This is a genomic window from Spirosoma sp. 48-14 (assembly GCF_001898575.1).
Taxonomy (GTDB): Bacteria; Bacteroidota; Bacteroidia; order Cytophagales; family Spirosomataceae; genus Spirosoma.
Genome location: NZ_MKUD01000086.1, coordinates 25,613 through 140,955 on the forward strand (window position 1 = coordinate 25,613; position 115,343 = coordinate 140,955).

The 115,343-nt window shown below is 48.9% G+C and carries 91 protein-coding genes and 1 tRNA gene (1 of these 92 cut by a window edge); 36 read left to right on the plus strand and 56 right to left on the minus strand.

Annotated elements, in window-relative coordinates; translation table 11 throughout:
* Window positions 1-4: 4 nt before the first annotated feature.
* The 7 genes from BGO59_RS33840 to BGO59_RS33870 all read left to right on the plus strand — a co-directional run bounded on the left by BGO59_RS33840 (window position 5) and on the right by BGO59_RS33870 (window position 9,552).
* Window positions 5-1,132 (plus strand): efflux RND transporter periplasmic adaptor subunit, encoded by a 1,128-nt coding sequence (locus BGO59_RS33840; protein ID WP_293692194.1) that lies wholly within the window; start codon window positions 5-7, stop codon window positions 1,130-1,132.
* A 175-nt stretch (window positions 1,133-1,307) separates the two neighbouring features.
* A complete protein-coding gene (locus BGO59_RS33845; RefSeq protein WP_293691718.1) occupies window positions 1,308-4,742 on the plus strand; it encodes an efflux RND transporter permease subunit in 3,435 nt (1,144 codons plus the stop codon).
* A 69-nt stretch (window positions 4,743-4,811) separates the two neighbouring features.
* A complete protein-coding gene (locus BGO59_RS33850; RefSeq protein ID WP_293691720.1) occupies window positions 4,812-6,146 on the plus strand; it encodes a hypothetical protein in 1,335 nt (444 codons plus the stop codon).
* Window positions 6,147-6,215: 69 nt separating this feature from the next.
* On the plus strand, window positions 6,216-7,514 hold the full coding sequence (locus BGO59_RS33855; RefSeq protein ID WP_293691722.1) for a metallophosphoesterase: 1,299 nt from the start codon (window positions 6,216-6,218) through the stop codon (window positions 7,512-7,514).
* A 170-nt stretch (window positions 7,515-7,684) separates the two neighbouring features.
* A complete protein-coding gene (locus BGO59_RS33860; RefSeq protein ID WP_293691723.1) occupies window positions 7,685-8,557 on the plus strand; it encodes a dienelactone hydrolase family protein in 873 nt (290 codons plus the stop codon).
* 177 nt (window positions 8,558-8,734) lie between these two features.
* Entirely contained in the window at window positions 8,735-9,172 is a 438-nt protein-coding gene (locus BGO59_RS33865; protein WP_293691725.1) for a hypothetical protein, read from the plus strand.
* Between the two features lie 98 nt (window positions 9,173-9,270).
* Complete coding sequence (locus BGO59_RS33870) at window positions 9,271-9,552, plus strand: hypothetical protein (RefSeq protein WP_293691727.1); 282 nt, start codon at window positions 9,271-9,273, stop codon at window positions 9,550-9,552.
* A 92-nt stretch (window positions 9,553-9,644) separates the two neighbouring features.
* On the opposite strand, the gene BGO59_RS33875 is transcribed toward BGO59_RS33870, so the two are convergent.
* Entirely contained in the window at window positions 9,645-10,073 is a 429-nt protein-coding gene (locus tag BGO59_RS33875; RefSeq protein WP_293691728.1) for a gamma-glutamylcyclotransferase, read from the minus strand.
* 72 nt (window positions 10,074-10,145) lie between these two features.
* On the opposite strand from BGO59_RS33875, the gene BGO59_RS33880 reads away from it, so the two are divergent.
* Window positions 10,146-10,352 carry a hypothetical protein gene (locus BGO59_RS33880; RefSeq protein WP_293691730.1) on the plus strand — a complete coding sequence of 69 codons (207 nt, stop codon included), beginning with the start codon at window positions 10,146-10,148 and terminating at the stop codon, window positions 10,350-10,352.
* A gap of 224 nt (window positions 10,353-10,576) precedes the next feature.
* On the plus strand, window positions 10,577-12,391 hold the full coding sequence (gene typA, locus BGO59_RS33885; RefSeq protein ID WP_293691732.1) for a translational GTPase TypA: 1,815 nt from the start codon (window positions 10,577-10,579) through the stop codon (window positions 12,389-12,391).
* 77 nt (window positions 12,392-12,468) lie between these two features.
* On the opposite strand, the gene BGO59_RS33890 is transcribed toward typA, so the two are convergent.
* The 10 genes from BGO59_RS33890 to BGO59_RS33935 form a co-directional block, all read right to left on the minus strand.
* Entirely contained in the window at window positions 12,469-12,669 is a 201-nt protein-coding gene (locus BGO59_RS33890; protein ID WP_293691734.1) for a hypothetical protein, read from the minus strand.
* Between the two features lie 313 nt (window positions 12,670-12,982).
* Window positions 12,983-13,627: a hypothetical protein gene (locus BGO59_RS33895; protein ID WP_293691736.1), complete on the minus strand. Its 645-nt coding sequence runs from the start codon at window positions 13,625-13,627 to the stop codon at window positions 12,983-12,985.
* Window positions 13,628-13,639: 12 nt separating this feature from the next.
* Window positions 13,640-14,947: a hypothetical protein gene (locus tag BGO59_RS33900; RefSeq protein ID WP_293691738.1), complete on the minus strand. Its 1,308-nt coding sequence runs from the start codon at window positions 14,945-14,947 to the stop codon at window positions 13,640-13,642.
* Between the two features lie 129 nt (window positions 14,948-15,076).
* On the minus strand, window positions 15,077-15,508 hold the full coding sequence (locus BGO59_RS33905) for a hypothetical protein (protein ID WP_293691740.1): 432 nt from the start codon (window positions 15,506-15,508) through the stop codon (window positions 15,077-15,079).
* 2 nt (window positions 15,509-15,510) lie between these two features.
* Complete coding sequence (locus tag BGO59_RS33910; protein WP_293691742.1) at window positions 15,511-15,972, minus strand: META domain-containing protein; 462 nt, start codon at window positions 15,970-15,972, stop codon at window positions 15,511-15,513.
* The gene (locus BGO59_RS33915) at window positions 15,973-16,431 is read right to left on the minus strand and encodes an META domain-containing protein (RefSeq protein ID WP_293691744.1); all 459 of its coding nucleotides are present in this window, start codon (window positions 16,429-16,431) and stop codon (window positions 15,973-15,975) included.
* On the minus strand, window positions 16,428-17,666 hold the full coding sequence (locus BGO59_RS33920; RefSeq protein WP_293691746.1) for a serpin family protein: 1,239 nt from the start codon (window positions 17,664-17,666) through the stop codon (window positions 16,428-16,430). The genes BGO59_RS33915 and BGO59_RS33920 overlap by 4 nt, the downstream gene beginning before the upstream one ends.
* Before the next feature lie 54 nt (window positions 17,667-17,720).
* Window positions 17,721-18,194, minus strand: coding sequence for a hypothetical protein (locus BGO59_RS33925; protein ID WP_293691748.1), 474 nt, complete (start codon window positions 18,192-18,194; stop codon window positions 17,721-17,723).
* A gap of 11 nt (window positions 18,195-18,205) precedes the next feature.
* A complete protein-coding gene (locus tag BGO59_RS33930; protein WP_293691750.1) occupies window positions 18,206-19,798 on the minus strand; it encodes a hypothetical protein in 1,593 nt (530 codons plus the stop codon).
* Window positions 19,799-19,830: 32 nt separating this feature from the next.
* Entirely contained in the window at window positions 19,831-20,385 is a 555-nt protein-coding gene (locus BGO59_RS33935) for an RNA polymerase sigma factor (protein ID WP_020596744.1), read from the minus strand.
* 146 nt (window positions 20,386-20,531) lie between these two features.
* On the opposite strand from BGO59_RS33935, the gene BGO59_RS33940 reads away from it, so the two are divergent.
* A complete protein-coding gene (locus BGO59_RS33940; RefSeq protein WP_293691752.1) occupies window positions 20,532-21,389 on the plus strand; it encodes a sugar phosphate isomerase/epimerase in 858 nt (285 codons plus the stop codon).
* A 16-nt stretch (window positions 21,390-21,405) separates the two neighbouring features.
* Complete coding sequence (locus BGO59_RS33945; RefSeq protein WP_293691753.1) at window positions 21,406-24,564, plus strand: PVC-type heme-binding CxxCH protein; 3,159 nt, start codon at window positions 21,406-21,408, stop codon at window positions 24,562-24,564.
* Window positions 24,565-24,573: 9 nt separating this feature from the next.
* Here the strand turns inward: BGO59_RS33945 and BGO59_RS33950 are convergent, their stop codons facing one another.
* The 3 genes from BGO59_RS33950 to BGO59_RS33960 are packed head-to-tail and all read right to left on the minus strand — an operon-like array spanning window position 24,574 to window position 25,595.
* The gene (locus BGO59_RS33950) at window positions 24,574-25,155 is read right to left on the minus strand and encodes a peptidylprolyl isomerase (protein ID WP_293691755.1); all 582 of its coding nucleotides are present in this window, start codon (window positions 25,153-25,155) and stop codon (window positions 24,574-24,576) included.
* Between the two features lie 16 nt (window positions 25,156-25,171).
* A complete protein-coding gene (locus BGO59_RS33955; RefSeq protein ID WP_293691757.1) occupies window positions 25,172-25,378 on the minus strand; it encodes a hypothetical protein in 207 nt (68 codons plus the stop codon).
* A gap of 1 nt (window position 25,379) precedes the next feature.
* Window positions 25,380-25,595, minus strand: a complete 216-nt coding sequence (locus tag BGO59_RS33960; protein ID WP_293691759.1) for a hypothetical protein — start codon at window positions 25,593-25,595, stop codon at window positions 25,380-25,382.
* Between the two features lie 393 nt (window positions 25,596-25,988).
* Here BGO59_RS33960 and BGO59_RS33965 point away from each other — a divergent pair, with 393 nt between their 5' ends.
* Window positions 25,989-32,039, plus strand: coding sequence for an alpha-2-macroglobulin family protein (locus BGO59_RS33965; protein ID WP_293691761.1), 6,051 nt, complete (start codon window positions 25,989-25,991; stop codon window positions 32,037-32,039).
* A 66-nt stretch (window positions 32,040-32,105) separates the two neighbouring features.
* Here BGO59_RS33965 and BGO59_RS33970 read toward each other — a convergent pair whose 3' ends face one another.
* From BGO59_RS33970 to BGO59_RS34060, 19 genes are all read right to left on the minus strand, one after another.
* The gene (locus BGO59_RS33970; RefSeq protein ID WP_293691763.1) at window positions 32,106-32,480 is read right to left on the minus strand and encodes a RidA family protein; all 375 of its coding nucleotides are present in this window, start codon (window positions 32,478-32,480) and stop codon (window positions 32,106-32,108) included.
* A 73-nt stretch (window positions 32,481-32,553) separates the two neighbouring features.
* Entirely contained in the window at window positions 32,554-34,962 is a 2,409-nt protein-coding gene (locus BGO59_RS33975) for an ABC transporter permease (protein ID WP_293691765.1), read from the minus strand.
* Window positions 34,963-35,073: 111 nt separating this feature from the next.
* On the minus strand, window positions 35,074-36,435 hold the full coding sequence (locus tag BGO59_RS33980; protein ID WP_293691767.1) for a flavin monoamine oxidase family protein: 1,362 nt from the start codon (window positions 36,433-36,435) through the stop codon (window positions 35,074-35,076).
* Between the two features lie 110 nt (window positions 36,436-36,545).
* Complete coding sequence (locus BGO59_RS33985) at window positions 36,546-36,881, minus strand: phage holin family protein (protein ID WP_293691769.1); 336 nt, start codon at window positions 36,879-36,881, stop codon at window positions 36,546-36,548.
* Window positions 36,882-36,965: 84 nt separating this feature from the next.
* Entirely contained in the window at window positions 36,966-37,568 is a 603-nt protein-coding gene (gene hisIE, locus BGO59_RS33990) for a bifunctional phosphoribosyl-AMP cyclohydrolase/phosphoribosyl-ATP diphosphatase HisIE (protein WP_293691770.1), read from the minus strand.
* Window positions 37,569-37,574: 6 nt separating this feature from the next.
* Entirely contained in the window at window positions 37,575-38,189 is a 615-nt protein-coding gene (locus BGO59_RS33995; protein ID WP_293691772.1) for a nucleotidyl transferase AbiEii/AbiGii toxin family protein, read from the minus strand.
* Window positions 38,144-38,437, minus strand: a complete 294-nt coding sequence (locus BGO59_RS34000) for a hypothetical protein (protein WP_293691774.1) — start codon at window positions 38,435-38,437, stop codon at window positions 38,144-38,146. Before BGO59_RS34000 ends, BGO59_RS33995 begins: the two co-directional genes overlap by 46 nt.
* A gap of 15 nt (window positions 38,438-38,452) precedes the next feature.
* Window positions 38,453-39,253, minus strand: coding sequence for a tryptophan synthase subunit alpha (gene trpA / locus BGO59_RS34005; RefSeq protein ID WP_293691776.1), 801 nt, complete (start codon window positions 39,251-39,253; stop codon window positions 38,453-38,455).
* A 64-nt stretch (window positions 39,254-39,317) separates the two neighbouring features.
* Entirely contained in the window at window positions 39,318-40,517 is a 1,200-nt protein-coding gene (gene trpB / locus BGO59_RS34010; RefSeq protein WP_293691777.1) for a tryptophan synthase subunit beta, read from the minus strand.
* Between the two features lie 336 nt (window positions 40,518-40,853).
* The gene (locus BGO59_RS34015; RefSeq protein WP_293691778.1) at window positions 40,854-41,063 is read right to left on the minus strand and encodes a hypothetical protein; all 210 of its coding nucleotides are present in this window, start codon (window positions 41,061-41,063) and stop codon (window positions 40,854-40,856) included.
* Window positions 41,064-41,119: 56 nt separating this feature from the next.
* Window positions 41,120-41,764 (minus strand): phosphoribosylanthranilate isomerase, encoded by a 645-nt coding sequence (locus BGO59_RS34020; RefSeq protein WP_293691780.1) that lies wholly within the window; start codon window positions 41,762-41,764, stop codon window positions 41,120-41,122.
* A complete protein-coding gene (trpC, locus tag BGO59_RS34025) occupies window positions 41,761-42,585 on the minus strand; it encodes an indole-3-glycerol phosphate synthase TrpC (RefSeq protein ID WP_293691782.1) in 825 nt (274 codons plus the stop codon). The genes BGO59_RS34020 and trpC overlap by 4 nt, the downstream gene beginning before the upstream one ends.
* 96 nt (window positions 42,586-42,681) lie before the next feature.
* Complete coding sequence (gene trpD, locus BGO59_RS34030) at window positions 42,682-43,671, minus strand: anthranilate phosphoribosyltransferase (protein WP_293691784.1); 990 nt, start codon at window positions 43,669-43,671, stop codon at window positions 42,682-42,684.
* A gap of 32 nt (window positions 43,672-43,703) precedes the next feature.
* Complete coding sequence (locus BGO59_RS34035; RefSeq protein WP_293691786.1) at window positions 43,704-44,384, minus strand: class I SAM-dependent methyltransferase; 681 nt, start codon at window positions 44,382-44,384, stop codon at window positions 43,704-43,706.
* A complete protein-coding gene (locus BGO59_RS34040; protein ID WP_293691788.1) occupies window positions 44,381-44,947 on the minus strand; it encodes an aminodeoxychorismate/anthranilate synthase component II in 567 nt (188 codons plus the stop codon). The genes BGO59_RS34035 and BGO59_RS34040 overlap by 4 nt, the downstream gene beginning before the upstream one ends.
* A gap of 55 nt (window positions 44,948-45,002) precedes the next feature.
* Window positions 45,003-46,442: an anthranilate synthase component I family protein gene (locus tag BGO59_RS34045; RefSeq protein WP_293691790.1), complete on the minus strand. Its 1,440-nt coding sequence runs from the start codon at window positions 46,440-46,442 to the stop codon at window positions 45,003-45,005.
* A 295-nt stretch (window positions 46,443-46,737) separates the two neighbouring features.
* Window positions 46,738-46,814: transfer RNA gene (locus tag BGO59_RS34050), tRNA-Pro, on the minus strand.
* Between the two features lie 66 nt (window positions 46,815-46,880).
* Window positions 46,881-47,342, minus strand: coding sequence for a DUF2141 domain-containing protein (locus tag BGO59_RS34055; protein ID WP_293691792.1), 462 nt, complete (start codon window positions 47,340-47,342; stop codon window positions 46,881-46,883).
* Between the two features lie 200 nt (window positions 47,343-47,542).
* Window positions 47,543-49,456, minus strand: coding sequence for an ATP-dependent DNA helicase RecQ (locus tag BGO59_RS34060; protein WP_293691794.1), 1,914 nt, complete (start codon window positions 49,454-49,456; stop codon window positions 47,543-47,545).
* A gap of 147 nt (window positions 49,457-49,603) precedes the next feature.
* Between BGO59_RS34060 and msrB the strand changes: the two genes are divergently transcribed.
* The 4 genes from msrB to BGO59_RS34080 all read left to right on the plus strand — a co-directional run bounded on the left by msrB (window position 49,604) and on the right by BGO59_RS34080 (window position 55,032).
* The gene (msrB, locus tag BGO59_RS34065) at window positions 49,604-50,011 is read left to right on the plus strand and encodes a peptide-methionine (R)-S-oxide reductase MsrB (RefSeq protein ID WP_293691796.1); all 408 of its coding nucleotides are present in this window, start codon (window positions 49,604-49,606) and stop codon (window positions 50,009-50,011) included.
* 69 nt (window positions 50,012-50,080) lie between these two features.
* Entirely contained in the window at window positions 50,081-52,795 is a 2,715-nt protein-coding gene (locus BGO59_RS34070) for a T9SS type A sorting domain-containing protein (protein ID WP_293691798.1), read from the plus strand.
* Window positions 52,796-52,808: 13 nt separating this feature from the next.
* A complete protein-coding gene (locus BGO59_RS34075; RefSeq protein WP_293691799.1) occupies window positions 52,809-54,092 on the plus strand; it encodes a D-alanyl-D-alanine carboxypeptidase in 1,284 nt (427 codons plus the stop codon).
* 133 nt (window positions 54,093-54,225) lie between these two features.
* A complete protein-coding gene (locus BGO59_RS34080) occupies window positions 54,226-55,032 on the plus strand; it encodes a hypothetical protein (protein WP_293691801.1) in 807 nt (268 codons plus the stop codon).
* On the opposite strand, the gene BGO59_RS34085 is transcribed toward BGO59_RS34080, so the two are convergent.
* The gene (locus BGO59_RS34085) at window positions 55,033-56,910 is read right to left on the minus strand and encodes a heparinase II/III family protein (protein ID WP_293691803.1); all 1,878 of its coding nucleotides are present in this window, start codon (window positions 56,908-56,910) and stop codon (window positions 55,033-55,035) included.
* Window positions 56,911-56,979: 69 nt separating this feature from the next.
* Entirely contained in the window at window positions 56,980-58,281 is a 1,302-nt protein-coding gene (locus BGO59_RS34090) for an APC family permease (protein ID WP_293692195.1), read from the minus strand.
* Between the two features lie 184 nt (window positions 58,282-58,465).
* Between BGO59_RS34090 and crcB the strand changes: the two genes are divergently transcribed.
* Together crcB and BGO59_RS34100 are read left to right on the plus strand one after the other, a co-directional pair.
* Window positions 58,466-58,855, plus strand: a complete 390-nt coding sequence (crcB, locus tag BGO59_RS34095) for a fluoride efflux transporter CrcB (RefSeq protein WP_293691805.1) — start codon at window positions 58,466-58,468, stop codon at window positions 58,853-58,855.
* 41 nt (window positions 58,856-58,896) lie between these two features.
* Window positions 58,897-60,312 (plus strand): M14 family zinc carboxypeptidase, encoded by a 1,416-nt coding sequence (locus BGO59_RS34100; RefSeq protein WP_293691807.1) that lies wholly within the window; start codon window positions 58,897-58,899, stop codon window positions 60,310-60,312.
* Window positions 60,313-60,600: 288 nt separating this feature from the next.
* Here BGO59_RS34100 and BGO59_RS34105 read toward each other — a convergent pair whose 3' ends face one another.
* Window positions 60,601-63,825 carry a TonB-dependent receptor gene (locus tag BGO59_RS34105; RefSeq protein ID WP_293691809.1) on the minus strand — a complete coding sequence of 1,075 codons (3,225 nt, stop codon included), beginning with the start codon at window positions 63,823-63,825 and terminating at the stop codon, window positions 60,601-60,603.
* A 445-nt stretch (window positions 63,826-64,270) separates the two neighbouring features.
* Between BGO59_RS34105 and BGO59_RS34110 the strand changes: the two genes are divergently transcribed.
* Window positions 64,271-64,738: an Rrf2 family transcriptional regulator gene (locus BGO59_RS34110; protein WP_293691811.1), complete on the plus strand. Its 468-nt coding sequence runs from the start codon at window positions 64,271-64,273 to the stop codon at window positions 64,736-64,738.
* Window positions 64,739-64,822: 84 nt separating this feature from the next.
* Here the strand turns inward: BGO59_RS34110 and BGO59_RS34115 are convergent, their stop codons facing one another.
* Window positions 64,823-66,340 (minus strand): DUF4301 family protein, encoded by a 1,518-nt coding sequence (locus tag BGO59_RS34115; RefSeq protein ID WP_293691813.1) that lies wholly within the window; start codon window positions 66,338-66,340, stop codon window positions 64,823-64,825.
* Window positions 66,341-66,504: 164 nt separating this feature from the next.
* On the opposite strand from BGO59_RS34115, the gene BGO59_RS34120 reads away from it, so the two are divergent.
* The gene (locus BGO59_RS34120; protein ID WP_293691815.1) at window positions 66,505-67,185 is read left to right on the plus strand and encodes an HAD family hydrolase; all 681 of its coding nucleotides are present in this window, start codon (window positions 66,505-66,507) and stop codon (window positions 67,183-67,185) included.
* Here the strand turns inward: BGO59_RS34120 and BGO59_RS34125 are convergent.
* The 8 genes from BGO59_RS34125 to BGO59_RS34160 form a co-directional block, all read right to left on the minus strand.
* Complete coding sequence (locus tag BGO59_RS34125) at window positions 67,168-67,893, minus strand: hypothetical protein (RefSeq protein ID WP_293691817.1); 726 nt, start codon at window positions 67,891-67,893, stop codon at window positions 67,168-67,170. The genes BGO59_RS34120 and BGO59_RS34125 overlap by 18 nt on opposite strands.
* Before the next feature lie 134 nt (window positions 67,894-68,027).
* On the minus strand, window positions 68,028-68,810 hold the full coding sequence (locus BGO59_RS34130) for an amidohydrolase (protein WP_293691819.1): 783 nt from the start codon (window positions 68,808-68,810) through the stop codon (window positions 68,028-68,030).
* Window positions 68,811-68,816: 6 nt separating this feature from the next.
* Entirely contained in the window at window positions 68,817-69,389 is a 573-nt protein-coding gene (gene def, locus BGO59_RS34135; protein ID WP_293691821.1) for a peptide deformylase, read from the minus strand.
* Between the two features lie 79 nt (window positions 69,390-69,468).
* A complete protein-coding gene (gene ruvX / locus BGO59_RS34140; protein ID WP_293691823.1) occupies window positions 69,469-69,882 on the minus strand; it encodes a Holliday junction resolvase RuvX in 414 nt (137 codons plus the stop codon).
* 103 nt (window positions 69,883-69,985) lie between these two features.
* Window positions 69,986-70,594, minus strand: a complete 609-nt coding sequence (locus tag BGO59_RS34145) for a nucleotidyltransferase family protein (protein WP_293691825.1) — start codon at window positions 70,592-70,594, stop codon at window positions 69,986-69,988.
* A complete protein-coding gene (locus BGO59_RS34150; protein ID WP_293691827.1) occupies window positions 70,591-71,778 on the minus strand; it encodes an XdhC family protein in 1,188 nt (395 codons plus the stop codon). The genes BGO59_RS34145 and BGO59_RS34150 overlap by 4 nt, the downstream gene beginning before the upstream one ends.
* Window positions 71,779-72,017: 239 nt before the next feature.
* Window positions 72,018-74,222, minus strand: coding sequence for a xanthine dehydrogenase family protein molybdopterin-binding subunit (locus BGO59_RS34155; protein WP_293691829.1), 2,205 nt, complete (start codon window positions 74,220-74,222; stop codon window positions 72,018-72,020).
* On the minus strand, window positions 74,219-74,725 hold the full coding sequence (locus tag BGO59_RS34160; RefSeq protein WP_293691831.1) for a (2Fe-2S)-binding protein: 507 nt from the start codon (window positions 74,723-74,725) through the stop codon (window positions 74,219-74,221). Before BGO59_RS34160 ends, BGO59_RS34155 begins: the two co-directional genes overlap by 4 nt.
* Window positions 74,726-74,993: 268 nt before the next feature.
* Between BGO59_RS34160 and BGO59_RS34165 the strand changes: the two genes are divergently transcribed.
* The 3 genes from BGO59_RS34165 to nagB all read left to right on the plus strand — a co-directional run bounded on the left by BGO59_RS34165 (window position 74,994) and on the right by nagB (window position 79,021).
* Window positions 74,994-75,653, plus strand: a complete 660-nt coding sequence (locus BGO59_RS34165) for an NUDIX domain-containing protein (protein WP_365981616.1) — start codon at window positions 74,994-74,996, stop codon at window positions 75,651-75,653.
* 99 nt (window positions 75,654-75,752) lie between these two features.
* Window positions 75,753-76,910 carry a Gfo/Idh/MocA family oxidoreductase gene (locus BGO59_RS34170; protein WP_293691833.1) on the plus strand — a complete coding sequence of 386 codons (1,158 nt, stop codon included), beginning with the start codon at window positions 75,753-75,755 and terminating at the stop codon, window positions 76,908-76,910.
* Window positions 76,911-77,047: 137 nt separating this feature from the next.
* Window positions 77,048-79,021 carry a glucosamine-6-phosphate deaminase gene (gene nagB / locus BGO59_RS34175; RefSeq protein ID WP_293691835.1) on the plus strand — a complete coding sequence of 658 codons (1,974 nt, stop codon included), beginning with the start codon at window positions 77,048-77,050 and terminating at the stop codon, window positions 79,019-79,021.
* Between the two features lie 78 nt (window positions 79,022-79,099).
* Here the strand turns inward: nagB and BGO59_RS34180 are convergent, their stop codons facing one another.
* Window positions 79,100-79,675, minus strand: a complete 576-nt coding sequence (locus tag BGO59_RS34180) for a hypothetical protein (protein WP_293691837.1) — start codon at window positions 79,673-79,675, stop codon at window positions 79,100-79,102.
* 264 nt (window positions 79,676-79,939) lie between these two features.
* Here BGO59_RS34180 and BGO59_RS34185 point away from each other — a divergent pair, with 264 nt between their 5' ends.
* Window positions 79,940-80,713: a hypothetical protein gene (locus BGO59_RS34185; RefSeq protein WP_293691839.1), complete on the plus strand. Its 774-nt coding sequence runs from the start codon at window positions 79,940-79,942 to the stop codon at window positions 80,711-80,713.
* 51 nt (window positions 80,714-80,764) lie between these two features.
* Window positions 80,765-81,940, plus strand: a complete 1,176-nt coding sequence (locus BGO59_RS34190; RefSeq protein WP_293691841.1) for a heparan-alpha-glucosaminide N-acetyltransferase domain-containing protein — start codon at window positions 80,765-80,767, stop codon at window positions 81,938-81,940.
* Window positions 81,941-81,948: 8 nt separating this feature from the next.
* On the opposite strand, the gene BGO59_RS34195 is transcribed toward BGO59_RS34190, so the two are convergent.
* The 5 genes from BGO59_RS34195 to nirB all read right to left on the minus strand — a co-directional run bounded on the left by BGO59_RS34195 (window position 81,949) and on the right by nirB (window position 90,646).
* Window positions 81,949-85,299, minus strand: coding sequence for a fibronectin type III domain-containing protein (locus BGO59_RS34195; RefSeq protein WP_293691843.1), 3,351 nt, complete (start codon window positions 85,297-85,299; stop codon window positions 81,949-81,951).
* A 136-nt stretch (window positions 85,300-85,435) separates the two neighbouring features.
* Window positions 85,436-86,110, minus strand: coding sequence for a response regulator transcription factor (locus tag BGO59_RS34200; protein WP_293691845.1), 675 nt, complete (start codon window positions 86,108-86,110; stop codon window positions 85,436-85,438).
* 19 nt (window positions 86,111-86,129) lie between these two features.
* Entirely contained in the window at window positions 86,130-87,599 is a 1,470-nt protein-coding gene (locus tag BGO59_RS34205; protein ID WP_293691847.1) for a histidine kinase, read from the minus strand.
* 96 nt (window positions 87,600-87,695) lie between these two features.
* The gene (gene nirD / locus BGO59_RS34210) at window positions 87,696-88,049 is read right to left on the minus strand and encodes a nitrite reductase small subunit NirD (protein WP_080053756.1); all 354 of its coding nucleotides are present in this window, start codon (window positions 88,047-88,049) and stop codon (window positions 87,696-87,698) included.
* Window positions 88,050-88,111: 62 nt separating this feature from the next.
* A complete protein-coding gene (gene nirB, locus BGO59_RS34215; protein WP_293691852.1) occupies window positions 88,112-90,646 on the minus strand; it encodes a nitrite reductase large subunit NirB in 2,535 nt (844 codons plus the stop codon).
* A gap of 279 nt (window positions 90,647-90,925) precedes the next feature.
* Between nirB and cobA the strand changes: the two genes are divergently transcribed.
* The 8 genes from cobA (at window position 90,926) to BGO59_RS34255 (ending at window position 104,066) form a co-directional block, all read left to right on the plus strand.
* The gene (cobA, locus tag BGO59_RS34220; RefSeq protein WP_293692196.1) at window positions 90,926-91,684 is read left to right on the plus strand and encodes a uroporphyrinogen-III C-methyltransferase; all 759 of its coding nucleotides are present in this window, start codon (window positions 90,926-90,928) and stop codon (window positions 91,682-91,684) included.
* Window positions 91,685-91,962: 278 nt separating this feature from the next.
* On the plus strand, window positions 91,963-93,513 hold the full coding sequence (locus BGO59_RS34225) for an alginate export family protein (protein WP_293691854.1): 1,551 nt from the start codon (window positions 91,963-91,965) through the stop codon (window positions 93,511-93,513).
* A gap of 110 nt (window positions 93,514-93,623) precedes the next feature.
* Window positions 93,624-94,928 carry a NarK family nitrate/nitrite MFS transporter gene (locus tag BGO59_RS34230; protein WP_293691856.1) on the plus strand — a complete coding sequence of 435 codons (1,305 nt, stop codon included), beginning with the start codon at window positions 93,624-93,626 and terminating at the stop codon, window positions 94,926-94,928.
* Between the two features lie 99 nt (window positions 94,929-95,027).
* Window positions 95,028-98,717 carry a nitrate reductase gene (locus BGO59_RS34235; protein ID WP_293691858.1) on the plus strand — a complete coding sequence of 1,230 codons (3,690 nt, stop codon included), beginning with the start codon at window positions 95,028-95,030 and terminating at the stop codon, window positions 98,715-98,717.
* Entirely contained in the window at window positions 98,629-100,083 is a 1,455-nt protein-coding gene (locus BGO59_RS34240) for a rubredoxin (RefSeq protein ID WP_293691860.1), read from the plus strand. The genes BGO59_RS34235 and BGO59_RS34240 overlap by 89 nt, the downstream gene beginning before the upstream one ends.
* Window positions 100,084-100,200: 117 nt before the next feature.
* The gene (locus tag BGO59_RS34245) at window positions 100,201-100,671 is read left to right on the plus strand and encodes a nitrate reductase associated protein (protein WP_293691862.1); all 471 of its coding nucleotides are present in this window, start codon (window positions 100,201-100,203) and stop codon (window positions 100,669-100,671) included.
* Window positions 100,672-100,755: 84 nt separating this feature from the next.
* On the plus strand, window positions 100,756-101,148 hold the full coding sequence (locus BGO59_RS34250) for a hypothetical protein (RefSeq protein ID WP_293691864.1): 393 nt from the start codon (window positions 100,756-100,758) through the stop codon (window positions 101,146-101,148).
* Window positions 101,149-101,213: 65 nt separating this feature from the next.
* Window positions 101,214-104,066, plus strand: a complete 2,853-nt coding sequence (locus tag BGO59_RS34255) for a pitrilysin family protein (protein WP_293691866.1) — start codon at window positions 101,214-101,216, stop codon at window positions 104,064-104,066.
* Window positions 104,067-104,195: 129 nt separating this feature from the next.
* On the opposite strand, the gene BGO59_RS34260 is transcribed toward BGO59_RS34255, so the two are convergent.
* The gene (locus BGO59_RS34260) at window positions 104,196-107,768 is read right to left on the minus strand and encodes an FG-GAP-like repeat-containing protein (RefSeq protein ID WP_293691868.1); all 3,573 of its coding nucleotides are present in this window, start codon (window positions 107,766-107,768) and stop codon (window positions 104,196-104,198) included.
* Window positions 107,769-107,903: 135 nt separating this feature from the next.
* Window positions 107,904-109,490, minus strand: a complete 1,587-nt coding sequence (locus BGO59_RS34265) for a lipopolysaccharide biosynthesis protein (RefSeq protein WP_293691870.1) — start codon at window positions 109,488-109,490, stop codon at window positions 107,904-107,906.
* A 183-nt stretch (window positions 109,491-109,673) separates the two neighbouring features.
* Between BGO59_RS34265 and purH the strand changes: the two genes are divergently transcribed.
* From purH to gatC, 3 genes are all read left to right on the plus strand, one after another.
* Entirely contained in the window at window positions 109,674-111,224 is a 1,551-nt protein-coding gene (purH, locus tag BGO59_RS34270; RefSeq protein ID WP_293691871.1) for a bifunctional phosphoribosylaminoimidazolecarboxamide formyltransferase/IMP cyclohydrolase, read from the plus strand.
* 240 nt (window positions 111,225-111,464) lie between these two features.
* Window positions 111,465-112,205 (plus strand): 1-acyl-sn-glycerol-3-phosphate acyltransferase, encoded by a 741-nt coding sequence (locus tag BGO59_RS34275; protein ID WP_293691873.1) that lies wholly within the window; start codon window positions 111,465-111,467, stop codon window positions 112,203-112,205.
* Between the two features lie 62 nt (window positions 112,206-112,267).
* Entirely contained in the window at window positions 112,268-112,552 is a 285-nt protein-coding gene (gatC, locus tag BGO59_RS34280; RefSeq protein ID WP_080059581.1) for an Asp-tRNA(Asn)/Glu-tRNA(Gln) amidotransferase subunit GatC, read from the plus strand.
* An 8-nt stretch (window positions 112,553-112,560) separates the two neighbouring features.
* Here the strand turns inward: gatC and BGO59_RS34285 are convergent, their stop codons facing one another.
* From BGO59_RS34285 to BGO59_RS34295, 3 genes are all read right to left on the minus strand, one after another.
* A complete protein-coding gene (locus BGO59_RS34285; protein WP_293691876.1) occupies window positions 112,561-114,063 on the minus strand; it encodes a DUF1501 domain-containing protein in 1,503 nt (500 codons plus the stop codon).
* Window positions 114,064-114,125: 62 nt separating this feature from the next.
* On the minus strand, window positions 114,126-114,488 hold the full coding sequence (locus tag BGO59_RS34290; protein ID WP_293691878.1) for an endonuclease domain-containing protein: 363 nt from the start codon (window positions 114,486-114,488) through the stop codon (window positions 114,126-114,128).
* A gap of 65 nt (window positions 114,489-114,553) precedes the next feature.
* On the minus strand, window positions 114,554-115,343 hold the 3' end of the coding sequence (locus BGO59_RS34295; protein ID WP_293691879.1) for a DUF1553 domain-containing protein. Its footprint extends 1,985 nt past the window's final position; 790 of the gene's 2,775 nt are visible here — the last part of the coding sequence; the start codon falls outside the window, past its right edge; it ends in the stop codon at window positions 114,554-114,556.

Genomic DNA, 115,343 nt, shown 5'->3' on the forward strand with positions numbered 1-115,343 from the left:
CAAAATGAAACCATACTACATCATTGCCCTTGTGAGCCTTCTTGCTGCCTGCTCACAGGAAAAGAAATCAGACCTGCAAAGCAAACGTGCGGAACTCGATAAGCTGAAGTCAGAGCAGACAGAACTAACGACCAAGATAAAATCGCTGGAGACTGAGCTGGCTAAGCTGGAGCCCAAAAAAGCGGAAGAAGGACGTGTTAAAGAAGTGGCCGTATCGCCAATCGCTGCCAGTACGTTCCGTCATTTTGTAGAATTGCAGGGTACTATCGACGCCAAGAATAACGTACAGGTATCGCCAAAATCGGGTGGTGTCGTTACGGCTGTCTATGTGAAAGAGGGCGATTATGTTAAAGCCGGACAGGCCATTGCGAAAGTCGACGATCAGCTTTTACGTGAGTCCATTGCTGAACTGAAAACCCAACTGACGCTGGCAAATACCATGTACGAGAAGCAGGCTAACCTCTGGAAACAGCAGATTGGCACCGAAATGCAATATCTACAGGCCAAAACCAATAAGGAATCACTCGAACGCCGTTTATCAACGCTAAATGCCCAATTGAGCCAGTCGACGGTTACCTCTCCGATTTCTGGAGTTGTCGATCAGGTGGCCGTTAAAATTGGTCAATCAGCTATGCCGGGTGTTGGACTGGTTCGGGTTGTCAACCTATCGCAGTTGAAAGCGGTAGCTAAAGTGTCAGATACTTATTCGGGAAGTGTTCGGAAAGGTGACCCGGTTCAGATCGATTTTCCTGATCTGAACAAAAAGCTGAACTCGACCATCTCGTTTGTAGCGACAACGGTTGATCCGGCAACGCGGACCTTTACCATCGAGGCTCCCCTACCCTCCGACAACGCTCTGAAACCCAATATGCTGGCCCGTATCAAAATCAATGATAAAACCCAGGCAAAAGCAATTGTGATTAACCAGAACTTAATTCAGGATACAGAAAAAGGTCAACTGGTTTATGTAGCGGTCAATGAGGGCGGTAAAAAAGTGGCGAAAGCAAAAACGGTGAAAACGGGCCAGTCGTACGGTGGTCAGATTGAGGTGACGCAAGGGTTACAGGCGGGCGATCAGATCGTTACGGCTGGTTATCAGGATTTGGTTGATGGACAACAAATCAGTTTTTAGTTTGTAGAGACGCCATACCTGGCGTCTCCTATGCGTCAGCAATACCATCCAGCTATAAAGGGGCAGAAGTTGCTGAAGTAGGGTTGGTACAGGATTTTTAAACGATGTAATACATCGCTGACGCGTATGAGACGCCATACCTCGGGTCTCTACAAATGACTAACGAACTCTTATTATGAAATTTGAACAATATAAAACCCTCGGATTTACCAACTGGTGCGTTGAGAACCGGACGGCTATTTACATTTTCACCTTCCTGATTACGCTGGGTGGGTTGTTTGTGTACAATAATATGCCGAAGGAGCAATTCCCGGACATCAAAGTGCCCCAGGTCTACATCAATACCGTGTATGTAGGGACGGCTCCTGCCGATATTGAAAATACAATTAACAAACAGATTGAGAAGCAGTTAAAGTCAATTTCGGGGGTAAAGCGGATTAAATCCAATGCCTTGCAGGACGTGTCGGTTATTCTGGTTGAATTCAACCCGGATGTCGAATCGTCGGTTGCGTTGCAACGGGTTCGCGATGCTATCGACAAAGCAAAACCTGATCTGCCAAAAGAGCTGGATTCAGGGCCGACCGCGCAGGACGTCGATTTTTCGGAAATGCCGATCATGAACCTCAACATGGCTGGTAACTTCTCGCTGAAACAACTGAAGGAGTATGCCGAAGATTTACAGGATGTGATTGAAGGGATGCCTGAAATCCGCCGAGTTGACATCGTCGGAGCACTGACCCGCGAAATTCAGATCAATGTCGATTTACCCCGGATGCAGTCGGCAGGTCTGGCATTTACTGATATTCAGCAGGCTATTCAGGGTGAAAACATCAACGTATCGGGTGGTGAACTCAATGTAGACGGGGTTCGCAGAACGGTGCGGGTGAAAGGTGAATTTACGGATGTCGCGCAGATTCAGAACCTCCAGATTCGGACGGCTACTGGCGCTACGGTGCGTCTGGGCGATATTGCCGAAGTGCGGGATAATTTTGAAGAGCAACAGGACTTTGCCCGGCTGGATAATAAGTCGGTTGTTACCCTGAACGTCATCAAGCGGGCGGGTGCTAACCTGATTTCGGCTGCCGACCGGATCGAAAAAACCATTGAAGAATATAAGGAAACCCGGTTCCCGGAAGGGCTGGACGTAAAAATTACGGCCGATCAGTCCGAACGTACGCGTGAAAGTGTGAACGACCTGGTGAATACCGTTGTACTGGGCTTCATCTTCGTTGTACTGGTTCTGATGTTCTTCATGGGTGTTCGGGATGCTATTTTCGTTGGTTTATCCGTACCGCTTTCGGCACTGGTGGCCTTTGTACTCATGCCGGTTTTAGGGCCTGTAGTTGGCACCTCATTTACGTTGAACATCATGGTACTGTTCGCGTTCCTGCTCGGTCTGGGTCTGGTGGTCGATGACGCCATTGTGGTTATCGAGAACGCACACCGTCTCTTTAATGACCATAAAGACTGGAACATCCGACAGGCCGTAAAAGCCGCAGCTGGTGAGGTGTTCGTACCTGTATTGTCTGGTACACTCACGACCATTGCGCCCTTCTTCCCGCTGTTGTTCTGGCCAGGAATTGTGGGTGAGTTTATGAAGTTCCTGCCGTTGACGCTCATTCTGACCCTGTTTGCCTCCCTGTTTGTGGCCTACGTGATCAACCCGGTATTTGCCGTAACGTTCATGAAACGCCATGAAGACGATCATCATGAGGATAAGCAAGGGTTCCAGGAAATTAAGCGCCCACTGATTATTATGACTGTACTGGCGGGTATTGGGTATGTGATCGACCGAGGTATTGGTAACCTGTTTGTGTTGCTGATTATCCTGTATACCTTCAATCACTATGTCCTGACACCACGGCTGATCGTTCCATTCCAGGAGAATCTGCTTCCGAAGCTGAAAAACGGCTATCGGTCCTTAATTTCCTGGATATTGACTGGCTGGCGTCCGGTGTTTGCTATTCTTAGTACGTTCGGTCTGCTGATTTTGACCTTTATTATTGTCGGAATTGCCAAACCAAAAGTACTCTTCTTCCCCAGTGGCGAACCCGATTACATCTACGTCTATAATGTGATGCCGGTAGGTACGGATGCCCGTGTGACCGACTCAGTGACGAAAGTGATTGAAAAGCGGGTGTTTAAAATTCTGAAGGAGAACAACGCGACGGATATTGTTAACTCGGTTATCTCGAACGTAGGTAAAAACGCGGGCGACCCGATGAACCCCGACCGTTCGGCCACACCACAAAAGTCGAAAGTTACGGTTGCCTTCAAACCCAATACCGAACGGCATGGTATTTCGACGGATTCGCTGCTGAACAAAGTTCGATTGGCCATGCGTGGTTTGCCGGGTAGTGAAATCTCGGTTGAACGGGAATCGAATGGACCACCAACGGGTAAACCGATTGCCATCGAAATAGCGGGTGAGGAATTCAGTGAAATGAAGAAACTGGAGAATCTAGTTAAGCAAAAAATTGCTCAGGTCGGTATTCAGGGTATCGACCAGTTGAAATCCGATCTGATTACCAATAAGCCTGAAATCGTTATCGACATCGACCGGGAAAAGGCCGAACGAGAAGGGATTTCTTCGGGTCAGATTGCGCTGGCAATTCGGACGGCCTTGTTCGGAACCGAAGTATCGAAATTCCGGGATGCGAAAGACGAATACCCCATCATGGTTCGTCTGAAACCCGACGACCGTAGCCAGATTGATCGGCTATTAAGCCTGAACGTGGTGTATCGCGATATGGTGATGGGTGGCCAGCTTCGTCAGGTGCCAATTACGTCGATTGCCAACATTAGCTACTCGACGACATTCAGCCAGATCAACCGGAAAAATCAAGAGCGGCTTATCACGTTGAGTTCCGATGTAGTTCCAGGTTACAATGCCAACCAGATTGTGGCACAAATTCAGGAAGTTGTGAAGGAGATCGATGTGCCCAACGGCTACACCGTTAAAATGGGTGGTGAACAGGAAGATCAACAGGAGTCGATGAACTTCCTGGTATCGGCCTTCGGTATCGCCATGATGCTCATTTACCTGATTATGGCCACTCAGTTCAACTCGGTCGTGAAACCGATGATCATCTTCGTAACCATTCTGTTCTCGCTGATTGGGGTACTGCTTGGTTTCGTCGTGTTCAATAAAGAGTTCTCGATCATCATGTCGGGGGTTGGTATTATTGCGCTGGCCGGTATCGTGGTGAAAAACGGTATTCTGCTGATCGAATTTATTGAGGAACTGCGTGGGCGGGGTGTTCCCCTGCGGGAAGCTATCATCGAAGCCGGTGGTATCCGTCTGACTCCTGTATTGCTGACCGCTTCGGCGGCTGTACTCGGTCTGATTCCGCTGGCTTTTGGGATTACGGTCGATTTTGTGAGTCTGTTCCGTGACTTCGATCCTCACATAGTCATTGGTGGCGATAGCGCTGTATTCTGGAACATTCTGGCCTGGACCATCATTTTCGGATTAACGTTCTCAACCGCCCTGACACTGGTCGTTGTACCCTGTATGTACTGGATCAATGAGCGGATTCGGATGAAGTGGTTTGGCAAGAAGGACCCCGCTTTAGCCATGCAGGAAGAACCGGAAGAAGAACTAGTGTAACGATTAAATAAGTAGGTAACAATGTCAACGGGTTTTACTCGTTGACATTGTTTTTTAGACACTAGCCTGATGAGACGAACCCTGCCGGATTTTGTAAAATCCCCAATCCTTATACTCCTGACTGGCAGCCTGATCGCTGCCTGTTCAGGCAAAAAGAGTGCAGATAAAAGCGTAGCAAGTACCCCAACATACCGATTGATTCCGGCGAAAAAAGTTCTGTTCAATTCGTTTGTCGACTGCAACATGGCCGAAGCCTGGGTTGGCGACACGTTCCGAATTTTTCCAGGTAAATACGGTGAAGATCCACTATGGGGAAATGCCCGCGATTTGAAATTTGCCGATGGACATCATGCCGAAGAAGCGTTTGCCAGTAAAGCGACGGATTTCCACGAACCGCTCATGCCCAAAAATGTACCCGTGAACACACCTGGTTTACACGGTGCCGTCTGGTTCGAGACCGTATACCAGGATGCCAAAGATCAATCGGGCCGAACGCTATATGCGGTTTATCATAACGAAAACTACCCCGCTACGCTACCCTATAATGCAACAACGGGCGAAGGGTATAAGGCTGAAAAATGGCCGCAAGGTATAACAGGGCCAACATCGCCAGCTGCCGTGTGTCGAATTGGAATCATGAAATCGACCGATGGAGGAAGATCTTGGGAAAACAAAGGAATCTTTATCGAAGACCTGCAACCTCGTATGATCCTGAAGCCGCAAAACACCTCGAAAACTTTTGCCGGTGGCGTTGGCGATCCATCAGCTGTAGCGAGTGGCGACTATCTGTACCTTTTTTACGGAGAATATGGCTATCCAGGCCAGTACGACGAAAAAAGCTATGATCCACATACAGAATGGAGCGGCCAGTGCGTCAGTATTGCCCGAATTCGGCTACGTGATCTGGATAATCCGGTTGGCAAAGCGCGTCGCTGGGATGGCAAAGGCTTCAACGCTCCCTACAATGGTGTAGGCACTCCGGTTTCTTCCTTACAAATCCCAATGGATGCAGGAGGTGGACCTGCTTCATCACCCAAAGCAGGGTTTCACTGGGGCCCGTCCGTTAGCTGGAATACGTATCTGAACGGTTGGGTCATGCTGATGGCGAAGGCGACGGGTCCGTCGTGGGCAGGGAGCAGCATTTACATTTCGTTCAATCCCAACAGCGATTTGGGCGAAGCACTTCAATCGCAGGCCTGGACCAAACCGAAGCTTTTGCTCGATAAGCCGGGTTATTTTTTGTGGTATCCATCGCTCCAGCCTATGAATACGCCTGAAGATGTATCGAACAAAAACACCTGCCTGCGATTAGGAAAGCGGGCCCGCTTGTTCATTAAAAACATAAAACCCGAAAAAAGTGAGTATATGTCGGAGCATATCATTGAATTTGAGAAAGTTGAGTAAAGCAACTCGCCTAGTCAGATAAACTTTACGAATACTCATTCCGTTAGCCATCTATTAGCTTATTCCTTCATGAACCGTACCACCTTATTGCTAATTCTCCCTGCCATTCTTCTGCTGATCGACTGGTATGTGTTCCAGGCGGTGAAAACCCTCAGCCGAACCGCAACCGAGAGTACTCAGCGTATCATAACGTTTATCTTCTGGGGGTTTACGGCCCTGTCGCTGATGCTCTATGTGGCCATGCAGTTGATACCCCCGGATTCCATCAGCCGAAACACTCGAACCTTTCTCTGGGCGGCTATTGCTATCCCCTATTTTTCGAAGATTTTCGCCATGCTCATTATTTTCATTGATGATATTGGTCGTTTTTTTCGCTGGATTGTATCACTTTTCTACAAGCCTGAAGTTGGAGAAGCCGTGGTGGATTCGGCTCAAAAGACAATCCCTGACAACGTAAACGAAATTCCTAAAGACGCTATCTCCCGCTCTGACTTTCTGATGAAAACGGCGTTGGTGGTCGGCACAGTACCACTGGTTGGGTTTACGTGGGGAATCTTATCGGGTGCCCATGATTACCGGATTCGCCGGGTTAAACTTCCATTAAAAAATCTGCCATCTGGTTTCCACGGGATGACTATCGCCCAGATTTCGGATATTCATTCGGGTAGTTTTTTCAATAAAACGGCCGTTCGGGGCGGGGTGGATATGTTGCTGAAACAAAAGCCTGATATAGTGTTTTTTACAGGCGATCTGGTGAATAGTCATGCCGAGGAAGTAAATAGCTACATCGATATATTCGACAAAGTGAAAGCGCCTATGGGTGTTTATTCGACCCTTGGCAACCACGATTACGGCAAATATGTACAGTGGCCGAGCGTTCAGGCCGAACGGCAAAACGTGATGAATGTAGTAGCCGCTCATAAGCAAATGGGCTGGAACATCATGATGGATGAGCACAAGGTTCTGGAACAGAACGGCGATAAAATTGCGCTGATTGGCGTACAGAACCTTGGCTTCGGTCCGGCGGCCCTACGGGCTGGTAATCTGGCAAAAGCCTATCAGGGAACCAGCGACTATCCCGTTAAGCTACTCCTCTCCCACGACCCTACACATTGGGATGCTGAAGTTCGGCCTAAATATCCTGACATCGACGTTACATTCAGTGGGCATACGCATGGGGCTCAGTTTGGTGTTGAAGTAGGTGATGTGCGTTGGAGTCCGGCACAGTACTTTTACCGCCAATGGGCCGGACTATATCAGGAAGGTGATCAACGGTTGTATGTGAATCGGGGGTACGGCTATATCGGCTATCCAGGCCGGGTGGGTATTTTGCCCGAAATCACCATTTTTGAGTTGGTAAAAGCCTAATCAATCAGGTAGATACCTACGAATAACTGGGTTGTTATGGATACCAGGCTATTCGAAGTAAAATGACAATTGGGTAAATTGTAGGCGAAATGTTTACAGTTTACCCAATTGTTGTTATAACCAACCGCCTGATCAACGCGTTACACTAACCAATTAACCATCAAACGCACATGAAAATCATTTTTATTACTGGGCTCTCCTTCTTTATGTCCTTGTTTTCCTACCTCGCACCTGTGCAGGAAAAGGAGCAAAAAACGATTCCTCTTTGCCATAATACCGATTCGGCAACACCCAATGACATGGCCTTAATGGCGGCCGATCCGGCTTTTCAGAACCTTCATACCAACCCATTGCCATTTACCTACGCTGGTGCTGGCGAAATGATTAAGTTCTCGACCCCCGATGGACAGCCTGCCAACGGTTTCTTTTTGAAATCGAAAAAAGCGTCGAACAAATGGCTGCTGGTTTATCAGGAATGGTGGGGATTGAATGACAACATCAAACAACAGGCTGAAGCATTCTACAACGACCTGAAAGATGTAAACGTACTGGCTGTCGATATGTATGATGGCAAAGTAGCCACCGAACGGGCCGAAGCGGGCAAGTTAATGAGTTCGGCCAGCAAAGAGCGGCTGACAAGCATTCAGAAAGGGGCTATCGCTTATGCTGGTCCGAAAGCTGAATTTGCCAGCGTAGGCTGGTGCTTTGGCGGTATGCTTTCGTTACAATCAGCCCTGATGGAAGGCCAGCAGGCAAAAGGCTGTGTGATGTATTACGGCCGCCCGGAACAGGACGTTGAAAAACTAAAGACCCTAAATACCGACGTGTTGGGTATTTTTGGTAGCCGCGACAAAGGAATTACGCCTGAATCGGTAAAACAGTTTGAGGAAAACATGCAGAAGGCTGGCAAAAAAGTGACGGTCAAAATGTACGATGCCGATCATGGCTTTGCTAATCCAAGCAACCCAATTTATGACAAGGAAGCGGCTGCGGATGCGTATAAGCTGTCCCTGGCTTATTTGAAAGATAAACTGAAAGCTTAAAAGCAATCAATTTTCCAAAATCGTTTTAGAGCATAAAGTTATTGCCCTAAGTAAAAGCCTGACTATCTGATGGTCAGGCTTTTTAATTAAACTTTAACCAGTTTTATACTGTTTACATTAAACGGAACGGTGGTTCGTCAGTCTAACTGACAAACCGGGTGAAAACCCACCACTGCGATGAAACTATTAACATGGAGTTCTTTAGTAGCTTGCCTGATAGTGGGAGCAGCTACAGTTTCGTTTGCTCAATATGGAAACGGTCAAGGCTACCCAAATGGCAATGGCTGTAACCCGAATTACCCGAACGGCTATGGCTACGGACAGCCTTACCCGAATGGGGGTTATAATAACGGAGGGTACAATAATGGCTATGGTCCAAACTATCCTAACAACGGGTATAACAATAACAATGGCTATTATTCATATGGGAGACCTTATCCAGCGCAACCTCCCGTGGTGGTGGTTCCACCGCGAGTTGTGATTGCTCCTCCCCCTCCTCCGGTCGTTGTAGCTCCTCCAGTAATTGTTCGCCCATATCCAAATTACAATTACGGCTATGGGTATAGACATCAGGGATGGAGAGGTGGCTACGGTGGCCGTGGCCATCGCTGGTAAATTGAAAGAGTACCTCTAACGGGCTAACGTATGGCCCGTTAGAAACATGATTGATGGTTCAACGAATGACGTTCAAAGATATGAAAACCTTAAAAGTTATGCCTTTACTAGTAGCCAGCTTGCTGGTTGTGCTAGTGTCTAGTTGCGGCCCTGCCTATGTGAGCACAGGGGGGGGCTACGGAGGATATTATGGCCGTCCCTATTATGGTTACGGATATCCTTATGGGTATTATCGCCCACCAGTTGTGGTTCGGCCACAGGTTATCCGCCCTCGTTATTACTCTCCTTCTCCCCGCTATTATGGTGGAGGTAGCCCAAATGCCCGTCGTGGGTATGGTGGTGGAGGTTACGGCGGTGGCCGGGCACGTGGACCCCGATAATAGTCGTTAACATGTCAACATAAAGCCAGGGCGAACAAAGAGATTCTTAATTACCTCTTTGTTCGCCCTGGCTTTATGTTTTTTACAGACGGTTATACCGGTTTATAAGGATTGCCTATATACTGTGCATAATCACCCGATTCAATCAGTGGCTTTTCTGTTGTTGATAAATTATACAGATAAATCCAGCAGTCGATTAAAGCATTGTTTACTTCGACAGGAATAACGGCCCGGATAAATTCAGTCGGCTGCTCGAAATCATCGCCAACGCCTTCGTAGTAATCCAGATATGTCAGAATACTCTCTTTCTGATGGCCTATATTGAATACAGTACCATGTACATACCCTTGACTGGCTTCATCGTAAACGGCACCAGGGTAACTACCCATGTCGAAAGCCTGCCCTTTAAATTTACCTTCTCCAACATAGCGACCTCGTTGACGCAGGTATTGAGCAAAGTGGTTATCAAACGGGGAGCGGAGCGTACCGTAAACGATCAGAAATTCGGGAGTACTAGTCATTCAATAAAAAAAGCTGACGGGACGACGAAAGTAGTTAATTTTGACGTTATTAGATAAAAACAGGGTTGATCAATGAAAAAGTCGCACATACTTTTACTGATGGCTATCACGCTAACGCTCATAGATGTACCTGTTCAGACGCAGGCATCTGCTCCTACTAATTCGTCAGAAGTTTCCATTTTTGGACGTAAACGCAAAGGGTACAAAGCCAAACGTGGAGGCCTGTTCAACACCGGGCTTTTTCGTAAGAAAAATCCCTGTGGATGCCCGAAGCATTAAGCAATTGTTAAGAAATTGTATTTATATCAGAGTTAGGCCCTTAAATGGGCCTTTTTTCGTTTTAAAAGTTGTAAAAATCTGTGTTTCAGCGTAAAATTTCGTACCTTTGCGAAAAAATGACCAGGATTTAACAGATTTAGAGATCAAGCTGATTTGCTTTCGAAGAAAGCAGAAAACAAAATCCATTAATCTTAAAATCAGCGTAATCCCGGTTCAGACATTGTATGCAATCAATTCGCAATATAGCAATCATCGCCCACGTCGACCACGGCAAAACAACACTCGTCGACAAAATTATTCATGCGTCCAAGCTCTTTCGGGAGAATCAGGAATTTGGCGACCTGATCCTGGACAATAACGATCTGGAGCGCGAGAGGGGAATTACCATTGTCTCGAAAAACGTATCGGTACGCTATAAAGACGTAAAAATCAACATCATCGACACCCCTGGCCACAGCGATTTTGGGGGCGAAGTGGAGCGTGTATTGAAAATGGCCGATGGCGTATGCCTACTGGTCGACGCCTTCGAAGGAGCCATGCCGCAAACTCGCTTTGTATTAAGCAAGGCGCTTCAACTGGGCCTGAAGCCTATCGTAATCGTTAACAAGGTTGATAAAGAAAACTGTCGTCCCGACGAGGTTCATGAGCAGGTGTTCGACCTGATGTTCAACCTGGGTGCCACCGAAGATCAGTTGGATTTCCCAACCGTTTACGGTTCATCGAAACAGGGCTGGATGGGTCCCGATTGGCAGAAACCAACGGATAACATTACCTACCTGCTCGATACAATTGTTGAAACGATTCCTGCCGCTCCGATCAGCGAAGGTTTACCGCAAATGCAGGTTACTTCGCTCGATTATTCGGCTTTCGTAGGTCGGATCGCCATTGGTCGGGTACACCGTGGTACGCTGAAAGAGGGTGCCAGCATGGGACTTGCAAAATCGGATGGTACGGTAAAACGGGTTCGGATTAAAGAACTGCACACATTTGAAGGACTTGGCAAGCAAAAAGTTAGCGAAGTTCAGTGTGGCGATATCTGTGCTGTAACGGGGCTGGAAGATTTCGAGATTGGGGATACCTTGACGGATTATGACAATCCGGAACCACTCAGCCGAATTTCGGTAGATGAGCCGACCATGAACATGCTCTTCACGATTAACAACTCGCCATTTTTTGGTAAAGAAGGTAAGTTCGTTACATCGCGTCACCTGCGTGATCGACTCTATAAAGAAATTGAGAAGAACCTGGCTCTACGTGTTGAGAATACGGATAGCGAAGATCGTTTCCTTGTCTATGGGCGGGGGATTCTTCACTTGTCGGTTTTGATTGAAACGATGCGTCGGGAGGGTTATGAATTGCAGGTGGGTCAGCCACAGGTATTGTACAAAGAGGATGAAGATGGCCGTAAACTGGAGCCTATCGAAACTCTGGTTGTTGATGTACCAGAAGAAACCGCCGGTAAGGTAATCGAGTTAGCGACGCAGCGTAAAGGTGAGTTGCTGATTATGGAACCTAAAGGTGACCTACAACACCTTGAATTCGATATTCCATCACGTGGTCTGATCGGTCTTCGCTCAAACGTTCTGACAGCTACGTATGGTGAAGCGGTTATGAGTCACCGTTTTAAAGAATACCAGGAATACAAAGGGCCAATTCCAGAGCGGATCAACGGTTCGTTAATTTCGATGACGAGTGGTTCAGCTACAGCCTATTCGATTGATAAACTTCAGGATCGGGGATCGTTCTTTATCGAACCAGGTGATGAAATTTACACAGGTCAGGTAATTGGCGAGCATAACCGTCAGAACGACATTGTTGTTAACGTAACAACGGCAAAGCAATTGACCAATATGCGGGCTTCTGGTTCGGATAACAATGTGAAAATTGCGCCGAAAATCTCGTTCTCTCTTGAAGAGAACATGGAATATATTCAGAAAGATGAATACCTCGAAGTAACGCCAAAGTCGATGCGGATTCGTAAAATTTATCTGGATGAAAACGAACGCAAACGCAATCAGAGCAAATTTGCAATGGCGTAGTTGGCAAGCTTATTGATTAACAAAAATCCCAGATGGACTATCCATCTGGGATTTTTGTTATGACAAAAAAACATTCATTAACGAGTGCCTGTAAGAGCGGCATCGAGCCGGAAGGCAAACGTGGACGTAGATTTAAATGGAATTACCATAGGCTTTGCTGCGGGTGCCGGGCTAACCATCATCGCTTTGGCTGATACATACTCTGTTTGTCGACGCACCTGGAAATACCCTGCAATAAAAAGTACACCACCAATAACTGCAACACTAATCTTTTTCATAACGGCTGTAGATTCCTCGTAAATTTTAATCAGGTATGGATGCAGTATCAACGGCACTTTCGCTGAAATCTGCGTCAAAATTACTGGCAAATGTTCAAATCATCATCTTCCATCTTATTGTACGGTATGGAATTTGATTCTAGATTAAGACTCGCCAGCCAAATTTAGGTTACTGTTTTGGCTAAATAATTTTGAAAAATTTATTCATCCGACCTCTTCTGTAGACATTGCTCCAGTGGTTTTATGCCAGGTGCTGTGTATCTAACTTCAGAATAGATGAATTGTTGATCAAATTGATTTTCCAGCATGAAAATTAAAAGCTGAAACCCATGCGGAAGTATAATCGATTGTAGGCACGTTGCTCGGTTTGAGCCAGAATCTGTACACCGTCGACAGAAGCGACTTGTTTCGCTTCCTGATGTTTATACCCCGCACTAATCAGAAAACCGGTGCCATTGCCTTTATTGATGCGAACACCGACGCCAGGGCTCAATAACCAACCTCCCTTCAGCTCTTTACCATGCGGGTTAGGACCGGCAATTGCATAGCCACTTTCCAGCGTGTAAAATGGAGTCAGGCGCTTCGTATGGCCAAATAAATCTCCTTGTATGGCCGCTGCGATGGGTAAAAAAGCGGAGTTGTTAAAATAATCTACACCAAACGAAATACCTGTGATCAGTTGAGGGCGTACAACATAGCCCGTAAAGGCATGAATAGTAAGCCCAATCCGATTGCCAGCATCCCGGATAGGGTAGTAGGAATAGTTGTAGTTGTAATACGGATTGTAGATAATATCGTAGCCATAATACGGATAGCCAGCCGGTACATCGGGTTTGACTTGCCCCATCTGAACGCCCATTTCGACGGTCGTACGCCAGTGGTTGGTTTTCGTGGTTATACTTTGCCCAATGGCTACCTGAGCCAGCAGACATAACGTTAAGAATGCAATAGTTTTCATGGTGGAATAAGATTAATAGGCTGGCTGAGCTGCAATCTTGCTCAATAAGCGCAGATTAGCCGGGTTGGAATAATCGTACTGGTAGAGGCCGTCTTTGCCAATGGTTAACAACGTTTTCGAAATAGGTATGACATCAAAGGCATTGACATTGGCGAAGGTTTGCTGTGGTTTTAGATCCAGTGGATTGGAAGCATCGAACACCCGAAGCCCTTTATTGCCCTGACAGACGAATAAGGTGGGGTAGTCGATGCCGAGGCCGTAGGGCGTTTCGAGTGGATAGGTTTTGGCAACACGCGGAGCCGACAAATTACTGATGTCGATCACATCCAGTACGTCCTGTGTACCCGCAACTCCGCAGGTGCTGGTTCCTCGTAAGGTAACATAGGCGTAATTATCATGGACGACTACCGGATCGCAGGAACGGACATGTGAAAAAGCAGCTAACTGTTTGGGCTCGGCGGGACTGGTAACGTCGTAAATGTACATGCCTGTTGTGGTGCCAATAAACAGGCTGTTGCGGTAGGGGAAAATCGTTTCGACGTTCCAGTTCAACGTAGCTGATTTTCCTTTTGTGGGTTTGGCTGGATCAGTAATGTCGAAAAGTTGTAAGGTGCTGCTACTAACTACATAAAGCTGATTATTGGAAATGGCAAACCGCGCCATTGAACCGCCAACCCCGGTCGTAGGTGTGGTGGTCTTAGGGGCCTGTGAGCTATTGTAAACACCATCGGCAAAAGCCAGGCTTTCGTAATACCGACCAAACCAGGCAATAGGAATCAAATAGGGGAGGATATTGAACGAGCCTTCACAATCTGTTTTTACGGTGGTGGTAGCTATTTCTTCGCGCTGGTCATAAATTTTCATGCTCGTTTTGTCATACGACCAATAGGTACGACCCACTAATCCATTCGTAAAGCCTGTTTCAACCCGGTTTACTTCTTTAATGGCTGTTGGATTACTGATGTCCAGAGCGACCAGGTCAATGTAACTATCGGCATATAGAATATTGTCCCGTACAGCTATATCCACGTTACCGGGAATGCTCAGAAATGAAATCGCTTTCGGATTAGCCGGATCGCTATTATCGAAAATGTGAATTCCTTTTTTGATTTCAACAATGAACAGATACTGGTCTTTGACATATAGTTTTCCGGGCTCGACCAGTGGTTGGGGCGTGCCCGATGAAACCGCTTGCCGTACGTCGGAAATGGGTAGCTGAACCGAGGTATATTTTCGGTAAGTTGTTGTCCGCTCGCAGTTATCGGTGCAACTGGTCAGAAAGAATAAAGGCAGGAGTAATAGAAGTAGAGTAGCTTTCATAGAATCATGGCTGCTGGATAACTTCATGATTCTTAAGTATGACCAACCGTTGTAATGTATTGAAAAATAAAATTGCCAGGCTGTCCTGATTACGGCCTGGCAATATTGATCTTACACAAAAAGGGCAAATTATTGTTGTTTGTATTCGTAGATGGCTCCATCAGCAAGGACCGCTCCCCGCGGAACCCGCTCCGACAAATAAAGTTTCATACCGGCCAACTGGAAGGATTGCTCGGTAGAATCTTTACTGAAATAGATAATACCTTCTGTACTGCCACCTTTTGGGAAGGAGAGCGTATAGGTACTATTTTGAATCGGTAAACCGTTCCGAACCTGTCGGTATGAACCATTACTTACCAGCCCATCAAAGGTCAGGGTTTCAGAATAACCAGCTTCAGAAGCGGTAACCGTCTTTTGAGTCATTGGGTACGTAATGGAATTGAGCGCCCAGTCGCCTGCCAGTGGCGAAGTGGGGAATACACAACCACATATGCGCTTTTCACAACTGAATACGCTTAGAATCAGTAAAACGATGCAGGAAAAAAGTCGACGGTTTTTCATAATCAGTTTTGTTTTTCATAGACCAGTACTCTCGGCTGATCGCCACCATGATAAAGCCGAAGCTGATGGTCGGTTGTCAGTTCATAACGGGCTACTGCCTTCAGGTTTTTAAGATAGCTCTGCTCAAATTGCATGGCTACGGGCGTTCCGGCTTTATAAGTGCTGTTGAGCTGATCGGCCATCATCATACCATCTATGGCGGCAAATAAATTCAGCGTGTAGGCATTAACGCCAGCTTTTCCACTAGCTTTAAACGATGTGACATCCTGCGGTGGATGCGCCGTGTCTAAAGCAAAAACCAATGTCACATCATAAGTTGAGTCAGGTTCTACGAGTTTCCAGGTCCCAATTAGCCCCGCTATTTTGGGGGCTAGTTCTGATTCTGACCGTTTGCATTGCACCGTAGAGATTAATAGTAGTAAGCAGCTAATTGACAGATAAATAACGCTGAGCAAATGTTTCATTCAATTTAGTTTTTCGAAGATCAGCCTATCCGATGTTGAACTGCCGGAATATAGCCGAAGCGTATTCGGGGAGGTCAGTTCGTAACGGGTAGCGGCTTTTAGCTTCGTGTAATAGCTTTGTTCGAACAGCATAGCATCGGGCGAACCCGCTACTTTTGTGGTAGTAATAGCACTAACGTCGATCGATCCTGTTGCTGAATTCACCAATAGAGCTGTCGTTATATACGTATTAACGGCGGCATCACCCGTAAATTTTAACGAATAAATGCCGGATACGGTACCTCCCGATGGCTGATCGATACCGACCGAAAGGGTAGTCTTAAATGACGACGCTGGGTTAATCAATCGCCAATCGCCTAGTAACTGCTGGGGATCGGTTATTGTTGAAGGGCTATCCTGAGCCTGTTCGCAGCCAAAGCATAGCATCATAGCCAGAATAGCTATAATCCCGGTTTTCATGAGTTCGTTTTGGTTGGATCTGCGATTTTACCAACGAATAAGATGGTTCCCGACGTTTTTTCGTGAATGACAAAAAGGAACGGGCGGTCGCATAGTACAGGTAGCGGGGCTGAGGTCACCGAAATACCTCCGGTTGTGACGGCTGCCGCTTCGGTGCCTTTTTCATCGACAGCCACGAATGTGTTCTGCTTCACAAAACTAAGGGTTAAGCCGCCCTTTGCGTTGATTTTTGTGAAATCAGCCGCATCCGTAAAGGCGGTAGACATACCCAGCGTTGACAGCGTTTTATTCAGCTTCACCTCATACTGCATCGTAAACTTCGGCAGACCAATGTCGATAGTACCCGGTGCCATCGCTTTCTGAAGCTGAGCCCATTCTTCACTATTCAGGCTATTGACAAGGGCATCGGCCGAGCTGTTTTCGGAAGGGAGTAGTACTGTCATAGCGAATTTATCGGAACCATAGGGTAACTCAAAGGCCGTGTAGTTGGATCGGGAAGCCCGGTTCAATTCGGTGTTGAGCCGCATCATACGCACATTGGTGGTGCCCCCTGTTGCCAGTTTAAAGGGTATATCGACCGTTTTGCTGGCATCGAATTGTTTTTTCCAGTCCCCTTTAAAATACAGTGCATTCATCAGAAACATGACATTGTCAGGCTGAATCTGGTCAAGCACTTTCGGGATTTTTCCATTCGTTTTCTGGCTGGCCCATCCGTTAATTTTACCCAATGTTGCCGGATCGTTGAAATCCTGCGCCGACACCTCTGCCTGAAATGACTGTTTCAGCAAATCCTGAAAAGAGTTTTCAACGGCAAACGTATTCCGATACCATACTGAATTGGCGAGTCCCAGCGTCACCTTTGAATCGACGCCCGGCAGGTTTTCCATTAAGTTTTGGTAGGTCTTGTTAGCGTCGGCCAGCGTTTGGGTATCCAGTTTCAGAGTTTTCTGTATTTCCTGAGCAGTTTGACCATTGGCGCCGTTTAGAATCATACCCAGGGCAATGTGTAAGCTCAGGGGCGAAATAAACACGTTTTTAGCCTGGCCTTCTTCAGCAACTACCTCTTTGGTCACATCGAACGCAAACTGAGTGGTCTGGCTGGCAAACGGAGCCGATACGCGCAACTCACTGGCCGTACTCGTATCTGGACTTAGATTTGAGTTCTTACAGCCTATGGTCGTAAGCAGAACTCCGATTGTTATGGTTGCTAACGTGGAGAAAAGAGTCGGTTTCATATCGTATTTGTTGTTTAGTTAGCTCAAGTGGGGAATTACTCATAGGGGAGCTGTTCACTTACATACGTTGAGGGCAGCCCGGTGAGTCCGTAATCTATCGACCAGGGCTTCAGAACCTGGAATCGTTTGTCCATATTGGAACGTAACCCGGTGTTTCTGTTCGCCAAGTTGTAATTCAACGTACTCGGCTCCGCCATCAGCGCAATCCGGGCAACCCAACACAGTAGGTTGTTTGAAAAATGCATCCAGATCAATAGTACCCAGCAGGTCATTTAAATCAGTCTGGCTAATCGTTGACTGACATGTTTTGGTCGTCAGGTTTGATTGAACGCCATTGGGGCGCTGGGTAAGTGTTAAATTCGTTCCACTCAATTCATAGTCGAACGCGCAGTAGCCGATACACATACCTGCCGAGGTGCCCGTACGGATAACCAGTCCATCAGCATCTGTCAGCTTTCTGGGGGATAGGCTACTCGTGCAATGGCCAAACAAGAGAATAAATCCAGCTACGAACAGAGTCTGTTTCATCGTCGGATTCGTTAAAAGTGGTAATCGACCCCAAAACTCATCCCGGCCGTATTGGGCTTACTTTGCACTTGCGATTCCGATTGCGTACCTAGTCCCAGAGAGGGCTGATACATCCCGGCTACCGAAGCTGACCACTGACGCGTAGGCCGATACCGGAATCGGGCTCCCATGGCGGCTGCCAGTGATACAGGCCGATAAATACCATCTTTTGCTGTAATTTCCAGTTGGCTGTCGACCGTATTTCGAATGAAAATATTGGTAATGATGCCGCCTAGTAAAGCCAGGCTTAACTTTTTCTTTGGCCGCAACTGATACCCAACCTGAACCGGCACCTGCATATACTGATAATCGTTGGTCAATACTTGCCGTATCTGACCGTTGTAGCTGTTCTGATAGGCTGAATTAGAAACATTCGCATAATTCGCCTGTGGAACTGCATAGGCTAAATCACCCCGGTGAATGCTATTCCGAAGCGCATCGACGTACAGATTGCTGGAAGCTGAGTTCTGAATAAATCCAGCCGACAAGGAAGCCGATGAAAATTGGGCTGGTGTTTCGAGGGTTGAGCGGCCAGCCAGGTAGCCAATTCCAGATTCGATCGACCAGCGTTCAGAGAGCTGAACACCAGCACCAGCCTGGTAGGCTACCGAGAAATTTGGGCTACTGCTCACATTTTGCTGACTCGTTGTCGACGCCTTTATCGCATCCAGGGAAGCCGAACCGACCGAAGCAACGGACGCCGACTTTATAGAGACCATCGGATTAAACGAACCTGGCATCACACTGGCCGAGGCCCAAGCATCGCGGGATCTTTGTTTCGATTGGGCGATTTCCGGTTTCAGTTCGGGCTCAGCTGGTCGGAACCAGACAATCCGATGAATCTGACCAAATCCGCGTAGGCGTAACGAACGACCGGAGAGAGGCTCAAAGGCGATGGTAACAGTCGGATTAGCCCCATCTGTTTGCGTAACAACCGCCTGAGAAGCCACAACTGAGTTTATTGATGCCTGTGCTGCGGCTGTCGTTACCGACATTCGGGGGGCTGTTCTTGCCTGGGCTAACTGGCCTGTTTTCATCAGCAACTCCGAACCGACTGAATTAGGCACTCGGGATTTCGATGCAAGTGTGGCTAGTGCGCTCGCTGGATACGGTTTGAAGGGAGACAATTGTTGACGTCCAGATTTAGCCAGTGTTTTAGTGCCAGATTCCGTAGTAGGCTTTGAAGCAGAAGCTACCGATTCTGGCAATTCAGTCGATGAGTTCGCTTGATCAGCCTGCTCAGTAGCCGTCGGCTCTTTGCTGGCTGGCGTATTTGCTGGCTTTTCTGCATGCTGTGCAATCACGTTAGGGGCATTCCGTTTGTAAGACAGATTAGCTGACGGTAACGTCTGAACAGCCCACCAGCCAAGCAGTAGCAACGCCACTGCAGCTGCAATGCGAGTACTCCAAACGAATGGTCGTGACGAAGCCAGGCCTGTTCCCCAGAGTGGGAGTATTTTGGTACTGTCAGGCTCATCTAACCGTCGCTCAATCGCATCCCATACCCGAGGGGGCGGTGTTTCAGCGGCTTCGTCGAATGCCTTTCGCCAAAAATTGTCCGGCATATTTTTTTCTAATTCGTCCATCTTTATTCTGTTCAGCGCGGTCGTCCTTCAGCAGGATGGCCATCGGATTGTAGTTTCTGTTGCAATAGGCTTCTGGCGCGGGCAAATTGTGATTTTGATGTTCCTTCGGCTATATCCAGCATCTCTGCAATTTCGGGATGGGTGTAGCCTTCAATGGCATATAAGTTAAATACGGTTCGGCAACCGGGCGGAAGCTCCTGAATCAGTTGCAGCAGGTACTGGTAATTTAGTGTTGGAAGACTTTCATCGGCCTGTGGCAGCACTGGAGCCAGTTCCTGCACGTCGGTAGTATGCTCCCAGGGTTTTTGTTTTCGTATATGTTTTAAAGCCGTATTAATGACAACCCGTTTCAGCCAGGCTTCCAGAGGGCACTCGAACCGAAAGGAGTCGATATGACGGTAAATCTTTACAAAGGCATCCTGTAATATGTCTTCGGCTTCGTCAGGATCTTTTACATAGCGTTTGCAAACGACAAACAGCTTTCCGGCAAACCGCTCATAAAGCAGTCGCTGCATACTCCGGTCCTGTCGTCGGCAGCCTTCGACTAGTGCGTAATCATCCTGCATAGCAATGTTGACACCTCTAAGACCGCATAGGGGTCGGAACGGTTGGAAGCGTACGTAAAAATTTCTTGTTTCTTGATTCCATTCAATTTTGTCTATAATTAGTACTCTGATCGTACCTTTGAGCTGTTTTTACCTAATCCTTTTTTATGAATCGTCGGGATGCCCTACGTTACACGGCTGGCCTGGGTCTGTCCATGCTTGCTTCTCCAGTTCTGACACGACCGATACCTTCCAAAGCTCGCTTCAAAATTGGTGCCTGCGACTGGTCTATTGGTCAGGCCGGTGATATAAATGCTTTTGCGGTAGCCAAACAAATTGGACTCGATGGCGTTCAGGTTAGCTTAAATACCTCGACCGATCATGTTCACCTGCGCCAACCCGATAAACAGCGGGCTTATAAAGCGGCTGCTCAGAAATCGGGCGTGGCTATTAGCGGGCTGGCCATCGGACTGTTGAACGAAATTCCCTACAAATCCGATCCTCGAACAGAGCAATGGGTACAGGACAGTGTCGATGTAGCCGATGCATTAGGCGTTAAAAACGTTTTGCTGGCTTTCTTTAACAATAACGACCTCCGAAATGATCCGAAAGGGATTCGGGTGGTTATTGAGCGGTTGAAAGCAGTAGCACCAAAGGCAGAAAAAGCAGGTGTCATTTTAGGCATCGAATCGTGGCTTTCGGCTCCCGAACTCATGGCAATCATCGAAGCCGTTGGGTCACCGGCTATCAAAGTTTATTATGATGTTTGCAACTCATCCGTTCGCGGTTACAATATTTTTGAAGAAATTCGTGATCTGGGAAAAAACCGAATCTGTGAGTTTCATCTGAAAGAAAACGACCACTTGCTAGGTCAGGGTATAGTTGACCTGGCAAAAGTTCGGCAGGAACTGGATGCGATTGGCTATAAAGGCTGGTTGCAAATCGAAGGGGCGGTTCCAAAAGGCCAGCCCATGCTTGAAAGTTATATCGAAAACAACAAGACAGTACGCTCGCTGTTTAGTTGATGAACCAAAAACATACATGAAAAAGCTGTTTTCGCTGAATCCATTTCCGGTTGTACTAACAACCGTTGGTTTTTTGACGCTGGCCGGTCAGAGCTTTCAGGTAACCAAATCCACGGACTATCTGCTGACTAAGACGTCAGGCCCTGCAATGGCTTCAGCGGTGATTGCCGATTCGAATACGCTCTACCTCCCTGATGATCTGGAAGCTACCTTATGGGCCGAATCGCCCATGTTCCATAACCCAACGAACATGGACATTGACGCTAAAGGGCGGGTATGGATTACAGAAGCAGTAAACTATCGGAAATTCAACAATAAACCCGAAGACCGGCTCAATCACCCCGATGGCGAACGGATTGTGATTCTGGAAGATAAAGATGGCGATGGCAAGGCCGACGATAGTAAAGTCTTTGTAACCGATCCAGAGCTGGTTTCGCCACTGGGTATCGCTGTAATTGGTAATAAAGTAATTGTATCGGCGGCCCCTAATCTGGTGGCCTACACCGATGAAGACGGCGACGATAAAGCGGATAAGAAGGAAGTGATGCTCATGGGTTTCGGCGGTATGGATCACGACCATTCGCTTCATGCCGTTGTGGCCGGGCCCGATGGAAAATACTACTTCAATACCGGCAATGCGGGCCCTCACGTTGTGTCGGATATTGATGGCTGGACCTTGCGTTCAGGTAGCATGTATACAGGCGGAACACCCCATAACAAACTGAATCACGGGAATCAGGTAAGCGACGATGGCCGGGTCTGGACGGGCGGATTGGCGTTACGCATCAACCCCGATGGTTCAAAGCTGAAGGTGATGGCGCATAACTTCCGCAATAATTACGAAACGGCCCTGGATTCGTACGGCAACATGTGGCAAAATGACAACGACGATGAGGTGGTTGCCTGCCGCACAAGTTGGCTAATGGAAGGAGGTAATGCCGGATTTTTTAGCGCCGACGGAACCCGGACCTGGAAAGCCGACCAGCGACCCGGTCAGCCGATTCCGGTGGCTCACTGGCATCAGCAGGATCCCGGTGTCATGCCCGTTGGCGACATCACAGGGGCAGGCTCACCAACGGGTATGGTCATGTATGAAGGTGATGAACTTGGTCCTCAATATCGGGGTATGCTGCTCAGCGCCGATGCAGGTCGGAACGTAATATTTGGGTACAGACCAGAGCCGCAGGGGGCAGGTTACAGAATGACGCGGACTGATTTGATCAGTTCTATGCCCGAAGTCGATGCCAATTATAAATGGAATGCAGCCACTACAGATACGCGTAAGTGGTTTCGCCCTAGCGATATAGCCGTTGGACCCGATGGGGCGCTTTACATTGCCGATTGGTACGACCCAATTGTGGGTGGGCATCAGATGAAAGACCCAAAAGGATATGGTCGCATCTACCGGATCACGCCCAAAGGCAAAAAGCTAAGAACGCCTAAGCTGGATCTTACTACTACGCAGGGTCAGATTGCCGCTCTGCTCAGTCCAGCCGTGAATGTCAGAATGCTGGGTTTTGAAGCCTTGCGGACACAGGGTGAAAAAGTGATTGAACCCGTTGAGGCGTTGTTGTCTTCATCGAATCAGTTTCATCGGGCGAGAGCTATTTTCCTGCTGGCGCAACTAGGGGCGGAGGGGCAGTTTGAAGTCGAACGTCTCCTGAAAGCCGTTGATGCCCCTGTTCGGCTGGTAGCCTTGCGGGCACTACGTAGCATCACACCCGAAAACTCAAAATCGATTCCGGCGCTGACGGCTTCTCAACGGGCCTTGCTTCCGCTGCTGGGCAACTTATCGACCGACCGAAGTCCCGCTGTTCGTCGGGAGGTAGCCATTGCCTTACGCGATGTGCCCTACGACGAATGTAAGTTTATGCTGCTTAACCTGGTAAAAGGCTACGACGGACAGGATCGCTGGTATCTGGATGCGCTCGGAAAAGCGGCCGACGGAAAAGAAGAAGCCTTGTTTTTCAATATTCGGCAGACTCTGCCCCAAAATCCTGCCGATTGGGATCAACGAGCTGCCAATCTGGTTTGGGAATTACATCCGCCATCGGCCGTACCGTTGTTGAAGAAGCGGGCAGAAAGTACAAACCTAACGGCCGAAGCGCGTGAACAGGCCATCACTGCTCTGGGCTTTATCAAAACGGAACCGGCTGCCAAAGCGATGGTCGATCTGGCCAAATCGGCAGATAAAGATGTGGCTGCACAGGCTACGTATTGGCTGGACTTCCGAAAAGGGAACGATTGGGCTAAACTGCTGAACTGGGACGAAGTGATACCTGAAAAACCACAGGTATCGGTCGAGGAACAGAAGATGCTGGATAAACGCCAACTGTTGCTGGATGAAAGCCTGTCGGATACCGAAAAACGGAAACTAGTCATTTCGATGTCAAGAGACCCGGAAGGGGCTAAAGTGTTGATCGGGCTAGCGGCTGATAAAAAACTATCGGACGATCTGATTAAAGCGGCTGGCCCCGGTATTCGGACCAATCGAGATCAGACGGTGCGAACCATGGGCCGCGAATTCTTCCCGTTGAAACCAACCTTGCATCCTGCACCATCGGCAGCTACGTCGGATGAGTCTGTACAAACGGCTGAGGTTGCGCAGAACAAACCCGCAGATGCTGCTGAACCCGTCAAAACAGCGCCCGTCTCTACAGTTCCTTTGCAAGCCCAATCTACAGACCAGACTACGACTGTCGAATCACCATCGTCTGTATCGACTAATGTAGATGCGGATTCGCCCGTGGCTAAAGTGGCTATGCTAAGTGGTGACGCTAAAAAAGGTCAAACCGTATTTCGGACTAACTGCGCAACCTGCCACAAACACGGCCAGTTGGGAACGGATGTTGGCCCCGAACTCACTCAGATTCACCAGAAATTTGACAGAAACAGCCTGCTGGATGCCATTATGAATCCGAGTGCGGGTATTGCCTTCGGGTATGAGCCTTGGCTGATTACCACCAAAAAAGGCCAAACGTATTATGGGTTTTTAGTGAGCGATGGTGATCAGTCGGTCGTGATCAAGGGGATTAAAGGGTATAAACATACGATTCCAACCGATCAGATTTTTTCGCGTCGGCAATACAAAACCAGCCTGATGCCCGACCCCAAAGCCTTGGGGCTTAGCGATCAGCAACTAGCCGATTTGACAGCCTTTTTGTTGAAGCAGTAAAACCTCAACCTACTTCACTTCATAACCTAGCTTTTTCAGTTGCGAAGAAGTGAGGTTGAGGACGTTGACATCCAGTTTGATAGGAGAGAGGGGCGTATCGGTCGAGTCAGTCTTAACGGCTACGATGGCATCCACAACGTCCATCCCCTTAAAGACCTGGCCAAACACTGTGAACTTATCGTCGAGACGGTGTTCACCTTTTTTGTTTTGCACAATGTAGAACTGACAACCAGCCGAGAGTTTTTCAGGGTTGTTGTCACGTCCGGCCCCGACGGCCCCATAAATATGCCGGATGGCCGGTCTGAACTCAGGTTTCAGCAGGTAGGGTGAATCGGCAAAGCCAGCGGGCGTATCGGGACAACCACCCTGCGCTACAAAATTGTTGATAACCCGGTTGAACGTAAGCGTATCCCAGTAGTTCTGATTTGCCAACTTGATGAAACTTGCTTTATGGTTTGGCGTCTCATCATATAACCAGAAAAGAATCTCGCCCATATTCGTTTTGATCTGACCAATTGGGTAGGTTTTCTCCTTAATGGGAGGGTTGGAAAATGAGATGAGATAAGTCAGCAGGAGTAAAATAGGCGGCATACGTTACGAAATAAAATTAGTGAGTTTGCTCCGTAAAAAAGACACTTAAGCTTAAATGGAGTTCTTTTAACAACTGCGTTCGGCGAAGTTCATATTGCTTTAACGATAACGCCAGTAAGGAGTCGGAGGGGTGTTTAGCCAGCATTTGTCGATGATTTGCCAATAACCGATTTAACTCGCTAAGCTCTGCAACCAATGTATCAGGGTGACGAGGGTCTTGCATATCAGATTGAATTTATCAACTCAATAAAACCACGCGGATTATCCTGCCTATCATTCATAAAGAACGTTTGCCAATAGGCCATCGACGGTACAGTAATCAACTCATAGCGTTCGTCAGTTATAGGGTAAACCGCAATCAAATGTCCATCGACCCGATACGAATCGCGCGAACCACCAATTAACAGATAAGGTAGTATTGATTCAACGTTATGGTCCAATTCTTCGTCAAACTCAATCAAATTTACACAATCTACGTCATCAGGATTCAGTTTTGTGCTAATAAAACTACCGCCTACTCACTGTTGTGGCAACAGCTTTAGAACCTCGAATAAGGCCGCATGGTAGGCTGTAAAGGATCTAAACAGTATTTTTCGGGTCAATGATTCCGTAAAAGGAATGACAAACCATGTTTCAATAGCTGGTAATGATAGCGGTATACGACTATAGGGGAATAAATTTCCATTTTGATCAAATGTAACCATAGACGAATATAATGAATGGTTGTAGACTTGTATTAAACCATTTCCTGCAAACCTGAATCATAGTACCAGACGTTGTGGAAAAGCAGAATAGCTTTCATCTATCCCAACAACCTACATTCATCGGAAACCATGCACGCATACCTATCAGTTTTTTATATTCTTATTGCCATGGCCGCCACAGCGCAAAATCGCCCGCCCGACTACGCCCGCGACTGGAAACGGGCCGATTCGCTGGCGAGCAAGGGATTGCCTAAATCGGCTCTGGATATTGCCAACCGTATTTATAAAGAAGCTAAAGCGCAGAAGAACTACCAGCAGGTAGTGAAAGCATCGATAGCACGAACCGTTTTTCGGAGCTTTTCGGATGAAGATGCTTACAAAGAGATCATACACGCGCTTGAGAGCGATATTGCCGATGTTCCAGAACCGGGTAAGTCGGTTCTGCAATCGGTTCGGGGAGGCCTTTACTGGCAGTATTTCCAGCAAAATCGCTATAAATTCTACAATCGGACAACCATCAATATAGGGAATACGTCGTCAACTTCGTCGGGTGCGAAAGATGATTTTACCTCCTGGGATGCCCGGCAACTGGTCGATGTAATCACGAAGGCGTACCTGGCGTCGGTACAACCTCGCGAACTCTTACAGAAAACCTCCATTACAGCCTACGAAGCCCTGCTGGAAAAAGGGGATGCTGATGCCCGACCGCTTCGCCCTACGTTGTATGATCTGCTGGCGCACCGTGCCCTTGAGTTTTTTCAGAACACAGAGCCGGATTTATTAAAACCCGTTTTTCGCTTTGAACTGGATCAACCTTCTTTTCTAGCTGGACCAGAGGTATTTACAAAGTTTACCATCCAAAGTCGGGACTCATTGTCTGGGCGTTATCAGGCCGTACACCTTTATCAGCAACTGCTTGCGTTTCACCTGGCCGATGCCAATCCGAATGCGCTGGCCGATGCCGATGTTCTGCGGCTGGCCTTCGTACATCGCTATAGTGTTGTGCCTGAGCGAGATTCGCTTTATCGACAAACGCTCGAAAAGCAGATGGCCCGGTATAAAAACAGCCCTGCCGAAGCGGTATATGCCTACCAGCTCGCAGAATTTCTGGCGAATCATGGGGTGGTGAATCCGTTGTATGAGGGTGGTGAGTCGGGCGATAAACCGGCGCAACCCAATAAATGGAATGCCAAACAGGCTGCCGATATCTGCCGGGATATTCGTAAGCGTTTTCCACAAACACGAGCTGCTAAACAGGCCGATCAATTACTGAGTCGGTTGATCACCCCCAACTATTCGGTACAGGTAGAGCAGGTAAATGCGCCGAATCAGCCGTTTCGGGCGCTCGTCAATTATCAGAATGTCAATAAGCTATTGTATCGGATTATCCGGTTGTCGGTATCGGAGTTGCAGAATTATCGGGATCTGTATCGAAACGACGATCAACTGAAAAAACTCTATACGGCCTGGCAGAAACGGCCCGTTGTCGCCGAACATATGATTAGCCTTCCCGACGATGGCGACCTAAACAGCCATGCCATCGAAATGCCAATTATGGGCTTGCCGACGGGGCATTATATGTTGCTGGTAACCAATGATAGTAAGTTTCAGGATAAAATAGAATCAGTTCAGTATGCCGCTTTCTCGGTCTCAACGCTTGGGTATATCGCCCAGCCTGTTAATGAGGGAAAACGGCTTCAGAAGGTATTTGTCACCAATCGACTGACCGGGCAGCCACTAGCTGATGTACGGGTAAATGTTGTCGGAGAGAATTCGCCAGCCCCTATTCCAGGGCGTAATCCGTCAAAAACGAATGCTAATGGTTGGGTAGAAATGGTGCCGGGCGCCCAATCCCAGCAGAATAACTTTTATTACCTGATTGCATCGGGAAACGACACACTGTTATCGGAGCGACAATATTATTATCAGTATTCGTATGAACGAAACGAGCCGAAAGCTCAAACCTACACGCAGCTCTTTACCGACCGGGCCATCTACCGACCGGGCCAGCCTATTTATGTGAAAGGGCTCTTGTATGAAGGAAAGAATAATCAGTTTGATGTTGTTTCTGGTACCGACATTGCCGTAGAGTTTCGTGATCAGAATGGGGAGCGGATTGCCATGCAAACGCTGCGTACCAATGAGTTCGGTACGTTTAGCGCCAGCTTTACCGCGCCTGTTGGCCGATTGACGGGTATGATGACGATACAGACATTAACCGGATCAGCCACTATTCGGGTGGAAGAGTACAAGCGCCCAACCTTCGAGGTGAAAATCAAGCCCATTACGCAGTCGTTCAAACTGGGCCAGACGGTAACTCTCTCGGCTGAAACCAAAACCTTTTCGGGGGCTGTCGTCGATGGGGCCGCAATACGCTATCGGGTGGTGCGTAAACTTCGACCCCGCTGGGAGTGGTGGTACATTGCCCGGAACATGAATCAAACCGAAATAGCGAATGGGTCGGCTCAAACCGATAATAAGGGTAACGTCACGATTACATTTCCGGCTACACCCGACCGGGAGCAAGCTCGGTCCACCAACCCCATTTTTGATTTCGACGTAACCATTGATGTAACCGATCAGGCTGGCGAAACGCGAACGGCTACTGAAACGCTTCATATCGGTTACTCGGCCTTACGGGCTGAACTACGGATTCCGGCGCAGGTAGAGATCGAAAACGCGTCCCCATTTCCGCTACGGGTAACCAATCAGTCGGATCAGTTGGTTTCGGCAAAAGGCCAGCTTACGATTTATCGATTGCAACCACCTTCGCGCCTGTTGCGGAATCGGTTATGGAATCGCCCCGACCGGCAATTGCTGACCAAGGCTGAATTTGAAAAACTCTTCCCGAACGATCTGTTTGCCAATGAGGCTGATCCACGTACCTGGCAAAAAGGCGAAGTCGTTCAGCAGCAATCAATCACCGCTCCGGCCGATTCGCTCATTAAACCTGCCCTAAATCGGTATACGCCCGGTGAATACGTTGCTGAACTAAAACTGACCGATTCGACTGGAGAAATCAGTCAGGAGCAAGTCTTTTTTGCGGTTGTAAACGACAAACAGCCCGTAGCCTCAGCCCGCATTGACGATTGGGTACAGGTTCGGAAAGCGACGGCTGAACCCGGTGGCGAAGCGGTTTTCTGGGTCGGGAATAGTCAGCCGGGCTGGGTTTTATTAACGGTAGAAGAAAACCATCAGATTGTCCGTGAGGAATGGATCAAAACCGATGGGCGCCCCCGGCGTATTAGTTTACCCGTTACTGACCAGCAGCGTGGCGGTTTTGCCGTTCATTTCGCCATGATTCAGACCGGCAGGCTTTACCAGAAAACGCAGCTCATCACTGTTCCGTTTACTAATAAAAAACTTACCATCGAAACCCAGACGTTCCGAAACAAACTCAAGCCGGGCGAACGAGAAGAATGGACCTTGACGGTAGGCGGGCTGGATAAGCTACCTGCCGAAGTAGTCGCTACCTTGTATGATGCTTCATTAGACGCATTTGATCCACTAAACTGGCCAACGGTTCTCTATCAGGTATATAGCCCTATCTTTTCGGACTGGCAGTCGGGTGGTTTTGGGGTTCAGCCTAGTCGGAACCTAATCTATCGGTATCACCCTGACGTAGCCGTTCCGACACTGCGCTATGATCAGTTGCTGTGGATGGCCCAGAATAATCTGGTACGTATACGAGGGTATGCGCCCGGAAAGCCCATGATGGCGATGGCTAAGCGAGCTAATGCTATGGATCAGGATGCTTCAGGAGGAAAGTTAGAGGAATTAAACGTCGCTGTGGCGGCTGAACCAGGGCCAAATTACAAGGCCGATGCACCAGCTAAACAACCCGAACTTATTAACCCGCGCCGGAACTTCAACGAAACAGCTTTCTTTTTTCCGCAACTTAAAACGGATGAGCAGGGGCGAGTTGTCTTGAAATTTACGATGCCCGAAGCCCTTACGCGCTGGCGATTACTGGCCTTTGCTCATACCAAAGACCTGAAAACGGGAACGCTGGAACGGGAAATCGTTACGCAGAAAGAATTGATGATTACGGCCAATGCCCCCCGTTTCCTGCGCGAAGGTGATACCATTCAGGTGCGGGCGCGGCTAACCAATTTGTCTGATCGGCCCTTATCCGACGTTAAGGCTAACCTGCTGCTGACCAACGCACTGACGGGCGAGCCATTACCTGTACCCCAACGAATTGCTGGCGAACAAGTGGCTATGATAGCACCTGGCCTGAGTACATCGGTGGGCTGGACGATAATCGTACCAAAGGGCCTGGAAGCCGTTACCTGCCGGTTAACGGCGCAGTCGGGTACGTTTACCGATGGTGAAGAATTTACCGTTCCGGTATTACCGAACCGTATGCTCGTGACCGATTCGCAGCCGTTCTGGGTTAATGGCAAGGATACCAAAGCGTTCAAACTGAAGCCTCTGACAAATCTCAACCCGGAGCTACCCGTACAGCATGAGCGGCTGACGGTGGAGGTTACGAGCAATCCGAGCTGGTATGCGCTGCAATCGCTACCCTATCTGATGGAGTATCGGTACGAGTGTGCGGAACAGCTTTTCAGTCGATTGTATGCCAATAGTCTGGCCGCGCATATTGTGGGGAGCAAGCCGGTTTTTCGGCAGGTAATTGCTGAATGGCAAAAGTCTGCTCCAAAAAGCCCACTGGAAACAAACGAGGAATTGAAAGCCGTTGCGCTGGAGAACTCGCCCTGGCTGGCCAGTGCCCGGTCGGAGACTGAACGTCAGGCAAAGCTGGGCCAGTTGCTGGATGCGAACCGGATGGAAAGCGAGCAACGCCTGGCGTTTGATAAATTACAGCAACTGCAAACGGATAACGGCGGCCTTCGATGGTTTGGTGGTATGGAGCCGAATCTGTCAATCACCTTACATATTCTGGGGGGCTTTGGGCATTTGCAGAAACTGGGTGTCAAATTTCCCGATGACATGCAGGCCAAACTGGTCGATATGCAGGCACGCGCCATTCAATATGTAGATACTGAACTGAAAAAATGGGTCGACGAACAGCAAAAAGCTGACTCGAAGAAGGGCGCTAAAGTAGCAGGAAACGGATATTTCCTGGCTACTCAATACCTATACACTCGGAGTTTTTACCCCAATAAACCTGTTGATAAAGCGGTACTAGCCTATTTAAAACGGCAGATTGCGGAGCAGTGGCAGACGCAAAGTTTGCAGGGGCAGGCTCTTTCGGCGATGGCACTCTCCCGCTATGGCGATACCAAAACTGCGAATGGGATTCTGGCTTCGCTACGGGAGCGGACCCGGAAAAGTGAGGAGTTGGGAATGTACTGGCCCGACAATACCAGCGGTCTCTATTGGTATCAGACCCCGATTGAAACCCAAGCCTATCTGATCGAAGCATTTGGCGAAATCAATCCAAAACAGGTTGAAATCGACGACATGAAGCGCTGGCTGTTGCGGCAGAAGCAAACCCAATCCTGGGAGTCGACCAAGGCAACCACCGAAGCAATTTATGCGCTCCTGCTGCGGGGAAGCGATTGGCTCGGAACGGGTGTAAGCACACAGGTAAGTCTGGGTGGTCAGCCCATTGAAAGTCGGGTTACCAAAGCCGATGCCATAACAGGCTACGAAAAAGTAACCTATGCGGCCTCGGAGATCAAACCGGAAAAGGGTGTCATCCAGGTGACGAAAACGACCGATGGACCTGCCTGGGGGGCTTTGTACTGGCAGCACTTCGAACCTCTCGACCGGGTGATGCCGGGTAGTGCCGGATTGTCGGTACAAAAAACACTGTATGTCCAACGGGATTCGCCTACGGGCCCGCAAATTTCGACCGTAACCGAAAAAACGGCGCTCAAACCCGGTGATCTGATCAAGGTGCGGCTAGTCCTGAAAACCGACCGGGCTATGGAGTACGTTCATCTGAAAGACAGCCGGGCGTCGGGGTTTGAGCCGGTAGCTGCGTTGTCGGGGTATAAATACCAGAATGGCCTGGGTTATTACGAATCCCCCCGCGATGCCAGCACTGATTTCTTCATGAGCTACCTGCCCGTAGGTACGCATGTGTTCGAATATGATCTGCGTGTTGCCCAACTAGGCGATTTTTCAGCGGGTGTGGCCACCGTTCAGTGTTTCTATGCGCCCGAATTTTCGGCCCACTCGGCTGGCGAACGGGTACGGGTAAACTGAGTCAGAGAAATCAATATAAGAAAGAGGTCGGTTTATAGCTTACTATTGGCCGACCTCTTTCTTGCTTCAAACAACCGCCGTTGCTTCCAGTTCAATGACAAAACCGTAGTGTAAAGGATTAACCGGGACAACCGACCGGGCAGGGCGATGATTGCCAAAAAAATCCGCATATAGCGCATTGACCGTAGCCCACGCATTCATATCCGAAATAAACACACTAACCTTCAAAACCTGATCGCGACGGCTTCCGGCTGCCTGTAAAATAGCGTCCAGATTGGCCAGAACTTGTTTTATTTGCTCGGCCACAGTGGCATCGGTCAACTTCTGGCCATCGGGTGCGATCGGTAAAATGCCCGATATAAACACCAGATCATTGTGGACAACCGCTTGCGAATAGTGGCCACCCGGTACAGGTGCGTTCGGCGTCTGGATAAACGTCATTTCAGTTTCGGTTTATGCGTTATCGATGCGCTGAAGTTAAAACATATTTCTTCAGATAAGGGAATCTACATTCCTATTCGCCCTTTAAAACGTCAACCGGATTACTTTTTGCGGCCTTCATCGTCTGCGATCCGATCATCAGAAAGGCAATCAGCAGTACGGCCAGCAAGCCAATAAACAGTTCGGAAACCTGTACGGGTGTGTGATACGGAAAACGGGTCAGCACCATCTTCTCGAAGAAAAGATAGGTTACGGGGAGTGCGATGAGGGCCGATACGGATAGCATAACCAGAAAACCACGGCTCAGCAAGTAGATAAGGCTACCGGAGCTTGCCCCCATCACTTTACGGATGCTGATCTCCTTTAGGCGGGTTTCGGTTGTGTAGGCTACCATACCGAACAGGCCCATCGAGGCAATCGAAATGGCCAGGAAGGAAAGAAATCCAATGATCTTGATCATAGCCGAAAATTCGCTGTAGGCATCTTCTATTTCCTGGCTGTAGAATTTAGCCTGTAAGGGATGAATCCGGTCGATCTTCTTCCAGGCCGATGCGATTTTGGCTCGGGTGGCCAGGAGGTCAGTAGGCTGAATTTTGGCGTTGATAATGGCTCTGTCGTCGGGTGTCCAGGCCATAAAAGCGACCGGCTCGATGAGGTTATCGACCTTGCCATAGTGAAAGTCTTTCATAACCCCAATGATGGTCATCCGGCGAGTGCTGTGAAAACTGCTAAAAATGACCTCTTTTCCAATGGCCTTTTCGGGATTATTGTTCCCAATGTTGAATCGTTTCAGGACTTGCTGGTTAACGATTACCTCTGTAGCGGCCTCAGTTGTGGTGGGGTGTGCGTTGAAATTTCCTCCCGCAATGAGTTTATAATTGTGCAGTGCCAGGTAGTTTTCATCGACGTGGTTTGTCAGGACCAGAGCTGAATCGCGCGAATCGGTATATTTCATGTAGCCCCCCCAGGCATTCCCAACGCTGGTGATGATCAGCGACCGGGATAAGGCCGTTACTTCTGGCATCTCACGCAGTTCTTTTAAGAAAGCGTCGGGTTTATTGCCCTGCATATTGATGTTCAGGATGTTTTCGGTATTGAATCCCAGGTCGAAGGCCAGTATGTTTTTGTATTGTACGTAGCCAATGGCGGTTGCCGTAATAAAGATGAGCGTGAGTGTGTATTGAATCACCACCAGGGCGCGACGGAGGGTGGCATATTTGAATACCTTAACGGTCGATACATTTCTGAGCGCGCTAATTGCGCTGACTTTCGAGAAGAAAAGGGCAGGCATGAGGCCAGCAATACCCCCTACCGCAACCGAAAAGATGATAAATGTAATGACCATAGTCGGTGTAAGGGAGAGCTTCACCGTTCGCTGCATCTCCGGGGCCAGGCTAATCAGTTGTGGCCGTAAGATCAGAAAAAGGATAAACGAAAGCAGGAGAGAGGCCATTGAAATCATAATTGCTTCTACCAGAAACTGTTGCCAGACCTGGCTCTTTCCGGCACCGATTGCTTTTCGAAGACCCACTTCCTTAAAACGGCGCATGGCGCGGGCCATCGACAGATTGGTATAGTTGAAACAGGCCGACAGAATCACCACCAGTGCCAGCCCTCCAAGAATCCAGAGTACGGTTGGGGGCATATGCGGGCCTACGTAGCCACTCCCTTCCGAGCGACGAAGGTTTTCGCCAACTACAATTTTATACAAGGGCAGAAGCTCGAATTGAACCTTCGTATTGGCTTCGGTACGGGTTTCTTCCCTGGCAATGGCGTCCAGCTCCGACTGGATTGATGCCCTTTCAGTTTGCTCCGGCAGCAGTATATACACGAAGTTCGAAGGCGTATTGGCCCATTTGTCGAAGTTGCTTCGGTTCAGTTGCTCAGCCGTTGATAGCGATACCAGCGCTTCGAAGTGGATATGTGAGAAGAAGGAGACGTCTTTCATAATCCCCGTTACCTGATAATCGAGTGTGTCGAACCGGACTACCCTGCCGAGCGCATCGTCGTTGCCAAATAGCTTTTGGGCTGTCGTTTCTGTCAGAACAATCGAGTAGGGGTCTTTCAGCGCTGTTTCTGGATTCCCTTCCAGCATCGGAAAGGTAAAGATGGTAAATACGGATGGATCGGCCCAGAACCCCTTTATCGGGAGGATCTTATCGCCAACTTTTGCATCCTGCGAAAAGTCGTTGCGAAGGATTGTCACCTTTGCCCCTGCCACTTTCTGCCGGATAAGCTTACCCGTTTTTAGCGATGTGGTGGCAAACTTGCCTCGGTCGCCATTGGTCGTCAGAACGTTGGTGATACGGTAGATTCTGTCCCCATACTGATGGAATTTATCGTATGAATACAGATCAAGTACGAACGCAATCAGTAATAAGCCAACGGACATACTGATAGCCAGGCCAACCATATTGATGGCTGAGAAAAGCTTGTTACGCAATACGTTGCGTCGTGCTGTTTTGATGTAGCTCCCGATCATGATCCAGTTTAGTAAAAAGGCTCCCGCAAAACTATCGGACTAGTCCGGGCCTAATGAAAAAATGGGATGAAGTGGGCTAAAAATGGGATGAATCCGGGCGTGCGAAACGTATTATTCGCCATGCATCATCACTTCGGCGGCCACTCGTTCTCCAGAGCGAATAGCGCCGTCGATATAGCCATTCCAGATATCGGAGGTTTCGGTACCAGCCCAGTGAATGCGCCCAACAGGCTGACGTAACGCTGGCCCCAGGGTGGTCCATATTCCCGGTCCCATCAGGCCCGCATAGCACCCACGCGACCACTCTTCATTCATAAAACTATGGTCGAGATACCGAACGGGACTGAGCGCCTGTGTCCCAAAAAAAGTAGCAAAGGAATGAAGAGCCGATAGTTTTCGGTCACTGTCAGATAATGTTGTGAATGCTTTGGCCTGATTGCCAAGAACAAATCCCATCAATACACCGTACGACCCATCGTTGGGCGAATTGTCGAACGTGACGGTTACGTGACCATCGGGTGTAGCTGCTAAGCCATTCAAGCCCTGTTCACGCCAGAAAGGCTTTTCGTAGATCGCGTAGCATTTCCATACCGACCCCATTGGCATTCGCTGAATCAACTGGGCGCGTTGGGCGGGAAGAATTGGCTGGAAATCAATACGACTCTGGAGCGCTGGCGGCACCGTAATAATAACTCGTTTGGCTTTATAAGTTTCTTTTGACGTTACTACGCTGATATGATTTCCGTCCTGAATAACGGCTTTAACGGGTGAATCGAAAACAAGTTGATGGGTGTACGTAGCCGCCAGTCGCTCGGCAATCGTCTGTGCGCCACCTACGAACCGTTCTTCCTGTGCTCCGTTTTTGATGTTCATCAGCGTGTCCAGATCTCGGCATGACTTTGTGTAAAACAGCGCATGAAGAAGTGAGATTTCGGCGGGGTCGGCGGCCCAGATGGCTTCGGCCGCTACTTTGAAAAACTGCCGGGCTACGTCGAAACGCATTTGCCCGTTCATCCAGCTTGCCAGTGTCATCGAGTCAAGATAGGAGGCATTGGGTGTTGCCCAGGGCTCGGCTAGATGAACGGCTTTCGAGAGTTTGTTCAGTTTCTTGATGGCTGCGTCCAGGCTCAGCAGCGCACCGATGGGCAGCGGAGGAATTAACCCTTTGTATCGTTTGACTTGCCCTCGAAAATACTGCGTGCTTTTGCCTTCGTCGTAGGTCTTGTAGGTTTCAACGCCGAATTCGCGAGCCAGTGCATACAGTCGGTCCTGCGTTGGTCCTACCCAGGCACCGCCAAGATCAACATAGGTGCCATCGTCGAACCGCTGCGTCCAGACCCGGCCTCCAACGCGGTCACGGGCTTCAATCAATAATACCGTTTTGCCTGCTTTAAGGAGTTCGTGCATGGCGGTCAGTCCGGCATAACCCGCCCCGATAACAACGACATCGTATAACGTAGTTGGCTCAGTCATGGTGGTTTAGGAATTCATGACGTAACCTACAGAAAAACAACGACCCTGAAAAATGACGAATGCCATAACCTCAGGCTATGGCATTCGATAAAGCGCTGAACAGGATTGTTTTATATGATTGCGTCCAGTAAAGACGTCACAATCGACACGACAAAGCTGAACAGCAGTGCGGCAATGAATCCGGTTACGTGAAAACTTGGAATCAGGTACGCAGTCAGATAAACCATGAGCACGTTCAAAACCAGCAGGAAAAGCCCCAGCGTAATAATTGTGATGGGAATAGTCAGTACGGTCAGAATGGGCTTAATAAAGGCGTTCAGAAAACCGAGAACGATGGCTACCATCAAGTAGGTACCGGCTCCGCCCGAAACATGAATGCCCGGAATAAATATACTAGCGATGTAAACGGCTACTGCGCTAATCAGGATGCGAATAATCAATCCCATAAAGCTGTTTGTGTTTGGTGAGAAAATAGGACAACGACCTTGTTGATGGTTGCTAATATCGAACAACAAACTGCAAATCAGAAATTATTGTTTTGAATGTCGCCCCTGCAACACCGTCACAATGTCGTCGAGCTGAATATTTTTCTGCTCCAGCAGCACCAGAAAATGGAATAAGAGATCAGCTGCTTCGCCTTTGAACAAGTGGTCGTTGTTATCTTTCGCTTCAATAACCAGTTCTACAGCCTCTTCGCCAACTTTCTGAGCAATCTTGTTAACTCCCTTGTTAAAAAGGCTGGCTGTATACGACTGGTCGGAAGGATTAACTTTCCGGTCGTGGATCACCTGCTGCAAATAGTTCAGAAACTGCCCTTTGCCGTGATTTACTTCCTGAAAACAGGTATCGGCACCTGTATGGCAAACAGGCCCGGCCGGACTGGCTTTGACCAGCAGAGTATCGCCGTCACAGTCGACCAGGATTTCCCGTACGTGCAGAAAGTTATTGGATGTTTCGCCCTTCGTCCAGAGCCGCTGTTTACTACGACTGAAAAACGTAACTATATTTTCGGCAACGGTTTTGTCGTAGGCTTCCTGGTTCATGTAGCCCAGCATCAGCACTTTACCCGTTTCGGCATCCTGAATAACGGCAGGAACCAGACCGTCGGGCGATTTATCAAAATTGATAGTCATTACCTGTTAAGAATAGTTTGCTACCTCAAGTAAAAGAGTCTCTTTAACGATTTGCCATGAAGTCTTATCTAGTAGTAAAACAGGGTCTTCAGTTAATTCAGCATCATCAAAGTAGGTCATACTTTTCAGCATCATAAATAGGTTGTTCGTTTGGTACTTTTCTTTATACCATTCGCAAAGTTGTGCAAAACTATGGTGACGCAGTAAAAAGAAGATATCGTAAAAGTCTTTTTTTGCTCCCCGGTTAGTGATAGCCGCTAGCTTCATGGCCGAAATGTCAGCCTGAGAAGCCATTCGGATGCCTTCAAGAACGATTGGTGGTGCTAATAGGGGATACCGATACGTTACAAAATCGATTTTGATAGCGTTTAATTGACCACGAAGTCCAATTTTATTTTCACTGTTTGTAATCCATGACCCTATGTCTGTTAGTTCTGCCTTAATAAGTTCTTTATCAAAGACATCGATTGTGAAAAAGTCGAGATCTATTGACAAGCGATGGCCAAACTGCAAAGCTAGGGCAGTACCTCCAACTAAATTGAACGTTGAAAACGTATCGTTGGCAAGAATAGATTTTAAAATACCCAGGGTGCTGGATTCGAGGACTTCAGCATGTAGCATCGAAACTGCTCTTTAGGGGTATGAAAATAATTGCTGCAAAACGATAGCGTTGTATTATCCAGCCAACGTGCCTGAAGGACCGTATTTTTTATTTTTTCCAGCCCATAATATCGTTTGATTTCCAGCCAGTCGCTAAAAGTGCCTCGTTCTAAAACCCGCTCAATAACAAAGCGATATTTTTCCTGCCATTCGATGGACCCATAGTCAACGTCCCAGAATAATTGATGAGATAGATTTGGACTTGTCATAGATACGTAAATAAGCTACGCCCGAATCGTGTGCACAAACTCAAGAATGCTCTCGGCCGATGTGCCTTTCTCTTCCAGATGACGAATGAACGCACTGCCAACAATAGCCCCGTTCGCATACTCGCAAGCTGTGTCGAACGTATCATGGTTATTGATACCAAAACCAATCAGGCGCGGATTTCGAAGATTCATGGCCTGAATACGCTCGAAGTACGCACGCATGGAATCGCTGATACCCTTGGTTGATCCAGTAATACTAGCTGACGACACCATATAAATAAACCCGTCCGATTCTTCGTCGATGTGCCGAATGCGGCTTTCGGTGGTTTGTGGTGTAATCAGGTTTACGTTCAGAATTCCGTATTCCCGGAAAGTCGGTGCGTAATCGGCCAGGTATAAATCCAGGGGTAGATCGGGCAAAATAACTCCATCGACGCCTACTTCCTGGCATTTTTTACAGAACGCTTCGACACCGTATTGTAGAACCGGATTGATATAGCCCATCAGCAGAATCGGTACGGTGACTGGATCGCCAGATTGTTCCTGACGGCAACCTTCCAACTGGTCGAACAGCGCTTTTAGCGACATACCATTGTCCAGCGCTTTGCCATTGCTTTGCTGAATGGTTTCGCCATCGGCAACTGGGTCGGAGTAGGGCATACCAATCTCAACCAGATCGACACCAGCCGCCTGCAAACCGCGCAGAATGGTCATGGTATCGTTAAGTTGCGGGAACCCGGCTGTAAAATAGACGTTTAGTAATCGCTCACTTTTCTGAGAAAATAAGTCGGTAATGCGGTTTTGGGTTAAGGTCATAAACGTATGTACGGGCTTTAGCCCGTAATGGGTTTTTGCACGGGCTGAAGCCCATACATACATATTACAGATGCTTTGCGTACGTACTTAAATCTTTATCGCCCCGGCCTGACAGACAGACGACAACAACATCGTCGGGCTTGAGATTCATTTTTTCGAGAGCTGCCAGGGCGTGTGCTGATTCCAGTGCGGGAATAATGCCTTCCAGCTTGCTAAGCTGAAAACCTGCCTGAAGGGCTTCGTCGTCGGTAATGGCGTAGAAATCGCCCCGGCCTGAATCGAACAGATGGGCATGAAGTGGACCAATGCCCGGATAATCGAGCCCTGCCGAAATGGAATAGGGTTCAATAACCTGACCATCTTCGGTCTGCATCAGAATCGTACGGCTGCCGTGTAATACGCCCGGTTTACCAAGGGCCGTTGTGGCTGCTGAATGGCCCGATGATACGCCCTGACCTGCCGCTTCGGCCGCTACCAGACGAACGGTTGGCTCGTTGAGGTAATGGAAAAAGGCACCGGCTGCATTGCTGCCTCCGCCTACACAGGCCACTACGTAATCTGGATTCTGACGGCCCGTTTTCGCAAACAATTGTTTCTTTACTTCTTCGGAGATAACCGACTGGAAACGGGCAACCATATCGGGGTAGGGGTGCGGGCCAACTACCGAACCGATGATGTAATGCGTATCGACAGGATTATTGATCCAGTGACGCATGGCTTCGTTGGTCGCATCTTTCAGGGTTTGGCTACCCGATGTGGCTGGAACAACGGTAGCCCCCAGCATCCGCATCCGGTCAACGTTGGGTTTCTGGCGCTCCATGTCGATACTGCCCATGTAAACAATGCATTCGAGACCCATCAGGGCACAAACGGTAGCCGTAGCTACACCATGCTGACCTGCTCCGGTTTCGGCCACAATTCGTTTTTTACCCAGTCGTTGAGCTACCAGAATCTGGCCAATCGTGTTGTTTACCTTATGCGCACCCGTATGACACAGGTCTTCGCGTTTAAGGTAAACCGTTGCGCCTACTTTTTCGGATAGTCGCTTGGCCAGGAATAAAGGGGTTGGCCGACCAACGTAATCTTCGAGCAATTGCCAGAATTCGGCCTGGAACGCTGGATCGTTAATGATCTTGAGGTAGTTCTGGCGTAGTTCTTCAACGTTCGGATAGAGCATTTCCGGGATAAACGCTCCGCCAAAGTGGCCATAAAATCCTTTATCGGATACCTCGAAAGAGGTTTGGGGTTCGAGAGTGGTTTGCATGGTAGCTTCAAAGTTTAAACAAGCCCATGGACTTGCTATAAATAATAGCTATGGTCTCAATGGTGAGGAATAAAAGTAGGCTTGTGATTGTAACAAAATAGCGGCTCCAGTTAAGCCTTAATCCATGATTTGAGAGATAAATCCAGGTGTCGCCAATGAAGTTACGTAGAATGATTGTGCTACAGGTTAGCCCCAAATAGGAGAGTGCTAGCCATAGAATCGCCATAAACATAAAGCAGGCCAACAATCGTTTTATTAGAACCATACTTTTTTGTGTACTGAAGCTATCTAAATGTTTACAAATGGGGCCAGAATAAGAAAGTTTAAACAACTGCACTATCTATCTACTTCTTTCAATACTTCGTCCATTCGCTTGTTTTCTTCGTCGGTAAATTCAGGGAATTCTAGTAGGAAAGGTTCCTTAACCGATGTTTCTTCAAGAAATCGCTGAACACCCCAACGTTTTATATCGCTAGGTTTATAAATGTTTAATTGCCCCTTTTTCATAGAGGGAATCTCATCTTCTATCTGTTTCGTCGTTTCCATTAGCTTGTCTGTTTATCGGTTAAACAAGATCGGACTCAGAATGATTTGCTGGCGACTTACACCGTTTCTTCTTCCTCTACAGGCCGTACGCGGTCAATTAGTTCTTTTACTTTGGCGACATCCTTGATACCCGGTTCGATCTCTACCTGGCTGTTCACATCTACGCCGTACAGCTTCATGCCTTTCAACGTGTCCAACTGGTTGAGGTTATCTAACCCAATACCACCGCTGATGAAAAAGGGCTTTTCGTTGTCGTATCGGCTCAAAATAGTCCAGTCGAAAGTGATTCCATTGCCACCGGGTTGGTCGCCTTTGGCATCGAACAGGAAAAAGTCGCACTGGGCTTTGTAGTTGTTCAGCATCGAAAAGTTGAACGATGAGTCGACCCGGAACGCTTTGATGATGTTAATGCCACGATTTCGTAAGCTCCGGCAATAGTCAGGTGTTTCGTTACCGTGTAACTGTACATACTGAAAATCATACTTTTTTACTGTCCGCAGAATGGTGTCCGGGCTGGCGTTAACAAACACACCTACCTTTCGTATGCTGCGAGGCAGCGATTTGACCACTTCTTCGTCCAACTCTTCACCGACAAAACGGGGGGATTGGTCATAGAAGATAAATCCGATGAAATCTGGGTGTAAAGCGGCAATTTCTTTCAGGTTGTTTGGGTCGCGCAGACCGCACACTTTGATTTTCATGAGCTGTACAAGTTTGTAGAAGTGGACATGCGTGAAGTAAAGTCAGTGACTATATGTTGTAAGGCTGCGGCAGGGTCGGCCGTTTTCATGAACGCTTCGCCAATCAGAAACCCATCGAAACCAGCCCGAAATAAGGTCAGCATCGTGTCAGCATCATGTAGCCCGCTTTCGGTAATCTTGGCAACCGTGTCAGGAATTCGCTCAACCAGGCGTAGCGATGTATCGATCGAGGTTGTGAACGTCTTGAGGTTGCGGTTGTTGACACCTACCAGATCAACATTGACGTTGAAACTTCGGTCAAGCTCTTCCTCGTCATGAACTTCGAGCAATACCTGTAAGCTCAGATCATGGGCTTGCATACTGAGTTCTCCAACTTCTTCGGGTGATAGGCAGGCGGCAATCAGCAAGACCACATCGGCTCCCCAGGATTTAGCTTCCAGCAATTGGTATCGATCAATCACAAAATCCTTACGCAGAATCGGGGTCGACGGATTGGCCTGACGAGCTGCCTGTAAATCGGCAGGTGTGCCGCCGAAAAAAGGCTCATCGGTCAGTACCGACAAAACGGCGGCCCCGGCCCGAACGTAACCCTGGGTCGTTTCGGCTACGTCGGCCGTATCATTGATAATGCCTTTGGAAGGCGACTTACGTTTGAACTCCGCAATAATCCCCGACGAGCGAAACTCCTGAACCGCATCCCGAGCCGACAGGCCCATTCGCTTAAAGTCGGGCATTTGTTCCAGCACCGCTATTGGCGTGGCTTCTTTCCGCTGGGCTACTTCGATTCGCTTTTGAGCAATGATTTTATCAAGAATGGTCATTTCCGAATGAATGAATAATGAGTAATGGATAATGAAAAATGGTGGTTTCTAGGCAAGCTCACTTTTCATTGTGCATTATGCATTGTCCACTGTACATTATGTATGGATTAATTTTTTAAAACTTGCCAGCGCTCGACCACTTTCCAGCGATTCGCGGGCGATGGCGACGGCTTCTTCCTGAGTTTGAGCCTTTCCAGCTGCTAGTAGGGCCATTGCCGAGTTGGCTAAAACGGCTTGCTTTTGGGCGGGAGTTGCTTCGTCATTCAATACATTCATAAAAATTTGCGCCGACTCATCCAGCGTCTGGCCACCTGCCAACGATTCGGGTGTTAAGGTATCCAGTCCTAACTGCTCTGGTTTTACGACCTGTTCGGTCTGATTACTAATAACTTTGAACGGCCCCGTTAGCGAAATCTCATCGTAACCATCCAGCGCGTGCAAAATCATGAATCGCTTGTCGGTTTGCTGATAAAGGTACGCATATAATCGCGCCAATTCAAGGCTGAATACCCCAACAAGCTGTTTTTGAGGCTTGGCAGGGTTAATCATGGGACCGAGTACATTGAAAAATGTTTTTACCCCCAAATCCTTTCGGATGGGAGCTACATTTTTCATGGCGGGGTGGAAGAGGGGAGCGTGCAAAAAACAGATACCAGCCGTTTCCATTTTGCGTTGTAACTCGCCCACATCGTTGGTGAATTGATAGCCCAGCCGTTCCATCACCGTCGACGAACCTACAAGTGACGATACGCCGTGATTCCCATGCTTGGCTACAGATTGACCTGCACCCGCAACGACAAAAGACGATAGTGTAGAGATATTGAATGTGTCTTTGCCATCGCCCCCGGTGCCGCATAAATCCATTGGGTCGTAGGCCGATAGGTCGACCGGAAGACAGAGTTCGAGCATTGCATCCCGGAAGCCTTCCAGTTCTTCAAGCTTCAGGCTACGCATCATGTAAACCGTCAGAAACGAAGCGATCTGTGCTGCGTTGTACTGGCCCCGACCAATGCCCAGCAATACCTCACGGGCCTGGTCTTTTGTCAGCGACTTGTATTCAAATAGGTGATTTAGAATGGCTTTCATACGCAAATACTGTGTAAAAGCAGAATTAATGGTTAAGCTGTTCGGGTTAATTGAAGCATTTGGTAAGCTCCCTTTTGAAAATGATAGGGAACGTTTACGATTTCTGCCTGAATGTGTTGATCCTTACAGGCAGCCAGAACCGGATTCAAATGAGGTGAAGGGCTACCAGCAAGCGAGATCAATGGAAAGATTCGAACCTCATTCGCCACGCGCATTAGCTCCTGGATGGCTGTCTGGTGGAACGCTTCCGATAAATGGTCTGAATACAGAAATAGCAGGTGTGAACACAAGGCCAACTCAAACGACTGGTCAGAAAAAGGCAGGTTGGGTAAGGCATAGGCCAGGTAGCGACCTTGTTGTTTGCCGGTTTCGTAGTCAGTCAGAAACTGATTCATAGCTTTCATCCGCTCTTTTCCCAATTCATCTGTATTCTGGAAAATAGTCCAGTTATACTGCGCTTCCTCTTTTTGTACATTTTCGATAACGGTAGGGTAGGTAGCCTCAATCCGTTTTTCAATCTCCTGAGCCGAAAAAGCATAAATGGGGTCAATTGAAACAATGGAACCACCAACCGCTGTTTGTTCCGCATTAAAACTGGCTGGCCCATCACCTACGCCCAGTATCCGCTTGCCTAAATCGGCATCGGTGAGGTTGAACATTCGTCGATACTCCTCCCGTGATCGGCCCCAAGGGACAATTTCGGCCAGCTTCATATCGCCAACCAGTTTTCAATCATTTTCACCCCGTTTTCGGTTAGTACCGATTCTGGGTGGAACTGTAGTCCGCGCACATCATACTGTTTGTGCGATAAACCCATTACCCGGCCGTTCTCATCCACAGCTGTAATTTGAAGGTCGACAGGCATCGGGTTGGGCATCACTGTCCAGGAGTGATAGCGGCCAACCGTCAGCTCGTCGGGAATACCGGCAAACAGAGGCTCGGAGCGGTCGGTAATGGTAGCGCGGTGAGCAATGCCGTGGAGTACGTCACCAAGATTTTCGAGGGTTGCGCCGTATACTTCGCCAATGCCCTGATGGCCCAGGCATATACCCAGAATGCTTTTGGTAGGCCCGTATTCGCGAACCAGATCCTGCATAATACCCGCTTCGGAAGGGATTCCCGGCCCTGGCGACAGCATGATTTTGTCATACTGGTCAACGGCTTCCAGGGCAATCTTGTCGTTTCGAATCACATCGGGTTTATGGCCCAACTCCCGCAGGATGTACACAAGGTTGTACGTAAACGAATCGTAGTTATCTAAGACTAAAAGTTTCATAAGTAATGCGGGTGGAAACCCGCTTTAATGATCTGATTACGGGTTTCCACCCGCATTACAATTGTTTTGCCTGCTCAATGGCGGTACGAAGAGCCGCCAGTTTGTTGTGTACTTCCTGCAATTCGCTTTCAACGACCGACTTGGCCACGATGCCTGCTCCTGCCTGATAATACAGCGTATTGTCTTTGCTCATAAACGTTCGGATCATAATGGCGTGGTTGAACTCCCCGTCGAAACCCATGTAGCCGATACTACCCGAATAAAAACTACGGCTTATGTTTTCGTAACGATCAATCAACCGCATCGCCATGTGTTTGGGTGCACCGGAGAGTGTACCGGCCGGGAACGTTTCGGCTACGATCTGGAGTGGATCGGCCGATTCGGTCAGGTCGCCCACAACTTTGGATACCAGGTGGATCACGTGCGAGTAGTATTGCACTTCCTTGAATGTCTCGACTTTTACCACATCACAGTTGCGGCTCAGATCATTGCGAGCGAGGTCGACCAGCATCACGTGTTCGGCCGATTCTTTGGGGTCGTCGTACAGTTTTTGCGCCAGTTCGGCATCGTGAACATCATCGCCCGTACGTCGGAAGGTTCCGGCGATTGGATAAATGGTCGCCTTTCGATTCTTTACCACAATCTGCGACTCGGGCGATGAGCCGAAGAGTTTATAATTGCCATAATCGAAATAGAACAGGTAGGGAGACGGGTTCAGCGAACGAAGAGCGCGGTATACATTAAACTCATCACCATTAAAAGGAGTTGAGAATCGACGGGAAAGAACGATCTGGAATACATCGCCCCGGTAGCAGTGGTCTTTTCCTTTCTGAATGACTGCCCGAAACTCGTCGTCCGTAAAATTGGATTGCTCAGGTCCGGCGGTATTGAAAGAGTAAATCGGATAATTACGGCTCGTGATCAGATCGCTGATATAATCCAGCGTGCTTTCTGGCTCTGTGTCGCCATCGCGCAGGTAGCTATGCTCAAACAGGTGAAGCTCGTCTTTGAAATGGTTGATGGCCAGTACATAGCGGTATACCGTAAAAACAGCCGCCGGAATTTGATTTTCGGTCGGTACTGGCGCTTGTAAAGTTATATCTTCAAAACCTTGTACGGACGGGAAGCCGAAGTAGCCGAATAAGCCATTGGTAATAAAGGGAAACTTCGACTTTTCATGTTTAAAACAGTCTTTAAACTGCTGCAATGCTGGGCGCATTTCCTGGATAGGTAGCTCGCGTATTTGTTCCGATTCGCCGGGCAACTGTACGGTCAGGTGAGCGTTGTCGTACGAAAAGCGGGCTACCGGATCGAAAGCGATGTAGGAGTAACTATTGTCGTTGCCGTGGTAGTCTGAGCTTTCGAGCAGGATACTGTTCAGGAAGCGGTCGCGTATGCGAAGGTAAATGCTTACGGGCGTGATAATGTCGGCCAGCATCCGTTTATGGCAGCTAACAATGCGGTAGGTTACTGTTGGCGAGAAGTCGGTTGTCATGCTATTTGTATCGGTCAATGGTTCAACGGAATGAAAAAAAATAAGGCTCACCGGGATGACGGTGAGCCTTTAGCAATGTTTGTTGGTAAACAACAATAGCGGCAACCCTCATCCCAACGTAGGAGAGTGCCACCACCAAATCATGTTGTTAACCGTATTATTCATTTTATTGATAGCCACCTAAGTGGTCATTTATTGTCAGTTGCTTGGTCGGGGTGGCGGGATTCGAAGGCGGACGCGCCCCCGGCCACGATCTCTACTTCCCAAACCTATCCCACTACCAGATTTAATTTCCTGGTCGGGGTGGCGGGATTCGAACCCACGACCTCTACGTCCCGAACGTAGCGCGCTACCAGGCTGCGCTACACCCCGCATTGAGGGCACAAAGATAAACGGATTATTTTCGTTCGGTCAAGCGGTAGGGCGTTTTTTTCTTTATCACATTTCGAGCATACGTATCCGAATGCTTTTATTCTCATTCAGGTCGAATGCCGATTGGTCGAAATCGGGTGGGCCCATGAGCATAGCTACATTCGAAAAGCCAAACGGTTCGGCGGGCATTTGACCCGAAAAGTCCATTTTCTTGTTGTCGTTTAAATCCTGAAAAAGCCGGACAGCATATTTCCCTGGAGCTAATCCCTCAAAGACGCAGGTAATTTCGCCGGAGGCCGGTACGTCGATTACTTTTCTCTGAAGCGACTCACCACTAAAATTGGCTGGCGTGTTGGCAAGTCCAACGTATAATTTCCCCGTTCGGTTGTTGACATTATGAATCACTACCGACAGTGAATAGGTATTGCTGACTGTTGCAGAGGAGGTGGCCTGCTGGGCCAGACAAGGCTTACTAAGGTTAGTAAGGAAAAGAATAGAGGTGAGAATAGTTGTGATAATCGTTTTCATAGCTGCGTGTTGATTAGTTCGACAGCACAAACATAAAGGGACCTGTCTGCCCCTACAAATTGGTGGGATAAATCGCACGATTTAGGGACAAACAGCAATAGATGTACCTTTTTGACAGGATTAACAGGATAAAACAGGATTACACTAGAGACATCAATCCTGTTTTATCCTGTTAATCCTGTCAAAAAAGAAAAGCGTATCTACTCCAGATTCAGTGTCAGATTTCCGGTTTTTGTGTATCGGATTTCCTCTTCGGCCAGCATAAGTTTTAAGGTTTCAGCCAGCGCATTGGTATCGGTATACGCAAAGTGATACGCCAGTTGTTTAGGGGATACACCCGGTCCATTTGCCAGCGCAACATAGTCTCGTACCTGTTTACGGATGGTCTGCGTGACGGCTTCCGATGCTTTTTTCTGTTTCAGGCAATTATCACAAATACCGCAGCGCTCACCGGGTTTTTCACCAAAATAGGCTTGGAGTAACCGCGTTCGGCATTGGGTTGGGTGCTCGGTGTACGTAATGGCTGCCTGAACCTTTCGGAGGGCCAGTTCTTTCCGTCGGTTCAGTTCCTGTACGTTGATGGGTAACGTTGTTGCGTCGAAGCGAGGGGTAAGAAATGTCAGTTGGGGTTTATCCTTCTGTTTTTCATAGACGACCACATTTCGTTCATGTAATTGCTTCAGAATCTGCTCGATTTCAGGCTGATTCAGCAAAAACGTTCGGGCCAGCGTCGATTCTGAAATTGTAACAAAATCGCTAAATAACTCGCCCCCGTACATCCGTAGTAGCAGCTTTAGAAACGAATCATACGTTGGATTCATCACCTGGAATTCATATAACTGCCGATTGTCGAGAACAAACGTTAGACGGGAAGGGTGAAAATAGTTTTCAGTAAGCTGGATGAACCCTTCGAGTTGCAGTTGTTTCAGGGCGTAATGGGTTTCCTGTGGTGGTAGGTTGAACGTATTGGTAAATGCACCCAGGTCGAAATCGTAACTGCTGAACTCTCCTCCACCAACTGGAACCGCTGTGTAATTAGCAAGGGCCTGATATACCCGCCGAAGCATATCAACTGGCTGATAGAGTTGTTCTACCCGAAGCTGAAGTTTGTCAAGGTCGTTGGGTGAGTAGAGCATAACGGCATATGCTTTCTGACCGTCGCGCCCAGCCCGACCGGCTTCCTGATAATACGCTTCCAGCGAATCAGGGACATCCAGATGGACCACAACACGGACATTGGGTTTGTCGATTCCCATACCGAAAGCATTGGTAGCGACCATAACGCGGGTGCGGTCCTGAATCCAGGCGTCCTGTTTGTCTGTTCGTTGCTGCGTTGTTAGCCCAGCATGGTAAAAGTCTGCCGAAATACCCTGCCGACTAAGCCATTGAGCTATCTGTTGGGTTTGTTTCCGGCTACGAACGTAGATAATGGCACAACCCGGCACGTTTTGCAGTACACGCAACAGTCGCGACTCTTTATTTTCTTCGGCTACGGCCGAGTAAGAAAGGTTCGGGCGAGCGAAGGTTTGCCGGAATATGGTTGGTTGCCGCAAAGCCAGCTTATCGACAATATCCGTCTGAACATCGGGCGTTGCTGAAGCCGTCAGGGCGATAATGGGCGTTTCGGGAATAAGCTGGCGAAACTCCGCAATTTGCAGATAGGGCGGGCGGAAATCGTACCCCCAGGCCGAAATACAGTGAGCCTCGTCGACAGCCAGCAAACAGACTGTCATTTGTTTTGTACGCTCGATCAGGATTTCGGTTCGCAGCCGTTCGGGCGAAACGTAGAGGAACTTGGTATTGCCGTAAATGCAGTTGTCCAGAATGGCGTCGATTTCGCGGTAATGCATGCCCGAATACACAGCGGCTGCTGGAATGCCTCGTCGTTGCAACTGTTCGACCTGGTCTTTCATGAGCGCGATGAGGGGCGTTACTACAATACAAACGCCTTTCATGGCCAGGGCTGGTACCTGAAAACAAATCGACTTACCCCCACCAGTTGGCATCAGCACGAGTGAGTCCTGACGGGCCAGCGCCGTGTTGACCACATCTTCCTGCATGGGCCGGAAGTTGTCGTATCCCCAAAAGTGCTGTAAAATCTGCCGGGTTGTCAAAGTGATTTCGGTTTATAGTATTCAGTTTTTGGTAGGCAGGCGCAAACCGAATACCATGAAGCGCGAATTTACGGTTTGAAAACAGAAGTTCGGAGCGGGTGGTTTTAGGAATAGCACTAAATTCGTACAGACCAACGGAAAAGTATTATGATTCAGAAAGTCATTAAATCGGACGAAGAGTGGCGTAAGATTCTAACGCCGGAGCAATATCGGGTAACGCGGGAGAAGGGTACAGAGCGGGCCTTTACGGGTGAGTATTGTGAAGCCCACGATCCGGGTATCTATGCCTGCGTATGCTGTGGGACCGAATTGTTTGAGTCGAAGAAGAAGTTTGAGTCGGGTACGGGCTGGCCAAGCTTTACCGAACCTATCGAGGAAGATCGGATTCGGTTAGAGAAAGATTTCAGTCATGGTATGGTCCGGGTTGAGGTATTATGTAATATCTGCGATGCTCATCTCGGCCATGTATTCAACGACGGTCCATCGCCTAATGGGCTGCGCTATTGCCTAAACTCGGTGGCGCTGGTTCTGAAACGGACTACTGAAACGGCTTAATTCGTTTTCATTTGCGGTCATTAGGTAGTCTTTAGTGGCTATCAATAATTGACCACCTAATGCCCACAAATGACAATAAACGGACGATTTTATTCTGCGGCCTTGTTAATCAGCAACCAGAACCGAGATTTGTATGGATTGACTAATACCATTGATATGAAGTACGGGAAGTGGCTGGGATTGCTTGGTCTGATTGGTTTTTTGGCAAATCCGGTACTTGCTCAAAACGTGTATTCATCAGGAGGATATCCAGGCGTGGTTGCTCCACATAGTTTCACGCTGGCCGGGTCAAAAATCAACTATTACAAAGACAACCGCGAAGTATCGACGCATGTGTCGGCTCCTGAGGCTTTTCTGAAACGAGTAGGAGCCAACGGTCGAATGGCTGCCCCCAAAGCCCAGTTTATTGTCGATTACACCAACTTTACGGCCGAAGCCCGAACCGCTTTTCAGTATGCCGTCGATATCTGGTCAACATTGATTTCTTCGCCCGTACCGATTCGGATTAAAGCGAACTGGATTTACGATGAGCCTAATTTATTGGGTTCGGCAGGTCCGGCTTCGTACCGATATAATGTGGATGGCGCCCAGAAAAACTTTGCGTTTTACCCTATTGCGCTGGCTGAAAAAATTGCCCGTCGTCAACTGAACGACCCAAACGATGCGGATATAGTCGCTGATTTCAACCGGAACAACGATTGGTATTACGGTATCGATGGAAAGCCACTGAAAAACCAGACCGATCTGGTTACGGTCGTGCTCCATGAGCTGGGTCATGCCCTGGGGTTTATCGGTTTTTTTGGATTGGTGGGCGACAATGGAGTATATATGGAAGCGTTCCCCTCGGTTTATGACTATTTCCTGGAAACCGGGCAGGGGAAGCGGTTGGTCACCTCAACGAAAGATTTTCCGAATAATTCGGTTGAGCTAAAATTCCAGTTGGCGGGTTATAATCTTTACCTGAATGGCGCAAATTTGAAACAGGCATCTGCTCAGCAGATTAAAGTCTGGGTGCCTTACGAATACACCCGTGCCAGCAGTATTTACCATCTGGACGAACGGGAGTATCCACCGGGCAACATCAATTCGCTGATGACCCCGAAACTGGCACTGGGTGAATCGATTCATACGCCGGGTCCACTGGTGTTACAGTTTATGACCGATCTGGAATGGAAAACCACATCGGTGCTGCATGACCCGATCAAAAATACTGAAGAACAGAAAGATCTGGTTTTTAGTACCCGTGTTATTAGTGATACGACCCTGATGCCCGGATCGGTCCGATTTTTTTACCGAAAAAAAGCGCCCACGGCAACCGATACGACGTTTTCGTTTGTGGATCTGACACAGGTGGGTACGACCAATGAATACCGATATACAATGCCGGCTGCACAAGCCAACGGCGATACCTGGTATTACTTTCAGGCGCAGGATTTGCTGGGGCGATCGTACACCAATCCGGGCAAAAGCGTTGCGGGTGGGCAGCTCTGGAATCATGTGTTTGTGGGCCCCGATAATTTGCCGCCAACCATCCGGTATAGCCCATCGAAAAATGCGATATTCTCAACAACAGTTGCCGATAGCCTGCCGATTTACGCCCGTATCTCTGACGATCGAAGTAGCGTAGCCAGTGCTTCTGTAGAGTATCAGATCAATGGCGTTTCTCAACCTCCCATAGCACTCCGGTATAATCCGCTAAAAATCAATACTATCGAGGTCGATAGTGTGTATGCGGGCCGGATTGACTTCCCGGCCAATTCGCTAAAAGTGGGCGATAAAATCACCTATCGAATTATTGCTCAGGATGCAGCGCGGGCTAAAAATCAAGCCGTAAGTCCAGCATCGGGTTTTTATGAATTGACCGTAGTAGCTCAAAAGCCGGTGGTGGAGCAGTACATCAATACGTTTGACGCTTCGTCATCTGCTGGTGATTTTGCCGGTTATGGGTTCAGTATCGCTACGCCAACCGGGTTTAGTAACCCTGCTATTCATTCAGAACACCCGTATCGCAATGGAAGCGATCTGCTGTTACAGACTAATTACGAATATCGGCTGTTGTCGCCCATTCGCATAAAAGCTAACCCTGATAGCGCAACCATTCGTTTCGATGAAATTGTGCTGGTTGAACCGGGCGAAACGGGTAGTAAACTGGGCGACGCGAATTTCTACGATTACGTTCTTGTAGAAGGATCAAATGATAACGGCCAGACCTGGAAACCGCTGGTAGATGCTTACAGCTCCGTTGACAAGAAAGAATGGCTGACCTGGTATAATCTGTACTTAACGGGAGGAGCTTACAACGAGTGGAACTCGGAAGCGGTAGGAACTCCGGCGCTTTATCGACAACGGCTCATATCGTTGCTGAAACCTCAAAGTGCATTTAAAGCGGGCGATCAGATTCTGGTTCGGTTTCGGTTGTTTGCCGATCAGTTGTCGTATGGCTGGGGATGGGCTATTGATAACCTGCGGATTCAGGCGCCCCCTCCGCCTGTTGTATTGGGCGTCGATCCGGTTAGCGCAGTAACGTTTGACGTATATCCTAATCCGGTAAACAATGGTCAACTACGTCTTCAGGCTGATTTCTCCAAATCGATTGCCGAAGTTGGGCTTACGATTCGTAATTTAACCGGGCAATCGTTACGGCAACAGACCATTAAACTAGGTGGACAAAAACTGGATAAGCGGTTGGATGTAAGCGATCTGCCTGATGGATTGTATTTCGTTCAGTTGACCGCAGGTGGTGTAGTGCTAACAAAGAAGATTATTATAGCAAATGGAGAGTAACACCTGAGTTCCCATGATGAAAGCTTGCCTGCCATTTCTGCTGATCTGGATTATTGTAGGGTGTTCGCCTGCCCGACGTATCAGCCGTGATTTACGTAACAAACCGATCTATACCGATCATTTTACGGGTGTTGCCCTGTATGATCCAGTTCAGCAACGGGCGCTCATTCAGCACAACGCCGATAAACCCTTCACGCCCGCATCGAATACGAAACTGTTCAGTTTTTACGCGGGGCTGCTTTCTCTACACGATTCATTACCGATTCTTCGCTATGCTGTTCAGGGCGATTCGCTGATTTTCTGGGGCACAGGAAATCCACTTTTGTTACACCCCGATTTGCCCGACACAACGGCACTGGCTTTTCTGCGGAATCGACCTGAACGTTTGTTTTTTTCGCCAGCTAATTACGATGGGCCCCGTTTTGGACCCGGCTGGGCCTGGGACGATTACAACGACGATTATTCTCCCGAGCTGGCCCCGCTGCCTGTTTATGGAAATGTAGTCCGATTCAGGAATGGAAAAATTAGCCCCCGCCGACTGGCCGATAGTGTACAGATTATTTCGGATGGGAAAGCGCCCGCAGGCATCCGAAGAGCTGAATTCAGTAACCAGTTTACGCAGTCGATAGGAGGGAAGCCTGCCCGGCAGGATGTGCCGTTCCGTTGGTCGGCAAAGTTAGCGGCCCAATTGCTGGCCGATACCTTGCATCGGCCCATTTCCGTGGTGAATATGCCTGTTCCGGTTACTGCCCGATTGCTGCGTGGTTCCTCAACCGATTCGTTGTACAAACGGATGTTATACGTAAGCGATAATCAGTTTGCCGAGCAGGTATTATTTATGGTGTCGGCCGAGCGAAATACCCGGCTTCTGGCACCTGTTTCTGAATTGGGTCGGCTGGTAGATAGCGTTCTTCATTTTCCGGCTGCTCCTGAGGGGCACTCGCCCATCCGTTGGGTCGATGGGTCAGGTCTGTCGCGATATAACCTGTTTACGCCCAATGTACTGATCGATTTGCTTGGACGTATCTTTACTAAGGTTCCCCAACAGCGACTGTTTGCGTTACTCCCTGCTGCCGGACAGTCGGGTACATTACGCAGTATCTCCACGCCCGGTAAGCCGTATGTATTTGCCAAGTCAGGCTCCATGACGGGCGTGTATAACCTCAGTGGCTATGTTGTGGTGCGTTCTGGTAAAGTGCTTTACTTCAGCATCATGCATAACAATTTTACCCAGACCGTATCCGAGATGCGTCGACGAACAGGGGAGTTGTTAAAGGAAATTCATGAGAAGTTCTGACGGCTCATAGTAGTTATACAGGTTCCTGACAAGGATTCAGTAGGTGCCTGCTCATCTTGAGTAGAAAGCTATTACTTTTACTTCTAGTAACGTTAATGCGTTTAAATAGAGCTTGTTATCTAACTCAACAACTATGCAAACATCTACTTTATCAGCTATTGTAGCTTTATGCCTCCTGTTGAATTTGTCGTCCTGCCTAAATCATGATTCACCTGAATCATTGGCACCTGTACGTCTTCGATTAAAGAATGTACAGGGCAATTCAGTAAACACGACATACACCTACGATAACCAAAATCGACTGGCGACAATTACCAAAGCAGACGGTAGTTTTGGCGTATTTGCCTATGGTGATCCTGATAAAAAATTCGTTAATACAGACGCTGAAAAAGACTTCACGTACTTTATCCTTTATTCAAATCCGGCCGATAGGACAACGGGCGAAATCACTCGGCTACCCCAAACGCTTAACGGTACTAATTTCCAGGCAGATACCTACCCTCTCGTGAATTCAAAGTTATTTCTCTCCTGGAAGAGTAGGTACACTACGTATAGCTTCGACGCTAACAAGCACGTCACCAGCATTTTTAGATATTCAACAGCTCCGACAGGGGATAGCTATTCGTATACGTATACAGGTGAGAATATTACAAAAAATATAACCAGGCTTTCGGGCGGGCATTTTGTGTCCAGTTACACGTTTGACTACGATGATAAAATCAACCCGTTTTATGGATTATTAGATCCGGGTCTTGCTGATATACAGGCTTTTAGTCGAAGTAATGTTGTTACTACTGCCTATACCTCTGAGCCTTCTATTCCAAATCCGGTTACTGCATACAAATACGAGTATAACGCCCAGGGCTTACCGATCAAACGTACAGTTAAACAGGGTGTTAATGTCGGAGAAGTATTGACCTACACGTATGAATCCTATTAGCTAGCGTGGCCACTGCCCCAGAGACTGAATCGCTTTTTGGGAGTTAGACGCTTTTTCGGGAAGCAAGCGTACCGTGAGTGCCGTTTTGCTGCTCGCAGGTAGCGTGACCTCAAAGCCGATCCGAATCGTTCCGGGGTTGGCGGCATCATAGTCGTGGGGCGGCTCGGTCGACCAGGTTTTGAGCGTTACACCCGCAGGCTCAACCACTTCCAGAATGAGCTTCTTGCCGTCTTTGGTCAGCTCCGCTTTATTCCCGCCCAAAAGGCTGACCGAAGCCGGGGTAAGCATAGTCCAGCGAACCGTAGTTTCGGTCGTGAGGGCTTCCAGTTCATCCCGAACTACAACATACGCTTTATCAACAATAGCAACACCCCGAATTGCTTTGGCCAACGATTCCCTGTAGATATCCGACAAGTCAGTCTGTGCGTTTAAGAACGACGGATTTGCTGATGAACGGCTAACGGAAGCTCTGCCCGTAACACGCTGGAGCTGATTATTAACTGTGAGGGTGTTATGCGCTAAGTTGTTGTACCGGAAGATCTGCCACCGTTGCGAATCCTGCTTACTGTTCCATAAATCGACGCCTTTCGATTCCAGCGATTCGTAATTCTGCATTCCAAAATCCATGGCCCAGCGTACGCCGTCGGCTTCCATCACGAATGAGCCAATATCCATGTGCGCGTGATTGACCGAAGGGCTTCCCGTTTTCAGGCCGACAAACAGAGCGGCCGGGTCCGACCAGGATGTACGCATCAGGGCAACGGGGTTCTTGCCTTCCCCAACCCAAAGCATTGTTTTGGGAGCCGTTATGGCCGACATACCAATGCCGTTGCTCCATAGCATAATGGCAGGCAGAAGCCGTTCGCCCGTATGCCGTTTGGGGTCATTGGTCATCAGGCGGTCTCGCTCCACCCAAAGTAACGAAGGGTTGTTCTGCTTCTGGGCGAACCAGAACATGGCTGGCTGTAGCTCACCCGATAGGCCCGAATCTGAATAGTTGAAGGCATTCCCTGACGGACCCGTCATATTTTCCAGATAAGCCGCCGTCTGTAAAAAACCAGGCTGCTTCGACAGGCCGAAGTCACTTCCGTAGGCTTTTTCGAGTGCGCTGATAAGCATCACATTGAAGCTAGTGCCGTAACCCCAGTAGCTGTATCCTTCGGGATACGCTCCGTCGGGACGGTAGTCGCCCATAGGGAGCACAACGGAGTCGATAGCCCGGTTTATAATTGTTTTAGTTAGTCCAGGCTGGTCGTCGGCAATGGCCAGCGCTCCGTAGGCCATGCCTGCATTACAAACCTGGTTCCAGTTGTGCGATGCCTTCAGCCAGCTATTGTACTTCGTGTCTAGCGACGGTTGAATGCCCTTTTTCAGAATGGCATCTTTGATGAGAGATCGGGACTGGTCGGGTAAATCGTTGTAGAGCCAGTCGTATCCGATCGCTACGGCCATTGTCATTTCGGCCACGTCCAGAAAATGCGTCGGGTTCCAGTCGTCGAATGCGGAGAGAGCAAGGAGCTCTTTTTCGGCTCGTTTCAGGTATTTATCCTGCTGGGTCAGCCGCCAGGCGTATGATAAATAAAAGACACGACGCAGGGCCTCACGAGATACGGAAAGCAGCCGACGGCCAATTTTAATACGTTCGAGGGGGGCTTTATCGACGAGTTCATCGCAGGTTACCAGTATGGCCTGATGGAGGTTAGTCCAGGTTTTATCGGCCGCGAGCGTTCGTTTTATTCCAGCCTCTTCACCCGCCAGTAAAAGCAACCGGGGGTGCGCTGCAAGTTTATTGGTATTCGCCAGATGATCGACCTGCGCGTAGAGTGAAATTGTTGTGAGAAAGAATAGGCAAAAAACGCAGAAACAGGTACGATTCATAGCAGTTAACAACGTTAAGTTGAGCGTTACGTTGTATAAGCTGTAAATAAGGGTAGATTACCTATAGCCTTACCGCTTGATGAGTAAATAGACTGGATAGCTTACAATAATGAACCCAATGGCATACATACCGCTCGAAAAATCGCCAATGACAACGCCCACCAGAAAGGCCAGCGAAGCCATCAGTAATAGCCAGGTTGAGAACGGATAGCCCCAGGCCCGCACAGGTCGGGCTAGATTCGGTTCTGTCTGACGCAGGCGAATCAGGGCTGCAAAGGCTGAAGCATAACAAAGCACGAAGAAGAACGTCGCAATATCCGAAAGCTTACCGTAGGTGTTGGTTAAAATCATCAGAATCGATGCGCCAGCCGTAAGCATGGTTGCATTCATGGGCGTCCCCCCTGCGTTGACCTGATTCACAAATCGAAAAAAAAGGCCATCCCGACCCATGGCAAAAATAACACGAGGGTTAAACATGATTTGAGCATTGATAATGCCCATAATCGAGATCATCAGCAGAAACGTAACGACCTGTGCGCTACCGGGACCAAACAAAAGCTGAATCGCGTCAGCAGCAGGTAGTTTGGAGCCTGCCAGCGTAGATACAGGCAATACATACAGCAGGGCCAGATTGACCAGGATGTAAATGCCAATAATCAGCAGTACACCACTAATCATCGACCGGGGCAAATTCCGGCTTGGGTCAACATCTTCTTCTGTAAAATAAGCGGCCGTATGCCAGCCGTCGTAAGTATAGAAAACCGACTGTAGGGCAGCCAGAATACCCAGCCATACGCCCCCTTCGGCCAGTGGACGAATCGTATTTTCGGTTAGAGCCGACTCTTTAGGCGTCACAGCGAAGCACACAATGACAAAAGCCAATAACCCAACGGCTTTCAGCACGCTCATCACTTCCTGCGCCCGACTGGCCAGCCGGACACCTATCGAGTGAAAAGCAACAAAAAGAATCAGGATACCAATGGCAATGGTTTTTTGGTAGGCAACGGCTGAAGGAAACAGTAGGGCGGTATACTCGCTCATGACAGCCGCCCCAAAAGCCATAGCTGATACACTCCCCAGCCAGCTACTGATGCCGATGATAAACCCAGCATAATTGCCAAAGGCCCGGTGTGCAAACACATACCAACCCCCTGCTTTAGGCAACATTGTTCCCAACTCCATTACGGAGAGTGACCCAGCCAGTGCATAGACACCCACAATCAACCAGACAGCAATGATAAGCGTCGGATCGCCAATGTCCTGAGCGATGGGGCCGGGCTTCCGTAAGATACCTGTACCGATGGTTCCGCCGATGGTTACCGCAACGCCAAAGCCGACGCCTAATAATTTCTTGAGTTGATTCTGGGCCATATCGATACGGAGGGTGTTTGCGGGATTCGATTGACAGGGAATTCGCACAACTGCTTTGCACGACTGTAAAATCGCATATGATAAATCGAAGCCCTGATTTACAATGATAGCGAAAACTTTCATCGCTCGGTCAGGTGTATGCGTCAAACAGGCTTCAATGCTGTTTTTTCGTAAGTTTGTCGCTATGAGAATCTTGCTTACACATCCGGCTGTGCTGGTTTTTGTAGGAGGGGGAGCGGGAAGCCTGCTACGATACTGGGCGGGCCGACTGATTCCGGCTACACTTACCGGGCCGTCGTTTCCCAATGCTATTTTGCTGGTGAATGTAGTGGCCAGCTTTGTTCTGGGCGCAGTGGTTGGCTGGGTAATCAATCGGTCGGCGGGCGACGAAATGCGGTTATTGCTAGGGGTTGGATTTTGTGGTGGACTCAGTACATTTTCCAGTTTTAGCTACGATACAGTCTTTCTGCTGCAAAATGGCCGCTTTGCCGCAGCACTGCTTAATATCAGTTTAAATGTGATTCTATGCCTGCTTGCGTCGGCGGGCGGGCTGTTGCTTGGGAAAGGCATATAAACATGAAACACCTGTACATCGCAATTATTTTATTATCACTAATGAGTTCAGCCCTTCAGGCACAGGATATAGCGCGTCGGTTGTTCGATGCACATGACACGTTCAAAGAAAAAGCCCTCATTCACCGTCGGTTTAAACACAAGGATATTATTCCTTTGCTTAATGCACTGGGTAAACCTCTGTCGGTCAGTCAGGCCGGTGAGTCGTTGGAGGGCCGGGCGATTTACAAAGTGAAAGCTGGGACGGGAGCCACGAATATCCTCTTATGGAGTCAGATGCATGGCGATGAAGCTACGGCTACCATGGCGCTGTTCGATATATTTAACTTTCTTCAGGCTAAAAATGACGGTTTCGATGCGCTACGGCAGGCCATTCTGAGCCAGATGACGGTTCATTTTGTGCCGATGCTTAACCCCGATGGTGCCGAGCGGTTTCAACGCCGGACAGCTACCGATATCGATATGAATCGGGATGCGCTTCGATTACAGACACCCGAAGGAGCCCTGCTGAAACAACTGCAACAAACGCTAAAGCCGCTGGTAGGCTTTAATCTACACGATCAGAATCCGCGTTATGGCGTTGGTAAAACGGGTAAGCAGGCTGTCGTGTCGTTTCTGGCGACGGCTTACGATGAAGACCGGAATCTAAACGATGTCCGCCAACGCTCTATGCAGTTGATTGTGGGCATGAACCGCGTTTTACAACAGTTTATTCCCGGACAAATTGCCCGATATGACGATGAATTTGAACCGCGTGCCTTTGGCGATAACATCCAGAAATGGGGTACAACCCTGATTTTAATTGAATCGGGAGGTTACAAAGGCGATTCGGAAAAGATGGCCATCCGGCGACTGAATTTCGTGGCTATTTTAACGGCGCTGAAGGAGATTGCTGATGGATCGTATAAACAGGAGCCCATTGCCGATTATCAGGCTATTCCCGAAAACGGTCGTGCGTTGTTCGATGTACTGATTCGGAACGCAACCGTCATACGCGAAGGTCGCCCGGTTATGGTCGATGTCGGAATCAATCATAATGAGGTTAGCGATGAGGCCGCCCGGACATTTCAGTATAAAAGCGTGGTTGAAGACATCGGTGACTTATCGACTTTCTACGGTATTGACGAGATTGACGCGACCGGATTAACCCTTGTTCCGGCTAAAATTTATCCCGAAACGCTGGATACGGCTACTGATCTGGCTAAACTGGATTTGCCAGCCTTACGACGCGATGGAATTCTCGTCTTCAAAATTCGAAAATCCAGTAAGAAAGAGTTTCCGGTTCAGCCGGTTCATCTGCTGTATGAAGGAGACTTACCGGCTCAGCCGCTTCAACTGGAACAGATCCCTACGTTTCTGCTGAAAAAAGGCGATCAGGTACAGTATCAGTTTGTGAATGGCTTCTGGAAAGAAGTGCCGCCCAACGCTAGTAGCCCACAAAATGGCGTGGTTGATTGACGCGTTGAATAAGTATAATTCAAGCGTAATACTGGGGTAATGTTGGGGTAACAACTGCGGGGTAGATTTGTCCTGTAGTCGGTTGGCTAATTTCCGCTAAGCCATTCTATACATTTTCATATTGGTGTCGCATGAAAGGCCAGGGCTTTGCGCTGGCTTTTTTCTTTGCCTTACCGCCAGGCAAATCTTTGGAGTAAGCAAGAAAAAACCATTGTGGATTGAATTTCTAAAAAATGAAAACGCCCAACTCACAAAAGTCGGGCGTTTTCATTAGTCTGAGAACGTCGATTAGAAATTGAACCGGGCTCCCAGTTGCATTTGCCAGCGCGAGCTGAGCGGATCGATGGAATATGGAGCCGATGGACGCGACCAGGTAAAGGTCGGATCGCCCGTGGCTGGGGTCGATGCAGGTGCTAAACCGATTGACGCCGTCGAATTGAAGGTATTGGGCGAGAAGTAGTAATAGCCCAGTTTCTTGTCCAGCAAATTCAGGAAGTTGATAATATCGTAGCTAATCTGGATCGACTGACGGCCTTTCAGCTTAAACTCGTGCAGGAAGCGCAGGTCCATTGTATTGTTCCAGGGGGTACGGCCACCGTTTCGCTCGGTGAAAGTTCCTTTGCGGGTTTTCAGATACGGATCAGATTCAACAAAGGCCATAAAATCAGTGGCTTGTGTACCTGTTGGCAGTAGTTTCTGCGCTTCGGCCAGATCGCGTGGAATATAGGCCAGGCTGTTAGCCTGCCCTGTACCATCGATGGTTCTATTCACATAACCCCACGAGAATGGTGCTCCTGATTGCAGCGAGTAGAACAGCGTAACCGTAGTAGCATTGCGCGGGTTCCAGACCTGACGGTAGTTAATCGTACCTACAATCCGATGGCGAATATCGAAGTTCGAGTAAGCCAGTTGCGGATCGTTTGGTGTAAGCGACTGGTTCAACTGCCAGTTCGATTCCATCGAGTTTCGAATACCGTTGGTAATATCGAACGATTTGCCGTAGGTATAGGCGGTTGAGAAGCCAAACCCCATCGGGAAGTTCCGCTGAATCTGGCCGGTCAGGCTATAGCGATACCCTTTGTTGGTATTCGTCAGCATGTAGGCATTCGCGAAATTGTTGTCGATGCGTTGAGCTCCGGCGGCTCCACTAGCGGCTACGTAAATGGGCTGTTGCTGCTGCGTGTCGTAGCTGTAGTAACGAACCACATCTTTGGTATTCACCTGCATAAACTTCAGGTCATTGATCACTTTGGTGTACAGCCCTTCAACCGTGAACTTATAGCCACCGATGGTATAATCGACCGCAATGTTGTTACGGAACATTTGGGGCATCTTGAAGTTGTTATCGATCAGGTCGACCTGCGTACGGGTTACCCCACCATTGGCCGGATTGTTGTTGATAAGCAGCCCACCATTCGGAACCAGCGGATCACCAACCAGCTTGGTTGCAGCCGTAGCGTTGTTATTGAAGTCATACGCGCCATAGCCAACCCCGTTGTTGTAGAACGCATACCCTAACCAGGCAAATGGAACCCGACCTGTAAATAGCCCGGTACCACCGCGAATGATCAGACTCTTGTCGCCTTTGGCATCAATGGTAAAGCCTAAGCGGGGCGAAATCTGAACGTTATTCAGATATGAGTTCGTAATCTGGTTCAGCGGGGTGTAGGTATAGGTTTTGCCATAGTTGGCAGCATCGCCCGCCGAAGCTGTTACCTGCGAGCTAAGGGTTGGCTTTTTAGGCAGCCCTGTGTAATCCAGACGGATACCCGGCGACAGTTTGATCCGGTCGGTAAGCTGGATATCGTCTTGTAAGTACAGGCTCAACAGGTTTACATTGAAATGAGCGTAGGGGTTGTTGAATTGGTTATCCAGATTGTTGGTGGCATCGCCAAATGGGTAACTACCCCGAACCCGGTTGGGTAGCTTGGCCAGAAATTCATCGACCGATCGGTACGAAATTCGTCCGTTGGGCGAATTAACAAAGCCATAATCGATTGTGTACAATTCGTTGTGGGTACCCAGCGTGAAGGTATTCTTACCCAGATAGAACGTGAAGTTGTCGGTAACTTCAAACGTTTTCTGGCGGAGATTGAACACAGACGCTTCCCGGTCATTACCCAGGAAAATGGTTCCGCCGTTGTAGCCAATTTCAACCTGTGGGAACGTCCGAATGTTGGAAAGCGTGTTGCGGAAATCGTGTACGCTCGAATAACCAACGATCAGGCTGTTGGAGGCCCGGCCACTGAACTGGGTTTTCAATTCGGCTACGGTGCTGGTCTGGTTGTTCGATTGTTTGAAATCGATGCTACCGAATCGGAAGTTAGCGGCATCGCGCTCCAGGTTCGTTGCTTCCGAAAACACCGTATTGTTCCGAATCGTCAACTGATTTTTGTCGTTGATATTCCAGTCCAGTCGGTTAAAGAATTTGGTGCTGTTGGAATAAATCGAATAGTTGCCAAACGAACCCGCGTCGAGGCCATAGTTCGTTTTTACGAAATCGCTGATCTGCTGAGCCACCGCTGCATCTTTAATCAACGAGCTGGGCGTGCCTGCCTGAAACTGAACAGGATCTTGCCGACGGGTAATTTCTTCGTTGGTAAAGAAGAACAATTTGTTTTTGATAATCGGGAAACCAACCCGAACGCCCGTCTGGTATTCATAAAAGGAACTAGGGAGCTTTTCTTTTGCATCCGAAGCGCCATTCCACGAACCTGTCAGCGTGGCATTCCGGCCAAAGCCGTATACAGAACCCGTTACCTCGTTGGTACCGCTTCGGGTAACTGCATTTACCGAACCGCCGAGGAAGTTACCAAGTCGAACGTCGAACGGTGCTACGGCCACCTGAATATCCTGAATCGCATCCAGACTAACGGGGTTGGTACGGGTGCTGGAACCCGGCTGCCCCGACGTACCGGTTGAGCCACCCAGCGAAGGGCTAAAGCCAATCGCGTCGTTGTTGATGGCTCCGTCGATGGTTACGTTATTATACCGGAAGTTGGTACCGGCAAATGAGTTATTGTTATTGGCCTGGGGCGAAAGCCGGGTCATATCGGTCAGGCTGCGCGAAATAGTTGGTAACCGACGGATGGCTTCGCTGTTGATGCTACTGCCTGCCCCCTGGCGTTCGCCTTCACGGCTGCCTTTGATTACAACTTCGGTAAGGGTTGAACTTGCATCCTTCAGGGTCAGATTCAGATTTGTGGTTTCGCCCAGACGAAGCACAACATCCGATATAGTTTCGGTACTATAACCCACATACGTGACAACCACCTGATAAGGACCTCCGGCATTCATGTTATTGATCCGGAAGCGACCTTCAATATCCGTTACGGCTGCGTACTTGGTGCCGGTTGGCGTATAAACAGCCTGGACGGTAGCGCCCGGCAAAACTTCTTTCTTGGCATCGGTGATAAGACCGCTAAGACCACTGGTTGTAACCTGCGCCCAGGACGCGGAAGCAGTGGCTATAAAAACTACTAGTACTAATAAGGTAGATACGATTGACTTCATTTGCGATAGCGCATTGATTTCGGTGCAAAATTCATGGAAATCAGCGCGCTACGTGTTAACCAAATGTTATGATGATAGTAGACATGGTTAAGAATTTGTTAAGAAAGTCTTCTGATAGATAATGTCCTGATTATACACGCTGGGCGAGAACACGAACGACTTGATTTACCCGGCAACTAAAAATTAATCGGTTGATTCTGTTACTTATCAAAAAAGGTTCCGTCTAATACTCGACTAAGTCGATGAACTTTTGGGGTGTTTTCCAGCGTTCGGCATAAAATGTGTAACGGCATTTGGTATTAAATGAAAAAATGAAATATTTAATACGAAGTTGGATTAGTTTTTGGCTGGTTGTGAATGACTTAGTAATTTGGTGCCTTGCAACATGTGAAGTGCTTCTCTGTAACTCCCTAATATATACGTTTACCCACTAACTACCGTAACAATGATTTCCAAGAAAGCAAAATATGCGATCAAAGCCCTTAAGGTATTGACTGAAGAGTATGGAAAAGGCCCTGTACTGATTTCCTACATTTCAGCCAAAGAAAATATTCCGAAAAAGTTTCTGGAAGCCATTCTGCTTGAACTCCGGAACCACGGTATTCTGCAAAGCCAGAAGGGCAAAGGGGGAGGATATCTTTTGCGCGTCGATCCGAGCCGTGTCAATCTGGCGCAGGTGTTACGGGTTATTGATGGCCCTATTGCACCAACTCCCTGCGTGTCGTTTAACTTTTACGTAAAATGTGACGACTGTGATGATGAGGTGACCTGTGCACTCCGTCCAATCATGGAGCGCGTTCGGGACGCGAATCTGAGCGTCTACGAAAATACGTCGCTATTGACATTCCAGGCAAGGGGAGCCGTCGAAGCCGTTGGGGACGCTAGCCCCGAACTGGCTGAAGCGACGAAATAAACAGTTAAAATAGCGTAGGGGTAACGGAGTTGTCAAACGTAACAACTCCGTTACCCCTACGCTATTTTTAATACGGTTGTTTGTCTATTCTTCGGCTGGCTGGTGTTCTTTCCGCAGCAAGTCGTTAACCGTTTTTACCGGGTTAAATGTAATCAGCGGAACTTCTACGAAAATGGTGTTCCAGTCGGCCATCGCGCCATTCCACAGACCGGGCAATTCCTGCGCTTTCAAGTCTTTCCCATCTTTCGATTTTGCCGTAATGAAGCCTGTGAGTGGATCGCGGTAGGCGGGCAGATCATATTTTTTGCCATGGCGATCGTTCAGCCCACAAACTAAATCGACGGGGTTGAAGTGCGTCGCTTCGTCAAAAATGGCTTTTTGTGCCGGATTTTCCAGATCGATCTGGGCCGATTCAACCACTTGCAGCGAGACGGAGCCATCCTGATTTCTTGCCCAGAACGGTCCACCACCGGGTTCGCCAACATTTTTCACCATACCACATACGCGTACAGGACGATCCAGCTTCCGTCGGAAATAGGCTACTTTCTCTTCATTTGATAAGCTGTCAAACCCGTCGGGAGGGAGTGTGAACAGGGTTCGCCGGAACAATTCATCAGCTTCAGCCAGATAGCCCTCACTCACGTTTTCAGCGTCCAGAAGATCCTGTAAACGAGCAATCTGCTGTTGGGCATCGAGCAATACAGCGGCTATTACTTTTTTATAGGTAATGGTTGGCTCCTTGATTTCGTCCGGCACTACGTTGTCGATATTCTTGATGAACACGATGTCGGCATGAATATCGTTGAGATTTTCGATCAAAGCGCCATGACCCGCCGGACGGAATAATAACGAACCGTCGGCATTGCGGAACGGCGAATTGTCCATGTTGACCGAAATCGTATCGGTCGATTTTTTCTGTTCTGAGAAGCTTATGTCGAAGGTTACGCCAAGCCAGGCTTCATAGTCAGCTTTCTGCTCATCGATAAGTTGCTCGAAGCGGGAGCGGTGTTCGGGTGAAACAGTGAAGTGAATTTTTACCAGCCCATCGGCATTGGCATAGGCGGCTCCTTCTACCAGGTGTTCCTCTACAGGTGTACGTGGTCCATCGATATACTGGTGAAATTTGAGCAACCCTTTTGGTAAACTCCCGTAATCCAAACCTTTGTCGGTCAGCAGATAGGTCAGTACGGTTTTCCGGTCGTTGTCGGTTACCGCTTTGTCCAGATCCAGGCCATCGGCGGCCATAGCCGCTTTCAGATCTTCATAGAACGCGAAATCTGCAATACGGGTAAAGAATTCGTCAACAGATTTGTCGGATTTACCATCTAGTGCAGCAAACAATGACTTAAACATCCGGGTAGCTGCTCCCGACGCGGGTACAAATTTGACCAGGTCGCGCTCATGGGCAGCTTCATCGAAACGGTGAATATAAGCCGTTATCTGGTCGTCGGGTACACGAACAATGCCATCGCCAATGGTAGCGGCTTTAATGACGTTCAGGTATGGAAAGCCTTCTACGAAGTGCTGTATTTGCTGGTCAATCTGGTCGAGAGTTACCCCTTGTACCAGAATCTGGTCCTGATCCTGCTCAGTAAACTGCATAGCAATAAGATGAAATAGCGTTTAGAACGTTGGCAAATTGCGGATTTCGACAATAGGACGCAAATCAAATTATTGCAAAAAGACATAACTATATGCCAATTTTGTACCCCTTAAGTCATTTCTTGATCACGAACCTTTGCCGGGCTCTAAACTAATACATTGCCATGAAACTAATTGCTTTCGACGCCGATGATACGCTTTGGGTTAATGAACCCAACTATGTAGATGTAAAGCAAAAGTTATGCGACCTGCTGGCACATCATATTGATGAGGAGACGCTCTCAAGCCGGTTTTATGAAACCCAGATGCGAAACATGAACCTGTTTGGCTACGGAGCAAAGAGTTTTATTCTGTCAATGATCGAAACGGCGATTCAACTGACTGATGGCGCTATAACAGGTTCTGAAATTCAGCAGATTATTGATACCGGACGTCAGCTTATCAACTACCCGATTGATGTACTGGACGGTATTCCTGAAGTACTGGAAACGCTTTCCAAAAACTTTGATCTGATGTTACTGACCAAAGGTGATCTGTTCGATCAGGAGAGTAAGATTGCGCGTTCGGGTCTGGGGCACTACTTCAGGCACATGGAAATCGTTTCGGAAAAGAACGAGCAGGCTTATCAGCGTGTATTGCAGAAATATAATGTAAAACCAGCCGACTTTATCATGATTGGCAACTCGTTAAAGTCCGACATTTTACCGGTTGTACATATCGGCGGACACGCGATTCACATTCCGTATTCCATCACCTGGATTCATGAGCGGGTGGAAGACGAGCAACTGGTCGGTAAATCATTTACTACGCTGGAAAGCGCCCGTGAGCTACTGGCTTTGTTCTGAGGGATGGCGCTTGTCGTATCGCACGAGGGCTTCGATTAGAACATCGTCGGTCAGATTCTGCGAATGGGCGGCAATAAAGTCGGCAAGTTCGGGGCCCATATCGGGTAACACCCGGCTGAGTGAATATTCGGTAGGAATGATAAAGCGGGGCCTATCCCCTGGTTTTTGTAGGTAGAGATCCTTCGATAGAATGTATTTTCCATCGAATCTGTCTTCAGGTGGGGTGCGCCTGGTGTACAGTTTGCGGTCAATCGGTCGGAACTGCTTACTCCATCGGCAAAACAATTTTGTAGGACCATCATACAAAACTTCGTAGTAGGTGACCCGCTGTATACCTAATACCTTGTAAGGATCGCTAATAAACCGACGACCTTCGAACAGAAACTCATCGGGTAAAGCCTGTACTATTGCCACAGAATCGCTTAGTCCGCAATAAATCTGATCGACAACCAGGTTATAAGCAATGGCAGCAGGCACTTTATGCTGATTTCTGTATACCAGATAGCCATAGTGCCAGACTTTGTCGTTTAAGTAAGGCGTTCCTAAATAGGTAGGAGAATACCAGGTGCCGCTGAAATTTTCTACAGTTACTAATCGCCCTTTTTCATCCTGCGTAATAACCCGGTACGGCCGTTGGCCCTGGGCCAAACTTATATGCTGACAGATTAAGCAGACCGTGATGCTGAGTAGATAGGCGAAGCGTTCCATGGCTGTGGTAGGTGGTAGTATTTATAGCATTCTGAGCGAATATAGTTACTGAACCAACCACAGGTACAGATGGGAAAAGGGAATAATTAAAATTAATCGCTTTTAAATTCAGATTTTCCGCTACTAATGGAAGCCTACTGGATAGAAAATTGGTCTGCATCCAGATTGGCTGGAAACTTCTGGCGAAATGCCTGTAAATCATCCAGGGAAATCGTTTGCTGATGAACGGCTTCGGTATCGGTATGGCGGGCAAGTAGCTCCCCTTTGAAGTCGATAATGGCTGAGTCGCCGGAGTAGGGGTGTCCGTTTCCATCGGTACCCACGCGATTGACACCCGCCACATAGGCCAGATTTTCGATGGCTCGTGCCTGCAATAAGGCATTCCAGGGGGCTCGGCGAACGGCTGGCCAGTTAGCTACATACAAGAGTAAGTCATAAGCAAACTCATGCGATTGGCCATCGGTATTCCGGCTCCAGACCGGAAACCGAAGATCGTAGCAGATAAGTGGACAAATTCGCCACCCTTTCCATTCTTTGATAATTCGACGGGTTCCGGCCGTATAAATTTTTTCTTCGCCCGCCATGCGGAACAGATGCCGTTTGTCGTAGGTATCGAACTGCCCATCGGGCTGCATCCAGACGAGACGGTTAAAGTAGTTAATCCCTTCTTTTACCACATAACTTCCCGTAACTACAGCGCCCGTTTGGGCTGCCATCTGCTTGAGCCAACGAAAAGTCATCAAGTTCATAGGCTCGGCTACGGAAGCAGCATCCATTGTAAAGCCCGTTGTAAACATTTCAGGCAATACAATCAGGTCGGTAGGCTCTGGTAAACTGAATATACGCTCCTCCAGCATGGCGCGGTTCGCCACCGGATCTTGCCAGTATAGGCTGGTTTGGAGGAGCGTGATATTCATTGTCTATTACTTTGGAAACTTCATTTTATACTCTGCGTCGGTTTTGCCTTTTGAGATGTCGGTCAGTTTTTTCTTAATGAGCGTCCGGCGGATAGAGGGGAGGTAATCGGTAAACAGTTTGCCTTCCAGGTGGTCGTACTCGTGCTGAATAATTCGGGCCGCCATGCCATCATATTCTTCTTCGTGTTCGTTCCAGTCGGTATCAAAATAGCGAATAACCACAATTTCAGGTCGGAACACTTCGCCCCGAATTCCTGGAATACTCAGGCAACCTTCCTCAAAGCCCCAATCATCGCCCGCTTCTTCAATAATCTCTGGGTTGATAAATACTTTTTTGAAGTCAATCAGGCTCTTATCGATTTCTTCTTCGGGCTCATCTTCATTCATTGGAGAGCCATCGACTACAAACATCCGAATACTTTGCCCAATCTGTGGGGCCGCTAAGCCAACACCCGAAGCCGCGTACATGGTTTCGAACATATTGTCGCTCAACGCTTTTACGTCGATGCTACCGGGTTCAATGTCTTTAGCCCGCTTCCGTAAAACGGGGTCGCCATAGGCAATTATTGGGAGTATCATAAATTTAATGAATAATGGATAATGGATAGTGAAAAACGGTTACAGGAAGTGTCATACATTTTTCATTATCCATTATCCATTACTTTTTGCTTTCCATGTACGATTGTAGGATGATGGCGGCACTTACTTTGTCGATATTACCTTTCTCGCGTCGGTCTTTTTTAGTACTTCCTCCGGCAATCATAGCTTGCAAAGCCATTACTGACGTGAACCGTTCGTCGTGCCAGTGGACCGGAGTATCGGGGAATGCGTTCTGCAAATGCGTCACAAACTTCCGAACCCGGGCGGTATTGTCGGTATCGGCACCATCTAATCCTTTGGGCAAGCCCACTATATAAGCTTCGACGGGTTCGCGCTGCGTATATGCCTTTAAAAACTTCAATACTTCGTGGGAAGGCACCGTTTCTAACGCCGTGGCAATTAATTGCAGAGGGTCAGTAACAGCTATACCCGTTCGCTTCGAACCGTAATCGATCGCTAATAGTCTTGCCATTTCGGTAACAAAGGTACGAAGGCTAAAGGCAGGGTGCAAGAAGCGGGGTGCAGGGAGCAAGGAGCGGGGATATCGGGGGACGCTCTACACGTTTCAATCTATACTAACCCCGCTCCTTGCTCCCTGCACCCCGCCATTTCTCCACATCGGCCCACGTATCCAGGTCGATTGTGCCCAGATCAAAAGCGACTTCAGCACAATCATCCGGATGTTGTTGTATGAGCTTACGGGCGCCTACATCGCCAGAGAGTTGCCTGAAAGCCGATTGGTAGCTCATTGAAAATAAGGCGGGTACACCTAAATGGCCAGGGTTGCCATACCGGCACGCCACTATGCCTTTGCCAGTCTGCTGCTGGGTAATGATAAGCTTTTGGAGTAAATCTACCGTAACGAAGGGCTGGTCGGTCAGGAGAACCAGAAAGGATTCTATTGTGGTGTCGGTCAGACTAGTCAAGCCAGCGTGTAAAGAAGAGGCCAACCCCTCCTGCCAGTTCGGATTGGTTACCAGCTGAACGGGTAGATGCTGAATTTCAGGCTGAATGAGCGATTGGTTGGCACCCAAAACGACACTAACTGGCCCGGCCTTTAGTGATAATGCGGTTTGAACAATACGTTGAATCAGTGACGTACCGTCCTGTGTCAATAACTGTTTAGGCTGACCTCCGAGTCGGTTAGAAGCACCCGCTGCTAAGATGATCGTCGCAAGGTTCATGCATCCAAGCCTACTGTACCTGCACTGATATCTTCTAAATCAATCGACGTACCGAGTCGGCCATAACCCGCTGCATTGCCCGAAACGCGCTCATGAATTGGCCCCGATTTGTCTTTCAAAAAACTGCCCGTCCGTTTAGTGAAGAACGCTTTTATTTCGGCAATGATGGAAAGCGCAATTTCGTCTGGTGTTTCAGCGCCCAGATCCAGACCAATCGGTGAATGGACACGATCTAATTGCGCTTCCGAGAACGACAACCGATCTTTAGCAAACTCGTCCTGCATTTTATCGAACCGTTTGCGGGGGCCCAGCATACCAATATACGGCACTTCTGTTTTAAGAAGCTCCTGTAATACGGCACGGTCATAATTGAAATTATGCGACATCAGTACCGCTGCTGTGCGATCCGTGATAGTCAGTTGATCGAGTACCACCTGTCGATCGGCATACAGAACACAGGTAGCAGCCGGGAATCGTTTGGGGGATAGGTGAGCAATGCAGTCGTCGGTAACGGTAACCTGCCAGCCTATTTCACGGGCGAGTTTGGCTACTGGAATCACATCGTACCCGGCTCCAAAAATGACCAATTCAATACCCGGATCGATGCGCTCAATAAATACTTCAACGGTTTCCAGTCCAACGGTATAGCCTTTTGTCAACGGTTTGCCCAGATCGAAGACCTCTTCCATGTCGGGCTTAAGCCAGGCCGGTACAGATTCGTCGGCTAGTCCTGTCAGCACAAACCGATTTCCGGGCAGTAATGTAGTGCCATCACTTTTCAGAATGGTAGCTAAAGCCCGGACATCACGTTTCTGCGCAAATTCTTTCAGAAACGCGATTGGGTTTTGCGTATCTGTAGGTTGAATCGGTTCGATCAGTACGTCGATAATACCGTTGCAACCTAAACCCACGCCAAAGCTGTTAGCGCCGTCGTCCATGGTATCGTAAGTAACCACAATAGGCTGGCCATCGAGCATCACCTGCCGGGCTTTCCGTAGGGCATCACCTTCCAGACAACCACCACTGATTGCACCTTCCCAGCGCCCATCGTCTGTAATGAGCATACGGGCACCCGGACGCCGGTACGATGACCCTTCAACCCAGACAACAGTTGCCAAAGCGGCTTTTCGTTGCGAAAAGTCAATCTGCTCAAAAACGTCGACGATACGGGTTATTTCCTTCATAATGTATGTTTTTCGGTGGCTTACACGTCAGTTGATGTTGCATCAGCTACCGTAAACTGTGAACCGTAGGTAGATTGTTACAAATACATTAGGCTATTTTTTGTCATGCTGACGAAGGAAGCATCTTCGGAGATGATCTTATGTATAGCCTCCGAAGATGCTTCCTTCGTCAGCATGACAAAAATAGCCCTTGTCGCATCCTCTAAACTATTTATACTCGGATACTTATATCGAATAAATTATACCTTCTCTAAATCAAACGGTAATTTACGGACTCGCTTGCCCGTGGCGGCAAATACCGCATTCGCCAGTGCAGGAGCCAGCGGGGGCAAACCCGGTTCGCCAACACCTTTGATCGTCGGTCCGCCTTCAGCCAGAATATGCACCTCAACTTCAGGCATTTCCTGGATACGTAGCATTCGGTTCGCGTCAAAATTTGTCTGTACCGTCCGACCGTTTGCGAACGTAATCCCGTCTTTGGTAGCGGCAGTCAGGGCCATCGCAATAGCGCCTTCTACCTGCGCTTTTACGGTGTCGGGGTTAACGACCGTACCGAGGTCAATGACACAATAGACTTTGTCAACGGTGATGCCGCCCGATTTGTTTTTCGAAACTTCGACCACCTGCCCAGCCAGACCCGCAAAGAATTCCCACTGAGCTACACCCCGGCCTTTTCCGGCAGGCAGCGGCTTGTCCCAACCCGAAACCTCTTTCAGTTTGGTCATCATCCGTCTGGCGTCGGTATCCTTCGTTAGCAAGCTTAACCGGAACGCCATCGGGTCTTTCCCGGCTTTGTGGGCCATTTCGTCCAGAAAACACTCGTGAGCAAAGGCAACCGTCGAACTGGTCACCGACCGCCAGTAGGTGAGCGGAATGTGAATGTCTGAATGGACGTAGCGAGTGCTTAGGTTTGGAATCTCATATTTCTGTTCGCCCGTTCCTTCGAGCATGGTGCCGTCGGGTTTGGTTTTGTCGTACTTATCACTCATCGTCGCGTCGATGGAGGGCGAAATAACCTTATGCTGGAACGCAACCGCTTTTCCATCGGCCGACAAGGCTCCACGCATAGCCGAGAATGTGAGGGGCCGGAAAGGCCCCAGGCTCGTATCATCTTCGCGGGTCCAGACAACTTTTACGGGTTTGCCAACGGTTTTCGACAATAGAGCTGCTTCAGTAGCAAAATCCTGCGTGAGTCGACGGCCAAAACCGCCACCATTGAACATGACATGCACCGTAACATTATCAGGCGATACCTTCAATACCTTCGCAACCTCATCTTTTACCAGATCGCCCCCTTGCGTCGATACCCAAAGCTCAATTTTGTCGTCTGGCTGGTAATGGGCCAGCGCGTTCATCGGCTCCATGGGAGAGTGGCTCACCATAGGGGTTTCGTAGAACGCTTCCAGTTTGGTTGGGGCTTCGGCAAAGGTTTTGTCAAAATCGCCTGCGTTATGGCCAACTACGCCATCGGCCTTTTCTAGATTACGAAGGCTTTTTTCGTAGTCGACCGAGTTGAACGTATCGTGATGCTGATGATCCCACTGCACCTTGAGTGCTTTACGGCCCTGTAAAGCAGCCCAGTAATTATCAGCCAGAATGGCAACGCCTTCGTAACGGTTTTTGCCCATGACCCGCTCTACTTTCACCGCTTTCTGAACGCCCTTTACTTTCAGGGCTTGGGCCGCATCGAAGCTAACGAGTTTACTGCCCAGCACCGGACACCGTTCGATGGACGCGTAGAGCATTCCGGCTACTTTAGCATCCATTCCAAACTTCGCCTGACCATTCACCTTCGTCGGTACATCGGGCCGGGGAATCGATTTGCCCAGCATCGTGAATTGCTTCGGGTCTTTCAGCTTCGGCTCTTTCGGTACAGGAAGTTTGGCCGCTGTTTCGGCCAGTTGCCCGTAGGTGAGTTTTTTGCCGGATGGTTTGTGAATTACCGTCGCATTTTCAGCGTAACATTCCTCGACGGGCACATTCCATTGACCACTAGCGGCTTTGATGAGCATCTCGCGGGCTGAAGCGCCCACTTTTCGCATCTGCGTATAGCCACCCCGAATAGAGCCGCTGCCGCCCACCGCCTGCGACCACATACCCCCATATTTCTTTTCGCCACCCGTTTGCCGGATAATGACTTTATCCAGTGATACTTCCAGCTCTTCGGCAATCAGCGCGGGCACCGACTGATAGGTTCCCTGTCCAATTTCGGGACGGGGGTTCATAAGGGTAATTTGCCCCGATTTGTCGATCAGTACGTAAGGGGTAAGTTCGGCCGCTTCAGCCTGGGCCAGTCCAGGCTGGGCACTCAGGTTGTGTACCGGGCTGGCCAGCAAATCGGTGCCCGATAAGCCCAGCGCAAACGTAGCCCCAGTTAGTCCTGCTGCTTTCAGAAAAGCCCGACGGGATGGGGTCAATTCGGATTGTTTCGGGTTATGGCTCATCGTTCACCGATTTTAGGGGCTGATTTAGGCAATTTAGGGGCCGATGTCATCTCGGTCGATGCCGTATGAATGGCCTGGCGAATCCGATTGTAGGTGCCACAGCGGCAAATGTTTCCCTGCATAGCGGCATCAATATCCGCATCGGTTGGCTTGGGCGTTTGTTTCAGCAGGGCCAGCGCCGACATGATCTGGCCTGACTGGCAATAACCACACTGTGGGACCTGATGCTCGATCCAGGCTTTTTGAATCGGATGATCGCCATTCTTCGAAATTCCTTCTATGGTTGTGATTTTATGCCCTGCGGCCGCCGAAACCGGGAAGCTACAGGAACGGATCGGGTTGCCATCGAGATGGACGGTGCAGGCACCGCATTGGGCAATACCACAGCCGAATTTGGTGCCCGTTAGGCCGACAACATCCCGAATGGCCCATAGTAAGGGCATTTGAGGATCAATGTCCAGCGTATGCACCTGATTATTAATCGTTAGCTTTACCGCAGCCATAACGAATAAAGATAGGGTTTGAAAACTTGTTTATAGACGGAAAGATACAAATTATAGCTGAAATCTGCTCCGTTTTATAGGTACATGGTTGATTGGGGGTATAGATAGTAATTGTTATGCCCATGGAGTTGCCAAAATGCTGGAAAGCGCTTTAACTTTCCCCATGACTTTTGCTGAACAATTAACGACCTACTTCCAGACCGTTGGCGAGGAGTGCATTTTGGGCCTTTAGCTCGATTGTGTCATCTTCGGCTTTCACGATACACGGCTGAAAGTTTTATTGCTACGCTGGAAAGACACAAACGAGTGGTGTCTGCCGGGTGGGTTTATTTACAAGGAAGAATCGGTCGATACGGCAGCCGAGCGTGTATTGCGCGAACGTACCGGATTAGGCCATATTTATCTCCAGCAGTTCCACTTATTTGGCGAAGCCGTTCGGTACGACTGGCAGGATACCTGGCAGCGGCAACAAATTCCTTTTCCATTTGGCAGTCGATGGCCAAAACGGACCATATCGGCAGGCTATTACGCATTGGTCGATTACACCAAAGTAACCCCTACCACCGATTTTATGTCGGACGAGTGTAGCTGGTGGGATATTAGTGAATTACCATCAATGCTTTACGATCATCGGAATATTGTTGATGTAGCCCTTAAAACGATCCGGCTTCAGTTAAACTGGCAACCTATTGGATTGAATCTGATGCCCGAAAAATTCACGATTCCCGAACTCCAGCGACTGTACGAAGCCGTACTGGACCGACCGCTGGATGCTCGCAACTTTCACAAAAAAATAACCGGACTAAACATTCTCAAACGACTGGACGAACGCCGAACGGGTGGTGCCCATAAATCGCCTTACCTCTACCAGTTCGACGAGGACAATTACCAGAAAGCCCTCATTAATGGCAATCTGATTTTTATCTGATCTATTCTCCTATGAATCAACTTATTTAATTCGTGACCCGACCGAGCCAACATTAACACCTTGTGCGCAGTTGTTTTCAGGAATGCAACATTTGATTCTATGGACATGAATGCACAGTCTGCACAGCAGTTAGGCCTTGGCGTGATCGGAATGGGAGGGTTCGGTTTGTTTGCCGTTCAACAGTTTTTGCAGGTTGGTTTCCCCAACGGACTTCATGCAAAGCTGGTTGCCATTGCCGGATCGAAGCGGGAAGAAGCCGTTACAGTTGCCAAACGATTTGGGGCCGAACAGGTCGGAAGTCTGGAGGAACTAGTCAATCATCCTGATGTCGATATTGTTTACATCGCTACGCCCCCTTTTCTGCATTACGAGCAGGCTATGCTGGCGCTGAATGCGGGTAAGCATGTGATCTGTGAGAAACCATTGGCCATGAATCCGGAGCAGGGCCAGGAAATGATTGATACGGCCCGGCAAAAAGGCCTGTTGATGGTAACCAACCTGATGCAGCGCTATAATCCGATGTTTGCCCGGATTAAGCACCTGATCGACAAAAAACTTTTAGGAGAGTTTCTGCACGGCTATTTCGAAAATTATGCGGGTGATGAAGGGCTGTCGCCAGAGCACTGGTTCTGGGACCGGAGCAAAAGTGGCGGCATTTTTATTGAACATGGCGTACATTTCTTCGACATGTTCGCTGGCTGGCTCGGTGAAGGTACGGTAAAGGCCGCTCAGCTACTAAAACGACCAAACAGCAACGACATTGAAGACCAGGTGCAGGCAACAGTCGAGTATGGGGACGATGAAAGCGGCCGTAAGCTGGTTAATTTTTACCACGGATTTACCCAGACCGGCCGGATGGATCGTCAGGAAATGCGCCTTCTCTTCGAACGTGGTGATATTACGCTGTTTGAATGGGTGCCCACTCGGATGATCATGCGGTGTGCAGTCGACGAAGAAACGACTCGTGCGTTGATGGACTTATTTCCAGGGGCCCAACTGAATGTTACGGCTAATATTGGTGGGAAGGACAGACCCTTGCGGGGGCGGCACAAAACCTTCGATGCCTATCAACAGATCGAACTTCGATTCGGATTTGGCGACGAAAAGCAGCACATCTACAGTGAATTACTTCGGCTTATGTTTCGTGACCAACTCCGGGCTATTCAGTATCCAGGGTCGCACCGTATTATTCAGGAAGACAACGGCCTGGAATCACTGAAAACGGCAATAATTGCTGATCAATTGGCACGGAGCTAAGATAACCCACTAATGATAAGGCGGTTTTAGTTATTAAAAAATTTAAAAAACTTTGCCTCGTGCCCTATAAGTGGTGCAAACTGCCTAAATTTTTGCGACATTTGCGGCTCGCTAAACCATCTTTCTCCGCATAACGCATGATCACGGAGTCAACTATTCTCGACAATACAGACGGCTTATTGTCGGGTGCATCACCCTCAGGTGGCCCTATTCAATCGGCCATCACGTATGAAAAAATTCCAACCCATATCTACGCTGATGCCAAAGACGCATCGCGGGCAGTGGCGCAGGAAATTGCTGATTTGATTCGCCAGAAGCAAAGCGAAGGGAAACCCTGCGTACTGGGACTGGCAACCGGCTCATCGCCCAAAACGGTTTATGCCGAGCTGATTCGGATGCACCGGGAAGAAGGACTGAGTTTCCGTAATGTGGTTTCATTCAATCTGGATGAATATTACCCTATGGAGCCTGATTCACTGCAGAGCTATTGGCGGTTTATGCGGGAACAGTTGTTCGATCATGTCGATATTCCACAGGGTAACTACCATGTTCCCGATGGTACTGTCCGTACCGACAAAGTGGCTGAGTTTTCGAAACAGTACGAAGCGACTATCGAAGCGGCAGGTGGTCTGGATTTTCAGTTATTGGGTATCGGCGGTAATGGCCACATTGGTTTCAATGAACCAGGGTCGCTCATTAACTCGCATACCCGTTTGATGATGCTCGATAACTCGACACGGGCTGCTGCATCGGTTGATTTTGGTGGTCTCGCCAAAACGCCCCGGAAAGCGATTACGATGGGGGTTGCGAGTATTTTGAGTGCCCGTCGGGTGGTACTGCTGGCCTGGGGTGAACGAAAAGCGCCCGTTATTCGAGGTGCCGTAGAAGGCCTCGTTACGGAGCTGAATCCGGCATCGTACCTGCAGACACATCCAAACTCCTTGTTTGTGATCGACGAAGCGGCTGCATCGGAGTTGACCCGTATGAAGACACCCTGGCTGGTGGATTCGGTTGTTTGGGACAACAAAATGAAGAAAAAAGCTGTCACCCATCTGTCATTGACGTTAGGTAAGCCTGTTCTGAAACTGACCGACCGGGATTACAACGATAATGGGATGAGCGACCTGCTGGCTCAGTATGGTCAGGCATACGACATCAATATCGACGTTTTCAACCAGCTTCAGCATACCATTACGGGATGGCCCGGTGGCAAGCCCAATGCCGACGATACCAATCGTCCTGAACGGGCATTGCCGGCACACAAGCGTTGTCTGATTTTCAGCCCGCACCCCGACGATGATATTATTTCGATGGGTGGTACCTTCCAGCGTCTGCGCGATCAGGGGCATGAAGTTCATGTAGGCTATCAGACTTCGGGCAACATTGCGGTGGCAGATGATGAAGCCCTGCGTTTTGCGGATTATGTCGTTGATTTCAACGCGAAGTTTGGTATCAATAGCCCGGAAGCTACCCGGATTTTCCATGATGCGGCTGCTTCATTGCGCGAGAAGAAAGATAGTGAAGTCGATACCCCCGAAGTACGCTATGTAAAAGGGCTTATTCGGATGGGCGAGGCTAAATCGACCTGCCGATTTGTGGGGATTCCCGTTGAGAATGCCCACTTTATGAACATGCCTTTCTACGAAACCGGAACGGTAGCGAAAAAGCCAATCAGTGAGGAAGATGTTAAGATTACGATGGACTTAATTGAAAAAATTAAGCCACATCAAATCTACGCGGCTGGTGACTTGGCCGATCCACACGGTACGCACAAAGTCTGTCTGGATGCCGTTATGGAAGCGGTTCGTCGCTTAAAGCATAAGAATTTCATGAAAGACTGCTGGGTGTGGCTCTATCGTGGTGCCTGGGCCGAGTGGGATATTCACGAAATCGAAATGGCTGTACCGATGTCGCCCGATCAGGTGATGAAAAAGCGGTTGGGCATTTTCAAACACCAGTCGCAGAAAGATGGCGTGGTGTACCAGGGTACCGATTCGCGGGAATTCTGGCAGCGGGCCGAAGAACGGAACAGCGCAACGGCTGGTCTTTATAACCGACTCGGCCTTGCCGAATACGAAGCCATGGAAGCCTTTGTCCGCTGGCGGTTTTAAGTCAATAAAGTTTTAAATAAAAAGCCCCTCACAGCAAAAGGAGGGGCTTTTTTATGCTCGCGGTAGTAAATGCTGTAACTACGTCCAAAGAGGAGCCTTATCCGCCTGTTTCCTGGCTTGGGCGACCTCTATCGTAAGGCCAATTACCGTCAGCACGTAAAGCACAGAAACAAGTAGTGGAAGCAGGGTAAAGCGGAGACCAGGAAGTGTGTACCAGCAGGTAACGACAACGATTGTTCTGAGCAAGGCATGCAATTGGCACGCTTTACTATCATACAGCCAGCCAATAATAGGCCAGTGGATACTCATGCCAATTGCCAGGCACAAGGGTACTAGTGATTTATCGATGCTGCTGGCCGGGATAATGATTCCCCAGCTCAGCATCATGGAAAAAAGTGCGTAGGGAATAAGCCCTGACAACGGATTTTTTACCATCAAATTTGATTTGAATGGCTTTTGCAAGGCAAGACCCAATGGGAAAAGTAAACCACTGGTGCAGAAAGCCAGGAGTGTCCATTGGCTCGGTTTTAAATAAAAACCGGCAACGGCTAAGGCCACCCAGTAAATAGCACCCGCTATTGGTAATGAAATACCAGCGTTTGCACTGATAAGAAATTGACGTTTCTGATTGACTAATTCCTGGTTAAAATCCATGTGATCCAAAAGCGCTATTACCTAATGTATAGACAAAGATAGAACTGGAAAATCGTTTTCGGGGAATGATAACAGGCAGGGCAATCTAAACGGGTAGTGAAGTATCATTTACTCTAGTTGAGATGAATAGGCAATAACAGACAAGCTGTGGATGGCAGCGTGCCAAAAATTTAAATTGTGAAAGCAGTAGTTGTTATAATATAGTTTTTGAATATAATTGTAAAATATATTGTACTTATATTATATTGGGTAATTACTAGAAAGATGACCAGACAGAACAAACAGAAAACGCTTCGATTATTTGCCTTACATGAATTTATAGTTGATCATTTTACAAAAGCCGACTGGATTAAAGTAGCCTACCTGACGGATAGCCTGGAACTGATCGAAGACCACCCTCGTCTGTTGCGTAGCCTGGATTTTAAAGATGATGATTATGAGGGGAATAGCCTACAGGTACTCTCTAAGTTGATGAGCGAAAGCGCAAGTAATTTATACGAAATTGAGCGATTCGTCGAAACCAAGAAGGCGCTGCTTGGCCGGGCTGCCCGTACAATTCCAGATTTTATTTCGACCATTCAGGCGAGTGTGCCCGACCGTGTCATAACCTTTGCGCCCGATGTGTTCCGAATTCCTGATAGGCCTGTAAGTAGTAATGCTCTGGCCGTTATGATGCCGTTCGAAAGCCGTTTTTCAGGAACCTATGCCGCCATTCGCAATGTATGTTCCAAACTTGGAGTTGATTGCCAGCGTGCCGATGATATCTGGGATAATAGCATTCTGATTCAGGATGTGTTCGATCTGATTTTTACGGCTCAGGCCGTTATAACCGACTTCACCGACCGAAATCCCAATGTGTTTTACGAGACGGGCGTTGCCCATACGCTGGGTAAACTGGTTATTCCCATTACGCAATCGGTAAGCGATATTCCGTTCGATTTACGGCATCACAGAGCACTAACCTATTTACCAAATGCGGAAGGGCTGTTGAAGCTGGAAAAAGACCTGGAAAAAAAGCTGGCAAAGGTATTTAGTTGATTCGTTCCGCATACTTGTTGTATCTTCGAGAGATTAGATTATACGAAGCTTATGCAACCTTTTGTAGCGACCATTCCTGATACACAATCACGTGCTGCAACTCCATCTGGTAGACTACTTTCGCTGGACTTTTTCCGTGGCTTAACGGTAGCCGCCATGATACTGGTGAACAATCCGGGTGATTGGGGGCATATCTATGCACCACTGGAACATGCTGCCTGGAATGGCTGGACACCCACCGATCTGATTTTCCCGTTCTTCCTGTTTATTGTAGGCGTTTCTATTACGTTTGCTTTAGGCCGTCGGGATGAGCAAAAGGCGAAACAGGGCGTAATTCAGAAAGTAATAAAGCGAAGTGCAACGCTGTTTCTGCTGGGCTTGTTTCTGAATTTTTTTCCGAAGTTTGATATCTCGACGGTTCGAGTTCTGGGCGTTTTACAGCGGATTGCCATTGTGTATCTGGTCTGCTCGCTGATCTTTCTGAAAACCAGTCCTCGCCAACAGTTTTACATCCTGATCAGTATATTAATTGGCTATTGGCTGGCTATAACGTTGATTCCCGTACCAGGGGTCGGTTATGCCAACCTGGAACCAGAGACTAACCTGGCGGCCTGGCTGGATCGCATCATTCTAACCCCTGCCCACGTCTATAAGCCTGCCAAAGTATGGGATCCTGAAGGGCTATTCAGTACAGTTCCGGCTATAGGGACGGGTATAGTAGGTATGCTGACTGGAACCTGGCTGCAAACGAATCGACCGTTTGCCGAAAAAGCGGCCTGGCTTTTCGCTGTGGGTTGTCTGACCCTGTTTGGTGGGTTAGTATGGAATGGGTTCTTTCCAATCAACAAAGCGTTATGGACCAGTTCGTATGTGCTCCTGGCAGGTGGTCTGGCTATGCTGGTTCTGGCGTTGTGTTACTGGCTGATTGATGGACAGGCTAAAGCCCAAAACTATCGCTGGATTATATTACCGTTTGTGGCTTTTGGGGTTAATGCCATTACTGTTTTCTTCCTGTCAGGGCTGATTCCACGCATCATGAATCTAATTCACGTGACCAAACCCGACAGAACAGAAGTTGGCCTTAAAGAATACCTCTATCGAACACTTATTGCTCCTCCCTTTACTAATCCGACCAATGCCTCACTAGCCGGAGCCTTGACCTTCGTGCTCATCTGGTTTGGGATTCTGTGGTGGCTCTATCGTAAGCATGTGATCATTAAAGTTTGATCATGCGCTTATTGGTCTAGCTTTAATTGGGCGTTGGTGCCATAATTGAGCGTTTTACCAGCATCGAATCCGATGCGTAAAGCAGTACCAATTAGGCCAGACGGCATGTACACAGTATGCTTGATTTGTAGAATATCGCCGGCAGCTGGTATCCTACCACACGACCAGATAGATGCATCATTCCAGTTGCCATTATAGAGGGTATACATTTGTGGGCAAAGGGTGAATAAGGATGATGACGAAAAGGCCGAACTTTCAGTGGCCGAACAAAGTGTTCTGATCTGCCACTCATACTGTGCATCGCTGGTTAAATTGGTTAAGTCTGTATAGCCATATCCGTTCGTGGTGGTCAAATTACCAACTAGTGCCCAGCTACCTGTTCCGGCAATCCGATACCGAATCTCGTATTGGGTGTCGCTGTTTGCGTAGTATAACGACCAGTTTAATCGAACAGCGGTAGCTGTCCGATTACTGACATATAAGCCATAGGGTGGAGTGCAGGAAAAGGTGGAGAAATAAATTGAACTGGTAAAACTACTATATACCCCATTGGTACATGATGTTCGGCTTTGTACTTCAAATTGGGTATTGGTGGGGAGCCCAGTTAGCGATACACTCGTTGATGACAGATTGCTCAGGATGGTCCAATCGCTGACGCCCACTTTTCGGTATCGTACTTCATAGACAACATCGGGGCCGGTTGCAGACCAGTATACGGAAGCAGATGTAAATTGTACCGTTATCCACATTGAAGGTTCCCGACATTGGGTTGTAAAGTTTTGGCTGGCTGTAAAGGCTGAGCTTTCCGTGTCGGAGCAGACTGACCGGACCTGACATTCATACTGAGTGGCATTGGTTAAGCCTGCGATCACGCAGGAGCCACTGCTAGCTGATGTTATGGTAATACTAGTTAGGGTTGCCCAGGTTGGACTACCAACGGGACGATAACGTACATCGAATCGGGTACCACTGTCGAAAGTTCCATACCAGACCAGTTGGGCCGACGAGGATGATAGCTGGTTGATGTATAACGACGAGGGAACCGTACAGACAGGCGTAAACGTAAAAATGGCTGAGTAATCGGATTGAGCCGTATCCGAGCATCTTGTCCGAACACGCCATTCGTAGGTAACGTTTGTTGTCAGGCCTGTGAGCGAATAAGCAGTAGTGGTTAGGCTGCTGATCGTAATCCAGTTGGTAGCGCCAGATGGCCTATATTGAAGATCATACGTGCTTCCCGCTTCCAGCGCATAATAGGACGACCAGTATAATTGAGCGTTTGTTGCGGTCACGTAACTGGATAAATAGCTGGGTACGCGACAGGTTGTAGTAAAGGAATAGGACGAAGAAAAGGTAGAGCTTTGGGTAGGGGAACAATTACTTCTGATTTGCCACTCGTACGACGTATTATAGGTTAACCCGTTTATTAAATAAGAAGAACCAGATAAGATACTGATGGTTGTCCAGTCGGATGTTCCCACTGCCCGGTAGCGAATATCATACGTTTTGGTCGACTCCTGGTAAGTATCATACCAATACAGTCGGGCTGAAGTCGAGAAAACATCGGGTGTATAAATGGTGTTCGGCAACTGGCATGATAATGTTGTAAACGATTGGGGCGAAGAGAAGGCGGTTGTATATTGAGGTGATGTGGTACAGGTGCCCTGAACCTGCCACTCATAGACAGTAGCAGGGGTTAAGCCTGTTAACGAATAGTAACCGCTAACTATGCCCGCTACCGATGTCCAGTCAGTATTACCCTGCGGGCGCCATTGCATTGTATAGGTTTGTCCGTTATAGCTGTTCCAGTACAGATAGGCTATGCTTTGGTACGTGTAACTGCTCAGGTTGGTCGGCGTTGGACAGGTGGTGGTAAAGCTGGCTGGTTGCGAGTACGTCGTTCCAGCGGATACCTTTACCCGCCATTCATAGGCGGTTTTCGTGTCGAGTCCATACAGGCTGAAATTTGTTGAATACAAATAGGTGTAGGTATACCAGCTTGCACTTCCTACGGCTCTCCATTGTAAGTCATAAGCAACATTAGTACCCAGGCTGTTCCAGTTCAATTGCGCACTATTAGCCGTGATACTGGTTGTCGTGAGCCCAGTGACTACGGGTGGAGTAACCGATAGACTTAACGTTGGGCTCAGGCTACCGGTAGTGGTATTGGAGGGGCGTATGCGATAATAATAAATGATCTGAGACTGGAATGAGACTTTTGTGTCCGTAAATGTCGTTCCGTTAGGTCCCACACCGCCAATGGGTACAAAACCAGTTGTGGCTGCCGTAGAGCGCTCAATAAAGTAGCCCATTTCATTGCTGGCGTTATCCTGCCAGGTTAGTACGACAGAATTAACACCAATACTGCCCGTCAGATTGCTGGGTGCTGTTACAACCGTCGGAGGAGCCTTGAGTGTATAGGCTGTATGCGTTTGTCGTAAAGCTAATCCTGCCTGCATACGATCATACTGACCAGCTGTAAAGTTGTGTATGCAGGGGAAGTAGTACGACATGATGTTGGTAATAGACGGCGAATAGGCATCGCCATTGGCATCTCGGGCTGTACTGCTGGGGTCATATTGTGGGCAGCCATTGACATAGAGCAAGTTGGCTCCCGATATATTATACGGATCAGCAGGCGTGTCGCAAACCAGATCACCGTCTGTTGTACAGTTGGCTCCGACGCCCCGCGTAACTAACTCTGTTGTTACTCCTGAACCAAGCGTACCATTACCAGGATTCTGACCGAACGTGTGAATAAGGTTAAAATTATGACCCAGTTCATGTGGAATTAGTCGGTTACCCAAGTCATCTTCCGTTTCAAAACCACCAACAGCAATGACCGAGCGAGTCGAAATAAGATCATTGGATGGATAATAAGCATAGCCTCCCGCTCCTGATGATATGAATGGTACATAATATTGGTTTAGGGCATTGGTGGCATTGCCATCTCCATAGATGATACCGTTGTTATAGAGATAGTCATCATTGATGTTATCGGGAGTATCACCAGCGAAGTAAAACTGGATACCATATCCATTCTGTAAATAATAGCTGTTGGTGAGTGCCATTACCTGATTCAGACTGGCCATGCTGAACCCGCCGGTGCCATCGCTCCGACGAACAATATGCGGACGAATTGGAATATACGTTATCGTATTGAAGACGGCTCCAGACGCGCGTTTTTTTTCAAGAGCCTGGTTCGCTTCTTTCGTGAGAGCCTGTGCCTGTTGAGGGGTAAGTTCTGTAATGCCACACAAAGGCAAGGTAGGCTGAGTAGTCGTTTGAGCAAGAGAGGAAATGCAGACGGTTAACAGCAACAGCCCACTCAATAGGAAATAGGTAAGCGTAAGCTTCACAGGTGTAGGTGTGATTAATTTTCTATTCGTATGCCCATGCTATTTAGATATGTTCGACTATTAAAATAACTTTTTTTACTAAAAGGTTACTATACTATACCATCTAGTGGATAAATGGAATTTATACTAAACCTGACTATCGGTTTTTGTCTTCCAGCGCGAGCCGGATCAGGTCAACGGTATTTTTTACCCCCGCCTTTCGAATGATACTTGCCCGCTGGTTGGCTACAGTGTTCGGGCTGATGCCGAACCGATCCGCAATTTCGGGGCTACTCATACCGTCGATCAGGCAAGTAAGAATTTGAGCTTCCCGGGCCGTAATCCTGTTCCAGATCGACGGGCCTTTTGGGGTAGTGGCACTCACCTCATTTTTTCGTTGAATTGAATTGGGTAATACCAGATGGCGGATGATAACCGATGATGCATTCGGTGGGTAGTACAGATCGCCATCGACTACGGTTCGTACCGCCTTCAAAATCTCTTCCTGCCCGGTATCTTTCAGTAAATAACCGGCGGCTCCATGCTGAACGGCTTTCAGAATATAGTCGGGATTGTTGTGCATACTGAACATCAGCGTCCGAACCCTGGGGTATTTTTCGGATACAACTTTCAGCGTATCGATTCCCGACATACGGGGCATTGTAATGTCGAGCAGTAAGACATCTGTATCGACACCCGATAGCAGGGCAACAGCTTCATCGCCGTCGGAGGCTTCGCCAACGATCTGAATATCAGGTTCGTCTTCCAATAGCATTCGAATGCCTTTTCTGACTACAGAATGATCGTCGGTGACCAGAACGCGTATCGACATAGCGTTTGAGTTTATAGATTTAGCTTAGTTCGTTGATGATTACTTCGACGATTGTTCCTTTTTTGGGTTTAGATTGAATCGTCAGGGTTCCGTTGAGAAGCTGGGCGCGGGTCCGCATATTCTCCAGGCCATTAACGATCAGCGACGATTTTTCCGAGGAACGAGCCGCTTTCAACATAAACCCCTTGCCATCGTCCTGAACGGAAAGTGCTAATTTATGCCGATCCTGTTGAAGATTGATACGAATAGACTGGGCATTGGCATATTTTACGGCATTGTGTAAGGCCTCCTGCGCAATTCGGTACAATCCGATCTCCATGGTCGGGTTTAATCGGGCTGCATCGCGGGGGCCATTGAACGTAATATCGATGCCCGATGATCGGCTGGTTTGCTCGGCTAATAATTGCAGGGTTGGGCCTAAACCGAAATCACTCAGGGTAGAAGGCATCAGGTTATACGATACCTGGCGCGTGGTCTGAATAATATCGGCAATGAGGTCGCAAAGCTCAGCAAATCGCTGACGTTGTTTCTCATCGGCCAGTGAGATGGATTTCAGCTTTTCGGCATGGAGTTTTATGCCGGTCAACATCTGGCCAATGCCATCGTGTAGCTCGCGGGCAAATCGACGCCGTTCCTCTTCCTGGCCTTCCAGCAGGGCCGCCGACCGGACCCGATCTTCGGCGCGGATGAGCTGGTATTTTTCTTCGGTAGTACGAACCAGTTCCTGTTGAGTATCGAGTAACTTTTGATTGGTATAGGCCAGATTTTGGTTCGTTGCTTCCAACTCGTGATTGGCGATTTCCAGCCGCTGGTTCGTTCGCTGTAACGACTGCTCGGACTTCGCCAATCGGCTGATAACGGCTTTTGTATGATTGACGACGGGCTGGAAAATAAACAACCCCTCAATCAGCAGCGTCAATACGGTAGCAATGGTTAGTAGCCACTCAATGCGTTCGAGTGTGCGAACCCGCTGGAAGCTTTCGGTATCGAACTGAAAAACAATTGCATCCATTTGCTGTAGAAACGAAAGCTCATTTTGCAGTATGATGGGTAACGCTTCCTTTCGGCCAATGGGTTCTGCTAAACTGATGCGGCTGAAGCCCTGATACATCGCCTGAAAATAGGGCTCGATGTGGTTAAACATGCTGTCGAGGGTTGCACTTTTTCGAACAGCATATTCTTTTTCCATCTGGAGCTTTCCCTGCCGTAGCTGGTCGTGGGTCTGGTGCCAGTCGTATAGCAGTGAATCGAATGAAACCGTATCCGTTGCCGCTATTCCTTCTGCCCTGAGAATGGCCAGCTTGGTAAGTCGCTGGCTAAGCATTCGTTGTCGCCCGGCTACATTGACCACCCGCCCATCGTCGTAGTGATTGCTTAATGTGCGTTTGATAAACCAAAGACCACCCAACGATAGCATGGCAATGACCGTGAGGGCGATCACATAAAACCGGGTTAATCGGCGGGCTACCTGTTGGTCGAGTTGGTACATAGGGGAGTTGTTTTACAGGTTACGGTATTCGGTTTACGATAGATGGTGCGAAAGCAATGCTTGCGTCAGCCCATCGTAAACCGAATACCGTACACTTCACACACCAATATAGACAATGCCGTTTTCAACTTTTACCGGGAATGTGTTGATCCGGTATCCATCGTCGTTCAGGCATTGGCCGTTTTTCAGGGAGAATGTTTTTTTGTGAAATGGGCAGGCCACTTTAGGGTCGTCGCCCTGACTACCGATCATACCCCGCGAAAGAACCATCTGCTGACGGTGTGGGCATTCGTTATCGGTAGCGTACCATTCGCCCCGACGCGAAAAATTGAAAATGGCAATCTGCCGTCCGCCAATCAGGGCGCAAGCGCCCCCATCGGCCGGAATGTCCTCAACCCGGCAGGCAGCATGCCAGGTCTGTTTATCCTGATGTATTGAAATAGCTTCCATTTTTTAAAAGTCATTAAGTGGTCATTAGGCGGTCTTTGCTATAAACGATAAATGACAATTAACTACACCCATTCTCGGGCTCGTTTCTGATCGCGCATGGACTCGAAGTGAACCGCCGGGTCTTTTTGTTCGGGCGCGTTGACGAAATGGGCGAAGCGTTGGCGGAGGTGAGGGTTTTCCACCACTTCGGTCCATTCGCACATAAACGTGTCGACCAACTGTTGCATTTCGCGTTCCAGATCAGCGGCAATACCCAGCACATCATCCACCACAACGGCTTTCAGGTACGAAATGCCGCCTTCCATTTTGTTGAGCCAGGTAGCGGTTCGGGTAAGTGGATCGGCCGTTTTGATGTAAAACATCAGGAAGCGGTCGATGTAGCGGATGCAGGTTGCCTTATCGATATCGGATGCCAGCAGCAGGGCGTGTTGCGGTTTAATGCCACCATTACCACATACGTACAAATTCCAGCCTTTTTCAGTAGCGATAATGCCGAAATCCTTGCTTTGGGCTTCGGCACACTCGCGGGTGCAGCCCGATACTGCCGATTTGAGTTTGTGCGGAGCCCGAATGCCTTTGTAGCGTTCTTCAACCTCTATAGCAAACGATACCGAATCCTGCACGCCAAACCGACACCAGGTGCTTCCGACGCAGCTTTTTACCGTTCGAAGGGCTTTGCCATACGCATGACCACTTTCAAAACCAGCCGCGATCAGTTCTTCCCAGATGTTCGGTAGATCGCCAACGTGGGCCCCAAACAGGTCGATCCGTTGTCCACCCGTAATTTTGGTATACAGACCATATTTCTTGGCTACCTGCCCAATTACAATCAGTTTATCCGGTGTGATTTCGCCACCCGGTATTCTTGGGACGACCGAATACGTACCGCCTTTCTGGATGTTGGCCAGATAGCGGTCGTTCGAATCCTGAATGGTAGCCCGGCCTTTTTCCAGGATGTTCTCGTTCCAAAGACTAGCCAGGATCGACGCCACCGCCGGTTTGCAGATTTCGCAGCCATCGCCATGTCCGAATAGATCCAGGACGGCATTATACGTTTTCAGGCCGTTGATTTTGATCAGGTCCAGCAACTCCTGACGGCTATACTCCAGGTGTTCGCACAGTACATTGCGGACGTAAACGCCCTGTTGCTTCAATACGCTCTGAATCAAGTCCTTTACCATTGGCGTACAACCCCCGCAACCCGTACAGGCTTTGGTTACTTTTTTGAGGCCATCGATTGAGGTATGACCGTTTTCAGCGATTTCGTGGCAAAGCATGCCTTTCGTAACAGCCTCGCAGGAGCAGATAAGCGCATCGTCGGGCAGGGCCATTACACCGGCGCCAGCTTCCTCGCCACCCCGCGAGCCCAGGATAAGGTCTTCGGGATCGGGAGGCAGAACGGTTTTATTCTTGCAGGTTTGCAGCAGCATATTGTACTGATCGGCATCACCCACCAGAATCCCACCCAGGAGTTCTTTGCCATCGGCCGAGATATTGATACGCTTATAAACGCCCTTAGCCTTGTTTTCATACACAATAGTCCGGCAGTTGGGGCCACTGGCAAACGGATCACCGAACGACCCAACGTCGGTACCAATCAGCTTGAGTTTGGTCGACATGTCGAAGGGCTTGAACTCCTTCTCGGTGCCCATCAACCGCGAAGCGACTACCTCTGCCATTTCGTAGCCGGGCGCTACCAGACCATAAATCATATGGTGCGCTACGGCACATTCGCCAATGGCAAAAATAGATGGGTCGGAAGTTTGCAGGAAATCATCGACCAGTATGCCTCCACGCGCATGCGTATCGATGCCCGACGCTTTGGCTAGTTCGTCGCGGGGACGGATACCAGCCGAAATGATGAGCATATCCACGTCCAGATGGGAGCCATCGGCAAACTGCATACCTGTAATGGCTTCATCACCCGTGATCTGTTGCGTGCTTTTCGACAGGTGAATGGTTAACCCCAGTGATTCCAGTTGCCGTTGCAGAACTCCCGATCCGGCGTCGTCAATCTGTCGGGGCATTAGTCGCGGGGCGAACTCCACCACATGGGCTTCGTCGAGACCAAGGTCGAGCAGAGCTTTAGCCGCTTCCAGACCGAGTAGTCCTCCACCTAATACGGCCCCTTTACGCGTCAGGCCAGCTCTTGCGTTACGGGCATACGACTGAATAAGGTCGAGATCTTCGATTGTCCGATACACAAATACGCCATCTTTCTCGACCCCTGCTACGGGCGGTACAAATGCACCCGAACCCGTGGCGAGTACCAGATAGTCGTATGGTACTACAACGCCATGATGCGACCGAACTTGCTTACGCTCGCGGTCAATAGCCACGACAGGATCGGTCAGGAAGAGTGTAATACCGTTTTCGGCATACCAGTCGGTAGGCGCCAGGGTTAATTCGTCGGCTGTTTTGCCGTCGAAATAGGCGCTCAGATGCACCCGGTCGTAGGCAACGCGCGGTTCTTCCCCAAAAACCGTCAGCGTAAACCGATGCTCATTTTTCTGTTTGGCGATAAGCTTTTCGCAGAACTTATAGCCTACCATGCCGTTGCCGATGACTACGACATGTTTAATTGTGTTTGTGTTCATAGTTATAAGTAACTACAGCATTGTGAAAACCCTGATTTATTGTTGTATTAATCTAAGAAATACTGCCTTTTTATCCCCACAAAGGCAAGTCAAAAGTAAAAGGTGTTTTTGTTAATTCCTAGCTTAATATTTTGATTTAAGGTTATTTTAAAACATATTTTTTGTAAAAAGACTTGTTTTTAAGAATTTCATCTCTACTTTTGAAGCATAAATCGCAAATAGTTGTAAATAACTATAAATAGTATAATACCACTATTTAAGCCTAAAACGAAGATGCAGATACAGCCAAAGCTAACACTCGTGGGGGCGGGTCCCGGCGACGGCGAATTGATTACCTTAAAAGGAATCAGGGCGCTTCGACAAGCCGACGTTGTCTTGTACGACGACCTTGCCAATCATTCTTTACTGGAGTTTGCACCTGAACGGGCCTTGACAATGTACGTAGGCAAGCGGGCTGGTAAGGTATCGTTCTCGCAGGACGAGATTAATGCCCTGATTGTACGGCTGTCGCAGGAGCATGGGCATGTGGTACGGCTGAAAGGGGGCGACTCCTACGTGTTCGGGCGTGGGTATGAAGAGTGTGCGTACGTACGTCAGTATGGCATTAGCTGCGAGGTAGTGCCGGGGGTATCGAGTAGTATAGCAGTACCAGCTTCACAGGGTATTCCGGTTACGAGCCGGGGTGTAAGCGAGAGTTTCTGGGTCATTACCGGCACTACCCGCACCGGCGAGTTGTCCGACGATCTTCGGCTGGCAGTTCAGTCGAAAGCGACGGTTGTGGTGCTGATGGGCCTGAATAAAGTGAATGAAATCTGCGATATGTATTGCGAGGCTGGTCGGGGACATGTACCGATGGCGGTAATACAAAACGGGACGCGTGCCGATGAGCATTGCGTAGTGGGTCAGGTCTGGAATATGCCGCAATTGATAGCTGAGCAAGGCGTGGGGGCGCCTGCTGTGCTGGTCATTGGCGATGTTGTCGCGTTGCATCCGTCCTATCTGGCGGAATGCCTGCATAACGTTTCAGTAGCCTACTGAGAACAAAAAAAGCCGATCCGGTGTGGGGGCACCTTTGGACCGGCTTCACAGGGTTTTGTCCATGCGAAAACACAAACGTGTCAAAGAAAATGAAAAAACGCTCGTAAAGCAAATCAGCTGCTTCGCCAACTCAGGTACTCGTTGAGCCTTCGGGCCTCGCCAGGCGCCAGGTACCTGCTACCTCTCCGGTTATTGCCTACTCTTAACTCAGCGAACAGGCTGAGGTGAATTTGTTTTGTCAATTCCGTTCATTTTCTCGTCAAATCGACCACCTTCTGATGAAATTCTATACAAAGCATATCCTGCTTACAGGCTGCTTGTTGCTTGCTCTATGCAGTTCGGTACAGGCGCAGTTTTCGTTGATCGGGCAATTGCGTACCCGCACCGAACTGCGCAATGGCGTGGGTAACCTGGCACCTAAAGATGCCCCGGCTGCCTTTTTTACGTCGCAACGCGCCCGCCTGACCTTTGGCTATAAATGGGATCGTGTGCTCTTTCAAACCTCGGTGCAGGACGTTCGGGTGTGGGGTCAGGATGCATCGACCATCAACAATACCGATGGGAATCGTCTGATGGTACACGAAGCCTGGGCCGAAATTACATTGGTTAACAGCGCCGATACCACGATCAAATTCAAGCCTATTCAAAATCTATCACTGAAAATAGGCCGCCAGGAGCTAGTCTACGATGACGTTCGCCTGCTCGGAAATCTTGACTGGCTCCAGCAGGGACGACGTTTCGACGCGGCATTGCTGAAAGCGCAACATCGGGGCTGGGCTCTTGATCTGGGCGTTGGCTTTAACCAGAATACGGATGCGTTTGGAACCGTCGGGGATTACTACACGGCCGGAAATGCACCAACAACTGCCTTATCGACCAAAAACGTAACCCTGGTGATTCCGGCCGGTTTTCTGCCCACATCAGGCAAAGGTGGAGCGCCCATACTGGCAACGCCATTGAGCACAAACGGGCAGAATCAGCAGTTTAAGTCGTTTCAGATGGCCTATCTGACGCGCAAATTCAGTACTCCTGCAACTGGCAGTACAAAATTCTCGGCCCTGCTTTTTAAAGACGATTTTCAGAAGTACCGGATCGACTCGCTAGGCAACGCTACGCAGGGTTACGTATATAGTCGCCGTTATGACGTTTCGGGCGTGAATTCGCGGGTAACCTACGGGGCTATGCTGGTTGGCCAACTGGGTAATCCGACCTCAAAACGGGCTAAAGTACAGTGGCAGGCCTTTGCCTACGGTCAAAGCGGTAAAGACCGTGATGGCCTGACGATTAAAAAAGCTTATCACTATGGGGCCAACTTCATGATCCAGAAAGGAGCGTTTAGTGTGGGACCAGGCTATGAAATTCTGTCGGGTAATGATGCCACAACGACTCAATCGGGCGAAACCAGCCGATTCGATCCGCTTTACGGTACTCCGCATCGGCATTGGGGCTACATGGACTATTTCTACGTCGGAACGGGGGCGCCTGCTGGGGGGCTGAACGATGCGTTCCTGAAGTTTAAATATACCGGAACTCGCCTGACGACTTCGCTGGATGCCCATTACTTCGCCCTTGCCAGCGCGACGTACAACAAAATGCCCGACGTTCCGGCTGGGATCTTATTACCTTCCAAACTGGGCATGGAATATGACTTTGTGGCGACCTATGCGCTCAACAAGTTTACCACGCTTGAATTTGGCTATTCGATCATGAATGGTACCAATACGCTTGAGTATACCAAGCAGGGGACCATGGACGAAAAAAATAAGCTGGGTACCTGGTCATACCTGATGATCAACGTCCGCCCGGATTTTCTCGCTCCCAAAAAGTAATAGACTATTTGTAACGCGGGTGGAAACCCGCGCTATCTGGTTGCAAATCGCGGGTTTCCACCCGCGTTACTACACTACTCACAACTCTAAATCTTTAGACATATATAACCATGAATACAATCACGAATAAACCACTCAGCTCTCTGAATGTACTGAATTTTAAAGGTGTTCAGATGCGGACGTTCCACATCACCTGGTTTACGTTCTTTGTTTGCTTCTTTGGCTGGTTCGGTCTGGCTCCGCTGATGCCCGCCATCCGTGAAGATCTGGGCCTGACAAAACCACAGGTAGGTAACACCATTATTGCGGCTGTATCCGCTACCATTCTGGCCCGACTCATTATTGGTCGTCTGTGCGATACCTGGGGACCTCGTAAAACCTATACGGCTTTGCTGGTAATCGGCTCGTTGCCCGTGATGCTAGTGGGCCTGGCGCATGATTATACCACGTTTTTGCTGTTTCGGCTGGCGATTGGGATTATTGGAGCCTCGTTCGTAATCACGCAGTATCATACATCGGTGATGTTTGCGCCCGGTATCAAAGGTACGGCTAATGCGGTAGCGGGTGGATGGGGCAATCTGGGTGGTGGTATTACGCAATTGGCGATGCCGCTGATTATGGCAACCATCGTTGGGTTTGGTTATACGAAGCCCGAAGCCTGGCGGTTGGCTATGGTGGTGCCCGGTGTGCTGATGCTCATTATGGCCTATGTGTATTACCGCTTTACGCAGGATACGCCAGCAGGTAATGTCGATCAGATTGAACGGTCCGTTTCATTGGGTGAAAAAGTGAGTTTCTGGAAAGCCTGTGCCGATATTCGGGTGTGGGCACTGGCGCTGGCCTATGCCTGTTGCTTCGGTATGGAGATTACGTTTGATGGAGTCGCAGCGCTCTACTTCTTCGATAATTTCAAGATGGAGCAGACCGAAGCGGGCTTTTGGGCTATGTTGTTTGGCTTCATGAACATTTTCGCCCGTGCTCTGGGTGGTATCGTTGCCGATAGAGTCGGGAAGAAATACGGCATGCGGGGTAAAGGCGTTTTGCTGGCCGGTATGCTTCTGCTCGAAGGGTTGGGTATTATTCTGTTTGCCCAGGCTGGTAGCTTGCCGTTGGCTATTGCGTCGATGCTGACCTTCGCGCTGTTCCTGAAAATGTCGAACGGAGGTACTTATGCCATTGTGCCATTCGTCAATCCGAAAGCGATTGGGGTTATTTCGGGTGTTGTGGGGGCGGGGGGAAACCTCGGCGGTATGCTGATGGGCTTCCTGTTCAAGTCGCAGTCGATCTCCTATGGTCAGGCGTTCCTGTACATCGGTTGCGTCGTTGCCGTTATCGGCGCTGCTCTGTTTCTGGTGAATTTTAATAAAGCCGTCGTGGTCGAAGAAGCCCGCGAAGTGGAATTACAATTGAATTAACGGAGAAGGGAGAAAGGAGAAGGGACGAAAGAATGTTTCGACGAATGGACTTCTTTCCTCTTCCCATCCCTTTTCCCTTCTCCTTTCTCCCTTTTTATCATGCAAACGACCTGTTGTTATTGTGGTGTTGGCTGCGGAGTGGTGGTCAAACAGGAGCCGAACGGACGACTGACCGTTGAGGGCGATAAACAACATCCATCCAATCGGGGCATGCTCTGCTCCAAGGGCATGAATCTGCATTATACGGTTATGGATCAGTCGGATCGGCTGCTGTATCCGCAGATGCGGTTCAACCGGGCGATGCCTATGCAGCGGGTGAGTTGGGATGCTGCGCTGGAGCGAACAGCCGCCGTTTTCAGAACGCTGATCCAGAAATACGGTCCCGATTCGGTAGCGTTTTATGTGTCGGGGCAGTGCCTCACGGAAGAGTATTACCTGGTTAACAAACTCATCAAGGGGTTTATCGGCTCCAACAATATCGACACCAATTCACGCTTATGCATGAGTTCGGCCGTAGTCGGCTATAAACTATCGCTGGGCGAAGATTCGGTGCCGGTCTGTTACGACGACATTGAGGAGGCTGATGTATTTCTTGTCGAAGGAGCCAATCCGGCCTGGTGCCATCCGATCATCTGGCGACGGATAGAAGCGCATAAAGCCGCCAATCCGAACGTTAAAGTCATCTGCGTTGATCCGCGTAAGACCGACACCGCCCGCTCTGCTGATTTACATCTGGCTCTCCGACCCGGCACCGACATTGTCCTCAACAATGCGATTGGTCGATTAGTGATTGAGAATGGGGATATCGACATTGATTTTATTACCAATCATGCCGACGGATTTAGTGCCTACCGGGAGCAGGTGATGCAGCGGACAGTTGAGGAAGCGGCTGAACTCTGTGGCATTTCGTCCACTCAGATTCAGACCGTGGCCGACTGGATTGGTCGGTCGAAAGGGTTTCTGTCGCTCTGGACCATGGGCCTGAATCAATCGGTCGTTGGCGTAAACAAAAACCTGTCGCTCATTAATTTACACCTGATCACGGGGCGCATCGGTAAACCGGGAAATGGTCCTTTTTCGCTAACCGGGCAACCCAATGCCATGGGGGGGCGCGAAACGGGTGGACTCGCCAACGTATTACCCGCCCACCGCGACGTAACCAATGCCATCCACCGCGCTGAAGTTGAAGCGTTCTGGAATAGCCCCGTCAAGATTGCCGATAAACCCGGACTGACGGCTACCGAGATGTTCGAGGCATTGGCCAACGATAAGCTAAAAGCTATCTGGATTATCAATACGAATCCGATGGTGAGTATGCCCGATGTAAATACCGTTGAACAGGCGTTGAAAAAAGCCCGATTTGTGGTGGTACAGGATGTATCGAATCGGGCGGATACCGTTCAATTTGCTGATGTGGTACTTCCGGCGGCTGCCTGGCTCGAAAAAGAAGGTACAATGACCAATGCCGAACGTCGGATTGCCTATCTGCTCCACGTACTCGATGCACCCGGCGAAGCCCTGCCCGACTCAGAAATCATTTGGCGATTTGCCCGAAAAATGGGCTTTACGGATGCCTTTGCCTATAAAAACGTATCGGAGGTATATGACGAATACGCCCAATTGACGGCCAATACCAACGTCGATATTGCCGGCGTTAGTCATGAACTGTTGAAGCAGGTACGAACCGTGCAGTGGCCTTATCCGGCGGGGAGCAAGGAGCAAGGGGCAGGGGGGACAAAGCGGCTCTTTACCGACCATCAATTTTATACAGCAAACCAGCGGGCACAAATTCATGCCGTACCTGATGGTAATGCATCAGAACCTACCGATTCGGATTTTCCACTGGTGTTAACGACGGGCCGTATTCGCGACCAGTGGCACACCATGACCAAAACAGGTCGGGTGGCTAAACTGAATCAGCATAGTCCACAACCGTTTCTACAAATTCATCCTGAGGATGCACGCGTTCGGGGTATTCAGGATGGTCAGTTGGTAGAAGTTCGCGGTCGGCGGGGGGAGGTTCGGGTAAAGGCGCAACTTACCGAGGATGTCCGGCAGGGTCTGTGCTTTCTGCCCATGCACTGGGGTAAAGTCTCGGCCGGCGCTCCGGGGAACAGCAACCTGAACCGGGCGAATAACCTAACCAATGCGCTGATTGATTCGCGTTCGAAAGAGCCCGATTTTAAGTTTACGGCTGTGGAGGTTGCACTATATCGGAAGGCGACTGAGAAAATCATTATTATCGGTGCGGGATCGGCTGGATTGGGTTTTATCAATGCCTATCGAACGTTGACGGTCGACGATGAAATACATGTCTTCTCCAAAGAAATTTACCCGTTCTACAATCGCGTTCTTTTGCCCGATTACATCAGCGGAGCACAACCCTGGGAGCAGCTTGTCAAATTGCGTGAAGATCAGTTTGCCGAAGCGAACATCATCGTTCATAAAGGCGTAGGTATCGACCATATCGACCGGAAAGCGAAAGTCGTGATCGACTCCAACGGCGTTGAGCATTCGTACGACAAACTCGTTTTGGGAACGGGAAGTAGTGCTTTCATGCCGAAAGGGATTCCACGGTTGCCGGGTATTTTCAACATGCGTTCCCGGCTCGACGCCGATTCACTAATGCCGTTCCTCAATCAGAAAGATCCGCATACGGTCATTGTGGGCGGTGGATTGCTGGGGCTGGAATTAGCCGCTTCGTTACGACAAATTGGTGTTCGGGTAACGGTCATTCAGCGGGCAGGGCGTTTCATGGAGCGACAACTCGATCCACTGGCCAGCGAACTGCTTTATCTGGAACTTCTCGACCGAGGCATTGATGTCTATTTCAACGAAGAAGTTCAAACCTTCATGGGGACTGGTCGAGTCGAAGGCGTTCAGTTGAATTCGGGAAAACGAATCAGTTGCCAGGCCGTAGTGATCGCAATCGGTACAGTTCCCAGCATTGATCTGGCTCGCGAAGCCGGACTCGTCTGCAATCGGGGCGTGGTGGTAAACGATTACCTGCAAACCTCCGACCCCGACATTTTTGCGGCTGGTGAAGTGGCTCAGTGGAATGGGCAGATGTGGGGAATAACCCTGGCTGCCGAGCAACAGGCCGAAGCCGCTGCCCGGTTTATAGCCGGAGATATTTCGCAACCGTATCGGGGTAGTCTGGCTATCAGTATCCTGAAAATGGAAGGGCTGCATCTGTGTAGCATGGGGCTGACCGAAGTACCTGCTAATGCCGAAAACGAGTATGAAGAGATTGTGTTTATCGACAAGGCGAAACGGTACTATAAAAAGTGCATTGTCCATCGCGATAAACTGGTAGGCGGCATTCTGGTGGGGGATAAAAATGAATTTGCGGAGTTCCGTGAACTGATTGCCAATGGCACTGAGCTATCCGAAAAACGGCTTCAACTGTTGCGGGCGAGCAAAAAAGTAGACCCCGTCGAAGGTAAGCTGGTGTGTTCCTGTAATACCGTTGGGCAGGGTAATCTGGAGCGGGCTATTCGGGCAGGCTACACGGACTTTCAGCAGCTTTGCCAGAAAACAGGTGCCGGAACAGGCTGCGGATCGTGCCGTCCCGAAGTGCGAAGTATTCTGGAAACAATGAGCGAAAGAGTGAAAGAGCGAAAGAGTGAAAGAGTGAAACCATCCGGTAGGCTCTTCGCTCTTTCATTCTTTCGCTCTTTCACTCTTTCACTCTTTAAAAATGCGCGACTATTATACTCTGAAAATCAATTTGCCCGCTGGTATCGTATCGCCAGCGTCGTTGCAAAATGTGTTGACGCTGGCTTATAAAGCTCATGTGCGAACGGTACGGTTTGGGGCACGTCAGCAACTGCTGATGACGGTGCATTATGAGGATATGCGTTTTCTGGAAAAAGACCTCAAACAACAGGCCATTGCTTATGAGGTTAACACGGAGCAGTTCCCGAACATTATCAGTTCCTATTGTGGCGAAGAGGTGTTTCGGACGGGAGTCTGGCTGCACGAAAGCGAATACCATACTGTACTGGACCAGTTCGACTACCAACCCCGGCTCAAGGTTAATCTGTCGGACTCGAATCAGAGTTTTACACCCTTTTTTACGGGTAACCTCAATTTTATTGCGTCGCCGGAGCCGCACTTCTGGTTTTTGTATGTACGACCGAAGCAATCCAATATCCTATTCCGCTGGCCAGAATTGATTTATACCAACGATATTGGCCGACTTGCCAAAGCTGTGGAAGAAGCGATGCTTGATCAGGGACACCGCGACGAGTCATCACTCTATCTGGCTGTTACCGACGGGCAATCATTTATTACGCAACGGGCTACGCAGGAGGTTGAGCTTCCCGAGTTTTCATTGCCGTATTATGAGGGATTCAACCGATATGGCCAGCGGTCGTGGCTAGGATTGTATCGGCGGGATGAAGCGTTTTCTATCCAGTTCCTGCTCGATGTTTGTGCTTTATGTTTGAAAACGCGCATTGGTGAATTATGCGCTACGCCCTGGAAGTCGCTCATTATAAAGGGTATCGAGGAAAAAGATCGGGCTGCCTGGTCGTATGTACTGGGCAAGCATAATATCAATGTACGACATGCTGCCAATGAACTGGCCTGGCAAACAGAGGACCATTCTGACGAAGGGACAGCCTTGAAAAAATACATCCTGGGCTATTTTGAAAAACAGGATACACGCACCTTCGGGCTATGTTTTGGGATTCAGACCCGGCCAAAATCGGAGGTATTTGGCTCCGTACTGATTCGCCGACGGCCTCTATTCCAGATTGGACAATTGGCCTTATTCAGCCTGTACGACATTTATTATACCGAGAATTTTAACCCCAACAGCCGGGTATACCGTCGGTTCGAAAAAGGGCTCTTCAAAGTTCATCTGCCCAACCAGTTAAACCGCCTATGTCGAAAATTCAATACTGGACGATCGGAGGAAAAGCGGGAAATAGATCGTGTCGAAACCGAAAAGCCGGAACCGATCTCGCTAAATGAATATGTTGTTCATCAGTGCCCTCATTGCTTCACCACGTACGATGCTCAGTACGGTGATGAACGGCAGGGAATACCCGCTGGAACAACCTTCGATAATCTCCCAGGCGATTATGTTTGTCCTACCTGCGATGCCCCAAAACGTGAGATGCGTGAGGTGGTACTGGAGCCTGTATAAGTAGCAAAATTTTGCCTCCAGGGGTCTTTTGTCCGGCTTCGGCATCGGCCGTGCGGCTTCGTCAGCATGGTAAAAAATAACCTCACTAACCTGCTTGATTTAAAATGTTTATCCGTTATGAAACCAGTCGCCGTAGTACCAACTTTCTTCGCATTTGAAAGCGATTTTGTCGATTCGCTTCGTTGCATTCCCATGATTGTCCGGTATAAACTCGATACCTGCGGCATCAAACTAAAACTACCCGAATGGGTAAAGCTCACCGTTGACGAGAAAGCCCGGCTGGCCGAACAACCTTGTTATACTTCTGCCGAGATCGCGCAGTATCGACAGGATTTAATCGATCTGGTTCAACGTCGTTGCCACCATACCGTTAGCGAGTTGGGCGAGGTGAATCCAACCTGGGCATATCTGGGGGAAGTTCCAGACGAAGTACAGCTAAAAGCACAGGAATGGAAGTGTACACCTCTAACCCTCCAGCAATGGCTCCAACTCGATGTATTACAACGCTTTGCCCTAGTAAAGTTGAGCCGCTCAGGCCACGAAGGAGCGAATTTTCCGAGGGCAATACGGGAGTTTTTTATTGAGTGATTGAGTGGTTGAGTGATTGAAAAAGTATGCGTCAGCTTTTCACTCAATCACCAATCACTCAATAAAAATGCTTAGTATTAGCCTGTGGATCAGCAGGCACAGGAACTAAAACGACAAATCGAACGCATACTGCATTGGGAGCCCTCGTCGCACTGGCGTCTGCGGGACTTCGTACACCTACGTGATCTCGTGTTCAGTCAGACTAATCACGAACTGAATGTCGACGATTTACAGGCGTTCTGGCAATTGTCGGAGATTCCGTCAAAAGCGTTTTTAGATACCCTCACACACTTTATTGAGTACGAAGGCTGGGATGATTTCTGCCACCGAAATCAGGTGAGTGAAATGGTTCCTGTCAGGCCCGATGCATTTCATGCCCGTAGTTGGGAAATTCCAACGCGGTGGATTATTATTATCTGCTGGTTATCAGCAATTGCTTCCATAATCGTTGCCATTTTGTTAATCAGGCATCGATAAACGATTCAATCGCCTAACTCGTTATAGTTTAGTAATTAATTAACCCGCCTTCTACGGCCAACTAAATGGTACGTTTTCCGATTTTACTTAACCTGCTATGTGGTGCATCGCTGGTCGTTGCTCAGCCTGCGCCAAAACCAAAAACCGTTACTAAACCAACAGAGTATCAGGCTGGTAGCCTTAACCTGAATAGCCCAATTCCGGTCGACCCAGCCGTGAAAGTGGGTAAGCTGCCCAATGGTCTGACGTATTACATCCGTAAGAATGCCGAACCCAAAAACCGCGCTGAACTCCGGTTGGTGATTCGGGTGGGCTCGGTACTGGAAAATGATAACCAGCAGGGACTGGCCCATTTCATGGAGCACATGGAATTCAACGGCACGAAGAATTTCCCCAAAAACGAACTGGTCAACTATCTGCAATCGGCTGGCGTTCGCTTTGGAGCCGACCTGAATGCCTATACAGGCTTCGACGAAACCGTTTACCAGCTTCCTGTTCCGACCGACTCCGCTAATGTATTCAACAAAGCTTTTCAGATTCTGGAAGACTGGGCGCACAACGCTACCATCGACCCAGCCGAAGTGAATAAAGAACGGGGCGTCGTGCTGGAAGAACGACGGCTCGGACGAGGAGCGGGTCAGCGGATGCGCGACAAGTACTTTCCGGCGTTGCTCAATAACTCACAATACTCCAAACGACTGCCCATCGGTACAGAGCAAGTACTAACCACTTTCAAAACCGAAACCCTGCGGCAGTTCTACCATGACTGGTATCGCCCCGATCTGATGGCCGTTGTGGCCGTTGGTGATTTTGATGTGAAGCAGGTAGAAGGCATTATTCGGGAGAAGTTTGGCCGAATTCCAGCCGTTAAAAATCCAAAACCACGTACCGAGTACGACATCCCGTCGCACAAGGATACTAAAGTGGTTATCGTAACCGACCCCGAGCAACCTAATACGGTCATTCAGGTGATTTACAAACGTCCTGAAATCAAGGAGAAAACCCTGAACGATTTGCGGGAGAGCATTAAGCGTGGCCTGTTCAATACCATGCTCGGCAATCGGATTCAGGAATTAACCCAGCAGGCCAACCCGCCTTTTCTGGGAGGCTACAGTAACTATGGCGATTTTCTGGGTAATCTGGATGCGTTTACCTCAATTGCTGTTGCCAAAGGGGGCAATGTGGAACAGGCCATCCGGGCTGTACTGAACGAAAACGCTCGTGTGAAGCAGTTCGGTTTTACGGCTACCGAACTCGAACGGGCCAAACAGGAGTTCATGACCAGTGTGGAGCAGGCGTATAGCGAGCGGAACAAAACCCGTTCGTCCAGCTTTGTGAACGACTACGTGCAGAATTTCACGGAGAAAGAACCCTATACCAGCATCGAGTTTTATTATGACTTCCTGAAAAAGGAACAGCCGGGTATCAAATTAGCCGAAGTGAATGCGCTGGTCGATCAGTTTATCCACAACGACAACCGTGCCGTTATTGTAATGGCTCCTGAGAAAGAAAAAGACAAACTGCCTACCCAAGCGCAGATTCTAAGCTATATCGACGATGCTGGTAAAGGGTTGACGGCTTATGAAGATAAAACGGTCGACAGCCCCTTGCTGGCGACCCAACCAACAGCTTCGCCGGTCGTGAACGAAAAGAAGATCAGCGATATTGGTGTAACCGAATGGACATTGAAAAACGGGGTGAAGGTGGTGTTGAAGCCTACCGACTTCAAAAACGACCAAATCCTGTTTTCGGCCAATAGCTTGGGTGGAACGTCTCTCTATGACCTCAAGGATTTTCAGTCGGCCCGGTTTTCCTCTACCCTGACGGCAATGGGGGGCACGGGCGCTTATAACCAGATTCAACTGGGGAAATTTCTGGCGGGTAAACAGGTCAGCGTCTTTCCGTACGTGGGTGAGTTGAGCGAAGGCGTCAATGGCAGTGCGGCCCCGAAAGACCTGGAAACGGCTTTGCAGTTACTGTACAGCTATTTTACCCAGCCTCGCAAAGACCCTGACGTGGTAAAAGGCTTCCTGTCGAATCAACGCAGTGCGTTGCAGAATCAGATCAATACACCTACGCCACAAAAGGTATTTCAGGATACAGTATCGGTAACGCTGGGCGCTAACAATCCCCGTCGTCAGCCGCTGACACCTGATGATCTGGACAAAATTGATCTGGACCGGGCTTTGCAAATTTATCAGGAACGCTTTGCCAACGGGGACGACTTCCGGTTTTTCTTCGTCGGTAATTTTAAAGAGGAGCAAATAAAGCCATTGATCGAAAAATACCTGGGTGGACTACCCGCTTCCGATAAGCCTGAAAAATTCAATGATCTGGGTATTCGGATTCCGTCGGGGCAGATCAGCAAAACGGTGTATAAGGGCCTCGACCCAAAGGCATCGGTGCAACTGGTATACAGTGGCGATCTGACCTGGTCGACCGAAACAACCACACAGCTCGACGCGCTGGCCGAAGTACTGGAAATCAAATTAATTGAAAAGCTTCGGGAAGAAGAGAGTGGCGTTTATGGCGTGGGGGCCAGTGCCGCTTATGCGAAATATCCAGTACCGCGCTATACATTCCGCATCAATTTCGGCTGCGCTCCCGAAAACGTCGAAAAGCTGATTGCCAAAACCCAGGAGCAAATCAATGACTTAAAACAAAAAGGGGCTCTGCCTGCCGACATTGCCAAATTTAAAGCCGAAACTCGTCGCGAAACGGAAATTCAGTTGAAAGACAATCAATTCTGGCTCGGCTATTTGCAAAACCAGTATTACAACGGCGACGCCCCCGACGAAGTCCTGCACGAAAATGAACAGTTGGACAAAGTAACGGTGGAAAGTACAAAAGCTTCTGCCAATAAGTACCTGGGCCAAAACTTCATCCGGTTAGTATTGATGCCGGAAAAGAAGCAGTAATAAATTGTTAGATTGTACAAAAAAGATAAAGCCCGGTACGTACCGGGCTTTATCTTTTTCGTGGATTATTGCTGGTTGGAATATCGTTTACATGCCCTACAAAAACCCTTTTGCCAGGTAAGAGAGGGTTTATTTCACGATCTGCTCGCCCGGTAATAGCCAGACCCCCCGTGCCGATTGCCCGTAAAATGTATTGCCGAAAGGGATTTCCTGTCGACGGGTTTTGCCATTTTTCAGACGAAGGGATACCACAGTCGTTTTAGCATCGACGGGCGTAAACGTTTGTGGCTGTTGAACAGCAAACAGGCGTAATGGTCCACGGTTTTCAGTCGTTGCAATCCGGCAGTGGCCCTGCGCGTCAGGTAAACTCACCAAGGCTTTGGCGTTACCGGGAACATAAAAACCACTTCGGGCGATGGTTATCGGCTGAAAACCGCCTTTACCGTCGCCTTTCAGGACGAGCCCATTGAAGGCATCCATCCGACCGGCTACCAGGTCGCTACCGTGTTCATTCCCGACCAGTACGGCATCCAGGTTTCCATCGCCATCAATGTCCTGAGCCAGCATACCAAAAACGGGGGCCGCCTGAGCCATGATCGGTAAGGGCTTAATCTCAAACTTGCCGTTGCCCTTGTTCTCAATATAGCTGGTTGATAAATAGGTGGCCGTAAGTTTTAGCGCCTGGCTGCGTTCGTCGTCAGTCAGGATCTGATTAATGGTTGCTTCGCCAAAAGGAGCGTATTTGAGGTAGCGTTTTTTGATTCCGATCATCTGCTTCACCATATCGTCCCAGCCAAAATAGGGGTATTCTTCATACTGGCCTTTGGCATTTTTGAAGTATACGGTTGGGAATGCGTCGTAAAAGCCATTGTTATCGAAGTCGCCCGCATAGATTCGAACAGGTCGTTCGGGAGTAGCGCGAAGCAGGTTGTTCTGCCCCAGATTTCCAGCCAGATAATCAATGTCGCCGTCGTTGTCGAAGTCGCCGGGTGTTAACGAGTTCCAGAAGCCTGATTTCTCGCTTAATCCACTGTTTTCGACGGGCGTAAGACGACCCTTTTCGTTATGGAGCATCAGTAAAGGTGCCCACTCTCCGGCTAATAGCAAATCAGCATAACCGTCATTGTCGTAGTCGGTCCAGAGTGCATCGCAGGTCAGGCTTTGCTTCGTAAGGGCCGGAGCCATCTGAGCAGTTGCGTCTGTAAAATGTGGTTTATCCTTGCTGCCTCCTTCGTTTCGTAATAGATAACTACGAACCCCCATCGGGTATTTGTACGGTTCGACGCGGCCACCGACAAACAGATCGAGATCGCCGTCTCGGTCAATATCAGCCGCTTTAACACATGAGCTATTCAGCCGAAAATTTGGTAAGGCCGTGGTAGACACCGTAAAATTTCCTTTGCCGTCGTTTACATACAGTCGATGGAGCAGGGCTTCGTCCAACTGATTTTGGCCAACTTCAGGGCTACCACTGGCTGCGTACAAATCGAGGTCGCCATCGCCATCGGCATCAAACAAAAGAATACCAGCGTCTTCCGATAGTTTGGCCGGAAACGATTTTCGGTCGAAATGACCGTTGGCTTGCTGAAGCAGCAAGTCGGTTGAGAATTTCGAGCTACCGCCCACTACCATATCCATAAAGCCATCGCCATTTACATCGCCAACAGCCAAGGCAGGCCCATATTCGGTGAGCTTATGCAACAGAGTTTTCTGAAGATTGAAATCAATAATGTCGGTTTCCTCATGCCGGTAGGTGATGCCCAGTGCAGCTGTTACATCGTTCATCAAAGGGCTTGCAACCGGCTTTGGCTCCGTAACGGAGGTGCCGGGTTGGGCGTTGGCTGCTTTCAGAACCAATAGCTGATCGGCATTTACCGTTGGAATAATCTGCACCCGGCCACCGGGCCAGGTCACTTTCAGATTTTTGATCGTTTTCTCCTTACCTAGCCCAAAGTGAGCAATCGGATCTACGCTCGACAGGAAGCCTCGGTATAAGGTATGTTCGTAAAACTCTTTACGACCATCGGGCAATTCGTACTCAACCAGAGCGCCTAAACCCAGCCGGTTGGCCCCATCGCCCTCAAACTGAATGCGGAGGTAATGGGCGTTTTCGGGCTTACGGTCGTTGAGATTGTTCCGATAAACAAAGGCTTCGTCGTTGATATTGTTGATTACGTAATCGAGATCGCCATCGCCATCGAAATCAGCATAAGCAGCACCGTTCGAGAAACTGGGTTCAGTCATGCCCCATAGTTCGGTTACATTTTCGAAAGCTGGCGTTCCCGAACTGCCCCGATTGTGAAAGGCATAATTGCTGACTTTTACCTGCGGTATTTTATCGGTCAGCTCTTTCCGCAACGCGTCGCTTAAGTAGGTGTTCACCGAACTATAATAGACGGTAAAGTCACGGTCGGTTACGTCGCGGGGAAAGCCGTTGGTTACGAGCAGATCACGATAACCGTCGTGGTCCAGATCGACCAGCAAGGGCGACCAGCTCCATTCGGTTTCGGCCACGCCCGCCAGCATACTGATCTCACTAAAAATCGGCATGTTGGCATGGGTTTTCGAGGTGTCGGTGGGTCGAACGCCCTGGTTCAGTTGGAGGGTATTTCGCGCGTACTGGTGTTCATAGCCTAATCGATCCCACTCCTGATAGGCAAAATAACTGCTTGGCCCCATCAGACTCTTCTTGCGAAGGTTATCTTCGGGCAGCATGTCCATGCATACAATGTCGGCCAGGCCATCGCCATTAATATCGGCCACGTCGTTGCCCATCGCCGACGAACTGGTGTGCTTAAAGGAGTCGTGAGCGCGGTTGGTAAACGTACCATCGTGATTGTTGATGTAGAGTACGTCGTTGCTCGCAAAGTCGTTGGTAACGTAAATATCTTTCCAACCATCGCGATTGATGTCACAGATATTTACACCCAGACCGAACCCTTCTGCAATGACACCCGCCTGTTTGGTAACATCGGTAAAGTAGGCGTGACCACGCTTAGTGTCGAAATCGTTGCGGTACAGTCGGTCGGTATTGGGCGATGTACCGTCGTCGATACGAATTTTCAGATAGCCGGGATTTTTTGGGTCGGCAATCTGATCGACTAACACAAACAGGTCTAAATCACCATCATTATCGTAATCGAAAAAGGCCGAGTGAGTCGAGTAGGTCGTGTCGGCAATGCCATAGTCAACTGCCATCTCCCGGAATTTAGGATTTCCGTCGGTGTCATTTCCCTGATTGACATACAGCAGATTAGCCCGCTGTGCCCCTTTTTTATGAAGTGTATTGGAGACATATACGTCGAGCTTACCATCGGCATTGATGTCGACCACCGATACACCTGAGCACCAGCGTCCACCACCGCTAACCCCGGCCGACGAAGTGGCGTCTTTGAAGTGGAAACTACCACTACCCGTTTCGGTATCGTTGATATACAGTCGGTTGGGTACCTGGTTTCCGGCGAAGAAAACATCCGGTTTTTGATCGCCGTTAAAATCACCGACACCGACACCCCCACCGTTGTAGATGTATTGGTAGTTCAGGATATTGAGCGTATCACTATCGGTAATGTTGTTGGCAAACGTGATGCCGGTATCGGACGAGTCGAGCCGTTCGAACAAGGGTTTTTCGCGGCAGGAACTAAGGGCGAACAGACACAGTACGGGCAGGAACCAGGCCCCATGTGAGATGCTAAATTTCATGGATAAGTACGCGCCGTTTTGGGTGGCAGAGGAAATAAATTATCTTCAAATTTACCTATAAAAGCACCGATTAGTACAGGACATGGCTTTTTAGTGGAAATTTAACGTCTCTCATTCAGTTTTTTGCCGATCAGGTCAAGGCTGACCTTCGCTGGGGAATATCTGCTCAGGTTCGCTGGGAACCTGGGGCGTTTTAGGCTTTTGTTTTCGGATACGGGCCAGTACAGGCCGAAAGGTATCGCGCTCAATCACAGCAATTACAGCCAGAAACAGCCCGAACAAGCCAACATGTACAGGCACCGATACCCATAAGTTGGCGATAGGGAACTGCCAGGACAGGTAAATCAATAATCCTGCCCCTAGTATATAGCCCAAAGCGGAGCCTACCTGATAGGGCACTGGATAATATTTCTCGCCCAGCAGATAGCAGATCGCCATCATAACGAAGCTGGATACCAGAAACGCTACTGCGCAGCCCATATACCCAATTACCGGAATCAGAAGAATATTACCCAAAATTGTAATAACAGCGCCCATAACTGTAATGAGGGTACCAAACTTTGTTTTATCGCTGAGCTTAAACCAGAACGATATATTATAATAAACTCCTAGGAATAAATAAGCAAGCAATAATATAGGCACAATACCTAGACCGACTCGGTAGCGTTTGGAAACTAATAGTCCTAATATATCAAGATTTAGGCTTACTCCTACCCAAATTAGGACACAAACAATTAGAAACCATTTGGTAGTCAACGCTAGTAGATCAGGTGCATTTTTATCTTCGGCCTTCGAAAAAAAGAATGGATCGGCTGCGAACTTGAAGGAATTGATGGCCAAGGCCATAAAGACCGATAATTTGTAGCAATTACCGTAAATTCCCAACACATCAGCAGAGCTTAAATCGGTATAAAAGCCTTCGGGTAAAAAATGTCGCAAAAAAATCCGGTCAGTTGTGTTATTGATTAAACCTGCCAGATTTGTGAGCATTAGTGGAAATGCATACACTAGTATTGTGTTAATTTCACTTCGGTTGATTCGGAATTGAAATCCTTTGAACGTATTTCGAATAAGTAAAAAATAAGAAGCATTAGCCAGTAAATTCGCCAGAAAGATGTAACCAGGACCAATAGCAGGATTATAAATTAGTTGAATGGCTGGCTGCAAAAAACGGGCGTATTTACCCGCTGAAATGTCTCGGCAAATGATTAGGAAGAAAATATTTAGAAATACCACGAGCGCAATATTAATAAGCTTGGCCAGCACAAACTGACGAGCTTTGTTCTCTACTCGTAGCCGGGCAAACGGAATAGCTACAATGGCATCAATGGCAATTAGTAATGCCACCCATACAACAGATGATTGCTGTCCTGGATAATCTAGCCAAATAACTAATTGGGGAGTTAAGCCGATAATTAATGCGGACGCAAGCGTACTAACAATAATAACAATACTTAGAGTATCATTGAAAATTCGTTGACGTTCGGCCTGATTGTCTTTTGCTCGGGCGGCAAAACGAAAAAAAGCAGTTTCGAGCCCTAATGTGTATAGAGTTAACAAGACAGCTACATAGCTGTATAATTCGACATTAGAGGATAACTCTCCCGGCTTTTTAAACACATAAGTGTGTAAGGGGACCAACGCAAAATAGAGTAGTCTCCCTAAGATAGTACTGACCCCATACAGGGCGGTATCGCTCGCTAATTTTTTTACGGTGCTCATCTGTCAGAAAGAACGTTGGATTAGGTCGGCTTAGTTGCTAACCTACTCCAGAGTTCACCTTGCTGACTGCAAAGTTAAGACCTTTGGTTATCTTTGTGGCTCAGGCCGAAACAGGCTCCCGGCTGTTTCGGATTACTTGCCATTTAGCTACTGAAACAGCCGGAGCCTGTTTTGGCCATATTCATGTCTCTGAAAATCTCCTCTGCTTTAATCTCCGTTTACTATAAAGACGGTTTAGAGCCTTTAGTTCGGTTATTGCACCAGCAAAACGTCAAACTCTATTCGACGGGTGGTACACAGGCATTCATTGAACAACTGGGAATTCCGGTTACAGCCGTTGAAGACCTGACAGGCTATCCGTCTATTTTCGGTGGTCGGGTAAAAACGCTGCACCCCGCCGTGATGGGTGGTATTCTGTACCGGCGTAACATGCCCGAAGATCTGGCTCAGGCCGAGCGGCACCGGATTCCGCCAATTGATCTGGTCATTGTAGACCTGTATCCGTTTGAAGAAACAGTCGCATCGGGCGCATCGGACGAGGACATCATCGAGAAAATTGATATTGGCGGTATTTCGCTGATTCGGGCGGCTGCCAAAAATTATAACGATGTACTGATCGTATCGTCGCGGAGCCAGTATGCCGGTGTGGTCGAGTTACTGACCGAAAAATCAGGTACGACCGAATTGGCTGACCGGCGTCGGTATGCGGGAGAGGCTTTTGCTGTTACGTCGCATTATGACACCGCCATTCAGGCTTATTTTGCGGGCGAACAGCCGCAGGGAACCGGCTACGAAGGGGTTATTTATGACTTCAAATCGTTACCTGCCAATCACCTTCGTTATGGGGAGAACCCGCATCAGCAGGCTAGTTTCTACGGCGATCTGGATGCGATGTTCGATAAACTGCATGGCAAGGAATTATCGTACAACAACCTGGTTGATGTAGATGCCTGTGTGGGGCTGATTGATGAATTTCCGGCTACGGAGGATTTGGCTGCGTTTGCCATTATCAAACATACCAACGCCTGTGGAATTGCTACGGCACCGACGGCAAAAGAAGCCTATCTGAACGCGCTGGCCTGTGACCCGGTATCGGCCTTTGGGGGCGTCGTGATTACAAACGTACCTGTCAATCTGCAAACGGCTGAAGAGTTGAATAAACTCTTTATGGAGATTCTGATTGCACCCGACTATGCGCCCGAAGCATTGCAATTACTGAAGTCGAAAAAGAACCGGATTCTGCTAAAACGCAACCCGGTCGACTTGCCACCTGTGATGTTCAAAACGATTCTGAACGGGGTGCTGGAGCAGGATAAAGACAATGTGGCCGAAACAGCCAGCCAGTTTAAGACCGTTACGGACAAAGCGCCTACCGATAGTGAAGTTCGTGCGCTGGAATTTGCCCTGAAAGTGTGTAAACATACCAAATCGAACACCATCGTTCTGGCAAAGGAAGGACAATTGCTGGCAAGTGGCGTAGGGCAAACCTCACGGGTAGATGCGCTTCGACAGGCTATCGAAAAAGCACACTCGTTTGGCTTCGATCTAAAAGGTGCTGTAATGGCTTCAGATGCCTTTTTCCCATTCCCTGATTGCGTAGAAATTGCCGATAAGGCTGGTATTACCGCCGTTGTCCAACCCGGAGGTTCCATTCGCGATCAGGATTCAATCGATTATTGTAATCAGCACGGTCTGGCGATGGTCACGACGGGTGTGCGCCATTTTAAACATTGAGATAGTTTTTTGACAGGATTAACCGGATTGGCAAGATTTTCTTAGTCGTTTGCGTTCGTCAATTTACAGGGTTTTGTCCAGGTAGGATGAGGACGGATTCTCAAAACCGAATGGTCTGTCTGGCTCGGTTTTGAGAATCCGCACAAGGCAGGTTATAAGAACCTGCCCACACGAACGCAAACAACTTCTTCAGCAATTAATCTTGTCAATCCTGTTAATCCTGTCAGAACATAGTAACGTATGCGATTACTCTACACAATCTGGTGCGCTATTTGGTTCGTGGCGTTGTACCTCGTACTGTTCCCGTTTCAGTTTGTGTTTCTGCAACGGGAAAACTGGAAGCCGCTTGCCCACAAAGTCAATTACATTTGGGGCATGCTGTTTTTCCTCGTGGCAGGTATGCCGGTGCGGGTCGAACGTCGGTTTCGTCCTGACCCTAAAAAAGTATATGTGTTTTGTGCGAACCATTTTTCGTACCTCGACATTGCGGCTATGGGTGTTATCGTCAGAAACTACTATGCCTTTATCGGGAAAAGTGAGGTAAAACACATTCCATTGTTAGGGTATATGTTTGCCAAACTGCACGTACAGGTAGACCGGAGTCAGCCGAATAGCCGGGCGTATTCGCTGGCTAAATCCATACGAACGCTGGCATCAGGGCGAAGCATTATGATTTTTCCGGAAGGGGGTATCAAGGCCACTGAGCCACCGCAAATGGTCCCGTTTCGCGACGGAGCGTTTACGATGGCGATTCAACAGCAGGTGCCTATCGTGCCAGTAACCTTGTTGAACAATGATCTGATTTTGCCTGACAGAAGCCCAATCCGCTTTCATTGGCATCCATTACGGGCCGTCATTCATCCGCCCATCGATACAAAAGGCATGACTCAGGACAACCTGGAGCAGCTTAAAGAAGAAACATATAAAGTTATTGATAAAGAATTGATGAAAGCACGAAAGAGCGAAAGCGTGAACGAGTGAACGCCAGTTGGCTAAGACACTCCTTTCGCTCTTTCATTCTTTCGCTCTTTCACTCTTTTACCATGAAAGTAGATCAGGAAACACTCTATAAAATAGCCCACCTGGCCCGTCTGGAAGTTCGGCCAGAAGAAGAAACGGACTTACTCAACAGCCTGAACGGTGTGCTGACCTGGATGGAGCAACTAAATGAGGTCGACACGACGGGTGTGGAACCCCTGACGCATATTTCTGACGAAACCAACGTGCTGCGAGACGATGTCGTGGGCAACCACCTTCCTCGTGAACAAGCCCTGGCCAACGCCCCTCAACACGACGAACAATTTTTCGAAGTACCCAAGGTGCTGTAAATCCCGGCTCAGACAAGTATCGGTTTGATGACTTTACCGGCTACATCGGTCAGGCGGAAGGGGCGCCCCTGAAACTGGTAGGTTAGTTTGGTATGATCGAAACCGAGCAGGTGAAGGATAGTTGCCTGTAGGTCGTGGATATGCGTTTTGTCTTTCACGCCATAATACCCAATGTCGTCGGTTTCTCCGTACGAGAAGCCCCGTTTTACACCGCCCCCCGCCATCCAGACCGTAAACGCTTCGAGGTGATGGTCGCGGCCCATGAAGGGTAACGTTTGCCCGTCCCGGTTTTCCTGCATGGGCGTTCGGCCAAATTCTCCGCCCCAGACTACGAGCGTATCGTCTAATAAGCCCCGTTGTTTAAGGTCTTTCAGCAGAGCCGCTACTGCCTGATCCGATTCCTTGCATTTGTTCCGAAGCCCGATTTCGATGGCTCCGTCGGCACTGGTGCCGTGGGTATCCCAACCCCAGTCGAATAATTGAATAAACCGTACTCCTCGTTCGGCCAGACGGCGGGCTAACAGACAATTTCGGGCAAACGACCCTTTGGCGGGGTCAACACCGTAGCTATCGAGAATGTACTGAGGTTCGCTTTTGATGTCCATCGCATCGGGGACAGACATTTGCATACGGAAAGCAAGTTCGTACTGGGCAATACGGGTCAGAATTTCCGGGTCTTTCACATCCTCGTACTGTTGCTGATTGATCTGGCTGATGGCGTCGATGGTTTGCTTGCGAATGTTCCGGTCCATGCCATTGGGATTTGAGGCATACAAAACAGGATCACCATCGGTACGGCATTGAACACCCTGATACACAGTCGGTAAAAAGCCGCTTCCCCAAACCGATTTCCCCGCATCAGGTTGCTTTCCTCCGGACGCCAGGACAATGTAACCCGGCAGGTTATCATTCTCCGTACCCAAGCCATAGGTCACCCACGAACCAAGGCTAGGGCGGCCCAATCGAGCGCTACCCGTGTGCATGAGCAGTTGAGCAGGGGCATGGTTGAACTGGTCGGTGTACATCGCTTTCAGAAACGAAATCTCATCGGCAACGCCCTGTAAATGGGGTAAATAATCAGACAGCCATGCTCCCGACTGACCATATTGGGCGAACTTACCCTGTGGCCCCAGCATCTTCGGAACGCCCCGGATAAAAGCGAACTTTTTCCCTTCGAGCAGGGCTTGTGGGCAGTCTTTGCCATTGTACTTGGCCAGTTCGGGCTTGTAGTCGAATAGCTCCAGTTGGCTTGGGGAACCGGCCATATGGATATAAATGACCCGTTGCGCTTTGGGCAGGTACTGGGATGGATGCGGGGCTGTTGGCTCCGAACTCAACGAGGGGGCACCAACGGCATTGTTTTGCGATGACTCCTTGCCAAAAAATCCACAACTGCCCAATATAGAACTCAGGGCCATGGCCCCCAGACCTGTGGAGCAGGTATGCAAAAAGTGCCGCCGGGTTTCGCGTTCGGCTGCCGTCTGCTGGAGTTCGTTTAGTAATTTATTCATTGTAGTTGACCCCACCCCTAGCCCCTCCCCTGAAATCAGGGGAGGGGAATTGAGAAGGAGCTTTAGTTGTTAAAATGAGCTTTGATTTTAGTAAGGACAGATTCTAAATCTGTCTCAACTTCTTCGTTGCTAACCCGTAGAGTTGTAATTCCCAATTGAGCTAATGTATGGTCGCGTTCCTGATCATGTATGATAGTCTCAGGATTTTGATGAATACTCCCATCGACTTCAATGGCTAATCGCTCGGCCGGACAATAGAAATCGAGTATGTACACACCTATGCTATGTTGACGACGAAATTTCCGTCCTTCCAATTGACTATCACGCAGTTTCTCCCAGAGTAATGTTTCGGATGATGTCGGATTTTTACGCAGTTCCCGGCGATATTCCTCCATTACTTTCCAATTATGAATTAATTGACTCATCCTAAATAGCGGTAGTGTTTAGCCCCTCCCCTGAAATCGGGGGAGGGGTTGGGGTGGGGTCAAAGTCACTCTTTCGTAACCACTTCGTCCAAGTTCATGATCGTATTCGCTGTAACCGTCAGGGCCGCTAGTTGCGGAGAAATGGCCGAACAGTCCATACCAGGGCGATCCAGTAAGTTTTCGGCCTGACCGGGCTGTTGCTGATAATAGTGTTCAGTGGTTTGATAGAGCCTGACCAGAACCGCCAGTTTTTTAGGAGATATCTCCCGCAGCATAAGCCGTTTGAAACCCGCCTGAATTTGCTGACTGGGAGAATGGCCGTGTTGACGCATATAGTCGGCTAAATGCTGGGCCGCTTCTACATAGACGGGATCGTTTAAGGTGACTAGGGCCTGTAATGGGGTGTTCGTGCGAAGCCGACGAAGCTGACAGAATTCACGGCTGGGGCTATCGAAGGTAACCATTGATGGATACGGGGCGGTTCGTTTCCAGTAGGTGTACAAGGCCCGGCGGTGCAGGTCTTCGCCCGTGCTTTGTTTCCAGGTTTCGCCATCGTAAGGCGACTGCCAGATGCCATCGGGTTGAACGGGCATCACACTGGGGCCGTATAGTTTTTGGCTAAGTAATCCACTGACAGCTAAGGCCTGATCGTGAACTGCTTCGGCCGAAAGCCGTACACGAGGGCCACGGGCCAGCAGTTTGTTGTATGGGTCTTTGGCCAGTAGTTCGGGGGAGGCTGTTGACTGTTGCCGGTAGGTTGCCGACATGACCAATTTTTTGAGGAGTTTTTTGACGCTCCAGTGGTCTGTATCCATGAAATCAGCCGCCAGATAATCAAGCAACTCGCGGTGCGTG

Coding starts and splice junctions, on each gene's coding strand:
- trpB (WP_293691777.1), bottom strand. CDS start 40,517: ATGCAAACCACTCTCGAACCCCAAACCTCTTTCGAGGTATCCGATAAA.
- BGO59_RS34045 (WP_293691790.1), bottom strand. CDS start 46,442: ATGACAACCGACTTCTCGCCAACAGTAACCTACCGCATTGTTAGCTGC.
- BGO59_RS34015 (WP_293691778.1), bottom strand. CDS start 41,063: ATGGAAACGACGAAACAGATAGAAGATGAGATTCCCTCTATGAAAAAG.
- BGO59_RS34290 (WP_293691878.1), bottom strand. CDS start 114,488: ATGAGTCAATTAATTCATAATTGGAAAGTAATGGAGGAATATCGCCGG.
- BGO59_RS33875 (WP_293691728.1), bottom strand. CDS start 10,073: ATGACTAGTACTCCCGAATTTCTGATCGTTTACGGTACGCTCCGCTCC.
- BGO59_RS34115 (WP_293691813.1), bottom strand. CDS start 66,340: ATGCAGTTTACTGAGCAGGATCAGGACCAGATTCTGGTACAAGGGGTA.
- BGO59_RS34105 (WP_293691809.1), bottom strand. CDS start 63,825: ATGAAGTCAATCGTATCTACCTTATTAGTACTAGTAGTTTTTATAGCC.
- gatC (WP_080059581.1), top strand. CDS start 112,268: ATGAAAGTAGATCAGGAAACACTCTATAAAATAGCCCACCTGGCCCGT.
- BGO59_RS34100 (WP_293691807.1), top strand. CDS start 58,897: ATGAGTTCAGCCCTTCAGGCACAGGATATAGCGCGTCGGTTGTTCGAT.
- BGO59_RS34200 (WP_293691845.1), bottom strand. CDS start 86,110: ATGTCGATACGCGTTCTGGTCACCGACGATCATTCTGTAGTCAGAAAA.
- BGO59_RS33935 (WP_020596744.1), bottom strand. CDS start 20,385: ATGCAGGATGATTACGCACTAGTCGAAGGCTGCCGACGACAGGACCGG.
- ruvX (WP_293691823.1), bottom strand. CDS start 69,882: ATGGCAAGACTATTAGCGATCGATTACGGTTCGAAGCGAACGGGTATA.
- BGO59_RS33905 (WP_293691740.1), bottom strand. CDS start 15,508: ATGAAAAACCGTCGACTTTTTTCCTGCATCGTTTTACTGATTCTAAGC.
- BGO59_RS33965 (WP_293691761.1), top strand. CDS start 25,989: ATGCACGCATACCTATCAGTTTTTTATATTCTTATTGCCATGGCCGCC.
- BGO59_RS34275 (WP_293691873.1), top strand. CDS start 111,465: ATGCGATTACTCTACACAATCTGGTGCGCTATTTGGTTCGTGGCGTTG.
- BGO59_RS33895 (WP_293691736.1), bottom strand. CDS start 13,627: ATGAAAACTATTGCATTCTTAACGTTATGTCTGCTGGCTCAGGTAGCC.
- BGO59_RS33920 (WP_293691746.1), bottom strand. CDS start 17,666: ATGAAACCGACTCTTTTCTCCACGTTAGCAACCATAACAATCGGAGTT.
- nirD (WP_080053756.1), bottom strand. CDS start 88,049: ATGGAAGCTATTTCAATACATCAGGATAAACAGACCTGGCATGCTGCC.
- BGO59_RS33940 (WP_293691752.1), top strand. CDS start 20,532: ATGAATCGTCGGGATGCCCTACGTTACACGGCTGGCCTGGGTCTGTCC.
- BGO59_RS33855 (WP_293691722.1), top strand. CDS start 6,216: ATGAACCGTACCACCTTATTGCTAATTCTCCCTGCCATTCTTCTGCTG.
- BGO59_RS33880 (WP_293691730.1), top strand. CDS start 10,146: ATGAAAAAGTCGCACATACTTTTACTGATGGCTATCACGCTAACGCTC.
- BGO59_RS34110 (WP_293691811.1), top strand. CDS start 64,271: ATGATTTCCAAGAAAGCAAAATATGCGATCAAAGCCCTTAAGGTATTG.
- BGO59_RS34230 (WP_293691856.1), top strand. CDS start 93,624: ATGAATACAATCACGAATAAACCACTCAGCTCTCTGAATGTACTGAAT.
- BGO59_RS34000 (WP_293691774.1), bottom strand. CDS start 38,437: ATGACAAGTCCAAATCTATCTCATCAATTATTCTGGGACGTTGACTAT.
- BGO59_RS33975 (WP_293691765.1), bottom strand. CDS start 34,962: ATGATCGGGAGCTACATCAAAACAGCACGACGCAACGTATTGCGTAAC.
- BGO59_RS33945 (WP_293691753.1), top strand. CDS start 21,406: ATGAAAAAGCTGTTTTCGCTGAATCCATTTCCGGTTGTACTAACAACC.
- msrB (WP_293691796.1), top strand. CDS start 49,604: ATGATTCAGAAAGTCATTAAATCGGACGAAGAGTGGCGTAAGATTCTA.
- BGO59_RS33985 (WP_293691769.1), bottom strand. CDS start 36,881: ATGGGATTGATTATTCGCATCCTGATTAGCGCAGTAGCCGTTTACATC.
- BGO59_RS34090 (WP_293692195.1), bottom strand. CDS start 58,281: ATGGCCCAGAATCAACTCAAGAAATTATTAGGCGTCGGCTTTGGCGTT.
- trpD (WP_293691784.1), bottom strand. CDS start 43,671: ATGAAAGCCATTCTAAATCACCTATTTGAATACAAGTCGCTGACAAAA.
- BGO59_RS34265 (WP_293691870.1), bottom strand. CDS start 109,490: ATGAGCACCGTAAAAAAATTAGCGAGCGATACCGCCCTGTATGGGGTC.
- BGO59_RS34020 (WP_293691780.1), bottom strand. CDS start 41,764: ATGAAAATCAAAGTGTGCGGTCTGCGCGACCCAAACAACCTGAAAGAA.
- BGO59_RS33870 (WP_293691727.1), top strand. CDS start 9,271: ATGCCTTTACTAGTAGCCAGCTTGCTGGTTGTGCTAGTGTCTAGTTGC.
- BGO59_RS33980 (WP_293691767.1), bottom strand. CDS start 36,435: ATGACTGAGCCAACTACGTTATACGATGTCGTTGTTATCGGGGCGGGT.
- BGO59_RS34170 (WP_293691833.1), top strand. CDS start 75,753: ATGGACATGAATGCACAGTCTGCACAGCAGTTAGGCCTTGGCGTGATC.
- BGO59_RS33970 (WP_293691763.1), bottom strand. CDS start 32,480: ATGACGTTTATCCAGACGCCGAACGCACCTGTACCGGGTGGCCACTAT.
- BGO59_RS33955 (WP_293691757.1), bottom strand. CDS start 25,378: ATGCAAGACCCTCGTCACCCTGATACATTGGTTGCAGAGCTTAGCGAG.
- BGO59_RS34120 (WP_293691815.1), top strand. CDS start 66,505: ATGAAACTAATTGCTTTCGACGCCGATGATACGCTTTGGGTTAATGAA.
- BGO59_RS33860 (WP_293691723.1), top strand. CDS start 7,685: ATGAAAATCATTTTTATTACTGGGCTCTCCTTCTTTATGTCCTTGTTT.
- BGO59_RS34145 (WP_293691825.1), bottom strand. CDS start 70,594: ATGAACCTTGCGACGATCATCTTAGCAGCGGGTGCTTCTAACCGACTC.
- BGO59_RS33845 (WP_293691718.1), top strand. CDS start 1,308: ATGAAATTTGAACAATATAAAACCCTCGGATTTACCAACTGGTGCGTT.
- BGO59_RS33925 (WP_293691748.1), bottom strand. CDS start 18,194: ATGAAACAGACTCTGTTCGTAGCTGGATTTATTCTCTTGTTTGGCCAT.
- BGO59_RS33900 (WP_293691738.1), bottom strand. CDS start 14,947: ATGAAAGCTACTCTACTTCTATTACTCCTGCCTTTATTCTTTCTGACC.
- BGO59_RS34225 (WP_293691854.1), top strand. CDS start 91,963: ATGAAATTCTATACAAAGCATATCCTGCTTACAGGCTGCTTGTTGCTT.
- hisIE (WP_293691770.1), bottom strand. CDS start 37,568: ATGACTATCAATTTTGATAAATCGCCCGACGGTCTGGTTCCTGCCGTT.
- BGO59_RS33890 (WP_293691734.1), bottom strand. CDS start 12,669: ATGAAAAAGATTAGTGTTGCAGTTATTGGTGGTGTACTTTTTATTGCA.
- BGO59_RS33910 (WP_293691742.1), bottom strand. CDS start 15,972: ATGAAACATTTGCTCAGCGTTATTTATCTGTCAATTAGCTGCTTACTA.
- purH (WP_293691871.1), top strand. CDS start 109,674: ATGTCTCTGAAAATCTCCTCTGCTTTAATCTCCGTTTACTATAAAGAC.
- BGO59_RS34080 (WP_293691801.1), top strand. CDS start 54,226: ATGCAAACATCTACTTTATCAGCTATTGTAGCTTTATGCCTCCTGTTG.
- trpC (WP_293691782.1), bottom strand. CDS start 42,585: ATGACCATTCTTGATAAAATCATTGCTCAAAAGCGAATCGAAGTAGCC.
- BGO59_RS34235 (WP_293691858.1), top strand. CDS start 95,028: ATGCAAACGACCTGTTGTTATTGTGGTGTTGGCTGCGGAGTGGTGGTC.
- def (WP_293691821.1), bottom strand. CDS start 69,389: ATGATACTCCCAATAATTGCCTATGGCGACCCCGTTTTACGGAAGCGG.
- BGO59_RS34125 (WP_293691817.1), bottom strand. CDS start 67,893: ATGGAACGCTTCGCCTATCTACTCAGCATCACGGTCTGCTTAATCTGT.
- nagB (WP_293691835.1), top strand. CDS start 77,048: ATGATCACGGAGTCAACTATTCTCGACAATACAGACGGCTTATTGTCG.
- BGO59_RS34240 (WP_293691860.1), top strand. CDS start 98,629: ATGCGCGACTATTATACTCTGAAAATCAATTTGCCCGCTGGTATCGTA.
- BGO59_RS33995 (WP_293691772.1), bottom strand. CDS start 38,189: ATGCTACATGCTGAAGTCCTCGAATCCAGCACCCTGGGTATTTTAAAA.
- BGO59_RS34150 (WP_293691827.1), bottom strand. CDS start 71,778: ATGAAGGAAATAACCCGTATCGTCGACGTTTTTGAGCAGATTGACTTT.
- BGO59_RS34255 (WP_293691866.1), top strand. CDS start 101,214: ATGGTACGTTTTCCGATTTTACTTAACCTGCTATGTGGTGCATCGCTG.
- BGO59_RS34085 (WP_293691803.1), bottom strand. CDS start 56,910: ATGAATCGTACCTGTTTCTGCGTTTTTTGCCTATTCTTTCTCACAACA.
- BGO59_RS34160 (WP_293691831.1), bottom strand. CDS start 74,725: ATGGCTGCGGTAAAGCTAACGATTAATAATCAGGTGCATACGCTGGAC.
- BGO59_RS34190 (WP_293691841.1), top strand. CDS start 80,765: ATGCAACCTTTTGTAGCGACCATTCCTGATACACAATCACGTGCTGCA.
- BGO59_RS34130 (WP_293691819.1), bottom strand. CDS start 68,810: ATGAATATCACGCTCCTCCAAACCAGCCTATACTGGCAAGATCCGGTG.
- BGO59_RS34260 (WP_293691868.1), bottom strand. CDS start 107,768: ATGAAATTTAGCATCTCACATGGGGCCTGGTTCCTGCCCGTACTGTGT.
- BGO59_RS34185 (WP_293691839.1), top strand. CDS start 79,940: ATGACCAGACAGAACAAACAGAAAACGCTTCGATTATTTGCCTTACAT.
- BGO59_RS33840 (WP_293692194.1), top strand. CDS start 5: ATGAAACCATACTACATCATTGCCCTTGTGAGCCTTCTTGCTGCCTGC.
- crcB (WP_293691805.1), top strand. CDS start 58,466: ATGAGAATCTTGCTTACACATCCGGCTGTGCTGGTTTTTGTAGGAGGG.
- BGO59_RS33950 (WP_293691755.1), bottom strand. CDS start 25,155: ATGCCGCCTATTTTACTCCTGCTGACTTATCTCATCTCATTTTCCAAC.
- BGO59_RS33850 (WP_293691720.1), top strand. CDS start 4,812: ATGAGACGAACCCTGCCGGATTTTGTAAAATCCCCAATCCTTATACTC.
- BGO59_RS33915 (WP_293691744.1), bottom strand. CDS start 16,431: ATGAAAACCGGGATTATAGCTATTCTGGCTATGATGCTATGCTTTGGC.
- BGO59_RS34070 (WP_293691798.1), top strand. CDS start 50,081: ATGACAATAAACGGACGATTTTATTCTGCGGCCTTGTTAATCAGCAAC.
- BGO59_RS34055 (WP_293691792.1), bottom strand. CDS start 47,342: ATGAAAACGATTATCACAACTATTCTCACCTCTATTCTTTTCCTTACT.
- typA (WP_293691732.1), top strand. CDS start 10,577: ATGCAATCAATTCGCAATATAGCAATCATCGCCCACGTCGACCACGGC.
- BGO59_RS34205 (WP_293691847.1), bottom strand. CDS start 87,599: ATGTACCAACTCGACCAACAGGTAGCCCGCCGATTAACCCGGTTTTAT.
- BGO59_RS34245 (WP_293691862.1), top strand. CDS start 100,201: ATGAAACCAGTCGCCGTAGTACCAACTTTCTTCGCATTTGAAAGCGAT.
- BGO59_RS34075 (WP_293691799.1), top strand. CDS start 52,809: ATGATGAAAGCTTGCCTGCCATTTCTGCTGATCTGGATTATTGTAGGG.
- BGO59_RS34285 (WP_293691876.1), bottom strand. CDS start 114,063: ATGAATAAATTACTAAACGAACTCCAGCAGACGGCAGCCGAACGCGAA.
- trpA (WP_293691776.1), bottom strand. CDS start 39,253: ATGACCTTAACCCAAAACCGCATTACCGACTTATTTTCTCAGAAAAGT.
- BGO59_RS34155 (WP_293691829.1), bottom strand. CDS start 74,222: ATGAGCCATAACCCGAAACAATCCGAATTGACCCCATCCCGTCGGGCT.
- BGO59_RS33865 (WP_293691725.1), top strand. CDS start 8,735: ATGAAACTATTAACATGGAGTTCTTTAGTAGCTTGCCTGATAGTGGGA.
- BGO59_RS34035 (WP_293691786.1), bottom strand. CDS start 44,384: ATGAAGCTGGCCGAAATTGTCCCTTGGGGCCGATCACGGGAGGAGTAT.
- BGO59_RS33930 (WP_293691750.1), bottom strand. CDS start 19,798: ATGCCGGACAATTTTTGGCGAAAGGCATTCGACGAAGCCGCTGAAACA.
- BGO59_RS34040 (WP_293691788.1), bottom strand. CDS start 44,947: ATGAAACTTTTAGTCTTAGATAACTACGATTCGTTTACGTACAACCTT.
- nirB (WP_293691852.1), bottom strand. CDS start 90,646: ATGAACACAAACACAATTAAACATGTCGTAGTCATCGGCAACGGCATG.
- BGO59_RS34180 (WP_293691837.1), bottom strand. CDS start 79,675: ATGGATTTTAACCAGGAATTAGTCAATCAGAAACGTCAATTTCTTATC.